This is a genomic window from Promicromonospora sp. CA-289599, assembly GCF_050936155.1.
Taxonomy (GTDB): Bacteria; Actinomycetota; Actinomycetes; order Actinomycetales; family Cellulomonadaceae; genus Promicromonospora.
In genome coordinates, this window is record NZ_JBNJNI010000001.1 from 2,847,573 (window position 1) to 2,962,915 (window position 115,343).

The 115,343-nt window shown below is 71.7% G+C and carries 93 protein-coding genes and 1 riboswitch (2 of these 94 cut by a window edge); of the genes, 60 read left to right on the forward strand and 33 right to left on the reverse strand.

What is annotated here, in order from left to right; all coding sequences use genetic code 11:
* The 4 genes from ACQEVI_RS12655 to ACQEVI_RS12670 form a co-directional block, all read left to right on the forward strand.
* Positions 1–1,655: the end of a hypothetical protein gene (locus ACQEVI_RS12655; protein ID WP_432899045.1), read on the forward strand. 2,647 nt of this gene lie to the left of the window's left edge; 1,655 of the gene's 4,302 nt are visible here — the last part of the coding sequence; the start codon falls outside the window, past its left edge; it ends in the stop codon at positions 1,653–1,655.
* Positions 1,656–1,664: 9 nt separating this feature from the next.
* The gene (serS, locus tag ACQEVI_RS12660) at positions 1,665–2,936 is read left to right on the forward strand and encodes a serine--tRNA ligase (RefSeq protein ID WP_432899047.1); all 1,272 of its coding nucleotides are present in this window, start codon (positions 1,665–1,667) and stop codon (positions 2,934–2,936) included.
* 111 nt (positions 2,937–3,047) lie between these two features.
* Positions 3,048–3,851, forward strand: a complete 804-nt coding sequence (locus tag ACQEVI_RS12665) for an HAD family hydrolase (RefSeq protein ID WP_432899048.1) — start codon at positions 3,048–3,050, stop codon at positions 3,849–3,851.
* Between the two features lie 102 nt (positions 3,852–3,953).
* Positions 3,954–4,805 carry an HAD family hydrolase gene (locus ACQEVI_RS12670; protein ID WP_432899051.1) on the forward strand — a complete coding sequence of 284 codons (852 nt, stop codon included), beginning with the start codon at positions 3,954–3,956 and terminating at the stop codon, positions 4,803–4,805.
* Positions 4,806–4,900: 95 nt separating this feature from the next.
* Here the strand turns inward: ACQEVI_RS12670 and map are convergent, their stop codons facing one another.
* On the reverse strand, positions 4,901–5,680 hold the full coding sequence (gene map / locus ACQEVI_RS12675) for a type I methionyl aminopeptidase (RefSeq protein ID WP_432899076.1): 780 nt from the start codon (positions 5,678–5,680) through the stop codon (positions 4,901–4,903).
* Between the two features lie 289 nt (positions 5,681–5,969).
* Here map and ACQEVI_RS12680 point away from each other — a divergent pair, with 289 nt between their 5' ends.
* The 3 genes from ACQEVI_RS12680 to ACQEVI_RS12690 all read left to right on the forward strand — a co-directional run bounded on the left by ACQEVI_RS12680 (position 5,970) and on the right by ACQEVI_RS12690 (position 9,405).
* Complete coding sequence (locus ACQEVI_RS12680; protein WP_432899079.1) at positions 5,970–7,373, forward strand: ABC transporter substrate-binding protein; 1,404 nt, start codon at positions 5,970–5,972, stop codon at positions 7,371–7,373.
* 122 nt (positions 7,374–7,495) lie between these two features.
* On the forward strand, positions 7,496–8,482 hold the full coding sequence (locus tag ACQEVI_RS12685) for a carbohydrate ABC transporter permease (RefSeq protein WP_432899082.1): 987 nt from the start codon (positions 7,496–7,498) through the stop codon (positions 8,480–8,482).
* A complete protein-coding gene (locus ACQEVI_RS12690; protein WP_432899085.1) occupies positions 8,479–9,405 on the forward strand; it encodes a carbohydrate ABC transporter permease in 927 nt (308 codons plus the stop codon). Before ACQEVI_RS12685 ends, ACQEVI_RS12690 begins: the two co-directional genes overlap by 4 nt.
* An 82-nt stretch (positions 9,406–9,487) precedes the next feature.
* On the opposite strand, the gene ACQEVI_RS12695 is transcribed toward ACQEVI_RS12690, so the two are convergent.
* Both ACQEVI_RS12695 and ACQEVI_RS12700 read right to left on the reverse strand, forming a co-directional pair.
* Positions 9,488–10,048: a methylated-DNA--[protein]-cysteine S-methyltransferase gene (locus ACQEVI_RS12695; protein WP_432899087.1), complete on the reverse strand. Its 561-nt coding sequence runs from the start codon at positions 10,046–10,048 to the stop codon at positions 9,488–9,490.
* A 25-nt stretch (positions 10,049–10,073) separates the two neighbouring features.
* Entirely contained in the window at positions 10,074–11,717 is a 1,644-nt protein-coding gene (locus tag ACQEVI_RS12700) for an AlkA N-terminal domain-containing protein (protein ID WP_432899090.1), read from the reverse strand.
* A gap of 169 nt (positions 11,718–11,886) precedes the next feature.
* Between ACQEVI_RS12700 and ACQEVI_RS12705 the strand changes: the two genes are divergently transcribed.
* Complete coding sequence (locus ACQEVI_RS12705) at positions 11,887–17,511, forward strand: SCO7613 C-terminal domain-containing membrane protein (protein WP_432899093.1); 5,625 nt, start codon at positions 11,887–11,889, stop codon at positions 17,509–17,511.
* Positions 17,512–17,558: 47 nt separating this feature from the next.
* Here the strand turns inward: ACQEVI_RS12705 and ACQEVI_RS12710 are convergent, their stop codons facing one another.
* The 5 genes from ACQEVI_RS12710 to ACQEVI_RS12730 form a co-directional block, all read right to left on the reverse strand.
* Positions 17,559–18,521, reverse strand: a complete 963-nt coding sequence (locus ACQEVI_RS12710; protein ID WP_432899096.1) for an alpha/beta hydrolase — start codon at positions 18,519–18,521, stop codon at positions 17,559–17,561.
* A 79-nt stretch (positions 18,522–18,600) separates the two neighbouring features.
* Positions 18,601–19,944 (reverse strand): MFS transporter, encoded by a 1,344-nt coding sequence (locus ACQEVI_RS12715; RefSeq protein ID WP_432899099.1) that lies wholly within the window; start codon positions 19,942–19,944, stop codon positions 18,601–18,603.
* The gene (locus ACQEVI_RS12720) at positions 19,941–20,558 is read right to left on the reverse strand and encodes a winged helix-turn-helix domain-containing protein (RefSeq protein ID WP_432899102.1); all 618 of its coding nucleotides are present in this window, start codon (positions 20,556–20,558) and stop codon (positions 19,941–19,943) included. Before ACQEVI_RS12720 ends, ACQEVI_RS12715 begins: the two co-directional genes overlap by 4 nt.
* A gap of 295 nt (positions 20,559–20,853) precedes the next feature.
* Positions 20,854–21,615: a sulfite exporter TauE/SafE family protein gene (locus tag ACQEVI_RS12725; protein ID WP_432899105.1), complete on the reverse strand. Its 762-nt coding sequence runs from the start codon at positions 21,613–21,615 to the stop codon at positions 20,854–20,856.
* Positions 21,612–22,346 carry a FadR/GntR family transcriptional regulator gene (locus ACQEVI_RS12730; protein ID WP_432905918.1) on the reverse strand — a complete coding sequence of 245 codons (735 nt, stop codon included), beginning with the start codon at positions 22,344–22,346 and terminating at the stop codon, positions 21,612–21,614. The genes ACQEVI_RS12725 and ACQEVI_RS12730 overlap by 4 nt, the downstream gene beginning before the upstream one ends.
* 103 nt (positions 22,347–22,449) lie before the next feature.
* On the opposite strand from ACQEVI_RS12730, the gene ACQEVI_RS12735 reads away from it, so the two are divergent.
* From ACQEVI_RS12735 to ACQEVI_RS12750, 4 genes are all read left to right on the forward strand, one after another.
* A complete protein-coding gene (locus tag ACQEVI_RS12735; protein ID WP_432899107.1) occupies positions 22,450–23,772 on the forward strand; it encodes an SLC13 family permease in 1,323 nt (440 codons plus the stop codon).
* 5 nt (positions 23,773–23,777) lie between these two features.
* A complete protein-coding gene (locus ACQEVI_RS12740; RefSeq protein WP_432899110.1) occupies positions 23,778–24,971 on the forward strand; it encodes a CaiB/BaiF CoA transferase family protein in 1,194 nt (397 codons plus the stop codon).
* Positions 24,968–26,386: a carboxyl transferase domain-containing protein gene (locus tag ACQEVI_RS12745; RefSeq protein WP_432899113.1), complete on the forward strand. Its 1,419-nt coding sequence runs from the start codon at positions 24,968–24,970 to the stop codon at positions 26,384–26,386. The genes ACQEVI_RS12740 and ACQEVI_RS12745 overlap by 4 nt, the downstream gene beginning before the upstream one ends.
* Before the next feature lie 178 nt (positions 26,387–26,564).
* Entirely contained in the window at positions 26,565–26,750 is a 186-nt protein-coding gene (locus ACQEVI_RS12750) for a hypothetical protein (RefSeq protein ID WP_432899116.1), read from the forward strand.
* Between the two features lie 148 nt (positions 26,751–26,898).
* Here the strand turns inward: ACQEVI_RS12750 and ACQEVI_RS12755 are convergent, their stop codons facing one another.
* Together ACQEVI_RS12755 and cpt are read right to left on the reverse strand one after the other, a co-directional pair.
* Positions 26,899–27,699 (reverse strand): sulfite exporter TauE/SafE family protein, encoded by an 801-nt coding sequence (locus tag ACQEVI_RS12755; protein ID WP_432899119.1) that lies wholly within the window; start codon positions 27,697–27,699, stop codon positions 26,899–26,901.
* On the reverse strand, positions 27,683–28,240 hold the full coding sequence (gene cpt, locus ACQEVI_RS12760) for a chloramphenicol phosphotransferase CPT (protein ID WP_432899122.1): 558 nt from the start codon (positions 28,238–28,240) through the stop codon (positions 27,683–27,685). Before cpt ends, ACQEVI_RS12755 begins: the two co-directional genes overlap by 17 nt.
* A gap of 119 nt (positions 28,241–28,359) precedes the next feature.
* Between cpt and clpB the strand changes: the two genes are divergently transcribed.
* Together clpB and ACQEVI_RS12770 are read left to right on the forward strand one after the other, a co-directional pair.
* Positions 28,360–30,996 carry an ATP-dependent chaperone ClpB gene (clpB, locus tag ACQEVI_RS12765; RefSeq protein WP_432899125.1) on the forward strand — a complete coding sequence of 879 codons (2,637 nt, stop codon included), beginning with the start codon at positions 28,360–28,362 and terminating at the stop codon, positions 30,994–30,996.
* A 350-nt stretch (positions 30,997–31,346) separates the two neighbouring features.
* Positions 31,347–32,375, forward strand: a complete 1,029-nt coding sequence (locus ACQEVI_RS12770) for an ArsR/SmtB family transcription factor (RefSeq protein ID WP_432899128.1) — start codon at positions 31,347–31,349, stop codon at positions 32,373–32,375.
* Here the strand turns inward: ACQEVI_RS12770 and ACQEVI_RS12775 are convergent.
* Both ACQEVI_RS12775 and ACQEVI_RS12780 read right to left on the reverse strand, forming a co-directional pair.
* Positions 32,353–34,461 (reverse strand): septum formation family protein, encoded by a 2,109-nt coding sequence (locus tag ACQEVI_RS12775; RefSeq protein ID WP_432899131.1) that lies wholly within the window; start codon positions 34,459–34,461, stop codon positions 32,353–32,355. The two genes, ACQEVI_RS12770 and ACQEVI_RS12775, sit on opposite strands and share 23 nt — an antisense overlap.
* Before the next feature lie 145 nt (positions 34,462–34,606).
* Positions 34,607–35,431 carry an exodeoxyribonuclease III gene (locus ACQEVI_RS12780; protein WP_432899134.1) on the reverse strand — a complete coding sequence of 275 codons (825 nt, stop codon included), beginning with the start codon at positions 35,429–35,431 and terminating at the stop codon, positions 34,607–34,609.
* Positions 35,432–35,588: 157 nt separating this feature from the next.
* Between ACQEVI_RS12780 and ACQEVI_RS12785 the strand changes: the two genes are divergently transcribed.
* The 11 genes from ACQEVI_RS12785 (at position 35,589) to ACQEVI_RS12835 (ending at position 49,371) form a co-directional block, all read left to right on the forward strand.
* Positions 35,589–36,860 (forward strand): ATP-binding protein, encoded by a 1,272-nt coding sequence (locus ACQEVI_RS12785; protein ID WP_432899137.1) that lies wholly within the window; start codon positions 35,589–35,591, stop codon positions 36,858–36,860.
* A 34-nt stretch (positions 36,861–36,894) separates the two neighbouring features.
* Positions 36,895–38,412 (forward strand): ABC transporter substrate-binding protein, encoded by a 1,518-nt coding sequence (locus ACQEVI_RS12790; RefSeq protein ID WP_432899140.1) that lies wholly within the window; start codon positions 36,895–36,897, stop codon positions 38,410–38,412.
* Positions 38,413–38,436: 24 nt separating this feature from the next.
* Positions 38,437–39,384 carry an ABC transporter permease gene (locus tag ACQEVI_RS12795; RefSeq protein WP_432899143.1) on the forward strand — a complete coding sequence of 316 codons (948 nt, stop codon included), beginning with the start codon at positions 38,437–38,439 and terminating at the stop codon, positions 39,382–39,384.
* Positions 39,381–41,906: a dipeptide ABC transporter ATP-binding protein gene (locus ACQEVI_RS12800; RefSeq protein WP_432899146.1), complete on the forward strand. Its 2,526-nt coding sequence runs from the start codon at positions 39,381–39,383 to the stop codon at positions 41,904–41,906. The genes ACQEVI_RS12795 and ACQEVI_RS12800 overlap by 4 nt, the downstream gene beginning before the upstream one ends.
* A gap of 105 nt (positions 41,907–42,011) precedes the next feature.
* Positions 42,012–45,440: a S8 family serine peptidase gene (locus ACQEVI_RS12805; protein ID WP_432899148.1), complete on the forward strand. Its 3,429-nt coding sequence runs from the start codon at positions 42,012–42,014 to the stop codon at positions 45,438–45,440.
* Between the two features lie 124 nt (positions 45,441–45,564).
* Positions 45,565–46,173 carry an RNA polymerase sigma factor gene (locus tag ACQEVI_RS12810; RefSeq protein WP_432899150.1) on the forward strand — a complete coding sequence of 203 codons (609 nt, stop codon included), beginning with the start codon at positions 45,565–45,567 and terminating at the stop codon, positions 46,171–46,173.
* Complete coding sequence (locus ACQEVI_RS12815; protein WP_432899153.1) at positions 46,170–47,303, forward strand: hypothetical protein; 1,134 nt, start codon at positions 46,170–46,172, stop codon at positions 47,301–47,303. Before ACQEVI_RS12810 ends, ACQEVI_RS12815 begins: the two co-directional genes overlap by 4 nt.
* 73 nt (positions 47,304–47,376) lie before the next feature.
* Positions 47,377–48,054 (forward strand): hypothetical protein, encoded by a 678-nt coding sequence (locus tag ACQEVI_RS12820; RefSeq protein WP_432899155.1) that lies wholly within the window; start codon positions 47,377–47,379, stop codon positions 48,052–48,054.
* 67 nt (positions 48,055–48,121) lie between these two features.
* Positions 48,122–48,379: a hypothetical protein gene (locus ACQEVI_RS12825; RefSeq protein ID WP_432899158.1), complete on the forward strand. Its 258-nt coding sequence runs from the start codon at positions 48,122–48,124 to the stop codon at positions 48,377–48,379.
* Positions 48,380–48,384: 5 nt separating this feature from the next.
* On the forward strand, positions 48,385–48,738 hold the full coding sequence (locus tag ACQEVI_RS12830; protein WP_432899160.1) for a hypothetical protein: 354 nt from the start codon (positions 48,385–48,387) through the stop codon (positions 48,736–48,738).
* Between the two features lie 213 nt (positions 48,739–48,951).
* Complete coding sequence (locus ACQEVI_RS12835) at positions 48,952–49,371, forward strand: rhodanese-like domain-containing protein (RefSeq protein ID WP_432899163.1); 420 nt, start codon at positions 48,952–48,954, stop codon at positions 49,369–49,371.
* Between the two features lie 13 nt (positions 49,372–49,384).
* On the opposite strand, the gene ACQEVI_RS12840 is transcribed toward ACQEVI_RS12835, so the two are convergent.
* Positions 49,385–50,074, reverse strand: a complete 690-nt coding sequence (locus tag ACQEVI_RS12840) for a response regulator (RefSeq protein WP_432899166.1) — start codon at positions 50,072–50,074, stop codon at positions 49,385–49,387.
* Positions 50,071–51,432: an ATP-binding protein gene (locus tag ACQEVI_RS12845; RefSeq protein ID WP_432899169.1), complete on the reverse strand. Its 1,362-nt coding sequence runs from the start codon at positions 51,430–51,432 to the stop codon at positions 50,071–50,073. The genes ACQEVI_RS12840 and ACQEVI_RS12845 overlap by 4 nt, the downstream gene beginning before the upstream one ends.
* A 210-nt stretch (positions 51,433–51,642) precedes the next feature.
* Here ACQEVI_RS12845 and ACQEVI_RS12850 point away from each other — a divergent pair, with 210 nt between their 5' ends.
* From ACQEVI_RS12850 to fbaA, 10 genes are all read left to right on the forward strand, one after another.
* Complete coding sequence (locus ACQEVI_RS12850; RefSeq protein ID WP_432899171.1) at positions 51,643–52,647, forward strand: Bug family tripartite tricarboxylate transporter substrate binding protein; 1,005 nt, start codon at positions 51,643–51,645, stop codon at positions 52,645–52,647.
* Positions 52,644–53,249: a tripartite tricarboxylate transporter TctB family protein gene (locus ACQEVI_RS12855; RefSeq protein ID WP_432899173.1), complete on the forward strand. Its 606-nt coding sequence runs from the start codon at positions 52,644–52,646 to the stop codon at positions 53,247–53,249. The genes ACQEVI_RS12850 and ACQEVI_RS12855 overlap by 4 nt, the downstream gene beginning before the upstream one ends.
* Entirely contained in the window at positions 53,242–54,777 is a 1,536-nt protein-coding gene (locus ACQEVI_RS12860) for a tripartite tricarboxylate transporter permease (protein ID WP_432899175.1), read from the forward strand. Before ACQEVI_RS12855 ends, ACQEVI_RS12860 begins: the two co-directional genes overlap by 8 nt.
* Positions 54,778–54,820: 43 nt before the next feature.
* Entirely contained in the window at positions 54,821–55,597 is a 777-nt protein-coding gene (locus tag ACQEVI_RS12865; RefSeq protein ID WP_432899178.1) for an SDR family NAD(P)-dependent oxidoreductase, read from the forward strand.
* A 73-nt stretch (positions 55,598–55,670) separates the two neighbouring features.
* Entirely contained in the window at positions 55,671–56,246 is a 576-nt protein-coding gene (pyrE, locus tag ACQEVI_RS12870) for an orotate phosphoribosyltransferase (protein ID WP_377136327.1), read from the forward strand.
* Positions 56,247–56,327: 81 nt separating this feature from the next.
* Positions 56,328–57,056, forward strand: a complete 729-nt coding sequence (locus ACQEVI_RS12875; RefSeq protein ID WP_432899181.1) for a hypothetical protein — start codon at positions 56,328–56,330, stop codon at positions 57,054–57,056.
* A 68-nt stretch (positions 57,057–57,124) separates the two neighbouring features.
* Entirely contained in the window at positions 57,125–57,901 is a 777-nt protein-coding gene (locus ACQEVI_RS12880) for an HAD-IIA family hydrolase (protein WP_432899184.1), read from the forward strand.
* A gap of 50 nt (positions 57,902–57,951) precedes the next feature.
* Positions 57,952–58,938, forward strand: a complete 987-nt coding sequence (locus tag ACQEVI_RS12885) for a DUF368 domain-containing protein (protein WP_432899187.1) — start codon at positions 57,952–57,954, stop codon at positions 58,936–58,938.
* Between the two features lie 5 nt (positions 58,939–58,943).
* A complete protein-coding gene (locus tag ACQEVI_RS12890) occupies positions 58,944–59,591 on the forward strand; it encodes a TrmH family RNA methyltransferase (protein ID WP_432899190.1) in 648 nt (215 codons plus the stop codon).
* A 167-nt stretch (positions 59,592–59,758) separates the two neighbouring features.
* The gene (gene fbaA / locus ACQEVI_RS12895) at positions 59,759–60,778 is read left to right on the forward strand and encodes a class II fructose-bisphosphate aldolase (protein ID WP_189668681.1); all 1,020 of its coding nucleotides are present in this window, start codon (positions 59,759–59,761) and stop codon (positions 60,776–60,778) included.
* An 86-nt stretch (positions 60,779–60,864) separates the two neighbouring features.
* On the opposite strand, the gene ACQEVI_RS12900 is transcribed toward fbaA, so the two are convergent.
* Entirely contained in the window at positions 60,865–61,347 is a 483-nt protein-coding gene (locus tag ACQEVI_RS12900; protein WP_432899193.1) for an STAS domain-containing protein, read from the reverse strand.
* A gap of 258 nt (positions 61,348–61,605) precedes the next feature.
* On the opposite strand from ACQEVI_RS12900, the gene ACQEVI_RS12905 reads away from it, so the two are divergent.
* Entirely contained in the window at positions 61,606–63,960 is a 2,355-nt protein-coding gene (locus ACQEVI_RS12905; protein WP_432899196.1) for a SpoIIE family protein phosphatase, read from the forward strand.
* A 138-nt stretch (positions 63,961–64,098) separates the two neighbouring features.
* Here ACQEVI_RS12905 and ACQEVI_RS12910 read toward each other — a convergent pair whose 3' ends face one another.
* Complete coding sequence (locus tag ACQEVI_RS12910) at positions 64,099–64,503, reverse strand: STAS domain-containing protein (protein ID WP_432899199.1); 405 nt, start codon at positions 64,501–64,503, stop codon at positions 64,099–64,101.
* 141 nt (positions 64,504–64,644) lie between these two features.
* Between ACQEVI_RS12910 and ACQEVI_RS12915 the strand changes: the two genes are divergently transcribed.
* The 3 genes from ACQEVI_RS12915 to purD all read left to right on the forward strand — a co-directional run bounded on the left by ACQEVI_RS12915 (position 64,645) and on the right by purD (position 67,791).
* On the forward strand, positions 64,645–65,088 hold the full coding sequence (locus ACQEVI_RS12915) for a DUF3151 domain-containing protein (RefSeq protein WP_432899202.1): 444 nt from the start codon (positions 64,645–64,647) through the stop codon (positions 65,086–65,088).
* Between the two features lie 74 nt (positions 65,089–65,162).
* Positions 65,163–66,455, forward strand: a complete 1,293-nt coding sequence (locus ACQEVI_RS12920; protein ID WP_432899205.1) for an adenylosuccinate synthase — start codon at positions 65,163–65,165, stop codon at positions 66,453–66,455.
* A 49-nt stretch (positions 66,456–66,504) separates the two neighbouring features.
* On the forward strand, positions 66,505–67,791 hold the full coding sequence (gene purD / locus ACQEVI_RS12925) for a phosphoribosylamine--glycine ligase (protein ID WP_432899208.1): 1,287 nt from the start codon (positions 66,505–66,507) through the stop codon (positions 67,789–67,791).
* 16 nt (positions 67,792–67,807) lie between these two features.
* Here the strand turns inward: purD and ACQEVI_RS12930 are convergent, their stop codons facing one another.
* Positions 67,808–70,096 (reverse strand): substrate-binding domain-containing protein, encoded by a 2,289-nt coding sequence (locus ACQEVI_RS12930; RefSeq protein WP_432899211.1) that lies wholly within the window; start codon positions 70,094–70,096, stop codon positions 67,808–67,810.
* A gap of 63 nt (positions 70,097–70,159) precedes the next feature.
* Here ACQEVI_RS12930 and ACQEVI_RS12935 point away from each other — a divergent pair, with 63 nt between their 5' ends.
* The 6 genes from ACQEVI_RS12935 (at position 70,160) to ACQEVI_RS12960 (ending at position 76,443) form a co-directional block, all read left to right on the forward strand.
* Positions 70,160–71,272 carry a LacI family DNA-binding transcriptional regulator gene (locus ACQEVI_RS12935; RefSeq protein ID WP_432905921.1) on the forward strand — a complete coding sequence of 371 codons (1,113 nt, stop codon included), beginning with the start codon at positions 70,160–70,162 and terminating at the stop codon, positions 71,270–71,272.
* 143 nt (positions 71,273–71,415) lie between these two features.
* Complete coding sequence (locus ACQEVI_RS12940; protein ID WP_432899214.1) at positions 71,416–73,095, forward strand: glycoside hydrolase family 6 protein; 1,680 nt, start codon at positions 71,416–71,418, stop codon at positions 73,093–73,095.
* A gap of 191 nt (positions 73,096–73,286) precedes the next feature.
* On the forward strand, positions 73,287–74,045 hold the full coding sequence (locus tag ACQEVI_RS12945; protein ID WP_432899217.1) for an alpha/beta hydrolase family protein: 759 nt from the start codon (positions 73,287–73,289) through the stop codon (positions 74,043–74,045).
* A gap of 164 nt (positions 74,046–74,209) precedes the next feature.
* Complete coding sequence (purS, locus tag ACQEVI_RS12950) at positions 74,210–74,506, forward strand: phosphoribosylformylglycinamidine synthase subunit PurS (protein WP_357503794.1); 297 nt, start codon at positions 74,210–74,212, stop codon at positions 74,504–74,506.
* Positions 74,506–75,255 (forward strand): phosphoribosylformylglycinamidine synthase subunit PurQ, encoded by a 750-nt coding sequence (purQ, locus tag ACQEVI_RS12955; RefSeq protein ID WP_432899220.1) that lies wholly within the window; start codon positions 74,506–74,508, stop codon positions 75,253–75,255. Before purS ends, purQ begins: the two co-directional genes overlap by 1 nt.
* A 27-nt stretch (positions 75,256–75,282) precedes the next feature.
* Positions 75,283–76,443, forward strand: coding sequence for a GNAT family N-acetyltransferase (locus ACQEVI_RS12960; RefSeq protein WP_432899223.1), 1,161 nt, complete (start codon positions 75,283–75,285; stop codon positions 76,441–76,443).
* 22 nt (positions 76,444–76,465) lie between these two features.
* On the opposite strand, the gene ACQEVI_RS12965 is transcribed toward ACQEVI_RS12960, so the two are convergent.
* Positions 76,466–77,248 carry an MBL fold metallo-hydrolase gene (locus ACQEVI_RS12965; RefSeq protein ID WP_432905924.1) on the reverse strand — a complete coding sequence of 261 codons (783 nt, stop codon included), beginning with the start codon at positions 77,246–77,248 and terminating at the stop codon, positions 76,466–76,468.
* Positions 77,249–77,371: 123 nt separating this feature from the next.
* Between ACQEVI_RS12965 and ACQEVI_RS12970 the strand changes: the two genes are divergently transcribed.
* Positions 77,372–79,858, forward strand: a complete 2,487-nt coding sequence (locus ACQEVI_RS12970; RefSeq protein ID WP_432899225.1) for a glycoside hydrolase family 3 N-terminal domain-containing protein — start codon at positions 77,372–77,374, stop codon at positions 79,856–79,858.
* Positions 79,859–79,903: 45 nt separating this feature from the next.
* Here ACQEVI_RS12970 and ACQEVI_RS12975 read toward each other — a convergent pair whose 3' ends face one another.
* Both ACQEVI_RS12975 and ACQEVI_RS12980 read right to left on the reverse strand, forming a co-directional pair.
* On the reverse strand, positions 79,904–81,169 hold the full coding sequence (locus tag ACQEVI_RS12975; protein ID WP_432899228.1) for an O-succinylhomoserine sulfhydrylase: 1,266 nt from the start codon (positions 81,167–81,169) through the stop codon (positions 79,904–79,906).
* On the reverse strand, positions 81,166–81,615 hold the full coding sequence (locus ACQEVI_RS12980) for a rhodanese-like domain-containing protein (protein ID WP_432899230.1): 450 nt from the start codon (positions 81,613–81,615) through the stop codon (positions 81,166–81,168). The genes ACQEVI_RS12975 and ACQEVI_RS12980 overlap by 4 nt, the downstream gene beginning before the upstream one ends.
* A 345-nt stretch (positions 81,616–81,960) precedes the next feature.
* Positions 81,961–82,074: riboswitch (SAM riboswitch) on the forward strand.
* 31 nt (positions 82,075–82,105) lie between these two features.
* Between ACQEVI_RS12980 and ACQEVI_RS12985 the strand changes: the two genes are divergently transcribed.
* Positions 82,106–83,527 carry an aminotransferase class V-fold PLP-dependent enzyme gene (locus tag ACQEVI_RS12985; RefSeq protein WP_432899233.1) on the forward strand — a complete coding sequence of 474 codons (1,422 nt, stop codon included), beginning with the start codon at positions 82,106–82,108 and terminating at the stop codon, positions 83,525–83,527.
* A gap of 5 nt (positions 83,528–83,532) precedes the next feature.
* On the opposite strand, the gene ACQEVI_RS12990 is transcribed toward ACQEVI_RS12985, so the two are convergent.
* On the reverse strand, positions 83,533–85,044 hold the full coding sequence (locus tag ACQEVI_RS12990; RefSeq protein ID WP_432899235.1) for an amidase: 1,512 nt from the start codon (positions 85,042–85,044) through the stop codon (positions 83,533–83,535).
* Positions 85,045–85,256: 212 nt separating this feature from the next.
* Here ACQEVI_RS12990 and ACQEVI_RS12995 point away from each other — a divergent pair, with 212 nt between their 5' ends.
* The gene (locus ACQEVI_RS12995; RefSeq protein WP_432899238.1) at positions 85,257–86,054 is read left to right on the forward strand and encodes a mechanosensitive ion channel family protein; all 798 of its coding nucleotides are present in this window, start codon (positions 85,257–85,259) and stop codon (positions 86,052–86,054) included.
* A gap of 81 nt (positions 86,055–86,135) precedes the next feature.
* Here ACQEVI_RS12995 and ACQEVI_RS13000 read toward each other — a convergent pair whose 3' ends face one another.
* From ACQEVI_RS13000 to ACQEVI_RS13010, 3 genes are all read right to left on the reverse strand, one after another.
* Complete coding sequence (locus ACQEVI_RS13000; protein WP_432899241.1) at positions 86,136–86,330, reverse strand: hypothetical protein; 195 nt, start codon at positions 86,328–86,330, stop codon at positions 86,136–86,138.
* 122 nt (positions 86,331–86,452) lie between these two features.
* A complete protein-coding gene (locus ACQEVI_RS13005; protein WP_432899244.1) occupies positions 86,453–87,349 on the reverse strand; it encodes an LLM class flavin-dependent oxidoreductase in 897 nt (298 codons plus the stop codon).
* 27 nt (positions 87,350–87,376) lie between these two features.
* Complete coding sequence (locus ACQEVI_RS13010; RefSeq protein ID WP_432899246.1) at positions 87,377–88,378, reverse strand: helix-turn-helix domain-containing protein; 1,002 nt, start codon at positions 88,376–88,378, stop codon at positions 87,377–87,379.
* Positions 88,379–88,441: 63 nt separating this feature from the next.
* On the opposite strand from ACQEVI_RS13010, the gene ACQEVI_RS13015 reads away from it, so the two are divergent.
* Positions 88,442–89,308, forward strand: coding sequence for an alpha/beta hydrolase family protein (locus ACQEVI_RS13015; RefSeq protein WP_432899248.1), 867 nt, complete (start codon positions 88,442–88,444; stop codon positions 89,306–89,308).
* A gap of 34 nt (positions 89,309–89,342) precedes the next feature.
* Here the strand turns inward: ACQEVI_RS13015 and ACQEVI_RS13020 are convergent, their stop codons facing one another.
* The 3 genes from ACQEVI_RS13020 to ACQEVI_RS13030 form a co-directional block, all read right to left on the reverse strand.
* The gene (locus ACQEVI_RS13020; protein WP_432899251.1) at positions 89,343–90,275 is read right to left on the reverse strand and encodes a MaoC family dehydratase; all 933 of its coding nucleotides are present in this window, start codon (positions 90,273–90,275) and stop codon (positions 89,343–89,345) included.
* Entirely contained in the window at positions 90,272–91,639 is a 1,368-nt protein-coding gene (locus tag ACQEVI_RS13025) for a 3-oxoacyl-ACP reductase (protein ID WP_432899254.1), read from the reverse strand. Before ACQEVI_RS13025 ends, ACQEVI_RS13020 begins: the two co-directional genes overlap by 4 nt.
* Positions 91,640–91,757: 118 nt before the next feature.
* A complete protein-coding gene (locus ACQEVI_RS13030) occupies positions 91,758–93,080 on the reverse strand; it encodes an acetyl-CoA C-acetyltransferase (RefSeq protein WP_432899257.1) in 1,323 nt (440 codons plus the stop codon).
* Between the two features lie 185 nt (positions 93,081–93,265).
* On the opposite strand from ACQEVI_RS13030, the gene ACQEVI_RS13035 reads away from it, so the two are divergent.
* Both ACQEVI_RS13035 and ACQEVI_RS13040 read left to right on the forward strand, forming a co-directional pair.
* A complete protein-coding gene (locus ACQEVI_RS13035; protein WP_432899259.1) occupies positions 93,266–94,006 on the forward strand; it encodes a TetR/AcrR family transcriptional regulator in 741 nt (246 codons plus the stop codon).
* Between the two features lie 74 nt (positions 94,007–94,080).
* Positions 94,081–96,192 carry an acyl-CoA dehydrogenase family protein gene (locus ACQEVI_RS13040; RefSeq protein WP_432899262.1) on the forward strand — a complete coding sequence of 704 codons (2,112 nt, stop codon included), beginning with the start codon at positions 94,081–94,083 and terminating at the stop codon, positions 96,190–96,192.
* Between the two features lie 3 nt (positions 96,193–96,195).
* On the opposite strand, the gene ACQEVI_RS13045 is transcribed toward ACQEVI_RS13040, so the two are convergent.
* On the reverse strand, positions 96,196–96,510 hold the full coding sequence (locus ACQEVI_RS13045) for a hypothetical protein (RefSeq protein WP_432899265.1): 315 nt from the start codon (positions 96,508–96,510) through the stop codon (positions 96,196–96,198).
* A 277-nt stretch (positions 96,511–96,787) separates the two neighbouring features.
* Positions 96,788–97,645: a DUF2599 domain-containing protein gene (locus ACQEVI_RS13050; protein WP_432899268.1), complete on the reverse strand. Its 858-nt coding sequence runs from the start codon at positions 97,643–97,645 to the stop codon at positions 96,788–96,790.
* A gap of 95 nt (positions 97,646–97,740) precedes the next feature.
* On the opposite strand from ACQEVI_RS13050, the gene ACQEVI_RS13055 reads away from it, so the two are divergent.
* Positions 97,741–98,397, forward strand: coding sequence for a hypothetical protein (locus ACQEVI_RS13055; RefSeq protein WP_432899270.1), 657 nt, complete (start codon positions 97,741–97,743; stop codon positions 98,395–98,397).
* Here ACQEVI_RS13055 and ACQEVI_RS13060 read toward each other — a convergent pair.
* The 3 genes from ACQEVI_RS13060 to ACQEVI_RS13070 all read right to left on the reverse strand — a co-directional run bounded on the left by ACQEVI_RS13060 (position 98,363) and on the right by ACQEVI_RS13070 (position 101,336).
* Positions 98,363–99,472, reverse strand: a complete 1,110-nt coding sequence (locus tag ACQEVI_RS13060; RefSeq protein WP_432899273.1) for a T6SS immunity protein Tdi1 domain-containing protein — start codon at positions 99,470–99,472, stop codon at positions 98,363–98,365. The genes ACQEVI_RS13055 and ACQEVI_RS13060 overlap by 35 nt on opposite strands.
* A 95-nt stretch (positions 99,473–99,567) precedes the next feature.
* Positions 99,568–100,218, reverse strand: a complete 651-nt coding sequence (locus ACQEVI_RS13065) for a response regulator (protein ID WP_432899276.1) — start codon at positions 100,216–100,218, stop codon at positions 99,568–99,570.
* A complete protein-coding gene (locus ACQEVI_RS13070; protein WP_432899279.1) occupies positions 100,215–101,336 on the reverse strand; it encodes a sensor histidine kinase in 1,122 nt (373 codons plus the stop codon). The genes ACQEVI_RS13065 and ACQEVI_RS13070 overlap by 4 nt, the downstream gene beginning before the upstream one ends.
* Positions 101,337–101,660: 324 nt before the next feature.
* Here ACQEVI_RS13070 and ACQEVI_RS13075 point away from each other — a divergent pair, with 324 nt between their 5' ends.
* Both ACQEVI_RS13075 and ACQEVI_RS13080 read left to right on the forward strand, forming a co-directional pair.
* Positions 101,661–102,236, forward strand: a complete 576-nt coding sequence (locus tag ACQEVI_RS13075) for a hypothetical protein (protein ID WP_432899282.1) — start codon at positions 101,661–101,663, stop codon at positions 102,234–102,236.
* On the forward strand, positions 102,233–102,796 hold the full coding sequence (locus ACQEVI_RS13080; protein WP_432899285.1) for a GNAT family N-acetyltransferase: 564 nt from the start codon (positions 102,233–102,235) through the stop codon (positions 102,794–102,796). Before ACQEVI_RS13075 ends, ACQEVI_RS13080 begins: the two co-directional genes overlap by 4 nt.
* Here the strand turns inward: ACQEVI_RS13080 and ACQEVI_RS13085 are convergent, their stop codons facing one another.
* Positions 102,797–103,717: an EamA family transporter gene (locus ACQEVI_RS13085; protein WP_432899288.1), complete on the reverse strand. Its 921-nt coding sequence runs from the start codon at positions 103,715–103,717 to the stop codon at positions 102,797–102,799. It abuts the gene before it with no gap.
* A 222-nt stretch (positions 103,718–103,939) separates the two neighbouring features.
* On the opposite strand from ACQEVI_RS13085, the gene ACQEVI_RS13090 reads away from it, so the two are divergent.
* From ACQEVI_RS13090 to ACQEVI_RS13115, 6 genes are all read left to right on the forward strand, one after another.
* Positions 103,940–104,815, forward strand: coding sequence for a glycoside hydrolase family 16 protein (locus ACQEVI_RS13090; RefSeq protein WP_432899291.1), 876 nt, complete (start codon positions 103,940–103,942; stop codon positions 104,813–104,815).
* Positions 104,816–104,976: 161 nt separating this feature from the next.
* Positions 104,977–107,316 (forward strand): phosphoribosylformylglycinamidine synthase subunit PurL, encoded by a 2,340-nt coding sequence (gene purL, locus ACQEVI_RS13095; protein WP_432899294.1) that lies wholly within the window; start codon positions 104,977–104,979, stop codon positions 107,314–107,316.
* Between the two features lie 78 nt (positions 107,317–107,394).
* The gene (locus ACQEVI_RS13100) at positions 107,395–108,357 is read left to right on the forward strand and encodes an endonuclease/exonuclease/phosphatase family protein (RefSeq protein WP_432899297.1); all 963 of its coding nucleotides are present in this window, start codon (positions 107,395–107,397) and stop codon (positions 108,355–108,357) included.
* Between the two features lie 72 nt (positions 108,358–108,429).
* Complete coding sequence (locus ACQEVI_RS13105; protein ID WP_432899300.1) at positions 108,430–110,571, forward strand: RNB domain-containing ribonuclease; 2,142 nt, start codon at positions 108,430–108,432, stop codon at positions 110,569–110,571.
* A gap of 88 nt (positions 110,572–110,659) precedes the next feature.
* Positions 110,660–111,076, forward strand: a complete 417-nt coding sequence (locus ACQEVI_RS13110; protein ID WP_432899303.1) for a sterol carrier family protein — start codon at positions 110,660–110,662, stop codon at positions 111,074–111,076.
* A gap of 352 nt (positions 111,077–111,428) precedes the next feature.
* Positions 111,429–115,343 carry the 5' portion of an ExeM/NucH family extracellular endonuclease gene (locus ACQEVI_RS13115; RefSeq protein ID WP_432899305.1) on the forward strand. It continues 648 nt past the right edge of the window, so the window shows 3,915 of its 4,563 coding nt (coding positions 1–3,915); it begins with the start codon at positions 111,429–111,431; the stop codon falls past the right edge of the window.

Consider the following 115,343-nt stretch of genomic DNA (forward strand, 5'->3'; position numbering starts at 1 on the left):
TGGCCGACGGGTCCGGTGCGTGGGACTGCCCGGTCACCTTCGTGGACGCCGGGTCCGCGCTGCTCGACGTCGCGCAGCGTGCGGAGCTGGAGCAGCAGCCGGACGGCCGCGAGCAGGTGGCGGCGCTCCGCGCCGGCCTCGTCTCCGACGTCGACCTCGCGGTGTGGCGCGTCCTCGACGCCGCTCCGGCGGACACGACGGTGCTGGTGATCGACGTCGCGACGGTGCCGGAGCACGCGCTGGAGCTCGGCCTGGCGATGATGCGCCCGTCCGCGTCGAACGAGGGCCTCCCGCGCTATCTGGCCAGTACGGCCACACGGACTGAGGGCGTGGCGCGCCTGATGGACGTCCCGGCGGCAGTGCTCGGGGCCGTCGGCGTGGACCTGCCCGCCGACGTCGACCCGACCCCGCTGGTGCGTGGCGGCGAGCGTCCCGCCTCGGCCTGGCTCACCGCCGACGAGCTGGCGGACATGACGGCACGGGACCACGTGCGCCGCGCCGCGTACATCTGGTTCGTGGACGTGCCGTTCTGGCTGGGCCTCGCGCTTGCCGGGGTGTGCTGGTGGGCCATGCGCCGGCGCGCCGCCTTGAGCGCGGCGCAGGGGCTGGTGCGCGGGTCCGGCGCGACGCCGGGCGGGTTGCAGCGGGTGGCCGAGGTCGCCGCGACCGCGCTGGCCGCGCTTCCGGCAGGCGGGTTCCTCGTCTCGCTGACGGGCTGGTGGCGGTTCGACCTGCCGGTGCTCGCGATGCTGGGCGCCACCGCGCTCGTGACGGCGGCAGTCGCCGGGCTCAGCCTGCTCGCCCCGCGTCGGCCGCTGTGGGCGGCTCCGGGGGTGGTCGCCGGTATCACCTTCGTCGCGCTGACCGTGGACGCGCTGTTCGGCACGCCGCTGAACCGCGCGGCACCGCTCGGCTCGGCCCCGACGTTCGGGGCGCGGTTCTACGGCTTCGGCAACCCCACCTTCTCCGTGTACGCGGTGGCGGCGATCGTGCTGGCGGCGGCGCTGGCCCAGCTGTTGGTCACCCGCGGGCGGCGAGTCCTGGCCACCCTGGCCGTGACCGTCGTGGGAGTGATCGCGATGGCGGTCGACGTGTGGCCGACGCTCGGCGCGGACCTCGGCGGCGGGCTGGTGCTCGTCCCGGCGTTCGTGGTGATCGGCACCGCGGCCTCCGGGCTACGCCTCACCCTGTGGCGATTCGTCTGGGTGGGCGCCGCGGGAGTCGGTGTGGTGGCGCTCGTCGGTCTGCTGGACTGGCTGCGGCCGCCCGAGTCCCGTTCGCACCTCGGCAGGTTCGTTGGCCAGGTGCTCGACGGCGAGGCGGTCTCCACGGTGCTGCGCAAGGCCCTGTACGCGCTGAGCTCGATCACCGGCGGGCCGGCCGTCTGGGTGACGGTGCTCGTGCTCGTGCTGGTCGGGCTCGCCCTGTACGGCCCGGCGGCATGGCGCGAGCGGCTGACTCCTGCCTGGTTCGGGCGTGCACAGGAGCGCTGGGAGTTCCTGCGGCCCGCGCTCGTGGCGATGTGGGTGATGGCCGTGCTGGGCTCCCTGGTCAACGACTTCGGCCTGCGGATCGCGATGATCGCGCTCATCCCGGCCGTGCCGCTGCTCACGCTTGTCGCGCTGCGGACGAAATCGGCGGGACAGCCCCGATAGGCTCACCCTGTGATCGATCTCCGACTTCTGCGCGACAACCCTGACGTAGTCCGCGCGAGCCAGGTGGCCCGCGGCGACGACCCCGACCTCGTGGACGTGGCGCTCGACGCCGACGCGCGCCGCCGCTCGTCCCTGTCGGAGTTCGAGAACCTGCGCGCCGAGCAGAAGTCCCTGGGCAAGCAGGTGGCCACGGCGCAGGGCGACGAGAAGCAGGCCCTGCTGGCGCGCACCAAGCAGCTTGCCCAGGACGTCAAGCAGCACCAGGCGACCGCCACGGAGGCCGAGCAGGAGCTCGACCGCGTGCTGTACTCGATCGCCAACGTGATCGAGGGTGCGCCGGCCGGCGGCGAGGAGGACTTCGTCGAGCTCAAGCAGGTGGGTCGGCGTCGCGACTTCGCGGCCGAGGGCTTCGAGCCCAAGGACCACCTGGAGCTGGGCGAGGGCCTGCGCGCGATCGACACCAAGCGCGGGGCCAAGGTGTCCGGTGCGCGGTTCTACTTCCTCACCGGCATCGGCGCGCGCCTGGAGCTGGCGCTGCTGAACATGGCGATGGACCAGGCGGTGCAGGAGGGCTTCACGCCCATGATCACGCCGACCCTCGTCAAGCCCGAGACCATGCAGGGCACGGGCTTCCTGGGCGCGCACGCCGACGAGATCTACCGCCTCGAGAAGGACGACCTGTACCTGGTCGGCACCTCGGAGGTGGCCCTCGCCGGCTACCACAGCGACGAGATAGTCGACCTGTCGGACGGGCCGATGCGGTACGCCGGCTGGAGCGCCTGCTACCGGCGCGAGGCGGGTTCGGCGGGCCGCGACACGCGCGGGATCATCCGCGTGCACCAGTTCCACAAGGTCGAGATGTTCAGCTACTGCGCCCCCGAGGACGCCGAGGCCGAGCACCAGCGCCTGCTGGGCTGGGAAGAGGCCATGATGGCCAAGGTCGAGCTGCCCTACCGCGTCATCGACACGGCGGCGGGCGACCTCGGCTCCTCGGCGGCCCGGAAGTTCGACTGCGAGGCGTGGCTGCCCACCCAGGAGCGCTGGCTGGAGCTCACCTCGACGTCCAACTGCACGACGTTCCAGGCCCGCCGCCTGAGCGTGCGCGAGCGCACCGAGGACGGGTCGACCCGGAACGTGGCCACGCTGAACGGCACGCTCGGCACCACGCGCTGGATAGTCGCCATCCTGGAGAACCACCAGCAGGCGGACGGCTCGGTCTACGTGCCGGAGGCCCTGCGCCCGTACCTGGGCGGCCTGGAACTCCTGGAACCCACCAAGTGATCCCCTTTGGTCGTGGGCGTGACCGTTCCGCCTAGAACGGACACGTAGGCGCAACGGTCACGCCCACAACCAAGGGGTTGGTGTTCACGTTCCGGTCGGTAGGCTGCGGGTGTGCCCCGCGACAGCGACCGAAAGCTCGTAGCCCTCGATATCGACGGCACGCTCGTCACCTATGACGAAGTGCTGTCCGACGCCGCGCGGGACGCCGTCGCCGCCGTGCGTGCGGCGGGGCACCACGTGGTGCTCGCCTCGGGGCGGTCGCTCATCGCGATGACGCCCATCGCGGCGGAGCTGAAGATCGAGGAGTCCTGGATCGTCGCGTCGAACGGCGCGGTGACGGCGCGTCTCGACCCGTCCGCCGACATGGGTTACACCCTGGAACGGGTGGAGACGTTCGACCCGCAGCCGGTGCTCCGCATGCTCAAGGAGGAGCTCCCGCACGCGCGCTACGCGGTCGAGGACGTCGGCGTGGGCTTCCGGATGACCGAGCTCTTCCCCGACGGGGAGCTCAACGGTGAGCACCGTGTCGTCGACTTCGAGGAGCTCTGGGCCGGGCACGTCACCCGGGTGGTCGTGCGCAGTCCCGGAGAGACCAGCGCGGAGTTCCACGAGATCGCCGCGCGCCTCGGGTTCGACGACGTGACCTACGCCGTCGGCTGGTCCGCGTGGATGGACATCGCACCTCAGGGCGTGACCAAGGCGTCCGCCCTGGAGGAGGTACGCAAGGAGCTCGGTGTGGCGCCCGGGAACACCGTCGCCGTGGGTGACGGAAGCAACGACATCGACATGCTGCGCTGGGCCGCTCGAGGCGTGGCCATGGGCCACGCGGCGGATGCGGTCCGGGCCGCAGCGGATGAAGTAACGGCATCGATCGAAGAAGACGGTGTTGTGAAAGTGCTCAGATCCCTACTTTGATGGTAAAAATAGCCAACTGCTAGTGCCACGGGTGAAAGGTATCCGTGCAAAGGTATGGATCACTGTCCGAAAGCCTGTACATTTGGGCGCGATCCGTCGAGAGTGACGGCGCTCACGGTGCCATGGGGGTACGTGATGATCCTGGACGACCAGCCGGTGTCCATGCGAGTGCGCAACGACGCGCCTCACCTGGTCGCTCTCGACATCGACGGGACCCTGTTGGTCACCGGGCAGCTGGTGCCCGAACCGACGGTTCTGGCCGTGCAGCTCGTGCGTGGCCGGAAGCATCACGTGGTCCTGGCGTCGGGTCGGTCGTTGACGGGAATCCTGCCCGTGGCCAAGCAGCTGGGGATCACCGACGGGTGGGTGGTCGCCTCCAACGGAGCCGTCACGGCACGACTGTGCGGCACCTGTGCCGGCGGCTACATGCTTGAGGACGTCCTCACGTTCGACGTCGGACCGGTGGCGCAGATGGCGCTGAGCCGGTTCCCGGACGTGCAGATCGGCGTCGAGGAGATCGGCGTCGGCTACCGCGTGAACCGGACCTTCGAGCCGCACGAGGTCAACGGTGCGCAGCGAGTGGTACCGGTGGACGAGCTGGGCGGGCTGCCCGCGTCACGTGCGATCCTGCGCGGTCCTGATGTGCTGGACCTGCTCGATCCGCTGCGCCGGCACGGCGTCACCGCCACCCAGGCCGGCCCGGACTGGATCGACGTGACCCCTCGGCACCTGAGCAAGGCGACGTCGCTGGAGAACATCCGCGCCACGCTCGGCGTCCCGCAGCACAACACGTTCGCCGTCGGGGACGGCATCAACGACATCGAGATGCTGACCTGGGCCGCTCGCGCCGTGGCGATGGGGCATGCGCCCGAAGCGGTGAAGGCGATCGCCCACGAGACGGTGGGCGACATCTCCCAGAACGGCGTGATCCAGGCCCTCAAGACCCTGCTCTGACGTCGCGTTCGCCGAAGTAGAGCGCCTGTCCGAGTCTCCGCCCCCCGTGTCACCGGGGAGACTCGGACAAGCGCTCTACTTCGGCGAACGCGACGTCAGTCGCGCGCCGTGAGGATCAGCGGGCCGTCCTCCGTGATCGCGATCGTGTGCTCCGCGTGGGCCCCGCGGGACCCGTCCTTCGACCGCAGCGTCCAGCCGTCGGGGTCGGTGAAGATCTCGTCGGTCGTCTCGAGGAACCACGGCTCGACGGCGATGACGAGACCCGGCTTGAGCGGGAACCCTCGCCCGGCCCGCCCGTTGTTCGGCACGTGCGGGTCGCCGTGCATGGTGCGGCCCACGCCGTGCCCGCCGAAGTCGGTGTTGATCGAGTACCCGGCGGCGTGCGCCACCTCGGCGATCGCGGCGGAGATGTCACCGATCTTCTTGCCCGGCTGCGCGGCGGCGATGCCCGCCTCCAGCGCGACCTCGGTGGTGCGGATCAGCTTCGAGTCGGCCTCGGCGCGGCCGGGGGCGGGCGTGCCCACCACTATCGACAGCGCGGAGTCGGACACCCAGCCGTTCACGGACGCGGCGAAGTCGATGGACAGCAGGTCGCCGTCCTGGAGCCGGTAGTCGAAGGGCAGGCCGTGCAGCACGGCGTCGTTCACCGAGGTGCAGATGGTCTTGCCGAACGGCATGGCGCCGAAGGACGGGTGGTAGTCGATGTAGCACGACTCCGCGCCCTGGTCGCGGATCATCTTGTGCGCGATCTCGTCCAGCTCGAGCAGGTTCACGCCCACCCCCGCGGCCTCGCGGACGGCGAGCAGCACGTCCGCGACGAAACGTCCCGCCGGGCGCATCTCCTCGATCTCCCGCGGCGTCCTCAGCTCGATCATGTCCGTCCTTCCGTAGGTGCACCAGGGATCTGGCGGCACAAGCCTACGTCCCACCGGGAACGGTCGATCCGGTGAGCGGCTCGCGGCCTTGCGCGGAGCCGACCTCGGGTTTCACCCGCCTTGGGCTGATCGGGCGATTGCAACGGTTTCGTAATGCAAGGCGGTGCTGTATGGGCTTGCATTGGATCGTGAACCACGGTTGCGTGGAGGAAGGGCAACCTGGCAGTCTGCCGGGCCGTACCCGCACGTCAGAGGGTTCTCAGCCCACGAAGCAGTGGAGGAGCACGAGATGACTATCCGGATGGCTTCCAAGCGCCGAGCGATTGCCCTTGCGGCGACCGGCGCGAGCCTGGCCCTGGTCCTGTCGGCCTGTGCCGATACAGGCGACGGTGGCGGTGATGGTGGCGGAGGCGGCGAGGCGGAATCCTTCGAGATCGACTGCGCCGCCTACGACGAGTTCGGTGACCTCGAGGGCACCGAGGTCAGCGTCTACACGACGATCGTCGAGCCCGAGGCGGAGACCCAGACGGCGTCGTACGAGCCGTTCGAGGAGTGCACGGGCGTCACGATCAACTACGAGGGATCGCGCGAGATGGAGGCGCAGCTTCCCGTGCGCGTCCAGGCCGGCAACCCGCCGGACATCGCGATCCTGCCGCAGCCGGGTCTGCTGCAGACGCTGGTGCGCCAGTACGACGCCGTCCTGCCCGCCCCCGAGCAGGTCGAGGCCAACGTCGACGAGGGCTGGGCTCCGGAGTGGAAGGAGTACGGCACGGTCGACGACACGTTCTACGCCGCGCCGCTGGGCTCCAACGTGAAGTCCTACGTGTGGTACTCGCCGTCCATGTTCGAGGAGGCGGGCTACGAGGTCCCGGAGACCTGGGACGAAATGATGGAGCTCACGGCCACCATCGCCGGGACCACCGAGGGTGCGGCGAAGCCCTGGTGCGCGGGCGTGGAGTCTGGTGACGCCACCGGGTGGCCGGCCACCGACTGGATCGAGGACGTGGTGCTCCGCACCGCGGGTCCCGACGTCTACGACCGGTGGTACACGCACGAGATCCCGTTCAACGATCCGCAGATCGTCGATGCCTTCGACACAGCCGGCGAGATCCTCAAGAACCCGGACTACGTGAACGGTGGCCTGGGCGAGGTCGACTCGATCGCATCCGCGTCCTGGACGGATGCCGGCTTCCAGATCCTGGGCGACGAGCCCGCCTGCTGGATGCACCGCGCGGCGAACTTCTACCAGACGCAGTGGCCCGAGGGCACCGAGGTGGCGCCCGACGGCGACGTCTACGCGTTCTACCTGCCGGCGGAGACCACTGACGAGCGGCCGACCCTGGTGGCCGGTGAGTTCATCGGTGCGTTCACCGACCGCCCCGAGGTGCAGGCTTTCCAGACCTACCTGTCCAGCTCGGACTGGGCCAACGCCAAGGCGGCGGCCACCCCCTCCGGTGGCTGGGTGAGCGCCAACAACGGCCTGGACCAGGCACTGCTCGCCACGGACTTCGACCGGCTCTCGGCCGAGATCCTCGCCGACCCGGCCACGGTGGCCCGGTTCGACGCCTCCGACCTGATGCCGTCCGAGGTCGGTGCCGGCTCGTTCTGGGCCGAGATCACCGAGTGGTTCGCCTCTGACCGCAGCAGCCAGGAGGTCACGGACAACATCGAGAACTCCTGGCCGTCGAACTGACGCCTGCCTCTCGCACATGACGCGCGGAGGCGTGGGACGTGAGTCCCACGCCTCCGCGCGTCCTAGGCTGAGGGTGGGACCAGTCAAGGACGACCGGACCAGGACAGCGACAGGAGATAGCCATGGACTGGCTGCTGCATGCCGGGGACGACCCGGTACACAAAATTTTGCTGATGATCATCGCGATCGCGCTCTTCGTCGTGGTGATGGCCCTCATCCTCCTCGTGGTGGACCGGCGACGGAATCCGTCGAAGTGGTTCGTGGCGGGCGGATTCGTGGGGCCCGCGCTGGTCCTTCTCGCGGCCGGCCTGCTCTACCCCGCCTTCGGGACCATCGTGAACTCGTTCCAGAACAAGAACGGTTCCGCGTTCGTCGGCCTCGACAACTACGCTCGTGCGTTCACAGAGCCGGCGTTCCTGCTCGTCCTGGGGAACACCGCCCTGTGGGTGCTGGTAGCGCCGCTCCTGGCTACGTTCATCGGTCTGGTGTACGCGGTGGTGGTGGACCACAGCCGGTTCGAGAAGTTCGCGAAGGCGCTCGTCTTCCTGCCCATGGCCATCTCGATGGTGGGCGCGAGCATCATCTGGAAGTTCGTCTACGAGTACAGGCCACAGGGCGTGGACCAGACGGGCCTGCTCAACCAGCTCGTGGTGTGGCTCGGAGGTACGCCCACGCAGTTCCTGCTGGATCGTCCGGGCAACACGCTCCTGCTCATGGTCGTGCTCATCTGGATCCAGACCGGCTTCTCGATGACGCTGCTCTCAGCGTCCATCCGTGCCATCCCCACGGACATCGTCGAGGCGGCGCGCCTGGACGGACTGTCAGGTTTCGGCATGTTCTGGCGCATCACGATCCCGAGCATCCGCCCGGCGCTCGTCGTCGTGCTGACCACGATCGCCATGACCACGCTCAAGGCCTTCGACATCGTCCGCACCATGACCGCCGGCCGGTACGGCACCTCGGTCGTCGCCAACGAGTTCTACGAGCAGAGCTTCCGGCAGCTCAATACGGGCATGGGCGCGGCTCTCGCCGTCCTGCTCTTTGTCATCGTCATCCCGGTGATCATCTACAACGTGCGCCAGATGCGCCTGGCCGAGGAGGTCCGATGAGTACCACCCAGCCGGCCGTTACACCGAAGGTAACCCCTCCGCCGTCGGGCGTCAGCGAGCGGGCGCGTAAGGCGAAGAAGTCGCTCACCTCGCCGTGGGCGAGCGCGATCGCCCTCATCATCGCGATTATCTGGACCGTGCCGACTCTGGGGCTGCTGGTCACCTCGTTCCGGCCGGAGCTCGATATCCGGACCAGCGGCTGGTGGACGGTCTTCGGTGACGCGCTCTCGGGCGAGGGCGTGTTCTCGATGCGCAACTACGAGACTGCGTTGTTCGGCAGCTCGACCAACCTGATCGAATTCTTCGTGAACTCGTTCGTGATCACGCTGCCCGCGGTGTTCATCCCGATCACCATCGCGCTGCTCGCGGCGTACGCATTCGCGTGGATCGACTTCAAGGGCCGGGACGTCCTGTTCGTCGCGGTGTTCGCGCTGCAGATCGTGCCCATCCAGATCACGCTGATCCCGCTGCTGTCCGCCTATGTCCGCGGCGGGATCAACGGCACATTCTGGCCCATCTGGCTGTCCCACTCGATGTTCGCGCTGCCGCTGGCGATCTTCCTGCTGCACAACTTCATGCGGGACGTCCCGGCGTCGCTCGTCGAGGCGGCTCGTGTGGACGGTGCCGGCCATGTGCAGATCTTCTTCAAGGTGATGCTGCCGTTGCTCACCCCGGCGATCGCGGCCTTCGGCATCTTCCAGTTCTTGTGGGTGTGGAACGACCTGCTCGTCGCCCTCGTGATGGGTGGTCCCGACACCTTCCCCCTGACGGTGCGCATCGCCGAGATGGCGGGCTCGCGCGGTGGCGACTGGCATGTGCTGTCGGCTGGTGCGTTCATCGCGATCGTCGTCCCGCTGATCGTTTTCCTCTCGCTGCAGCGTTACTTCGTTCGGGGCATGCTGGCGGGCTCGGTCAAGGGCTGATCTGAGCGATCCGCTGGTCGACCCGATCCGCTGGTCGAGCTTGTCGAGACCATGGTCTCGACAAGCTCGACCAGCGGATCCTCTACTTCGCGGAACCGGACTCGCGCGCCAGCAGGCTCTCCTTGATCGGCAGGCCGTAGCGGAAGCCGCCGAGGGTGCCGTCGGTGCGCAGGATGCGGTGGCACGGCACGAAGAGGGCCGCCGCGTTCATCGCGCAGGCCCCGGCGGCCGCCCGCACGGCGGCGGGCCGACCCGCCCGCGCCGCGTACTCGGAGTAGGTCAGGCGTTCACCCGCCTTCACCTCGCGCAGCACGTCCCACGCGTGCGTCCGGAACGGGCCGCTCGCCTGCCGTACGGGCACGCGGCCGGGTGCCCCGTGGTCGCCGTCGTAGTAGGCACGGACGGCGTCCGCCGCCTCGGCGAGCACACCGTCCGGCGCCGAAGGCCGGGTGAACCGCCCCGGACTCGTGTCCAGCCGCAGGGTGGGGTGGACGAGGGCGAGCAGCGAGTCGACGTCGTCGGTCCAGCCGCCCGCGAGCACCGCCTCCTGAGCGGGGCCGCCCGCGGGGCCGGGCGGGTCGGTCGCCGCCCCGGCGAGGATGCTGAACGGGCCGTCCGGGGTGGTGAGAGTGGTTGCGTACATGGTGTTCCTTCCGAGAACTGACATGTCAGGCGGAGCGCCAGAGGTGCATGGCGGCGTACGAGCGCCAGGGCGCCCACGCGGCGCCGCGTCGGGCGAGCTCCTTGAACTGGTGGGGTCGGGGTGCCTCCGCGGAGACCAGGCCGAGGTTGCGCGCCCCGGCGAGCAGTGCGACGTCGCCGTCCATGAGGACGTCCGGGTCGCCGAGCACCCGCAGGGCCACGTAGCCGGCCGTCCAGGGGCCGATGCCGGGTCGGGCGACCAGTCGGCGGCGCAGGTCCTCGGGGTCGTCGCCGACGCTGAGGGCGAGGGTGCCGTCCGCGAGGTCGCGGCCGGCGCCGACCACCGTCGCCAGGGTCCGGGCGGGCAGGCGGAGGTGCGCGGGGGCGCCGTCCGCCACCTGGGCGGGGCTGGGGAAGAGGCGGGTGAGGCCCTCGAACGCGGAGCCGTAGGGCGTGCCGACGCCTCGCGCGAGGCGGGACAGGTGCGTGCGGGCCGCGGCGACGCTGATCTGCTGGCCCACTATGGCGCGGACCAGCAGCTCGGCCGGGTCGAGGGTCCCGGGTACCCGGATGCCCGGCACCGCGGCGACCGACGGCGCGAGCACCGGTTCGGAGGCGAGGGCCAGGTCGACGGCGACCGGGTCGGCATCGAGGTCCAGCAGGCGCCGCACGCGCGCGACGGCGACCGGTGCGTCGGCCAGGTCGGCGAGCTCGAGGTCCAGGTCGACCCGGCCGCTGCCCGGGCGCGGCACGCGCACCTCGAACGCACCGGGGCCGTGCGGCAGGGCAAAGGTCCGGGCGTACCGCAGGGTGCTCACGTCCGCCGTCTCCACGCCCTCGACCGAGCGGACGGCGAGAAAATCCAGCACCCCCTGCGCGTCGAACGGTTCGCGGACGGGCAGGGTGAGCGAGATCCGGACGGGCTCGTCGAGGGTCTCCTGGGCTGGATCCGCGAGGTCGGCACTGTGCACCGAGGTCGGCACAGGCCTGGACCGACCTCGGTGCGAACTGCCGACCTCGGCGTCGACCCGAAGGACAGCGCTACCCGGACGTGGGCGAGCGCCGGTGCCCGCCGCGCCGCGCCCTGAGCGCCGGGCCCGTGCGCGCACCTCGGACGGCGTCGCGCCGAAGACCTCGGCGACCGTGTCGTTGAACTGCCGGATCGAGCCGAAGCCGGCCGCGAAGGCGACGTCGGCGAGCCGCAGGGAGGTGCCGACAAGGAGCGCACGCGCGGTCTGCGCGCGCTGGGCCCGGGCCAGCGCCAGCGGCCCCGCCCCCAGCTCACCGACCAGGAGGCGGTGCAGCTGCCGCTCGGAATACCCCAGCCGCGTCGCGAGTCCAGAGACTCCCTCGCGGTCCACCACACCGTCGGCCACGAGGCGCATGGCGCGACCCGTGAGGTCCCTGCGCAGGTCCCACGCGGGTGTGCCGGGCGCGGCCTCGGGGAGGCAGCGCTTGCAGGCGCGGAACCCGGCCTCGTGCGCGGCGGCCGACGTCAGGTAGAACGCGACGTTCTCCGCCTTCGGCGTACGTGCGGGGCAGGACGGCCGGCAGTAGATGCCCGTGGTGCGGACCGCCGTGTAGAACTGCCCGTCGAAGCGGGAGTCACGCGCGGCGATGGCGCGGTAGCGCTCGGTGAACGCTGGATCGCGGAGGTCGACGTCGGTCATGGCCACCATCCTGCGCCGCGTCCGGACCTTCCGGCTAGCGGGTTTCGGACACGGCGGTGCGCGCGCCGACCGCACGTGACGATCGCCCCGGTCGGCTCACCTGTGGATAGGTCGACTCACCCTGTGGATAGATGGCGCGCTCGCGGACAACTCCGACAGGATGTCCGGCATGCCTCCGAACTGGGCCGGCGACGTCGTCGCCCGCCTCACCGACACCACGCGGTGTCCCGCCTGCGGGGAACACCTCGCGTCCGTCGTCTGTGCTGCCTGCGGGCTGAACGTCTCGGGCAGGGAGGCACAGGAGGTGTGGCGGCTGTCCGTCGCCGCGGCGGACAGCCTCCGGGACCGGGAGGCGGCGCTCGACGCGATGCGGCGGGCACAGGGCACCATGACGAGCGGCGCGGTCGGTTCAGGCACACGGGCCGTGGACGGCGCGGCGCGTCCGGCGCCCGCCGCCGGCACCGTGCCGCGCCCCGCGCCGGCCCCCGCGCCGTCGGTATCGACCGGACCGTCGGCGTTCGCACCACCATCGCCCGTGCCGCCGCCACCCCGCGCGCCGGCGCCCGCCCAGCCGCCCGCCCGGCCGGTCCGGTCCGCACCGCCGGTGCCGTCCGCTCCATCGGTGCGCCAGGCTGAGGTCGCGCCTCCGGCGCCGCGTCCGTCCGGGCCGGGCATCTCGCTGCAGCCGATCCTCGCGGGCGCGGGAGCGGCACTGCTCGCGGTCTCCGCGGTCGTCTTCGTGTTCTTCACGTTCGGTGACAACCTGCTGCTGCGGGCGGTCGTCACGGGGATCGTCACGGCCACTGCCGTCACGGTCGGGGCCCTGCTGCGCCGGGCCGGGCTGCGCACGACCAGCGAGGCGGTGGCCGCGCTCGCGGTGGTGCTCGCATGGGTGGACGTCGAGCTGGGCATGCAGGCGGGCCTGCTCGGCCAGGTCGATCCGGCGCTGGCCCGGGCCGCGGTGCTCGCGGTGCTGGCCCCGGGCTTCGTCGCGCTCGGCGCCTGGCTGCGGGTGCGTTCGTGGGTCTCGGCGGGACTGGTCTCGGCTCCGGTCGTTCCGGTACTGGTCGCCGCAGGACTGCCGTTCTCCCCGTGGTCGATGTGGTGGTGGGCGCTCGCGCTGCTGCTGGTCGGCGTCGTGGCGTGGGCGGCGATGCGCGTGGCGCCCCAGGCCGGCGAGCGGTCCGGCACCCGGCTGGTCGCCGAGACGTGGGTGCTGCGGGTCGTCCGGGCTGCCGGTCCGCCGCTCGCCCTGCTGGCCGCGCTCGGTGCCCAGGTGGTGACGCCGGATGCCCCGACCGGTACGACGGCGATCCTGTGGTCCGGCGTCGTGCTGTTCGCCGTGGTGCTCGGGGCGTGGCTGCGGGTGCGCTCCTGGGCCTCGGTAGGTCTGGTGTCAGCACCGCTCGTACCTGTGCTGGTCCTGCTCGCCTTCCCCGGTCCCGAGGCGTCCGTGTGGTGGTGGGTGCTCGCGTTCGTCCTCGTCGCGGTGCTCGCCTGGGCGGCGATGCGCCAGCTCCGGAAGTTCCGACGGCGGCTCGGCGGTGCCGTGACGTTCGAGCTCGAGGAGGGCGTGCTGCGCATCCTCCGGGGTGCCGGGCTGCCGCTCGCTCTGCTCGCCTCGGGCGGGGCCGAGGCGTTGCCGCCGTTGACAGGTTCAGGCGCGACGGCGGTCCTGTGGTCCGCCGTGGTCGTCCTCTCCGCGGTGCTCGGGTACTGGCTGCGCGTCCGTTCCTGGACGACGACCGCACTGGTCACCGCGCCGTTCGTGCCGGTGCTGATCGCGCTGGGCGTGCCCGCCTCCGTGTGGTCGACGTGGTGGTGGGTGCTCGCCCTGGTGCTGGCCGGGCTCGTCGGCTGGGCGGCCGGCCGGGCGCTGCCGACGCTCTCGGAGCGGCACGGCACGGCGTTCCCCATCGAGACGACGACGCTACGAGTCATGCGAGCGGCGGCCTTCCCGCTCGCGCTGGCGGCGTCCTTCGCCGTGGAGGCCCTGCCGTCCCTGACGAGGCTGGGCGGGACCGCCGTGCTGTGGTCCGGTGTGGTGCTGCTCGCGGTCGTGCTGGGCTACCGGCTCCGCGTCCGGTCCTGGCTGTCGACGGCGATCCTCGCCGCTCCGGTGGTGCCCGTGCTCGTGGCGCTGAGCCTGCCCGGCTCTGTCTGGTCGGTCTGGTCCGCGTGGTGGTGGGTGCTTGCCCTGGTGCTCGTCGCCGTGGTCGCGTGGGCGGCGATCCGGTTGCTTCCGGCGCTCGCCCGGCGCCTCGACGCCCCTGGCGGATCGCTGTTCGTCGCGGAGGCGCGGGTGCTGCGGGTAGTGCGGGCCACCGGGCTGCCGGCCGCCCTCGTCGTCTCCCTCCTGGCGGCCCTCACGGTGCCCGTCGCACCCCTGACCGGTCTGGAGACCACGACAGCCCTGTGGTCCGCCGTGGTCCTCACCGGAGCGGTGCTCGGCCATGCGCTCCGGGTCCGGGCATGGACGTCCGTCGGGGTCCTGGCGGCGCCGGTCGTCTCGCTGCTGCTGCTCGGCGCCGTCGACCCGGCCGACGGCTCGTGGCTGCCCGCGGTGGCCTTCCTCGCCGCCGCACTCACCACGCTCCTCGGGCGTGCCGCCCGCCGCGTGTCCGGGCCGCGCCTCGGGTCCCCGCTGCGGGCCGAGATCGCCGTGCTCGACGTCGTCGCGCTCGTGGCGGTGCCGTTCGCCGTCCTCCTGTCGTTCGCCGTCGACCAGCCGGAGGCGCTGCCGGGCCTCGGCGGCACCGCGCTGCTCGTCGCCCTGACGGCGGTGACCGTCGTGATCATGCGGCGCGTCACCCACCACCGGCACTGGACGGTCTTCGGCGGTGCGCTCGCGGTCGCCGCGGGTGGCCTGCTGGGCTGGGTCGGCCAGTGGTCCGGAGCGGGCTGGGTCCCGTTCGGGGCGGCCTGCGTGTGGACGGCGCTCGCGCTCCTGACCGCACCGCGTCTGCTGAGGGCGGTGGGCCTCGGCTCCGTCCGCGGGGCGCTGGCCCCGGCCACCCGGGACGACCTGCTGCTGAGCGGCTGGATCGGCACGGCAGCCGCTGCGGTTCCGGCCGTGGGGCTGGTCCTGGTACGCGTGACGGACGCGTGGGTAGCGGCCTGGTCGGTGCGGGGCACCAGCTGGTCGCTGCCCACCGGCGCGCTGATCCCTCCGGCACCGGCGAACCTGACAGGCAGAGGCGTCGAGACCCTCGTGAGCCTGAACCTCCCGTCGGCCCACCTGGGGACCGTTGCGCTCGCGGTCGTCACGCTGCTGGCTGCCAGGCTCGCGCGGCGTGGGCGGCGGTTCGAGGCGGTGGTCGCTCCCGTGGCCGTGCTGCTGGCCGCGTTCGGCCTCGCACTCGATCCCCGGCTCGCCATCGCCTTCTCGCTCGCCGCCGTGGCGGTGCTCGCGTTCGCGCTCGTCGCGGCGACGGCCGACCGGTCGGTGGCCTGGCGCACGCTGCGCCCGGCCGTCGTCACCGTGCAGGGGGCGGTCCGGGCGCTGGTCCGCGCGTCGGGACGGCTGCGTTCGATCGGCGGGACCGGCGTCACCGGCGCCGACCTGCGTCCAGCCCGAGCCACCGCACTCACCGGCGCGTTCGTCGCGACGGGCATGCTGCTCGCCTTCTCCTGGGCGTCGCGCCCGACGGCGGCCGTCGGCGCGCTCGTCGTCTGCGCGCTGCTGCTCTCCCTGCGCGCCGTGCTGCGGCCGACGACGCACCCGTGGCTGGTCGGTGCCGGATACGCGTACCCGCTCGCCGTGCTCGGCGTCGTGCTGAGCTGGCTCGACCTGTCCACCGTGGCGGCGATCTGCACGGTCTCGGCGATCGCCTCGCTGGTGACCATCGCGGTGACCCTCGGCGGACGCACCTCGCGCAACGAGTGGTACGTGGTGCTCGGCGTCACCGCCGGGCCGTTCGCGGCGGGCGTCGTCACGGTGGTGCTCGAACGCACCTGGTGGTCGGCCGGCGCCGCGGCGGCGATGCTGGCGCTCGAGCTCGTGCTGCTGCTCACCGCCCGTGCGGGACTGGCACACGTCCTCCGGGCCGGAGCCGCCTTCCTGCTGCTTCCCACGGCGTCCGTCATGGTCACCAGCGCCGGGGCCATGATCCTCGAGGTCTCCGGATCCCCGTACGTCCTGCCTGCCGTCGCGCTGTTCGTGTCGGCGGTAGCGGGCGGGGCGGCTCGTATCGCGGAACGGATAGCCACCCGGGTGCCAGACGGCGGACCGCTGCTCGCGGCTGCCGTACGCCGGAGCCTGGAGCGGTCGGTACTCCTCACCGGCGCCATCACGATCTTCCTCGCCTATGCGCGGCCGGCGGCCGGGCCGGACGTCGCCGTCGCCGTGCTGCTGCTGCTCATGGCGGGCGCCGTGCTAGTGGCCCGCGAGCCAGGGCGGCGGCACGTCTGGCCGCTGGCCGGTGCACTGGGGCTCGCCGCGCTCTGGACGGCGCTGGCCGGCGGCGAGGTGCGGCTGGTCGAGGCCTACACCCTCCCGCCGGCACTGGGTGCCGTGGTGGTCGGCGCACTCGTCGCCTGGCGGACCGGACGTTCCGAGCCCGGCACGGCGCCGGTCACTGCCGCCACGCACGCCTGGCGGCTCGCCGCCGTCGGCGCGGGGCTCGCCGTGGTGCCGAGCCTCATCGTGCACCTGACCCGTACCGAGCCTGCCGACTGGCGTCCGTTCGCCCTGGTGGGCGGCGCGGTGATCGCCCTGGCGACGGCGTACGCCCTGGACCTGCGGCCTGTACGCGAACGACTCGCCTTCCTGCGCGACTCGTGGACACGTCCGGTGCGGCGCGGACTGGTGGCCGTGGGCGGCCTCGCCGCGCTGAGCGGAGCGGTCGAGTCGCTCCATGTCGCGGGTGAGCCGGTGTACTGGATCGGGTCCGCCGGGGGACCGCTGCCCGGTCTGCCCCCGCTGACCTGGTACGACGGTTCCCCGTTCGGCACGCCGGTCGGGGCGGGCTGGGTGTTCGCCGCCGGTCTCGGATGGGCGCTCCTGTCGGGCGCGCTCCTGGTCGCGGCGGCCGTCCTGGCCCGCCGGTCGGCACACGGCCGGACGACGTCGTGGCTCGACCGCTGGGGCATGGCGCCGGGCCTGGTGCTCGGGACGCTCGGCGCGGTGGTGAACACCCGCCCGGTATGGGGATCGATCGTGTCGCTGCTGGTGGTGGAGCTCGGGCTGCTCGCGGTGCTCGTGCTGGTCACGCGGCGGGCGGGCCGACCGGGAGTCGGCGCACCACCGTGGCTGGTCTGGCTGTGCGCCGCTGCCGTCGCGATCGCCGCCTGGGCGCCGCGCGAGCTGCGCGTCGAGGCGTTCTCGGTGATGCTGGGCGCCGGCCTGATCTGGTCGGGTGCGACAGCGCTGCGTCACTGGGTGGCTGCGGGCGAACCGAAGGACGTGTCTGCCGGCCTCATGACCTGGCCACTCGGTTTCGGCGGTTCCTGGCGCACGATCGGCCTCGGCATCGCGGCCCTCGTCGGCCCGTCCGTGCTGTCCACCGCCACCGACCCGCTGACGATCCGGGCGTCCTGGGTGGTGCTGGCCGCCCTGGCGTCGGTCCTCGTCGGGTCGCGGCTGCGCCTGTCGGCACCGTTCTGGCTCGGCGTGTGGACCCTGGCCGTCGAGGTGGTCATCGTGTTCGCGAAGCTGGGTGTCGGCGTCTCACCGCTGCCGTGGATCCTCACCCTCGTCCCCGCCGCCGTCGTGCTGCTCATCATCGCGACGCTCGACGAGCGCAGGACTGCGGCCTCCGGAGGTACCGCGGCGTATCTGCGCGACCTGCGCTGACGTCGGCAGGCGGTCATCCCACCACGGCCTCAGACCACCACACACACTCAGACCGTCGCGTCGAGCCAGTCCAGGACGGTGGCCAGGTACTTCTCCCGGGCCGGCTTCGGGGACAGGGCCAGGTCGTGGGCGCCGCCCTCGATGACGGCCACCTCGACCGTGCCGCCCAGCTTCGGCGCGCGAGCGTGCATGTGTGCGACGTCGAGGACCGCGTCGGTGCTGAGCATGACGGCGGCCTCCCCGCCGTCGGGCCCGGTCTTGTCGCTGGTGCACACGAGCACCGGGCAGCGCACCGCGAGCCCCCGGCCGACCTGGCGGTGACCGCGCCGGATCGCGGCGCTCCAGCCCGCGTGGGCGGGGAACCCGCCGTGCGGCTTCCAGCGCAGGTCGTAGTCCCACTCGCCGTTCGTGGCCTGGTGCAGGGCCCGGCCGTAGTCCTCGCTCGGCTTCTTGTTCACGACGGTCCGGGGCGCGATCCGCCCGAGCACGTACACGGCCTGGGTGAGCAGCGTCCGGTCCGACCAGGTTCCCCGCAGGTCGAACCACGGGCTGTTCAGCACGAGGGCGGTCACCCGGTCGGGGCGCACGTCCGCGTACAGCGAGATGATCAGCCCGCCCGTCGAGTGCCCCAGGAGCACCAGCCCGGCGTGCCCGTCGGCGGCGATGACGTCCGCCGCCGCGTCCAGGTCCTGCTCGTAGAGCCGCAGGTCGTTCACCATGTTGGGGGCACCGCCCGCCGTCGTCCACGCGTCCATGGAGCGCCCGTGGGCGCGCAGGTCGATCGCGTAGAACGGGTAGCCCCGCCCGGCGACCGCCTCCGCGAGATTGCGCTGGAAGAAGTAGTCGGTGTACCCGTGCACGTACAGCACGGGCGGTCGCCCGACGCCTGGCCCGTCCTCGGGCGTGTAGCGGACCAGCGTCGCCTCGGCGCCACCCGGCAGCCGTAGCGTGCGCGCCTCGAAACCCTCGCCCAGCACGTCGTCTGTCCAGTCGTTCCCGCTGTCGTCCATGTCGCTCCCGTGCGTCATGCGTGCCTGGCCGGCTCACCGTGTGTGCTGCCGTCGGCTGACGATATAGGTAACCGGGCGCCTACCGGGGGGCGACAGCGGGTGGCGTGGCACCGGACGGCGCGGTGCCGGGCGCCCCGGCGCCGGAGCGCGCAGCGGCGGCGAGCGTCCGTTCGCGGCGCAGCGCGGGGAGGAAGCAGACCGCGCCCAGGGTGCTGAACACGCCGCCGATCACCATGGCGGCCTGGATGGACAGGGCTCCCGCTGCCCAGCCGAGCGCGGGGGCGCCCAGAGAGAAGGCGGCGAACGACACCATCGAGGCCATCGAGAGCACCGTCGAACGGTTCCGGGACTCCGCCTCGCGGTGCAGCAGCGCCTGGTAGGCGGGCCCGTTGGCGCCGTGCAGCCCGTAGGTCACGAGGTAGGCCGCGACCAGACCGACCGGGCCGAGCGCCAGTCCCATCCAGACTGCCCCGAGCCCGTTGAGAACCCGCGCGATGATCGCCGTCCGTACGACCCCGATGCGGGGCGTGGCCAGCCCGCTGAGCGCCGCCCCGCCGGCGAAAACGGCCCACCCGGCCGCCGCGGCGGGGCCTGCCACCGCGGCACCGGCGGCCGTTCCGCCGAGCAGCTCGGCCAGGCGGATGGGCTGGAACGTCTCGTACACCACCATCCCGACGCTCCAGAACACCTCGACCAGTAGCAGCCAGCGCAGTACCCGGTTGTCGCGTGCCAGCCGCAGGCCGTCGCGGATCACGCCGGGCGCCTGGCGCGCGGACTCCAGCACCCGGCCGGCCACCCCGGTGCTCCGGCCGCCCGACGGCGTGACGGTGCGGGGCGCCTCGCGGACCAGGATCGTGACGGCGACCAGATGAACCGCCGAGAGCACCGCGTACACCGCATAGGGGAAGGCCAGCGCTGACCACGCTTCGAACGGGTGCCACCAGACGAGCACGCCCGAGAGGAGGGCGCCGGCGGCGATCGAGGCACCCAGCACGGTGCTGTGCGCGGCCAGCGACCGGTCGACGTCGGCCCCCGGCTCGGTGGCGTGCACCGTGTCGACGAACCACGCCTCCATCGGACCGGAGTCGAGCGCCCGGAAGACGCCGGTGGCCGCCGCGGCCAGCGCGAACGCCCAGAACGTCTCCGCGGTGAGGAACAGGACGGCCGACACCACCTGCAGCACCGCCGCCGCGATGAGCATCGGACGGCGGCCGAGGGAGTCGGCGAGACCGCTGGTCGGCAGCTCCAGCACGAACACCGTGAACCCGGTGAGGGACAGTGCCATGAGCGCCTCGGGTACGGAAAGGCCGCGTTCGAGGGGCAGCAGGGTGGTCACCGTGACGATCAGCCCGATGGGGAACCACCGGGTCAGGGTCAGCAGCAGGAAGACCTGCCGGGCCCGCGCCGGTGTCAGCGGCGTCATGACGACTCCGTCTCGTCGGTCCCGGTGGCGTCCCCCGCGCCGTCGGGCAGCTCGTCCGGATCCAGGGGGAAGGCCGCCTGCCAGAAGGTCACCCGGCGTGCGCCGGGGGCGGGTTCGGCGGAGCGATAGCGCTCGATGACCTCGTCCAGCTCGCGGCGCAGCCTCTTGAGCTGTTCCGGGTTCACGGTGACCCACGTGTCCCCCTGGCCTGCCGCGTCCTGCCACTCGCCGGGCCACGCCTCGGCGACGTCCAGCCAGTGGCCGAAGTCGTTGGTGAACAGGCGCAGGTAGTCGCGTTCCAGCCAGCCGAGCGCGGTGGCTGCGTCCTCGTCCTGGGCGAGCTCCGTGCGCTCCCAGCTGTGGGAGCTCGTGGCGGCACGCCAGAGGCGCTGCTTGCCCGCACCCTCACCCGTGTCCGCGACCAGGCCAACGGACTCGAGCTTGCGCAGGTGATAGCTGGTGGCGCCGGAGTTGGTGCTCAGCGCCGTCGCGAGTGTCGTCGCCGTCGCCGGGCCGCCGCGCCGCAGGGTGCCGAGCAGGCGCGAGCGGAGCGGGTGGGCGAGGACCTTGACGGCCTCGGGAGTGAGGCGGAAGTCGTCGTGGGAAGCGGTCATGCGTGCACAATATCCATGCACAGACTCTCTGCACAATAGTTGTGCAGAACTTCTTTGCACCCGGAATGTGTTCTGGGTGCTCACGGTGGTGCGCCGCCGAACCGCAAGTTGCTCATGGGCCTGAGTGTCTAGCCGCGTCGAACCGCAAGGTGAACGTTGTTCGCGACGTCGAGCCGCAAGGTACCCGTCGATACGAGCGGGGTGCACGTGTTCGTCGCGGTTCGGCCTAGCGATCTACGGCCAAACTGCGGTTCGGCCCGCCCGGCCCGCCCGCCTTGCCCGCCCGCCCAGCCCGTCAGAGCAGCATGAGCACCGCCGCGGTCACGCCGACGATCACGACGAGCACCCGGAACACGGTCGGCGACATCCGTCGGCCCAGCCCTGCGCCGACGTATCCGCCCACCAGCGAGCCCGCGGCGAGCAGACCGATCGCCAGCCAGTCCAGGTCGGCGACCACCACGAAGATCACGGTGGCCACGACGTTCGCCGCCATGACGGCGAGGGTCTTGAGCGCGTTCACCGTCCGCACGGGCAGGTCGGTCCCGAGGCCCAGGACCGCCGCCATCATGACGCCCGACCCAGCCCCGAAGTAGCCGCCGTACGTGCCGGTGAGCACCGCGAACACCGCGGTGGCCGGGGACATCTCGTGACGCAGCCGGCCCGGCTCGTTCCGGGTGCGCCGTAACCACCGGCTGATCCACGGCTGGGCTCCGACGAGCAGGCAGGAGAGCAGGATCAGCCACGGCACCACTGCCTCGAACACGCCAGGCGGCAGTGCGAGCAGCAGCGCCGCGCCGCCCACCGACCCGACCGCGCAGGTCGCGAGGACGACGGCCGTGACCCGTGGGTACTCCCGCAGTTCCTTGCGATACCCGATCGAGCCGCTGATCGCCCCGGGCAGCAGGCCCACCGTGTTCGACGCGTTCGCGACGACGGGCGGTAGCCCGACGGCCAGCAGTACCGGGAAGCTGAGGAGCGAGGCCACGCCGACCGTCGAGGTGAGCACCCCTGCCCCCAGCCCGGCGCCGAGCACGGCGAGCTGCTCCCAGCCGGTCATCGGCCGCTGCCCTGGTCCCGGTCCTGGTCGCGGAGGAGGGCCACGTCGCTCACCATCTCGACGTGTGCGTGCATGGCGGCTGCGGCGGCGTCCGGGTCGCGGTCCCGGATCGCGTCGGCGATGGCCCGGTGCCCGTTGAGCGAGTTGCGCGGCCGGCCCGGCTGCGAGAGGGACTCGATCCGGCTCTCCCGGATCAGGCTGGCGATCTCCCGCATGGTCTGGGCCAGGAGGTCGGAGTGCGCGGCGGCGGTCACCGCAGCGTGGAAGTGCTCGTCGGCCTCGACGCCGCGGTCGCCGTGCGTGATGGCGTCCTCCATCATGTCCAGCGCCGCGTCGATCGCCACGAGGTCGTCCTCCGTGCGGCGCTGCGCGGCCAGCGCGGCGATCTTGGTCTCCAGCGCGTCCCGGATGTCGATGATCTCGGGCATCCGGTCGGCGTGCGCGCGGATGGCCTCGACGATGCGGCTCTCGGTGTGCTTGCCCGTCAGCACCGTCCCGTCTCCGTGCCGCACCACGACGACGCCGACCACCTCCATCGCGACCAGTGCCTGGCTGAGGGTCGCGCGGCTCACGCCGAGACGTGCGGCGAGCTCCCGCTCGGGCGGCAGCCGGTCCCCGGCCTGCAGGCCGTTCTGTCGGATCCAGGCGGTGATCTGCTCCGCGACCTGCTCGTAGAGGCGGGTGCGGGCCAGCGGTGTCGGCAGTTCGGCGGAAGCCTTGGGGGTCACCAGCCGAGAATACTTGACAGAAGATGCATTGGACTATTGGCTAGGCCACTGATCCATCGTGCCTCGTCGGTCAAAGGTGTCCGCCGCGATGGGAAGAGGAGTTGTCATGGGTCCTGAGTGGATCGCGATCATCGCGCTCGTCGCGTTGTTCGTCGCCGGGACGGTGCTGCCGATCAACATGGGGGCGCTGGCCTACGTCGCGGCCTGGTTCGTCGGCGTCTTCGCGCTGAACATGGAGGAGAAAGAGGTTCTCGGCGGTATCAGCGCCGACCTCGTGCTCACCCTGATCGGCGTCACGTACCTGTTCTCCATCGCCAAGAACAACGGCACCGTCGACCTCATCGTCTCCAAAGCCGTCCAGGCGGTCGGGGGTCGGGTGGCGCTGATCCCGTGGGTCATGTTCGCCGTGACCGCACTGCTCACCGCGATGGGTGCGGCCAGTCCCGCGGCCTGCGCCATCATCGGCCCGGTGGCCCTCGGCTTCGCCCGCCGCTACAAGATCAACCCGCTGATGATGGGCATGTTCGTGGTGCACGGCGCCCAGGGCGGCGGGTTCTCGCCGATCAGCATCTACGGCACCATCACCAACTCGGTGATGACCGACGTCGGCTACGAGGGCACCGAGATCGCCGTCTTCGTCGCGTCGCTCGCCATCAACACGGCGATGGCCGTGATCCTGTTCCTCGCACTCGGCGGCCGCCAGCTCATGCGCGAGCGGGTCGACCCCGCCGAGGCCGCCGGCCACATCGCCGACGACCTGCACACCGGCGGGAAGTCCGTGACCGTCAGCGGTCAGGGCGCCGGCGTCTCGACCACGACCCAGGCGTTGGGCGTGCGCCGTGACCACGTGCTGACTCTCGTCGCGTTCGCCGCGGTGGCCACGACCGCCCTCGCGTTCGACCAGAACATCGGCTTCGTCTCCATCACCGCCGCGGTGATCCTTGCGATGCTCTCCCCGCAGCAGCACAAGGACGCCGTCAAGCAGATCGCCTGGCCCACCGTGCTGCTGGTGGCGGGCGTGAGCACCTACGCGACGATCCTCAACGAGGCCGGGTCGCCCGAGTACATCGGCACCTGGGCCGCGGGCCTCGGCATCGCCGCGATCGGGGCGCTCGTCCTCTGCTATGTCGGCGGCATCGTCTCGGCCTTCGCGTCGTCGACGGCGCTCCTGCCGGTCATCATCCCGATCGCCGTGCCCCTCATCGCGGCCGGCGGCGTGAGCCCGTGGGCCATGGCCGCGGCCCTTGCGGTCTCCTCGACCATCGTCGATGTCAGCCCCTTCTCCACGAACGGAGCCCTGATGCTCGCCAACCGTCCGGACACGATCTCGGAGCAGGCGTACTACAAGCAGATCCTCAACTACGCCATCATCGTCACCCTCGCGGGGCCGCTGCTCGTCTGGGCCATCCTCGTGCTGCCGGGCTGGTGAGCACCATGACCGGACCGCTGGACGACGTCGTCGTCGTCGACCTCTCCCGGGCCCTCGCCGGGCCGCACGCCACGATGATGCTGGGTGACCTGGGTGCCCGCGTCGTCAAGGTGGAGGTGCCCGAGCGCGGCGACGACACGCGCGCCTGGGGTCCGCCGTTCGTCGGGGAGGAGGGCGCGCGCGAGTCGACGTACTTCCTGTCCGCGAACCGCAACAAGGAGTCGATAGCGCTCGACCTCAAGGCCTCCGATGGCCGGGCCACGCTCCTCGCGCTCGTCGACCGGGCGGACGTGCTCGTGGAGAACTTCCGGCCGGGGGTGCTCGACCGGCTCGGGGTCGGCGTCGGCATGCTGCTCGAGCGCAACCCACGCCTGGTGGTGCTCTCGATCACCGGGTTCGGCCATGACGGTCCGGAGGGCGGTCGCGCCGGGTACGACCAGATAGCCCAGGGCGAGGCCGGCCTGATGTCGCTGACGGGTTCCGGCCCGGACGACCCGCAGCGTGTCGGCGTCCCGATCGGCGACCTGCTCGCCGGGATCTACGGAGCGTACGGCGTGCTCGCGGCGCTGCACGAGCGGCACACCACCGGCGTCGGACAGGTGGTCCGGACGTCCCTGCTCGCGGCGGTCACGGGCGTGCACGCGTTCCAGGGCACGCGGTGGACCGTCGCCGGGGAGGTGGGGCACGCGCAGGGCAACCACCACCCTTCCATAGCGCCGTACGGCCTGTTCCGCTGCCGTGACGGCGCTGTCCAGATCGCGGTCGGGTCCGAGGTCCTGTGGCAGAAGTTCTGCCTGGCCTTCGGGCTCGACGCCTCCGCTGAGGGCATGCGGAGCAACCCCGATCGGGTCGCCCGCCGCGCCGAGGTGGTCGAGCTGGTCGAGGCAGCGTTCGCCGACCTGGACGCAGACGCGCTGCTGATCAGGCTCGCCGACGCGGGCATCCCGGCGGGCCGGGTGCGTACCCTCGACGAGGTGTACGCATGGGAGCAGACGGCGAGCCAGGGCCTGCTCGTCGACGTGGAGCACACGAGCCTCGGCACGGTGACGCTGCCCGGCCCGCCGCTGCGGTTCTTCGACCCCGACGGTGCCGAGGTGACCCGGCGTGACCACCAGGCGCCGCCGGTGCTCGACGAGCACGCCGCCGGGATCCGGGCCTGGCTCGACACGCCCGGGCCTGGGTCCGAGGCGGGCCGGTGACCCGCCGGTGGACGGCGCGAGAGCTGCTCGACCTGGTCCTCGACCCGGGCAGCTTCGAGTCCTGGGACGAGGCGGTCGACACGTCCGGGCACTCGGCGGAGTACCGCGCCGTCCTGGCAGCGGCCGCCGAGAAGGCGGGTACCGACGAGTCGGTGCTCACCGGTCGCGGCCAGGTCCGGGGGCGACCGGTGGTCGTGGTGGTCAACGAGTTCCGGTTCCTCGGCGGCTCCATCGGCCGGGCCGCGGCCCAGCGGATCACCGCCGCGATCCGGCGCGCGACGGCGGAACGGTTGCCCCTCCTGGCGACGACGGCGTCGGGCGGCACTCGGATGCAGGAGGGCACCCCCGCGTTCCTCCGGATGGTCGAGATCTCGCGCGCCGTCATGGACCACCGCGACGCCGGCCTGCCCTACCTCGTGTACCTGCGGCACCCCACGACCGGCGGCGTCTACGCCTCGTGGGGCTCGCTCGCGCACCTCACCGTCGCCGAGCCCGGGGCGCTCATCGGTTTCCTCGGGCCGCGCGTGGTCGAGGCCCTGACGGGCAGGGCCCTGCCCGACGGCGTCCAGTCCGCCGAGAACCTTGCCGCCAAGGGCGTGCTCGACGGCGTCGTGGCGCCCGAGAACCTGCCGGCGCTCGTCGAGCGGACGCTCGCGGTGCTGGTGGACCCGCCGTCGGCGCCGTCCCTGCCGCGCCGGTCCGGCGAGCCCGCCGTGGATGCATCTGCATGGGACTCCGTGCTCCGGACCCGGGCCGAGGGCCGCGTGGGAGTGCGGGACCTGCTGCGCTACGGGGCCTCGGGCACCGTACGGCTCTCCGGTACGGAGGAGGGCGAACGCGACGAGTCGATGCTGGTGGCGCTGACCCGGCTCGACGGCCGGCCGTGCCTCGTCGTCGGGCAGGACCGGACCCGGCAGACCGAGAGCACCCCGATGGGCCCTGCCGCGCTGCGCGTGGCGCGGCGCGCGATGGGGCTGGCCGAGGAGCTGCGGCTGCCGCTGGTCGCGGTGATCGACACCCCGGGCGCCGAGCTCTCGCAGGCCGCCGAGGAGGGCGCGCTCGCCGGCGAGATCGCGCGCTGCATGGCGGCTCTCACCCGGATGACGGTCCCGACGCTGTCGGTCATCCTCGGTCAGGGTTGCGGCGGCGGTGCGCTCGCGCTGCTGCCCGCGCAGGTGGTGATCGCCGCCGAGCATGCCTGGCTGTCGCCGCTGCCACCCGAGGGGGCGAGCGTCATCGTGCACGGGGACACCGCGCACGCGGCGCAGCTGGCCGAGGCCCAGCACATCCGTGCCGTCGACCTGCTCGCCGAGGGCGCGGTGCAGCGCGTGGTCCCGGAGCACGGCGGCGACACCGTGCGGGACGTGGCGGTCGCGGTCGCGGCGGAGTGCGCGGCGGTGCTGCGGGAGCTGTGAACTGCTGCTGGTGGCGGCGGTGGATCAGAGCAGCTCCCCGCCGGCCGCGGGCCTCGCCGCCGGCTGCAGACATGGACGCGGACGCCGATGTCGACTGCAGACTTGGTTGCGGATGGAGGCCCACAAACCGCAACCAAGTCTGCAGTCGTCGACCGGGCGTGAGCAAAGTCTGCAGTCGGTGTACCGCCTGCTCGGCTGGGGGCTCATCCCCCTCGGAGCGCTCGCCGGAGGCCTCGTGGGCCACGAGGTGGGGATCTGGACGGGCTATCTGATCGCCGGTGCGCTCAGGGCGGCCGCGTTGGTGGTCAGCTTGCCGATCCTGATTCGGGTCCACTGCCAGGGGCCGCCGTCCGCTGCGGATTGATCGGATGTCCGGGCCCCGGCGTCGGCACCTTGCTGGGTCTGTGCGCTGAAGTCGGCAGTTCGCATCGAGGTCGGTCCAGCGCTGGACCGACCTCGATGCGAACTACCGACCTGGGAAACGATCGTCAGCGAATTGCCGACCTCGCTGCTCAGTGCCGCTGCTTCTCCAGGGCCTTGCGGATCTGCTGGACCAGCGCGAACACGAGCAGCGCCGCGAACGCGATCGAGGCGACGTCGTCGGGCATGACCACCGACAGGCTCGCTCCGCCGAACGAGAAGCCCGACGCCACGAGGCCGATGAGCGCGGCCATCTTCAGGTGGACCAGCCGGTTGCGGACGTTGACCCAGGTGCCGGAGATTGCGGTCGGGATCATCGCGACCAGTGACGTGCCCTTGGCCAGCGCGGGTGCGAAGTCGAACAGCGCGGACAGGCCGGGGACGGCGAGCTGACCGCCGCCGATGCCGAGCAGGCCGGACGCGACGCCCATGACGAGGCCGAGCCCGATCATCCCCGCGCCGTCGAGCACGCTGGGCAGTCCCTCGGCGGTGTCGACGGACGGCGGCTCCCCGAACGCATCCATCACCGATCGCACGATCCCCGCGACCAGCACCCCGACGAAGAGCCAGCGCAGCAGGGTCTCCGGGACGCGGGCGAGCAGCCGCGCCCCGACGACGGCGCCGATCACCGCTCCGACGACGAGCAGTCCGGCGGCGATCAGGTCGACGGCGTCGTGGGTCAGGTACGGGATGGACCCGACGATCGCCGCCGGCAGGATCGCCGCGAGCGAGTATGCGCTGGCCCGGCGCTGCGTGAGGCCGCCGAGTGACGTCAGGAGCGGCACCATGACGATGCCGCCACCCAGACCAAAAAGCCCGGAGAAGGTGCCGCCGACGACCCCGACGAGGACGGCGCGGGGAGGTGTCAGGGACTCGTCAGTCTGCTCGTTCACCCAGCGATGATCTCAGGTGTGCCGCGATGGTCCGTGTGCAGTCCATCGACCCGGTGTGCGTCGTGTCGACCTCGAGGTCGTAGGTGACCCCCTCGTGGACGATGTCTGCCTGCTTGGCGGCCATGCCCGCGACGCGGTCGCCGCGGGTGGCCTCGCGTGCCTCCGCGACCGCCGCGTCGCAGCGCACGCCGACCCACAGCGTCGGGACGTCGCCCAGGGCGTCGAGCCAGCGCCGCTGGGACGCGGCGCCCCCGAGGAACACGTCGTCGACCACGACGTGCGCGCCGGCGCGTGCCATGGCGACCAGTCCGGCGATCCAGGCGTCCTGCAGCGCCATGAACTCGTGCCCGACGTCGACGCCGCCGTCGTCCGCGAAACCGATCCCGTCGCCGCCGGCGGTCAGACGGGCGGGCATCGCGTCGACGAGGGTGTCGATGCTGAGGGACAGCCAGGCGTCGGGCAGGACGGCCTGCAGGTTGTGTGCGAGGGCAGACTTCCCGGAACTGGAACCGCCGTTGAGGACGATCACCTGGGTGTTCATGTCGCCACGGTACGAGTGTGGGTGGCGCACGCTACAGTGAATTCCAGGGTTGAGCGGAGTAGACTCAACTTTGAACGCGGCCTTGCCGCGCAGACTTCAGCACCATCCTGGGAGGCCTCATGGACACCAAGTTCACGACCATGTCGCAGCAGGCGATCGGCGACGCGATCCAGTCGGCGTCGGCCGCCGGCAACCCGCAGCTCGAGCCGGTCCACCTGCTGGCGTCGCTGCTCCAGCAGGAGCGTGGCGTCGCCGTCGGCCTGCTCGATGCGGTCGGGGCCAGTGCACAGGCCATCGGCCAGCGCGTGCGCGCGGCTCTGGTCGCGCTGCCCCAGGCCAGCGGAGCGAGCACGGCCCAGCCGAGCGCGAGCCGGGCCATGGCTACGGTCCTCGACCTGGCGTCCAAGGAAGCGCAGGGGCTGGGTGACGAGTACGTCTCCACCGAGCACCTGCTCATCGCCGTCGCGGCCGGGCAGTCGCCCGCCGCCCAGATCCTGACCGACGCCGGAGCAACCGCCGACGCCCTGCGCGCCGCGCTGCCCGCCGTCCGTGGGGCCGGCCGGGTCACGAGCCCCAACCCGGAGGGCACCTACAAGGCGCTCGAGCAGTACGGCACGGACCTGACGCAGCGCGCCCGCGACGGCAAGCTCGACCCGGTGATCGGCCGCGACTCGGAGATCCGCCGGGTGATCCAGGTGCTGAGCCGGCGCACCAAGAACAACCCGGTGCTCATCGGCGAGCCCGGTGTCGGCAAGACCGCGGTCGTCGAAGGGCTGGCGCAGCGGGTCGTGGCGGGTGACGTACCCGAGTCCCTCAAGGGCAAGCGCCTCGTGGCGCTGGACCTGGTCTCGATGGTGGCCGGGGCGAAGTACCGCGGTGAGTTCGAGGAGCGCCTCAAGGCTGTCCTGGAGGAGATCACGGCGTCGGACGGCGAAGTGATCACCTTCATCGACGAGCTGCACACCGTGGTCGGCGCGGGCGCCGGGGGCGAGGGCGCCATGGACGCGGGCAACATGCTCAAGCCGATGCTCGCACGAGGTGAGCTGCGCATGGTGGGCGCCACCACGCTCGACGAGTACCGCGAGCACATCGAGAAGGACCCGGCTCTGGAGCGCCGGTTCCAGCAGGTCTTCGTGGGTGAGCCCTCCGTGGAGGACACCGTGGCGATCCTGCGCGGGCTCAAGGAGCGTTACGAGGCGCACCACAAGGTGACGATCGCGGACTCCGCCCTCGTGGCCGCCGCATCGCTCTCCGACCGTTACATCTCCGGGCGGCAGCTGCCCGACAAGGCGATCGACCTGGTCGACGAGGCCGCGTCGCGGCTGCGCATGGAGCTCGACTCCTCCCCGGTGGAGGTCGACGAGCTCCAGCGCGCGGTCACGCGCCTCGAGATGGAGGAGGTGGTGCTGTCCGAGTCCGAGGACGCGGCCTCCAAGGAGCGCCTGCAGCGTCTCCGCGCCGACCTGGCGGACCGTCGTGAGGCCCTCGCGGCGCTCACCGCGCGCTGGGAGTCCGAGAAGGCCGGGCACAACCGTGTCGGTGACCTGCGTGCTCGCCTCGACGAGCTGCGCACCGACGCCGAGCGCAAGCTCCGCGAGGGTGACCTGGAGGGCGCCGCGCGCATCCAGTACGGCGAGATCCCCGTGGTCGAGAGAGAGCTCGTCGCGGCGGAGGAGGCGGAGGCGAGCCGGGTCTCGACAGGCTCGACCAGCGGTGGCCCGGGGGTCGCGCCCGCCGAGGCCCCGATGATCGCCGACAAGGTGGGCGCCGACGAGATCGCCGAGGTGGTCGCCGCGTGGACCGGCATCCCCGCCGGGCGGTTGCTGCAGGGCGAGTCCGAGAAGCTCCTGCACATGGAGGACGTCCTCGGGCAGCGCCTCATCGGCCAGAGGACCGCCGTGGCCGCGGTGTCCGACGCGGTGCGGCGGACCAGGGCGGGTGTCTCCGACCCCGACCGGCCGACCGGCTCCTTCTTGTTCCTCGGCCCCACGGGTGTCGGCAAGACCGAGCTCGCCAAGGCATTGGCAGACTTCCTGTTCGACGACGAGCGCGCGATGGTGCGTATCGACATGTCCGAGTACGGCGAGAAGCACTCGGTCGCACGGCTCGTCGGTGCGCCTCCGGGCTATGTCGGGTACGAGGAGGGCGGTCAGCTCACCGAGGCTGTCCGGCGACGGCCCTACTCCGTGGTGCTGCTGGACGAGGTGGAGAAGGCCCACCCCGAGGTCTTCGACGTCCTGCTCCAGGTGCTCGACGATGGCCGGCTCACCGACGGCCAGGGTCGTACCGTCGACTTCCGCAACACGATCCTGGTGCTGACCTCGAACCTCGGCTCGCAGTTCCTCGTGGAACCGATGCTGTCGGACGAGGAGCGGCGCGAGTCCGTGATGACCGCCGTGCGCGCCTCGTTCAAGCCGGAGTTCCTCAACCGCCTGGACGACGTGGTGGTCTTCGACGCGCTGACGCTGGCCGAGCTCGGCAGCATCGTGGAGCTGCAGGTAGGGGCCTTCGCGAAGCGGCTGGAGGATCGTCGGATCACGCTCGACGTGACCGAGGCGGCGCGCGAGTGGCTCGCGCTGGAGGGGTTCGACCCGGCGTACGGCGCGCGGCCGTTGCGCCGCCTCGTGCAGCGTGAGATCGGCGACCGCTTGGCACGGCTGCTGCTCGCGGGCGAGGTGTCCGACGGCGACACCGTGGTCGTGGACCGCGCGGACGGCGAGGGTCTGGCTCTCGACCGCAGGGTGCTGACCGTGTGACGAAGGCGCTGTCCGCCTGACGAGGACCAAGGGACCGTGTACGTCGATCGGCGTACATCGGACTACGACCAATTATCGATGTGCGGGCGGGACCTGCCTGCCATCCTTGTGCCAGTAGGAACGGCCGCGCGAGCTGTACGGACGGGCGGTGGGTGAGCGAGGCCTGCACAGCACCATGTGTCGGTGTTGTGAAGGTGAGCGCTGGCTCGCCCAGAACTTGAATGCTGGGACATCTCTCTGTGTGCGGGGTGAAACTGCGCGCGGAGTGCCGCGTGCGGTCCCGCACGGTCAGGGCGCGCGGGGGCGAGTCGACGGGGCCACGGGAGAAGGCAGACGGTCAAGGAGGTCTGGTGCTGCGGTTCCACTTCACTTCGGATGATCTTGCCCGGGTACGGATCGCTCCGGGCCCGGACCCCATGTGGGAGGTGCTGCTCAGCGCACATGTGGTGAACCAGCCTTCGGGCGCTGTGCTGTTCGGACGCTGGCGGCAGCGTGCACTCTCAGGCTTGCCGCCGGCGGCTCGCATGCTGCTACGGCTGGCCCCGCCGCGGGGCTACTCGCCGGACTTCCTCACGCCGGTCTCCGGCTCCGACAGCTTCGAGACCGGGCTGGACGCGATGTTGTCCACCCCCAGGGCTCGGCTTCGCAAGGACATCGAGGTACTGGCGGGCGAGCAGAGGCCGCCCCTCTGGATGCGTGACCTCGCCGCAGGCTCCGCACCCGCCGTACGTGGGCTCGGCGTCGCCGTGCGTTCCTACTACGAGCATGCGGTAGGTCCGTACTGGAGCGGGATCCGGGCCGCCGTGGACGTCGACCGCGCGGCACGCACCCGTGCCTGGGTGGAGGGCGGGACCGAGAACGCACTGCGGACGCTGCACCCGTCGGTGCGTTGGCAGCATCCGGTCCTGTCGGTGTCGACAACTGCCGAACGGGACATCCACCTGGGCGGCCGTGGCCTGTTGATCATCCCGTCGTACTTCTGCGTCCGGGCCCCGATCACGCTCGCGGACGCCGACCTGCCGCCGGTGCTGCTCTACCCGATCGTGCACGAGCCTGCCGGGCTGGACCGCAGCTTCGAGGTCCGGTCCGACGGCGGACGGCAGCTCACCGCGCTTCTCGGCCGGACCCGAGCGGCGGTGCTGCGAGTGCTCGGCACCGGGGCGACGACCAGCGAGATCGCGAACCGTCTGGCGATCTCGCCGGCGTCGGCGTCGGAGCACGCGACGGTGCTGCGCAACGCCGGCCTGATCGCCAGCGGGCGTGAGCGCAACACCGTGATCCACGCACTGACCCCGCTGGGCCAGACCCTGCTCGACGGCTGCGCCGGACAGGGTCCGGCGGCGACACGGTCTGCTGTTACTGCAGGAGATCCCGTGTGATCGGCTCGGCAGTGGTGGCGAGGCACAGGCCGACCCGGTCACCGTCGCTCCACGACTCCTCGCTGGGGCCCCAGACCACGTAGCTCACCGAGTTCACGAGCTGGCTGGTACGGGCGGTCGGACCGAGCTGCTTGGTGCCGCACACGAGAGCCACGCGCTTGTCCACCTCGTCACGGCCCGGCCAGACGGCGGCGTCGGCGAAGTCCGTGCGGCCCACGACCTGCGCCGTGTGCGAGGCGTCGCAGGGAACGGCGAGCACCTCGGAGACCTCGCCGTCCTCGGGGACGGTCTCCACGCACGAACCGAGCACCAGCTGCAGTGGATGCACCTCGCGCGGCTCCGCGATCATCGCTTCGATCGGCTCCCACTGCTGCTTGCTGACCATGTTCACGACGAGGACGGCCACCGTCACCAGGGCGACGACTGCGACGGCGGCCCCGCCGATCATCGCGAACCGGCGTCGCCTGGCGGCGTCGTCCGCCGCAGTCGGCGGGTGCCAGCCGGCATAGGAGGCCTCGGGCGCATAGCCGTGCACGGCGGGGAACGGGTGCGCGGAACCACCGCGCGGGGAGGGGAACGGCGACGGCGGCTGCAGCTGGATGGTGCCCTGGTCCTGGCGCGAGGCGTCCGGCTGATGCTGCGGCGAGGCCGCGGGCGTCGGGAAGGGGCTCGGCGGCGTGACGGCCGGCGGGACGCGCGTAGCGGGCGGCGCGAAGAGCTCCTCGGTGGGAGCGTCGTCCGCGGCGGCGGGCGTCTCCGGCTCGCTGGAGACCTCCTTCGGGTCCGCGGCAGGCGCGTCAGCAGCGGTCTGGTTCGCGGCCTTCTGCTCGTCGGACGCCTCGGTCTCCCCGGCGACGGTCCGCGGCCCGAGCTCCTTCTTGTGCGCCGCGGCGATCGCGGCGAAGGAGAGCGCCTTGAAGTCGAAGGTCTCGTCCACGGCCGGCGCGGCCGCGCTGTCGGACGGCGTCCCGGGCTCGGCCTTGTCCGTACCGGCAGCCTTGTCGGTAGCAGCAGCCTTCGACGTACCGGCAGCCTTCGACGTGGCGGGCTTGCTGTCGGCTGCGGCGGGCGAGCCAGCCGAGTCAGCTGAGTCGGGCGAGTCAGGTGCGCTGGCCGAGACGGGCACAGCCGACGGGTCTGGCGCATCGGTCGAGCCGTCCGAGCCTGCGTCATCGCGGGAGACGCCGGTGTCGACGCCCGCATCGGTGTCGGCGTCAGCGTCGGGGCTGCTGCCCACCGCGGCCCCGGTGGCGCTGTCGGGCTCCGCTTCGGTCGGCTCCTCAGTCTGCGCAGCGGCCGCAGGTTCCGCGCTCCTGGTGGGCGTCGGTATCGCCTCGACGGGGGAGGTGGGGGGAGCCGCCGGTACCCGCTTCGGCAGTGCGGTGGCGGGCACGACGCCGACATCCTCGGTGCGTGCCGCCTGCTTCGACCCGGTACCTGCCGCAGGCTTGCGGGCAGGTTCCGGAGCAGGCTTGACGTCCACGACGGGCTCCTCCGCTGCGGCAGGCTCCACATCAGCCGCGTCTGCGACGGGCTCGGCGCTCCCGGTGGGCGCAGCGTCTGCAACGGGCTGACGATCCGCGGCCTTCGCCGCAGGTCCAGGGTCCGCGACGTCCGCCGCGGGCGCCACGTCCGCCGCGGGCGCCACGTTCGCGACGGGCTCGACGTCGCTCGGTGCGCTCTCCGCACCAGCCGAGGACTCCGCGTCCGCCGCAGCGGCCGTCGTCTGCCCGTCGGTGGACTCCTCCGCGGTCTCGGCCTCCGCCGAGCCAGTCTCCGCCGAGCCAGTCTCCGCACGCGCAGCATCCCCGGACGAGGCATCCCCGGACTCGGCCGCTGCTACCCCGTCCTGGGCCCCGTCGCCCGCGGGCTCGCTGTTTGCGGTCGACGCATCAGCGGCGTCGGTCCCGCGGTCGTCCGCTCGCTCGGACGCCGCGTCGTCGCCCTCGGAACGGCTGTCGACGACCTTGCCGTTCGACGCGGGATCCCGCTCCGCCTTGTCCGCAGACGCCGTCCCGACAGGATCCGTGGCAGGCACCTTGGCGACTTCAGTGGCGGCCGGAAGGTGGTCGGGCGTCGACGTCATGCAGGTTAACTTACCGACATTCGACGACGACCTTGTCACCAGGACGATGCACGCCTGGAGTGCACCCTCTTTGTGGACAATTTCACCCGCTGATTTCCCCATCGCCGGTGGAACCTCGGCGCCTCCTGCGCCGTGGGCGGGAGGTTCAGTCGGCCAGGTCGACGATCACCGGGACGTGGTCGGAGGCGCCCTTGCCCTTGCGCTCGTCCCGGTCGATGGCGGCACCCGACGCGCGGCCGGCGAGGGCGGTCGACGCCCAGCAGAAGTCGATCCGCAGCCCCTTGTTCCGCGGGAAGGCGAGCTGCTGATAATCCCAGTAGGTGTAGGTGCGCTCCTCCGGGAGGAACGCGCGCGTGAGCTCCGTGTACCCGGCCTTGCCGAAGGCGTCGAACGCGTCCCGCTCCGGCTGGGAGACGTGCGTCTTCCCGGCGAAGTCCGCCACGTCGTACACGTCGGTGTCGAGCGGGATGACGTTCCAGTCACCCATGAGCGCTACGGCGTCGCCGGCGTCCGCCCAGGTCTGTGCGGAGGTGCGCAGCGCCTCCAGCCAGGCCAGCTTGTAGGTGTAGTGGGGGTCGCCGAGCGCGCGGCCGTGGGGTACGTACAGGCTCCATACTCGGACGCCGCCGCAGGTCGCGCCGATCGCCCGCGCCTCGAGCGGCGGGACGACGTCGAGCAGTGGGTCCGGCCCGTCCTCGACGACCGCCTTGGCGAAGCCCGGCTGACCGGGGAACTGGGTGGCGACGTCGGTCAGGCCGACCCGCGACACGATCGCCACACCGTTCCACTGCGACAGCCCGAAGTGCGCCACCTCGTAACCGGCGGCCTCGAACGCCGCGGTCGGGAACTGGTCGTCCCGGCACTTGGTCTCCTGGACGGCCAGGACGTCGGCCTGGGACCGGTCGAGGAAGGCGAGCACGCGGTCGACGCGCGTGCGGATGGAGTTGACGTTCCAGGTGACGAGGCGCACGGGATCAGCGTACGTGGGGTACTCACCGGCCTGTCGCCTGTAGTTGGTGCGCGTGCGGTGGAGTAGGCAGTGCGCATATGGTGTAGTAGATGGTGCGCGTGAGGTGGAGTAGAAGGTGCGCAAATCGTGTAGTGGCTGCTGAGGAGAGAGGCTGTTCGTGACCGTCTACGAGCGTCGGGTGATCGATGACCTGCTCGACGAGGTGCAGCCGCACCTGGAAGCAACCTCGATCTATGGGCCAAAAGGCGTAGGTAAGACAGAAACGGCTCGTCGCCGAGCGAAGTCCGTCCTGCAGCTTGACCAGGAGAGCGGTAGGCAGCGGCTTCTGTCCGACCCTGACCTGCTGCGCACGCTGCCAGGTCCGGTGCTGGTAGATGAGTGGCAGCGCTGGCCCGAGTCCTGGGACCGAGTGCGCCGGGCAGTCGATGACGGCGCTGAGCTCGGGCGCTTTCTGCTCACTGGGAGCTCGGCTCCCCGCGGGGCGAGCGTGCACTCGGGTGCTGGTCGGATCATCGGACTGCGGATGCGCCCGATGAGTCTCTTCGAGCGCGGTGTTGCCAGTCCTTCGGTCAGTCTTGCCGCCATGCTCCGCGGGGAGGCCGAGATCGGCGGTGAGACGGAGGTCGTGCTCGGCGACTACATCGAGGAGATCGTCGCTTCAGGTCTGCCCGGTGTTCGCTCCGCTCCCACCCCGCAGCTCCGTCGGCTCAGGCTTAATACCTACCTCGACAACATTGCTCAGCGGGAGTTCGTGGAGCAGGGGTACCCAGTCCGTCGGCCGGAGGCTCTTCGCGCGTGGCTCGCTGCGTACGCAGCCGCTTTGTCGACCACTGCCAAATACGTCGAGATCCTCGACGCGGCGACACCCAACGAGGGCGACAAGCCGTCGAAGAAGACGACAATCGGATACAGAGACGTGCTCTCCGGACTGTGGCTCCTCGACCCGACTCCCGCATGGATGCCAACCTCGAACCACCTTGCCAGGCTGGGGCAGGCAAGCAAGCACCAGCTTGCCGATCCGGCGCTCGCAGCTCGATTGTTGAACCTGAGTGCAGACGGACTGATGGCTGGACATGGTGACACGGCTGCCATCAATCACGGAGGGATACTCGGCGCGCTCTTCGAGTCCCTGGTGACACTCGATGCGCAGGTCTATGCCCAGAACGTGGAAGCGCGTGTCTATCACCTTCGCGACCGGGACGGCCGCCATGAGGTGGACCTCGTCATCGAGGGTATGGGTAACCGTGTCGTCGCACTGGAGGTCAAGTTGACCGCGACGCCAGATGACCACGACGTCCGCCAGCTCTTGTGGCTCCGTGAGCAGATCGGGGACACCCTTGCTGACATGGCAGTCATCACCACCGGCAAGTACGCCTATCGCCGCCAGGACGGTGTCGCTGTGATTCCCGCCGCACTTCTCGGGCCCTGACCATCGAGAGGTTCACCCCGACTACGCTGGTTTCGTGCAGATCCTCACCAGGCGCCGCGCCGTCGGCGTCGTCGTCGCCCTGACCACCGCGGCGCTGGTCGCGGCCTGCTCGGCAGGTTCCGGCGAGGGCACCGGAGGGGCGCGCACGGACGTCGTCGTCGGCCTGACCGGGGAACCCACCAACCTCGACCTCACGACGACGTCGGGCTCCGCGATCCCGCAGCTGCTGATGAACAACGTGTACGAGGGCCTGGTGACCATCGACCAGGAGGGCGAGGTGCAGCCGCAGCTCGCCGAGTCGTGGGAGGTCAACGGGGACCGCACCGTCTACACGTTCACGCTGCACGAGGGTGTGCGGTTCTCCGACGGCTCGCCCTTCACCGCGGACGACGTCGTGGCGTCGATCGGCCGGGTCCAGGACGACTGGACGCTGAGCCTCAGGTCCAAGATGGACGTCGTGCGGGAGGCCGAGGCGACGAGCGACACCGAGGTCGCCGTCACCCTGAAGCACCCGAGCAACTCCTGGCTGTTCGACATGGGCACGTCGGTAGGTGCCATGTTCCCCGACGACCTGTCCGCCGACCTGGCGACGGAGACCGTCGGCACCGGCCCCTACACGGTCGAGGAGGTCGCTCCCGGCGACCACATCACGCTCGCCGCCCGCGAGGACTACTGGGGCGAGGCGCCGGCGATCCAGGACGTCACCGTCCGCTACTTCGCCGATGCGAACGCCCAGGCCAACGCCGTCCGCGCCGGTGACATCGACATGGCGTACAACATGCAGGCCCCCGATCTGCTGGCCGGCCTCGAGCAGGACGAGGACCTGCAGGTCATCGACGGCACGTCGACGGGCGAGGTCCTGCTCGCGCTGAACAACACCGAACCGCCGTTCGACGACCTGCGGGTGCGCCGCGCGGTCATGCACGCGATCGACCGCAAGGCGGTGCTCGACACCGCGTGGGCGGGGCACGGCGAACTCATCGGCTCGATGGTGCCGCCCACCGACCCGTACTACCAGGACCTGACCGACTCCTACCCGTACGACCCGGACCGGGCCCGCGAGCTGCTGGCGGAGGCCGGCGCCGAGGACCTGAGCATCACGTTCGACGTCCCGACCCGGCCCTACGCGGAGGCGGTCGCCCAGGTGGTCGTGTCACAGCTCAAGGACGTCGGCATCGACGCGAAGATCGTCCCCGCGGAGTTCCCCGCCGTCTGGCTGGACAAGGTGTTCACCGAGCACGACTACCAGATGTCCGTGATCCTCCACACCGAGGCCCGGGACATGCTGACGATCTTCGGCGACCCGGACTACTACATCGGGTACGACAACCCCCGGGTCACCGCGGTCGCGGAGGAGGCCGACCGGAGCAGCCCGGACCAGTACGTCGCGGGGATGCAGGAGGTCGCCCGGATGATCGTCGACGACGCCGCGAGCGACCCGCTCTTCCTCTTTCCCAACACGGTGGTGGCCGACGCCGGACTGGCGGGCATCGCCGCGAACGCGACCACCGAGTCGATGGACCTGACCGGCCTGCGCTGGTCCGACAGCTGACCCGGCCGCCGCCGGACACCGCACGTGGCCAGACAAATCGCCTCGCACGTCGCCCAGCTCGTCGCCACGCTCCTGGTGGCGACGGCGGCGATCTTCGTGCTGCTGCGGGTGCTGCCCGGCGACCCAGCCGTCGTCGCGCTCGGGATCGAGGCGTCCCCCGAGGCGCTCGTGGCCTGGCGGGCCGAGCACGGCACCGACAGGCCGCTTCTGTCCCAGTACCTCGAGTGGATGGGCGGCCTGCTCACGGGGAACCTCGGCACGAGCTACGTGACGTCGCAGGACCTCACGCCCCTGGTCGCCGACCGGGTGCAGGTGACGGGCATCCTCGTGCTGCTCGGCATGCTGATCGCCCTGGTGGTGGCGGTGCCCGTGGGCACGCTGGCCGCCGTCTGGCACCGGAACGAGGGTGGCGTGGCGCTGTCCGCGATGAGCCAGGTGGGTGTGGCGGTGCCGAACTTTCTGGTCGGCGTGCTGCTCGTGGCGCTGTTCGCGGTGCGGCTCGGCTGGCTGCCTTCGGGCGGGTGGGTGGCGCCCGTCGAGGGGTTCGGTGAGTTCTGGCGCCACGTGCTGCTGCCCGCCGTCGCGCTGGGCTCCGTGCAGGCCGCGATCATCACGCGGTACGTACGCAGCGCCGTCCTGGAGATCATGCGCGAGGACTTCCTGCGGACCGCCCGCGCCAAGGGACTCACGTTCACCGGCGCGCTGGTGCGGCACGGGCTGCGGAACGCCGGCGTGCCGATCGTGACCGTGGTGGGCGTGCAGATCGCGTCGATGCTGATCGGCGCCGTCGTGATCGAGCGGGTCTTCGCCGTGCCCGGCCTCGGCAGCCTGCTGCTCGACTCGGTGGGCAACCGTGACCTGCTCGCAGTGCAGTCGATAGTGGCGGTGCTCGTCGTGCTCGTGGTGCTGCTGAACTTCCTGGTCGACCTCGCCTACACCCTGCTGGACCCCCGGCTCAGGAGGGCGTCATGACCGGCCCGGTCCGCCGCGCACGCGTGCACCCCCAGCTCGTGATCGGTGCGGTGCTGGTCGGGCTGGTCGTCGTCACGGCCCTGGTCTCCCTCGTCTGGACGCCGTACGACCCCGAGCATGCCGGCGCCGAACGCCTCCTCCCGCCAGGGGCCGGGCACTGGCTCGGTACCGACCGGTTCGGCCGCGACGTGCTCTCGCAGGTCATGGCGGGCGCGCAGATCACCCTGCTGGTCGGCCTGGTGGCGGTGGGCATCGCGGCGGTGGTCGGCGTGCCGCTCGGCGTGCTCGCGGGAATGCGCGGCGGGCGGCTCGGCGCCCTCCTCATGCGGGGCGGCGACATCCTCCTCGCCTTCCCCGGGCTCCTGCTCGCGATAGTTCTCGGCGCCGTCTACGGCGCGGGCACCGTGACGGCGATGGTCGCGCTCGGCATCGGCTCGATCCCCGCCTTCGCCCGCGTCGCCCGCGGCGGGACGCTGCAGGTCGTGCGGTCCGACTACGTGCTCGCCGCCCGGGCCGCGAACCGCGGCGAGCTCGCCATCGCCGCACGGCACGTGCTGCCCAACATCGGCGGCATGGTGATGGTGCAGTGCTCCGTGAACTTCGCGATCGCCGTGCTCGCCGAGGCAGGGCTGTCCTTCCTCGGCCTGGGCACACCCCCGCCGACGCCGTCGTGGGGCCGCATGCTGCAGGAGTCCCAGCAGTTCCTCGGCGTCGCCGACCACCTCGCGATGGTGCCCGGCGTCGCGATAGCGGTGGCGGTGCTCGGGTTCAACCTGCTGGGCGACGGCCTGCGCGACGTCTTCGACCCCCGCCTCTCCGCCGTCGACCCCGGATCGTCGGTCGAGCCTGCCCGTCCGGTGGTCGAGCCTGTCGAGACCCCCCGACCGCACGACGAGCCCCAGCAACCCGCCGCCCTCGACATCCGCGACCTCACGGTCCGTACCAGCAGCGGCCGCCCGCTCCTCTCCGAGGTCTCCCTCCGGGTCGCCCCCGGCGAGCGCGTCGGCCTGATCGGCGAGTCCGGATCGGGCAAGACCATGACGGCGCTCGCGGCGCTGGGCCTGCTGCCCGACGGCGTCGCGGCCGCCGGTCAGGTGCGACTCGCCGGCGTGCCCGGGAACCTGCTGGAGCGGGGCGAGCAAGCCATGGCCCGGCTGCGCGGCGAGGCGGCGTCGATGGTCTTCCAGGAGCCGATGACAGCGCTGAACCCGCTGATGCGGGTGGGCCGCCAGGTCGCCGAGGCGATGACGCTGCACGGGACGACGAGCCGGACGGCGACGCGGCGCGCCGGCGAGCTGCTGGCCGAGGTGGGACTGCCGGAGGGCGCCGCCGGGCGCTACCCGCACGAGCTGTCCGGCGGGCAGCGCCAGCGGGTGGGACTGGCGATGGCGCTGGCCAACGACCCGGCCGTGCTCGTGGCGGACGAGCCGACGACGGCCCTCGACGTCACCGTGCAGCGCCAGGTGCTGGACCTGATGGTGCGGCTCGTCGAGGACCGGGGTGCGGGGCTGCTGTTCATCACGCACGACCTGGCGGTGGTGTCCCAGGTCTGCGAGCGGGTGGTGGTGCTGCTCGAGGGTGTGGTGGTCGAGGAAGGCCCCGTCGCCGAGGTGTTCGCGCACCCGCGGCACGAGTACACGAAGCGGCTGCTGGCGGCGTCGGCCCTGGAGCCGCGGCGGTCGGCCGCACCCCAGGAGGCCCGGCAACCGCTGATCCGCGTCGCGGACGTGACCCGTACCTATCCGAGCCGCGGCGAGGTGGTGCACGCGCTGCGGGGTGTCTCGCTGGAGGTCCAGGAGGGGCAGCGGTTCGGGATAGTGGGCGAGTCCGGTTCGGGCAAGTCGACCCTGCTGCGGATCGTGGCGGGGCTGGACCGGCCGACGTCCGGGCACGTGACGAGTGCCGGGGTGCGGATCGGCGCGGACGGGGTCTCGGCAGGCTCGACCGGTGGTGCGGCTGCGGGGGCCGGGCTGGGCGGCCTGCGTGCGGCCCTGCAGGTCGTCTTCCAGGACCCGTACGGCTCGCTCGACCCCCGCATGACGGTGGGCGACATCGTGGCGGAGCCGCTCCTCAACCCCGCGAACGTCCGGGCCGGTGGCCCGCGGACGGCAGCTGCCCGGCGGGACGTGGTGCGGGAGATGCTGGACGCCGTCGGCCTGCCGCTCGACGCGACCGAGCGGTACCCGCACCAGTTCTCGGGCGGGCAGCGCCAGCGCATCGCCATCGCGCGGGCGCTCGTGTGCAGGCCGCGCATCCTCGTGGCGGACGAGCCGGTCAGCGCGCTCGACGTCTCCGTCCGGCGGCAGGTCCTGGACCTGCTCGCGCGGCTCGCGGACGAGCACGACCTGACACTTCTGCTCGTGTCGCACGACCTGGGCGTGGTGCGGCACGTCTGCGACCACGTGGCGGTGATGCGCGACGGCCTGATCGTGGAGCAGGGTCCCACCGCCGAGGTCTACGACACCCCGCAGCACGAGTACACGCGCCGCCTCCGCGACGCGACGCCCCTCCTGGTGCGCTGAGCAGGCACAACGCCGAATCTTTCGCCCAACCTTCTGTGCTCCTCGCGCGTTGTCCCCCGTGAGGTGGCATTTCATGCCGCCGGCTTCTCACGAAGGAGACAGCAGATGCGTGCCAGAACAGGCGCAGCAGCGGCGGCGTTCGCCGTAGCGGTCGCGATGGGGGCGGGGGTACCGGCGTGGACGCTCGGCGCCGCCGCGGCGGGAGCGGACGGTGACGGCGCTGCCGTCGAGCCCGCGGCACTGACGGGGCCGGGCACCCCGACCACCGCGTCCGTCACCCTGATCACCGGGGACCGGGTCACGCTCACCCGGCATGCCGACGGGCGCAGCTCGGCGGCCGTCACGCCAGGCGAGGGACGCGAGGGCATGGCCTTCCAGCGGATCACCGAGGGCGACCGGCTGTACGTGATCCCCGCCGACGTCGCGGGCCTCGTGCCCGACCGGGTGGACCGTGCGCTGTTCAACGTCTCGGGCCTGGTCGCGGCCGGGTACGACGACGCGCACCGGGACACCGTCCCGGTCATCGTGCAGGACGCCGCCGTGGCGCAGGAAGCAGTCGCGGGGCGGGACGCGTCCCTCGCGGGGGACCCGAGGCCGAGCGAGCGCAGGGCGCAGGACCGGCCGCAGCCCGACTGGGCGGCGCTCGGCCTGGAGCCGGAGCGGACGCTCGAGTCGGCCGGGGCGATCTCCGCGGACCTGGACCGCGCGGCCGCCGCCGACCTGCTCGCCGGACTGCGGCGCGACACGACGAGGGCGGCAGCCCGCTCGGCCGCACCCGAGGTCAAGGTGTGGCTGGACGCACCCGTCCAGGCGCTCGACGAGGACTCGATGCCCCAGATCGGCGCCCCCGCGGCCTGGGAAGCGGGCTACACCGGGGAGGGCGTGACGGTGGCGGTGCTCGACTCGGGCCTCGACCGCACCCACCCGGACCTGGACGACGTCGTGGTCGGGGCCAAGGACTTCACCGGCTCCGGGAACACCAACGACCTCTACGGCCACGGCACGCACGTGGCCTCGATCACGCTGGGCTCCGGCGACGCGTCGGACGGCACGAACCGTGGCGTCGCGCCGGGGGCCGACCTGCTCGTCGGCAAGGTGCTCGACGAGTTCGGCGGCGGCGAGATGTCGTCGGTCGTCGACGGCATGGAGTGGGCCGCAGGCAAGGGCGCCGACGTCGTGAACATGAGCCTCGGCGAGTTCGAGAACTACACGGACGGCACCGACCCGACCTCCGTGGCCCTCGACACGCTGACTGCCCGGCACGGGACCCTCTTCGTCGTCGCGGCAGGCAACGACGGCGAGTACGGGACGGTGGCCACCCCCGGGGCGGCGAGCTCCGCCCTGACGGTGGGCGCCGTGGACGACGCCGACGACGTCGCCACCTTCTCCAGCCGCGGCCCGCGAGCGCTCGACCAGGCGATCAAGCCGGACGTCACCGCGCCGGGAGTCGAGATCGTCGCGGCACGCGCCGTCGGCACGAAGCCGGAGTCGGGGACGGGCGAGTACGTCGCCTGGAGCGGTACGTCGATGGCGGCTCCGCACGTGGCGGGCGCGGCGGCGGTCCTCAAGCAGGCCCGCCCCGACCTGTCGGCGCAGCAGCTCAAGGCAGTGCTCATGGGCTCTGCCCAGCACACGAGCGGTGGCGTGTTCGACGAGGGTGCCGGGCGCATCTACCTGCCCGCAGCGCTGGAGCTGCCGGTCCTGGCGTCTCCCGCCTCGCTGTCGTTCGGTGGGCTGGAGTTTCCGCAGAAGGGCAAGGTGACGCGGACGCTCACCTATGAGAACGGCACCGACACGGCGATCACCCTCGACCTCGCGGTCACGGCGACCCGCCAGGACGGCAAGCCCCTGCCGGCGCGGGCCGTGCGGCTCAGCTCGAGCACGCTGACCGTCCCGGCGCAGGGCACCGCGACCGTCGACGTCCGGGTGGACACGACGGTCGGCGCCGTCGAGCGCCGCTACTCGGGCGCCGTCACCGCTACCGGACCGGACGGCCAGGAGATCCGTACTCCGCTCGGCTACTACAAGGAGCCCGACCTGGCGGACCTCGACATCGACGCGGTCGGGCGCGACGGCAAGCCGCACGCCGGTTCGTCCACCGTCCGCATCGTGAACGTCGACGACCCCGCCCTGTTCAGCGAGCACCTGGAGATCGGCGCCGAGGGCGTCGACCTGCGGGTCCCGCCGGGCAAGTACTCGGTCACGGGCTTCCTGTGGACGGCAGACGAGGAGTTCGTCGTGTCCGAGGCGATCGCCGTGCTGCACCCCGAGATCGAGGTGGCCGACGACACGGCGCTGGTCCTCGACGCGCGGAAGGCACGGGAACTGACGGCCACCACCGAGCGGCCCGCGGACCTCACCTGGCTCGCGCTGGACGACACCCGGACCGCGGCCGACGGCGAACCCTACGGTTTCGGGATGGTGGTCACCGCCGGAGCGAAGGTCTACGCGACGCCCACCACGGCTGCGGTCACCATCGGTGAGCACGACCTGCAGACACACTTCGTCCTGACCGGACCGTCGAGCGCGAGCCGTGCGCCGTCGTACACCTATGACCTCCTGTACGCGCAGGAGGTGGTGGACACGTTCAAGTTCCGGGCGACGGGGCGGAACACCGCGGCGATCACCACCGGTTACGCGGCGCTCGGCGCGGACCACCGGAACGCGAGCGCCCGGGTCGGCTTCGCGGCCGATCATCTCTGGGGCTCGGCGGTGGCCAGCCCGGTCGCGACCGCTGGCCGGCGTACGGAGTACGTGAGCGCGAACGGCGTCGCGTGGGGCCACGAGGTCTACGCGGGCGCGGAGGAGGCCGACCAGGGCTACTTCAAGAGCGAGCCCCGGGAGTACGCGCCGCGGGAGAAGGCGCGGACGACCGTCGGTGGCGCGGTGCTGAGCACCCGGCTCGGCGAGGGATCGATCACCACCGCGGGGCGCACGCTCGCCCTCGGCCTCACCCCCTGGAGCGACGCGGGCAGGCATCCGTTCGAGCCGTTCGGCGGGGACACCACGCGGCTCCGCGTCTGGCAGGACGGCGCCGCCGTCGCCGACAACACCTACCCGTCGGCGCGGGTGCCTATCCCCGCCGGGGGCGCCGACCACCGTGTGATGCTCAGTGCGGCGCAGGAGGCGCCCTGGTGGGGCAGGTCCACGCAGGTGCGCACGGAGTGGAACTTCCACACCGCGCCGGGCGGCTCCGCTGCCGAGCCGGTACACCTGCCGGCCCTCGACGTCGCCTACGCGGTCAAGGGCACGGACCTGAGGAACGAGGCGCCGCGGCGGACCACCGCCACGGTGACCGTCGGCCACCAGGCGGGCAGCACCGGGAGCAAGGTCACCGGGGCGAGCCTGTGGTGGTCGGCCGACGACGGCGCGACCTGGCAGAAGGCCACGCTGCGCCGCACCGCTAAGGGCGTCTACACCGCGGGCCTCGACGTACCGGCCGGCACCGAGCACGTCTCGGTCCGCGTCAGCGCGAAGGACAAGTCGGGCGGCACCGTCCAGCAGACGGTGATCCGGGCGTACGGCGTCCGCTGACACCGGCCCCAGATGTCAGACCCACAGGTCACTCCGGTGACCTGTGGGCCTGACACGTCGCGGGCTGAGGGTGAGATCGTCAGGGTGCTTGTTACCCCGACGCCCGAGCGGACATTGCAGAGACGTGACGACCATACGAAGTCTGTCCGACGGCGATCCCCCGTCGGACGAGGACCGGATCAGCGAGCTCTGGCGCTCCTACGCATGGCGAGTACAGGCATATGCCCTGCGGCACGTGGATCCGCACGACGCGCAGGAGGTGGTGTCCGAGACCTTCCTCGTCGCGTGGCGTCGCCTTGCCGGCGTGCCCGGCGACCCTCTGCCCTGGCTCCTGGTCGTGGCGCGCAACGTGGTGCGCAACCAGCGCCGTGCCGCCCGACGGCGGAGCGCGGTCGAGGAACAGCTCGTCCGGCTGGAGCGTGTTGCACGCGTGACGGAGGACACCGTGCTGACGGTGAGCCGGCGCGACGCGCTGATCTCGGCACTTCTCGGGCTTCCACCGAAGGACCGCGAGGCGCTGCTCCTCACGGGGTGGGACGGGCTCGCGCCGAAGGATGCGGCACGGGTGGCCGGATGCTCCGTGGCCGCCTTCAAGATGCGGCTGTCACGGGCGCGTCGTCGGCTTGATTCGGCGAGCGCCGTCCTTCCCGACCTGCCGATGCCCCGCGGGGAAGAGTCCTCGTCCGCGCCGATCGACACAGCTGCTGACCGAACCGCGAGGAGGACCCGATGAACCGCACGTCGGACAACGAGCTGCGCGAGCTGGCACCGACCGGTCCGGTGGATGCCGCAGGGCTGGAGGCCGCGCGGGCGGCCCTTGAGCGAGGCCTGCGCACCGAGCGGACGGCCCTCGCGTTCCCGCTGCACGGCGGGGCACGTCCTGATACGTCGCGTCCACGCCGCGCTGGGGCCGGGGGTAGGGCCCTCGTCGCGCTGACGGCTGGTGTGCTGCTGGTCGTGGCCGGCGTTGTCGGCGCGGTCCTGGTCAGGGATGTCGATCAGCCGGTCGGCGCACCCGACCCCCGCATGCCGCAGGCGTCGCCGTTGGTAAGGCCCGGGGAGGAGTCGACCGCGCACTGTGACGACTCGAACATGAGTGCCGACTCGACCGAGGAGATCCCTTCGTCGGAGTGGCGAGGCCTCATAGATTCCGGCTGGACCTTGCCTGATGTTCCGGTGACCGCACCGCCGACGCTGCAGGGCGCACCGTCGGAGTGCGCGGGAGCTGTCGCGTCCGCGGTCTTCGCTGACCCGGCCGACGACCGAGCCGTCGTCGTGTACGAAAGGCTGCCGGGCCCTCTTCCGCCTACCCCCGGCACGTCCCTGGTCGAAGCAGAGGTGGGAACCACGGGCTCTGGGGACCACCACCTGACGTGGACCGACGAGAGCGGCTACCCGTGGTACGCCGAGGCCGGCGGGGTCTCGGTCGAGGAGTTCCGGGCCATCCTGAACAGTCTCGACTACGGCGAGGATGGCTCGGTGACGGGTCCGGTGCCCGACGGGTTCGAGAGGGTGGAGTCTCCGGAGACCGAGCCAGGGACGACGCTGTACCTCTGGAGGATGTGGCACGACGAGAACTCGCCGTACCTGTGGGCGTGGTGGCCCGTCACGACTCCCATCGAGGCGGCGATCGCCGACGGGCGTGACTACAGGGCGGTCGCGTTCGACGGGGGAATTGCCCTGTACAGCGGGGGCATACCGGGTGTGTCAGGCAACCCCCCGAGCCTTCGGTGGGAGAAGGACGGTGTTCGCTACTGGCTCTCGGACTCCGGGGCGGACCTGGAGACGCTCAAGGCGCGAGCGCGTTCCGTGAGGCCACTCGAGCTCGACAGCCCGGAGCTGCGGCCCTTCCTCAACCGTTGAGTTCCGAGTCAGGCCCACAGGTCACTTCGTTGACCTGTGGGTCTGATCCGTACCCGTGTAGCCTCTGCGCGACATGAGCGAGCAGACAACCAGCGGCGACGACGATCTCGCGGGGCTCGACGACGCCGCGCGCCGCGCGATCACGCGGACCGGGAAGGCGCCGATCCGCGTGATCTTCGTGCCCGGGCTCGGCGACCGGCTGCCACCCCTGGTGCACCTCCAGCGCGAGGCGCTGCGCACCTGGCGTGCGCTCGGCGTGCGCACCACGATGTTCCGCGTCCGCTGGTCCTCGGACGCCTCGTTCCAGGACCGCCTGGACCGCCTGGACGAGATGATCGAGCGCTATGAGCAGCGCGGCGAGCGCGTGGCACTCATGGGTGCGTCCGCCGGCGCGGGTGCGGTTCTCGCGGCCTACGCCCGACGGCGCTCGGTGGTCGCCGTCATCATCATCGCCGGGAAGTTCCTCGAACCCGAGGACATCATCAAGCCGGTCCTCGTGCGCAACGCGCCCTTCGCGCAGTCGCTGTCGACGGTGCCGAAGCTTCTGGAAGAACTGGGCCCGGACGACCGGGCGAAGATCCTCAGCCTGCGGTCGGCCAGGGACGGCGTGGTCGACGACGAGGACACGCTGCTGGAGGGTGCGGTCAACGAGACGATGCGCGTCGTGGGCCACGTGATCGCCATCGGCTACGCGCTCATGTTCCGGGCGCGCCGGGTCGTCCGGTTCCTGCGCGAGGCCATGACGGACTGAGGCGTCATCGACCATAGGATGACAAGTTCAACTTGGCATGTTGCAGTTGCCAACTTAGGCTTGTAATATGAGTACGGAACTGGTCATCATCGACAGCGCACGCAAGCGCGGCTATGCCGACGAGGACCTTCTGCACGTGATCGCGAAAGCGATCCGTGTGATCGTGCAGTCGGACGGAATGACCATGTACATCGGTCCGGACAGAGCCGGGCGGATCATGGAGGTGGGCACCATCCAGCGCAACGGGCGCGAGATCGTCGCGCACGCGATGTACCCAGCGCGGGAAAAGTACCTCGCGGAGAAGCCGCGGCGACGCAGGAGGTGAAACCTATGTCTGAACTTACGCCCAAGGAGCTCGCCGAGATCGAGCGCCGCTTCGAGAATTTCGACATCGACACGGCCGAGGTCTATGACGTCGGAGCCGACGAACTGCCGCCTCAGGTAGTGCTCACCCGCGCCATGGCGGAGCGCGAACTCCTGCTGCGGCAGGCCGACGAGGTGATGCACGATGCGATAGGTGCGGCCCGTGCAGCAAAGCTTTCGTGGCACAAGATCGGCATGGTGCTTGGCACGACGGGTGAGGCTGCCCGGCAGCGTTACACCAAGCACAGCAGCGGCCCGGACACGACCCGCCTGAAGAACGGCGGCAGCGCCCGCCCGACGAAGGACCGTCTCAGCGCCTGACCAGGGGTGGCTTGGAACTGCCGCCAGGGTCGTCCGCATGACTGCGTTGGGCTCAGGACTGGCTCGACACCGGTGACATCTGCTACCCGCGCTCGCCGCCGACGCGCCCGGCGTGACCAGGGACCCTCGGAGTAGCGCGGCTTACGGACGCTTCAGAGAGTGTGGGGACGCGCCCCCTTGTCGCCGACACCCTGGGATCCGCACACTCTGGCTATGACGACCTCCCAGGACACCTCCGCCGCAGTCGCGCACTTCGCCGGGCGGCTCGCCTTCGAGACCGACGTCAGCGACGTCCACTCCGCGCTGGCCGCGGGTACCCCGTTCACCCTGGTCGACGTCCGGTCTCCGGAGTCCTGGAACCAGGGCCACATCCCCGGCGCGGTGCACCTGCCTGGTGGCAAGGTGCGCCTGCGCGCGGAGCAGTCCATCGATCGAGGGAAGCCCGTCGTCGTGTACTGCTGGGGCCCGGCCTGCAACGGGGCGACCAAGGCCGCGCTCGAGTTCGCCAAGCTCGGCTACGAGGTCAAGGAGATGATCGGCGGCTTCGAGTACCGGGTCCGCGAGGGCTTCGCGTACGACACGGCGACCGGCCAGGTCCATCCGACCCCGGACCCGCTGACCGCTCCGGTCTGATGGTTCGCGGAGGTCACGTCGGGCGGTAGCGGTTCTCCGGACGGCCCGTCGAGCCGTATCGGGGGCTGACCTGCGCGTGCCCTTCAGCGACCAGGTGCTCCAGGTAGCGGCGGGCGCTGACCCGCGACATGCCGACCGACTCGGCGACCTCGGCCGCCGACGCGTCCTCCGCCGTGCCGCACAGCCGGCCGAGAGCCTCCTGGACCAGGGTCCGGCTCCGCTCGGAGAGCCCCTTGGGCGGCAGGGTGGTGGCGGTCCGCGGCCCGGCCAGGAGCTGGTCCACCTCGTCCTGGTCGAGGGTGGTCTGGGCGCGGCGTACGTCCTCGCGCCGCTGCCACACCTCGTCGAGCCGCTCGCGCAGCGCGGCGGACGTGAACGGCTTGACCAGGTAGGCGACGACGCCCCCGGCCATCGCCTGCCGCACGCTGTCCAGCTCGCGTGCGGCGGTGGTGGCGACGACGTCGACGGGCGGGCCGGGCAGCAGCCGCAGCCGTCGGAGCACGTCGAGCCCGCCGATGTCCGGCAGGTGCAGGTCGAGCAGGATCAGGTCGGGGCGCAGGGCGGACGCCAGCTGCAGCGCGTCGGCGCCGTTCCGGGCCTCGCCCACCACGACGAACCGCGGGTGGCTCTCCACGAACCCCCGGTGCACGACGGCGACCGCGGGGTCGTCCTCGACGACCAGCGTCCGTGCCTGCTCGGTCATGATGTCGTCTCCCTGGTTCCCGCGGCGGCCGGGGTGCGCTCGGCCTCCGCCGACGCTGACGCCCTAGACCCCGACGCCCCCGACGCGGGCAACGGCAGCTCGACGGTGATCCGCGCCCCGCCGAGGTCGCCGGTGCCGATGACCGCCTCGCCGTCGCGCCGGTCCACCACACGCCGGACCAGCGCCAGGCCGATGCCGCGGCTGTGCTCGCGGTCACCACGCACCTTCGTGGAGAAGCCTGCCTTGAACACCTGGTGGTGCAGGGTGGCGGGGATCCCGGGGCCGTCGTCGTCCACCTGGAGGCACAGGAGATCGTCGTCGACCTGCAGCAGCACGCGGACCCGGCCCTCCGGGCCGACTGCGTCGACCGCGTTGTCGATGAGGTTCCCGAGCACGACGAGCACGTCCGTGTGCAGGGACGAGGCCTCCGGCGTGGTGGGCGGGTCGAGCGCCGACGCGTCGTCGACGTCGAGGGTCACCCCCCGCTCCCGTGCCGTGATCGTCTTGACCAGGAGCAGCGCCGCGAGCTCGGGGGACCGCACGCCCGGCGCCACGGCGGACGAGGTGAGCAGCCCGCCGTAGCCCGACCGCTCGATGAACGCGACCGCCTCCTCGGTGCGGCCCAGCTCCAGCAGCCCGGAGATCACGTGCACGGTGTTGGCGAACTCGTGCGACTGGGAGCGCAGCGCGTCGGTGAGGCCGCGGGTCTCCAGGAGCCCCGCGATGTCCTCCGGCTCGAGCAGGTAGATCCGGCGGCGGACGAGGCGGGTCACCCAGGCCGCGCACAGCACGCCGATCGCCGCGGCGACCGCGAGCGTCCCGAGCAGCCAGCCGCGGTCGTCGTTCAGCTCGGCGCGCAGCTCGGACTCGAGGATGCCGACGCTGGCGGAGCCGATGACGAGGGCGGGAGCGGCGTCGTCGGCGGCGTGGCCGAAGACCGGCACCTTGACGCGCCAGGACGTGCCGAGCGTCCCGGTCTGGGTGCCGGTCCACACGTGCCCGGACAGCGGTACGGAGGGGTCGGTGGAGACGCGCCGCCCGATCTGCTCGGGGTCGGGGTGGGAGTAGCGGACGCCGTTCTCGTCGGTGACGACCACGTAGGTCACCTCCGAGGCCTCGCGGATGACCTCGGCGATCGGCTGGATCGTGGCGGACGGGTCCTTGTCGTCGTACGCGTCGAGGATGGCGGGCAGGTGCGCGACCGACTGCGCCACCCCGGTCATCCGGTCGACGTAGGCATCACGGAGCTGGCGCTCCTGCAGGGTGGACGCCACGAGACCGGTGGTGCAGACGAGCACGAGCACTATGACGACCTGCAGCATCAGCAGCTGTGCTCGGAGCGTCATCGCTCTTCTCACGGACGCCAGTGTGCACCGGGTGGCGGCAGGTGCGGTAGCCGAGGGGCTGTGAACAAAACGACCACAACCTTCGTTGCGACCACAACCCGGCCCGCCGAGGGGGTGCTCCCTACGCTCACGCCGAGGTGAGCCGAGCACGGGCGACGTGGCCGGTAACCGGCTCACCCTCTCGCGACTTTCAATCTGCCGCATCCGCTCAAAGGAGAAGACATGCGCGTCATGCGAACCGGGGCTGCCCCGTTCGGGATAGTTCTGGCCCTCACCCTCGCGGGCTGCTCGGCCCTGGAGGCAGGCGGTGGTGGTGGCGGCGACGCGGCCATCGACGACCTCAGCATCGTGGTCCCGGCGGGTCCGGGCGGCGGCTGGGACCAGACGGGCCGTGCCATGCAGGCCGACATGCAGGAGGAAGGGCTGGTCGGCAACGCGACGGTGACCAACGTCGACGGTGCGGGCGGCACGGTCGGCCTGGCGAACATCGCCAACGCCACGGACCCGAACACCCTGCTCGTGATGGGCCTGGTCATGGTCGGGGCTGTCGAGACCAACGAGGCGCAGGCCCGGATCGAGCACACCACCCCGATCGCGCGCCTCACGGAGGAGCAGGAGGTCATCGTGGTCCCGGCGGACTCGCCGTACAAGAGCGTCGACGACCTCGTCGAGGACATCACGGAGAACGGCAAGGACGTGTCGATCACCGGCGGGTCCGCCGGCGGCACGGACCACATCCTCGCGGGGATGCTGCTCCAGGCCTCGGGCATGCCGTCGGAGCACATCGCGAACAAGCTGAACTACATCGCCTACTCGGGCGGTGGCGAGTCGCTGGCGGCGCTGCTCGGCAACAACGTGAGCGCGGGCATCTCGGGTGTCAGCGAGTACGCCGAGCAGGTAGCGGCCGGCGAGGTCCGTGCGCTCGCGGTGTCCGGCGAGGAGCGCGTCGACGCCCTGCCCGACACCCCGACCCTCACCGAGGCCGGGTACGACGTCGTCCTCACCAACTGGCGTGGCGTGGTCGCCCCGGGCAACATCGAGGAGGCCGACAAGGAGGCGCTGACCACCGCCGTCACCGAGCTCGCCGGGTCCGAGGCGTGGCAGGCCACCCTCGAGGAGAAGGGCTGGGACGACGCCTTCCTCGCGGGCGACGAGTTCGACACGTACCTCGAGGGGAACATCTCTGAGATCCAGGTGGTGCTCCAGGACATCGGTCTCATCCAGTGAGGCCCGACGACGCGGCGCCCCTCGCGCCCACAACACCGGGTGAGCCGACGGCGGAGGCCGGCCCTCCGCCGTCGGACAGGCTCGAGCCGGGGGCCGCAGGGCCGCCGCGCCGTCGATGGGGCGAGCTCGTCCTGGCCGTGGCCACGACCGTGCTCGGCGTGTACGTGCTGGTTGCCGCGGGGAGCATCACCGTGCCCAGCTCGACCAACACGCTGGGGCCGCGGGCCTTCCCGTACCTGGTGGGCGGGCTGCTCACCGTCATCGGCGTGGTGCTGGTCCTCCTGGTCGTGAGCGGCCGGGGCGGTGAGGAGGAGGGCGGCGAGGACGTCGATCCCACCGTCCGCACCGACTGGCTGACGGTGGTCCTGCTCGTGGTCGCCCTGGTGGTCCACGTGTTCCTGATCAACGTCATCGGCTGGCCGTTCGCCGCGATGGTCCTGTTCGCGGCTGCCGCGATGATCCTGGGCGCGCGCCCGTGGTGGCGCGCGGCCCTGGCCGGGCTCGTGCTGGGCCTGGTCGTCCAACTGATCTTCGGTGGGCTGCTGGGGCTCTCGCTCCCGCCCGGCCCGCTGCTCGAAGGGGTGCCGTTCCTCCATGGATAACTTCTCCGCACTGCTCGAGGGGTTCGCCACCGTCCTGCACCCGGTCTACCTGCTGTGGGCACTGCTCGGCGTGTTCATCGGCACGGCGGTCGGCGTGCTGCCGGGCATCGGCCCGGCCATGGCCATCGCACTGCTCCTCCCGCTGACCTACACGCTGGAGCCGACGGCGGCGATCATCACCTTCGCCGGCATCTACTACGGCGGCATGTACGGCGGCTCGACGACGTCGATCCTGCTCAACACACCCGGTGAGTCCGCCTCGATAGTCACGGCGATCGAGGGCAACAAGATGGCGCGCGCCGGGCGCGGCGCCGCGGCTCTCGCCACCGCGGCCATCGGCTCGTTCGTGGCGGGCACGATCGCCACGGTCGCGCTCACGTTCATGGCGCCAGTGATCGCCGACGTGGCGGTCCAGCTGGGCGATCCCGACTACTTCGCCCTCATGGTGGTCGCGTTCATCACCGTGGGCGCCCTGATCGGGTCCTCGGTCCCGCGTGGCCTCGCGTCGCTCGCCCTCGGCCTGTTCCTCGGGCTGGTCGGCACCGACACCCTGACGGGCCAGCAGCGCTTCACGTTCGGTGTGCCCAACCTGGCCGACGGGATCGACGTCGTGGTGGTCGCCGTCGGCCTGTTCGCCGTCGGTGAGGCCCTGTACGTGGGCTCCCGGATGCGGCACGGACCGATCAAGGTCATCCCGATCGAGAAGGGCTGGCGCTCCTGGATGAAGCCGGACGACTGGCGTCGTTCGTGGAAGCCGTGGCTGCGTGGCGCGGCCATCGGCTTCCCGGTGGGCACCATCCCGGCGGGCGGGGCCGACGTCGCGACGTTCCTCTCCTACGCGTCCGAGAAGCGGCTCGCCACCAAGGAGCGCCGCAAGGAGTTCGGCAAGGGCGCCATCGAGGGCGTGGCAGGTCCGGAAGCCGCGAACAACGCCGCCTCGGCGGGTGTGCTGGTCCCGCTGCTCACCCTCGGCCTGCCCACGACGGCGACCGCGGCGATCATCGTCGTCGCGTTCCAGTCCTACGGCATCCAGCCCGGCCCGCAGCTCATGATGAACGAGTCCGCGCTGGTGTGGGCGCTGATCGCGAGCCTGTACATCGGCAACCTCATGCTCGTCGTGCTGAACCTGCCGCTCGTGGGCATGTGGGTGAAGGTGCTGCGCATCCCGCGGCACTACCTCTACGCGGGCATCCTCATGTTCGGCGCGCTCGGTTCCTACGCGCTGAACTTCTCGCCGGTCGACGTGCTGCTCCTGGTGCTCATCGGCGCCGCCGGGTTCTTCATGCGGCGCTACGGGTACCCCGTCGCACCGCTGGTGGTCGGCATGATCCTCGGCCCGATGGCGGAGGACCGGCTGCGCCGTTCCCTCGCGATCAGCCAGGGCGACCTGAGCTACCTGGTCGCCAGCCCGTTCGCCGCCTCGGCGTACATAGCGATCGCGGTGCTGCTGGTCGTGGGCATCTGGCTGAAGCGCCGAGAGCGCGCGACGGGGATGGCGCCGATTGCGGCCGACGGTGACGACAGGTGACAGCGACCGGTTGACAGCGCGGCACGGCCGGTAGGGTGCGGTCATGGGAACCGCTCTGATCACCGGCGGGTCCGCCGGCCTGGGACTCGAGTTCGCGCGGCAGCTCGCGGCGGCGGGCCACGGCCTCGTGCTCGTGGCCCGCGACGAGGAACGGCTGAAGCAGGTCGCCGAGGAGCTCCGCGCCGCCCACGGCGTGGCGGTCGAGGTGCTCCCGGCGGACCTGTCGGTGCCCGACGACGTCGCGCGGGTCGCGCAGCGGCTCGCCGTCGTCGGTGGCGGGCCCGAGGACGGCGACCTGCCGCCCGTGGGGCTGCTCGTCAACAACGCGGGCTTCGCCACGAGCGCGAGCTTCACGGCGGGCCGCGTCAGCACCGAGCACCGGGGGATCGACGTCATGGTGAAGGCGGTCGTGGAGCTGAGTCACGCCGCCGTCGGGCAGATGCTCGAACGGGACCGGGGCGCGATCCTCAACGTCGGCTCGGTGGCGGCCCTCACCGCCGGCGGCACCTACGCCGCGGCCAAGGCGTACGTGCGGACCTTCACCGAGGCCCTCGCGGTCGAGCTCACGGGCACCGGCGTCACCGCGACCCTGCTGTCCCCGGGCTTCACGCACACGGAGTTCCACGAGCGGGCAGGCATCTCCAAGTCGGCGATCCCGGAGTGGGCCTGGCTCGACGCCTCCGACGTCGTCCGGGTGGCGCTGGAGGACGTGCGCCGCGGCGTCGTCCTGTCCACACCCTCGGTGCGGTACAAGGTGGCCGCCGCCGCGCTGCGGGCGGCGCCGCGCTGGGCCGTCCGCGCGGTCGGCAAGTACCGCTGACCGACGGCGGGGCCCGGCGCCCCCGGGGGCCACGGCAGCCGGAACCGCGCCCGCCGCGACGTACCCTTGCACCGTGAACGCTGACTTCTCCCCGACCCCGCGCGAGCAGCTGGCAGAGCTCATCAAGGAGCTCGCCGTGGTGCACGGCAAGGTGACCCTGTCCTCCGGCAAGGAGGCCGACTACTACGTCGACCTGCGCCGGATCACGCTGCACCACCGGGCGGCCCCGCTCGTCGGGCACGTGCTCCTGGACCACCTCGAGGAGGTGGGGCTGGGCACCGCTGAGATCGACGCGGTGGGCGGGCTCACCCTCGGCGCCGACCCGATCGCGGACGCGCTGCTGCACGCCGCGGCCTCCCGCGGCCAGGACCTGGACGCGTTCGTGGTGCGCAAGGCCGCGAAGGCGCACGGCATGCAGCGCCAGATCGAGGGCCCGGACATCGCCGGCCGCAAGGTGGTCGTCGTGGAGGACACGACGACGACGGGCGGGTCGCCGATCGCGGCGATCGAGGCCGCCCGCGCCGCGGGCGCCGAGGTGCTGGGCGTGGCCACGATCGTCGACAGGGCCACCGGTGCGGGCGAGAAGATCGAGGCGCTCGGTGTGCCGTACCACTACCTCTACGGCCTGCAGGACCTCGGCCTCTCCTGAGCTCGCCAATACCGTAGTCCGGCCTTCTCGATATCACTTCCCGCGAAGACTTTTGCCTAGCCCTACTGTATCTTTAGGTTCATGGGGCCATTTGTCGCTTTAGTCCTGCTCGTCATCGGGCTGGTGGTGTTCACCATTGCCGCGGTGCGGATGATGAAGCGCGGGCGCTCGCAGGACGTCGCCCAATGGGCAGAGGCGAACGGGTGGGAGTACATCGGCAAGGATCCGGCGCTCGCCCAGCGCTGGAGCGGCCGGCCGTTCGGCATGGGCCTGGACCGTGAGGCCCGCGACGTGATGCGAGGGCACGTCGACGGCCACGACATCGTCTCCTTCACGTACACGTGGCGCACGGGCTCGCCCGACGCCGACACGCGGCGAGCGGGTCTGCGCCGCATGGCGCACGTCGTGGCGCTCGACGCGCTGCCGGGCGAGCCGGTCGTGGACCTGTCGCCAGAGGGCCTCAGCGAGAAGTGGCAGAAGCTCTTCGGTGCGCAGGACGTCCAGATCGACAACCCCGCGTTCGACGGCCAGTGGCTCGTGCGTACCTCCGACGAGTACTTCGCGCGCCGGGCCCTCGACGCACGTCTCGCGAACATCGTGATGCTGCCCGACTTCCACGGGTCCCGGCTCCGGATCGAGGGGCCGTCGATCATGCTGTGGCGGCCCGGCCGCACCGACGTGACGACCCTGACCGAGCGGGCCAAGCGTGTCGCGGAGGTCGCGCGGATCGTGCTGCCCATGGAGAAGGGCGGACCGCGCTTCGAGTCGGGCGGGACGATCGACGGCTACGGGATCCCCGGGCTGACCTGACCCGCCCCGGCGTTGCCGCACGAGCCCGCGCGCAAGGGCTTCCGGTGCGAGCCACTAGGCTGGCGGCCATGATCGAGCGGACCACCGAAGCCTGGCTCACGGACATGGACGGCGTGCTGGTGCACGAAGGCACCGCCCTCCCCGGCGGCCCCGAGTTCATCAAGGCGTTGCGGGACAAGGAGCTGCCGTTCCTCGTCCTGACGAACAACTCGATCTTCACGCCACGCGACCTGCGCGCCCGGCTCGCCTACAGCGGCATCGACGTGCCGGAAGAGAACATCTGGACGTCGGCCCTCGCCACCGCCCAGTTCGTCGCCGACCAGATCCCGAACGGCAGCGCGTACGCGATCGGCGAGGCGGGCCTGACGACGGCGCTGCACCAGGCGGGCTACACGCTCACCGAGTCGGACCCGGACTACGTGGTGCTCGGCGAGACCCGCACGTACTCGTTCGAGGCCATCACGAAGGCGATCAGGCTGATCGTCGGCGGCGCCCGGTTCATCTGCACCAACCCGGACGTGACCGGCCCCTCGCAGGAGGGCCTGCTGCCCGCCGCCGGATCGGTGGCCGCGATGATCACCGCCGCGACCGGCCGCCAGCCCTACTACGTGGGCAAGCCGAACCCGGTGCTGTTCCGGTCGGCGCTCAACCTGATCGGCGCGCACTCGGAGTCGACGACGATGATCGGGGACCGCATGGACACGGACATCCTGGGCGGCATGGAGGCCGGCCTGGAGACGTTCCTGGTGCTCACCGGGTCGACTTCGGCAGAAGAGGTCGAGACGTACCCGTTCCGCCCCAGCCACGTGGTGAACTCGATAGCGGACATCGTCGACCTCGTCTGAACGGGGCGGGCGGTGTGCCTCGGCCCTGGTCGTGCCCATAGGCTTCGCACGTGACCAGCCTGACGCACGACGACACCACGCGCCCCGGTCCGGGTCGCCGCCACGCCTCACCGTCCAGGAAGACGCCGTGGTCCGCTGCGCCGGGCAACGCCGTGCGCGGCGGAATGGTCGGCGCGGCCGAGTCCGTCCCCGGTATCTCCGGCGGCACCATCGCCCTCGTCGTCGGCCTGTACGACGGCCTGCTCGGCGCGGCGAGCCAGCTGGTGCACGCGGGACGTGAGCTCGTGCAGGGCGTGGCCCAGCGACGTGGCCTGCGGCCGGCCGCTGTGGCGCTCCGCCAGATCGACTGGCCGTTCCTCGTCCCCGTGCTCGCCGGCATGGTGGTGGTGCTGCTCGTCTCGCTGAACACCATCGCCCCCCTGCTCGAGTCGAACCCGGTGCCGATGCGCGCGTTGTTCTTCGGCATGATCGCTGTCTCGATCAGCGTGCCGCTGCGGATGATGCCGCACCGGTTCCGGCTGCTGGACGTCGCGCTGCTCGTGGTAGGTGCGGTAGCCGCCTTCTTCCTCACCGGGCTGCCCGCGGCCGAGCTCGCCGATCCGCCGCTGTGGCTCGTGTTCATCGGCGCGGCGGTCGCCATCAACGCGCTCGTGCTGCCGGGCGTGTCAGGGTCCTTCGTGCTGCTCGCCATGGGCCTGTACGTCCCCGTCCAGGAGGCCCTGCACGACCGCGACCTCGCGTTCGTCGGCACCTTCATGCTCGGCGCCGCGGTCGGGCTGGGGTCGTTCGTCAAGCTGCTGCACTGGCTGCTGGAGCACCGCCGTCAGGGCACCATGGCGCTGCTCGCCGGCCTCATGCTCGGCTCGCTGCGCGCGCTGTGGCCGTGGCAGGACGAGACCGGCGGCTTGATCGCTCCCCCGGGCGACGTCGTCGGCCCGGTCCTGCTCGCCCTCCTGGGCGCCGCCGTCGTGGCCGTTGCGATCTGGTGGGAGTCCCGACGCGCCCCGCTACCTGCCGCACCAGCTGCGGCGGAGTGACCGGCGTGCCAGGTGAGCCCGTCGGGCCGGTGGTCGAGCCTGTCGAGACCCAGATCGGCGTCGGCCCCTGGTCCGGACCGCTGCCCGACGACCCGCGCTACGACCCGGAGCTGCTCGCCGAGGGGGACCGCCGGAATGTCGCCGACCACTACCGGTACTGGTCCGTCGAGGCGATCGTCGCCGACCTGGACACGCGCAGGCACCCGTTCCACGTGGCCATCGAGAACTGGGCGCACGACCTCAACATCGGTTCGGTGGTCCGCACCGCCAACGCGTTCAACGCGGCGGGCGTGCACATCGTGGGCAGACGCCGGTGGAACCGCCGCGGTGCCATGGTCACCGACCGGTACCTGCACGTGACGCACCACCCGGACGCCGAGGCGCTGGCCGAGTGGATGCGAACGGCGGCCTCCGGCGGGCTGCCGATCGTCGGCATCGACAACGTGCCGGGCTCCGTGCCGATCGAGGGGTACGCACTCCCGCGGGAGTGCGTCCTGCTGTTCGGCCAGGAGTCCACCGGCCTGACGGCGGAGGCCCAGGCCGCCTGCGACGTCGTCCTGCACATCACGCAGTTCGGCTCGACACGGTCGATCAACGCGGGAGCCGCTGCCGCCATCGCGATGCACGCGTGGGCCACGCAGCACGCCTCGTAGGCGTCCGAGGCGGCGGACAGACGAAAACCACAGTGTTTCGGTCGTTCGACTGTCGAACGGCCGCACACGGCCACCTGTGGATCGTGGCAAGATCGAAGGTGCATACCCGGGCGGCCTTGGACACTCTTTGCGACCGCCCATCTCACCAGTCGTTTGGAGTTTCGCAGATGCCCATCGCAACCCCTGAGGTCTACGCCGAGATGATCGACCGGGCGAAGGCCGGCAAGTTCGCCTACCCCGCCGTCAACATCACCTCGTCGCAGACCATCACTGCCGCACTTCAGGGCTTTGCCGAGGCGGAGTCCGACGGCATCATCCAGGTCTCCGTGGGCGGCGGCGAGTACGCGTCGGGCTCGACGGTGAAGGACCGCGTCTCGGGCTCCCTGGCACTCGCGGCCTACGCGACCGAGGTCGCCAAGGGCTACGGCGTCAACATCGCCATCCACACGGACCACTGCACGGCCGACAAGCTCGACTCCTGGGTCAAGCCGCTGCTCGCGATCGAGGCGGAGCAGGTCAAGAACGGCGGCCTGCCGACGTTCCAGTCGCACATGTTCGACGGTTCCACCGTGCCCATCGAGGAGAACCTCGTGATCGCGGCCGAGCTGCTCGAGCTGTCGCAGGCGGCGCGCACGATCCTCGAGATCGAGATCGGCGTCGTCGGTGGCGAGGAGGACGGCCACATGGCCGAGATCAACGACAAGCTGTACACGACGGTCGAGGACGGCCTGGCCACGGTCAAGGCGCTCGGCTCGGGCGAGAAGGGCCGCTACCTGACGGCCCTCACCTTCGGCAACGTGCACGGTGTGTACAAGCCGGGTGCCGTCAAGCTCCGCCCGGAGATCCTGCTCGACATCCAGAAGGCCGTCGGCGCGGAGATCGGCAAGGAGAACCCGTTCGACCTCGTGTTCCACGGTGGTTCGGGTTCGACGGCGGAGGAGATCTCCGCGGCCGTCGACAACGGCGTCATCAAGATGAACATCGACACCGACACGCAGTACGCGTACACGCGTCCCGTGGTCGAGCACATGTTCAAGAACTACGACGGCGTCCTGAAGATCGACGGCGAGGTCGGCAACAAGAAGGCCTACGACCCGCGCGCCTGGGGCAAGGCTGCGGAGGCCGGTATGGCCGCCCGCATCGTCGAGGCCTGCCAGCAGCTCCGTTCGGCCGGCCACAAGATGTGAGCATTCCGCTCACGTGATCGGTAAAAGGTCAGGTGGTCGGCAGCTCGAGCTGCCGACCACCTGACCTTTTACCGATCACCTGGCAATCAGGACGCCGGAGGGCCGCCCACACCTGCCGGGGCCGGCGCGTCGCCGGACGGTGGTGGGCCCGTCGGGCCGTCGTCGTCCAGCTCGAAGCCCGGGTCCTCGTCCACGATGTCGAGGAGGTCGCCGATCCGGGTCACCTCCAGCAGGAAGCGCACCGTCGGCGGTGCGCGCAGCACGCGCACCCGGTGCGGGCTGCGGCTCGCGAGGCGCGCGAGGAACGCGACGCCTGACGAGTCCATGAAGGTCACGTGGTGCGCGTCGATCTCGACCGGGAGACGTGACTCCTCGGCCGCTGCGGTGGCCTCGTGCAGATCGCCGCCGATATCGGCGTCGATCTCCCCGGACAGGACGATCCGTGCACGCGAGCGGCCCACGATGACGTGGATACTGGCGGGATCACCGATCTCTGGGGTCTTGTGGCCGGGGTCCTGGGGGCTCCCGCCCTGCGGACCGCGCGGGGGGTCGTAAGTTCCGTCCTGCACGGTTCTCCTTCCGGGAGCAGTGGTCGTGGCGCTGTGTCGGTCCGATGATAGAGGTTGAGGTTCAGATCTCGGACCGTCCCAATCTACGGTTGAATGTCCTGCTGGAACAGCACCTCGAGCAAGAGATACCGTTGGGAGGGCATTTTGACCGATTCATCCGGTCTAACACCGTCCTCTCCGCCGCCACGGCACCCCGGCCTTTCCGTATTCGGCCTCGGTCCGACTCAGGACGGGACAAAGAACGGTAGAGCCGACGGCGTGTCGAACGAGACGCCTGCCGGAAACGGCTTCGACGCCGGCCTGCCCGCGACTCCTGCCGCCGCGAGCGTGCCCCCGAGCATCCCGTCGAACCCGCCGTTCGGCGCCTACCGGACGTCCGGCGCGGAGCCGCGCAGGCACGCCCCGAGCACCGGCATCCCGCGCACCCTGCCGCCGTCGGTCGGTGACGTGATCCTGCGTGCCGCGGTGAACGTGGGCATTCCCGTGTTCCTCACCGGGCCCACCGAGGACGGCATGCCGATGCTGTGGGCGAACCGCGCCTTCGAGTACTACGCGGGCGTGCGGTTCAACGACTTCGCGGGCTACACGGTGCGGCGCCTGGGCGAGATGCTCGTCGAGCCGCAGGACCTCGAGCGCATGACCGAGCTGGTGAACGCGGGCCAGGAGGTGCACGCGACGGTTCGGTCCCACCTGCGCGGCGGCACGAACGGCTGGGCCCAGCTGACGCTCACCCCCGCCCGCGCGGGCCACAGCGACCGCATCACCCACTGGATCGGGTTCAGCGTGGATGTCTCCGACCACATGGAGCAGCACGCGGCCCAGCTCGCGAGCCTCGAGGTCGAGCGGCAGCAGCGCGAGGACCTCGACCTCATCGCACAGACGACCGAGATCCTCACCGACCTCGAGTACCCGTACGCGCTGCGCGACATCGCGGAGCTGCTCCAGTCGATGGTGCGCTGGGCGGGCTTCTACGTGAACGACGACGGCCTCAAGCACGCAGCGGGTATCGACGTCGCGGCGCCACCCAGCGGCCGCGGACGCCGGCACGCGCGGTACATCGAGGGCGACAACATCGCGGACAAGTCCCTGCGCCGCCGCCCGTCCGTCGACGCCCTCGGCGACTCCGTGACCACCGGTCCCATGCCCATCCTGGAGGTCGTCGACTCGGTGCAGGACGTGCTCGACGGCCTGATCGACGGCCCCGTCCTGCTGCACCTCGACATCCCGCACGCGCCGCACTCGGCGTCGGGGTGGCTGCAGCGCGACCTCACGCTGCGCCTCGCCGACGAGCTCGGCAAGGCACCCGACTCGGTGGTGGTGCACCCCGTCGCCGGACGGCGGGACGTGCTCGGGCTGGTCGTCATCGTCCCGGACGAGGAGGAGCCCGGCGACTACGTCGAGGCCGACGAGCCGGACACGCTGCGCACCGTGGTGGAGGTCGTGGCCCGCCGTGCGGGCAGTGCCATCGACAACGCGCGCATGTACGCGCGGGAGCACCGCCTCGCCGAGACCCTGCAGCGCGCGATGCTCCCCGAGCAGGCGGACGTCGCCGGGCTCGACGTGTGGACCTACTACGCGCCCAACGCGGAGCACGCGCAGGTGGGCGGCGACTGGTACGACGTGCTGCAGATCTCGCCGGAGCTCGTGGGCCTGGTGATCGGCGACGTCGTGGGGCACGACGTCGAGGCCGCCGCCACCATGGGCCAGCTGCGTTCCGTGGTGCGCTCGTACGCGTTCGAGCTGTCGACACCGAGCCGCGTGCTCGAACGTGTGGACCAGCTCGTCGCGGGCATGGGCATACCGCGCTCGGCGAGCATGGTGTACGCCTCGCTGAAGCGCGAGGAGGAGCCGGACGTCTGGACCATCGGCTACTCGCGTGCGGGGCACCTGCCGCCCCTCCTGCTGCGTGCCGGGCAGGTGATCAAGCTGGACGAGGGCGGCGGCGCGCTCGTCGGCTTCGGGTCGCGCGAGCGGACGACGGGCGAGGCGCGTCTCCAGCCCGGCGACACCCTGCTGTTCTACACGGACGGCCTCATCGAGCGGCGCGACCGGTCCCTGCGGCTCGGCCTCGAGGCGCTGCTGGAGACGGCGTCGGCCATCACGGCGCGCGACGCCGCCGGCGTGGGCGAGGAACTGCTCTCGCGCCTGGCCGACGCGCCGGAGGACGACGTCGCGATCGTCGTGGTGCGGATCCCCGACCCGACCGGCGACGCGGGCGAGACCGCCCTGTCACCGCGGTGGCGGCGCTGGATGCTGCCGAGCGAGCCGTCCTCGATCGGCCGGGCCCGGCACGCGGTGCTGCGCACCTGCCAGGCATGGGGCATCGAGGAGTCGGCGCAGGCCGAGCTCGTCGTGTCGGAGCTGGTGGCGAACGGCGTGCTGCACGGCTGGGGGCACATCGCGCTGCGTCTCTACGACACGGGCGACGGCCTGCGGATCGAGGTGGAGGACAACAACCCGGCTCCGCCCGTGGCGACCGACGGGCACCCGAACCGCCTGGGCGGGTTCGGCATGCAGATCGTGGACCGCCTCGCCGAGTGGGGCTGGCGTCCGTCGGGCAGCGGCAAGCTGGTCTGGGCGAAGCTCCGCCGCCAACCGACCCCGCCGAAGTAGGTAGGTCCGCAACGCGGACCTGTCAGACTCTGGCGCACGTGTCAGACACACAGGTCACCCGAGTGACTTGTAGGTCTGACACGTGCGCGGGCGTCTGACAGGTCGCCGCCACGCGGCACCTTGGGCTTGGATAACGTTTTACGCGCTGGACACGTCGCGGCGCGATAACGGGGAGCCGTCGTCGTCCCGCGAGGTCATCACCGCAAAACCCGAGTCGGGAGCCGAGGGCTCGCACGAGTGCTCGTCGTCGATGCGGAAGAGCTCCATCGCACCGCACACCTCGAGCACGAACAGATCGCGCTCGTCGGCCCCGCGGATCACGGTCGCGCCGCCCCGCTTACGGCCGGCGTCGGCCAGCGAGATGAGGAACGCGGCGCCTGTCGAGTCCATGAACGTGACCCGGCACATGTCGATCACGAGCAGCTGCCGGCGCAGGCCGACGACGCGCGCTGCGATCTCCGGGAACTGGTCTCGTTCGGCGAGGTCGAGGTCGCCGGCGATCACGAGCGTCGTCGTCGTGGGAGACGTCGCGATCTCGATCATGTGTCGAGCGTAACGACTGTTGCCCGATCGCACCGGATGAAAGGCAAAATTCACCGTCCTGGCCGCCGTTGCGGGCAATCCGGTGCGGCCTGGTTTGTCCATCTGCGCCCCAGAAGGGTCCGGAAGTGTGAGGATCTGAGCATGAGCACCCACGACAATCTCCTGCAGGGGCCGGCCCCCACCCTGCTTCCCGACGACTTCCCGGCCGCCCGTGAGCGCCTGACCAGCGGTGACGACCCGGTCGACGTGGCGGCGGAGGCCCCGGCGTCGTCCCTCGTCTGGGCGGTCCTCGCGGAGGGTGCGCTCGCGACGGGCAGCGCCTCCGGCAACGTCGAGGCCTACGCCTACGCCCGGACGGGCTACCACCGCGGCCTCGACGTGCTGCGCCGTGCCGGCTGGCGCGGGCAGGGCCCGATCCCGGCGAGCCACGCGCCGAACCAGGGCTTTCTCCGCGCGCTTCTCGCGCTCTCCGAGGCGGCCCACCTCATCGGCGAGGAGGACGAGGCGGAGCGCTGCGCCAAGTTCCTGGTCGACTCCGGCACGTCTGTGGACGAGGTACGCGCCCTCACGTCCACCACGAAGTAGACTCGGGCGCGGCCCGCGGGCGCCATCGTGCGCACGACGCGGGCAACCCGAGCAATCCGAGAAGGTGGAGATCCATGCCAGGCGTCGTGCTCGTCGGGGCCCAGTGGGGCGATGAGGGCAAGGGAAAGGCGACGGACCTCCTGGGCTCCCGCGTCGATTACGTGGTCAAGTTCAACGGAGGGAACAACGCGGGGCACACCGTCGTCATCGATGACGAGAAGTACGCCCTGCACCTGCTGCCGTCCGGGATCCTGTCGCCGGGCGTGGTGCCGGTCATCGCCAACGGCGTGGTGGTCGACATCGAGGTCCTGTTCGAGGAGCTCGACGCGCTGATCGCGCGCGGTGTGGACGTCTCCCGCCTGCTCGTCTCGGGCAGCGCGCACATCATCGCGCCGTACCACCGCACGATCGACAAGGTGACGGAGCGGTTCCTCGGCAAGCGCCGCATCGGTACCACGGGCCGGGGGATCGGTCCGGCGTACGCCGACAAGATCAACCGCGTGGGCATCCGCATGTGGGACCTGTTCGACGAGAAGATCCTGCGCGCCAAGATCGAGGGCTCGCTCGACCAGAAGAACCACCTGCTCGTGAAGGTCTACAACCGCCGCGCCATCACCGTGGACGAGACGCTCGACGAGCTGCTCCAGTACGCCGAGCGCCTGCGGCCCATGGTCACGGACACCGCCGTCGAGCTGGACAAGGCCATCCAGGCGGGCAAGACCGTCCTGTTCGAGGCCGGCCAGGCGACGATGCTCGACATCGACCACGGCACCTACCCGTTCGTCACGTCGTCGAGCGCGACGGCGGGCGGCGCGGTGACCGGCTCGGGCGTCGGGCCCACGCGGATCGACTCCGTGATCGGCGTCATCAAGGCCTACACGACCCGCGTCGGCGAGGGCCCGTTCCCCACGGAGCTGTTCGACGACAAGGGCGAGTTCCTGCGCAAGACCGGCGGCGAGTACGGCGTCACCACGGGCCGCGCGCGCCGCACCGGCTGGTACGACGCCGTGATCGCCCGCTACGCGACCCGGATCAACGGGCTCACCGACATCGTGCTCACCAAGCTCGACGTGCTCACCGGCATGGAGAAGGTGCCCGTCTGCGTGGCGTACGACGTCGACGGCGTCCGCTACTCCGATATGCCCACCGACCAGACGGCCTTCCACCACGCGAAGCCGATCTACGAGGAGTTCGACGGCTGGTGGGAGGACATCTCCAAGGCCCGCTCCTTCGAGGACCTGCCGCCGAACGCCCAGGCCTACGTGAAGGCGCTCGAGGAGATGTCGGGCACCCGGATCTCCGCGATCGGCGTCGGCCCCAAGCGTGACGAGATCATCCCCGTGCACGACCTCATCCACAGCCGCTGAGCGCGTCCCGTACCCACTCAGAGAACCCATCAAGAGAGCCCTCCGCCACGTGAAGATCCTCGTCATCGGGACCGGTGCCCGCGAGCACGCCATCATCCACTCCCTGCACCGGGAGACCGCGTCCGGGTCCGCCGCCCACGAGCTGCACGCGGCGCCCGGCAACCCGGGTATCGCCGGGCTGGCCACGCTCCACAAGGTCGACCCGCTGGACGGGACGGCAGTGGCGGCGCTCGCCGAGCGGGTAGGCGCCGAGCTGGTCGTCGTCGGCCCCGAGGCGCCGCTCGTCGCGGGTGTCGCGGGCTCCGTCCGGGCGGCCGGCATCCCGGTGTTCGGGCCGTCCGGCGAGGCCGCACGGCTCGAGGGCTCCAAGTCGTTCGCCAAGGAGGTCATGGCTGCCGCGGGCGTGCCGACCGCCATGGCGCACGTGTGCACCGACGTCACGGAGCTCGCCGCCGCGCTGGACGCGTTCGGCGCCCCGCACGTGGTCAAGGACGACGGCCTGGCGGCCGGCAAGGGCGTAGTGGTCACCGACGACCGCGCGGCAGCGTTGGCCCACGGCGAGGCCTGCCTCGCGGACGGGGGCACGGTGGTGGTCGAGGAGTACCTCGACGGACCCGAGGTCTCGCTGTTCTGCGTGTCCGACGGCGCGAAGGTGGTCCCCCTGGTCCCCGCGCAGGACTTCAAGCGCGTCGGGAACGAGGACGAAGGTCCCAACACCGGCGGCATGGGGGCCTACAGCCCGCTGGGCTGGGCACCGTCGGGCCTCGTCGACGAGGTGATGGCGCGCGTCGCCCAGCCGACCGTCGACGAGATGGCCCGGCGCGGCACGCCGTTCTCCGGCGTCCTGTACGTGGGGCTCGCGCTCACCAGCCGGGGCACGCGTGTGGTCGAGTTCAACGCGCGCTTCGGCGACCCGGAGACCCAGTCCGTGCTGGCCCGGCTCCTGACGCCGCTCTCGGAGGTCATGCTCGCGGCGGCCCTCGGCAAGCTCGCCGAGCTGGAGCCGCTCCGCTGGCGCCGGGAGGCCTCGGTGACGGTCGTCGTCGCGTCCGAGGGCTATCCGGAGCTCGCCCGGTCGGGTGACCCGATCACGGGCATCGAGGACGCCGAGTCGCTCCCCGGCGTGCACGTGCTGCACGCCGGTACCGGCCTCTCCGAGACCGGCGAGCTGGTCAGCGCCGGCGGCCGCGTGCTGTCCGTCGTGGCCCTGGGCGCCGACCTGGCCGACGCCCGGCGCCGGGCCTACGAGGGTGTCGCGAAGATCGACCTCAAGGGCTCGCACCACCGCACGGACATCGCGCTGAAGGCGGAGCGCGGCGAGATCACCGTCCCGTAGCCCGGTTGGACGCGAGTCAGCTCGTCACCCCCCGGCGTTCCCGCACCGGCATGCCCGTGACGTCCATCAGCACGCCGATCATGCGGGCACGGATGCCCGCGTCGTCGGTGACGGTGGTGGCGCGGCAGCGCACCCACATCTCGCGGCCGTCGGCGGCGAGCAGCCGGTGCTCCAGGTCGAGCGGCTCGGCGGCCCCCGCGAGCTGCCGGGCGATCGCTGTCTGGACGGTCCGCACGTCCTGGGGGTGCACCCGTCCGGTCCACTCCTCGATACCCGTGCACGTGGCGTCGTCGGGCAGGCCGACCAGGGCGCGCCAGGTGCGGGAGTAGAAGACCTCGCCGGTGGCGATGTCCCAGTCCCAGGTGCCCTCCAGCGCAACGTCCTGGACCAGGGCGTTGCGCTCGACCTCGGTGCGCAGGTCGAGCACGAGCGCCCGTTCCCTGGACGCGGCCTCCGCGAGCGCCGCCTGCTGCCGCTGCAGCGAGGTGAGGCGGTCCTCCCGGTCGAGCGCGACGGCGACCATCGCCGCCCAGTGGTCGTACTTGTCGCGGGAGCTGGTGGCATGGATGTCCACGCCGCCGCCGATCGCGAGCATTCCCCAGTCGCTCTGGTCGAAGGTCACGGGTACGACGAACACCACGCCCTCGCCGGCGAGGGCGTGGGGCGGGAACTTGCTCACCGGCACGTGGCTGCCCACCAGGGCGGTCGCCTTGCGGGAGGCCGCTGTGGTGCCGACGATCTCGAGCGTCCGTGCCCCGTTCACGGGCCCGGACGACGGCGACGCGCCGGGGGCCGGCGCACCCTCGGGGTTGGTCCACAGGGCGAGCGTGGCGGGGCCCGGATGCCCCCGTGGGAGCCAGGTGAGGGCGCGGATCGCCCGGCCGTCGGCGTGCAGCAGGTCGAGGTCGAGCTCGTACTGCTCGGTGATCGTGCGTTCGAGCCGGCCGGACCGGGCCAGCAGGGTCTGCGTGCACCCGGCGCTGAAGGCGACGAGGACGTCGGTGCCGGTCTGCGTGACCGCGCGGGCGCGGGCGGCGCGGCTGGGGGCGCGGGGTGCCTTGGCCACGGGGTCGCTGCTCCCGCCGACGGCGCCTGGCCGCTCGCCGGCGACCGTCGGCACCTGTCCCTGTCTGACCTGCTGGCGAAACTCCTCCTCGACCGACCGCAGTGCGGGGATGAGCTGTTCGATCGCCTCGGGGTGGGGCCGTAGCGCTCGTGTGCTCTCGGCGAGGCTGGTGAGCGTGGCCTGCGTGGGCGGCTGGCCCAGGACGGCCGCGCTGCGGAACACGCGCTGCACGCCGCGCAGCCACGAGTCGAGGTCGGCGCCGGGTCCGAGGCGGGCTTCCGCCCCGTCGAAGGTCGCGCGGGCCACCTCGCCGAGCCGCCGCCACGCCGTCGAACCCTCCTGGGCGGGCAGCCCTTCGACGAGTGCGCCGGTACGCGCGTCGAGGCAGCCGCACGACTCGCGTGTCACGAGCGTCGAGCGGGACAGGTGCTGCCCGGCTACGCGTTCGCCCCGGATCCGGGCGAGCAGCAGCGAGACGGCGAGCTCCCCGACCTGGTCGTGGTGCGGGTCCACCGACGCGAGCCGGGGCCGTACGCGGGCGCCCGCCTCGGAGTGGTCGAACCCGACGATCGCCTGGTCACCCGGGAGCGACAGGCCCTGGGCCTGCAGCGCGCGGGAGAACCCGATCGCGTTGCGGTCCGTCGCGGCGAAGGTCGCCGTCGTCGGCAGCCCTGGGCCGCCCACGACGGCCTGGGCGACGGTGGCGGCGCTCGCCTCCTGGTTGTCGGCGGTGCGGTAGAGCCACTCGGGCCGGGGCGTGATGCCGTGCGCGAGCAGCGTGGCGAGGTAGGCCTCGTGGCGCTGGACTATGTCGGCCTGCCGCAGGCTGCCGAGGAACCCGATCTCCCGGTGTCCGTGTGCGATGAGGTGTTCGACGGCGGCGCGTGTGCCCCCCTCGTTGTCCGGGGTCACCACGGGGGCGTCGATGCTCGTGGTGCGCCCGCTGATCAGCACGACGGGCGTGCCGTCCTCCTCGATCCGGAGCAGTGTCGCCTCGTTCACGGCCGAGGTGATCACGATGACGCCGTCGACCTGGCCGAGGCTCACGGACGCCGTACCCGGTGGCCGGTCCGGGAACTGCTCGCGTTCCAGGTCCGCCGGGTACGTCTGCACCGCGACCACGCGGTGCCCGTCCGGTCGGACGGTGCGCGCGATCCCGGCGAGCACCCGTCCGAAGTAGTAGCCGCCGACCACGGGGGACAGCACCCCGATCACATACCTGCGCTTTCCGATAAACATGCAAATACACCCGTCTTCGTTGACGCTGTGCAAAATTCACCCGAGGGTGCATGCTACGTGGTTATGGTCCCAACGTCGCGACCGAATGATCCGGAACTGTCAGAATTTTCGACTCATCGGCGCCGGCCGACGATTGTTGACGTCGCCAGGGCTGCCGGCGTGTCCACGGCTGTCGTCTCGTACACCCTGAACGGGCGCAGCGGGGTCTCGCCGACGACCCGTGAACGGGTGCTCCGGGTTGCGGACGAGCTCGGCTGGCGTCCCGCCACGGCTGCCCGGTCGCTCCGCAGCGGCCCTGCGGCGGCGGCCCTCGTCGTGGTGCACGACCAGCCTTTCGGCACCCGTGCCGCGTTCCCGCTCGACCTCGTGGCGGGCGCGCTCCAGACCCTCGGCCCGGACACGCTCACGCTCGCCGTGCACGTCGCGGAGTCGCCGGCGGACGCCGCCCAGCTCATGGACCGCTGGTGGACCGAGCGTCGCTACGCGGCCTTCGTCGTCACCGGTGTCCGGAGGGACGATGCCCGGCTCGCCGCCCTGCGCACCCTCCCCGCGCCGACCGTGGTGGTGGGTGCGGTCTCCGACGGCGCGCCCGCCACCTGGCAGCACGTGGTGCTGGACGACGGGGACGCCTTCGCGCAGGTGGGTGTCTTCCTCGCCGAGCTGGGGCACCGCCGGATCGCGATGGTCGCCGGGTCGGAGCACCTCCTTGCCCCGGTCCGCCGAGCCGCTGCCCTGGAGGCGTCCCTCGTGCCGTACGGCATAGAGCTGCGCACGGTCGCGGGCGACGGCCCGGAACGGGCGGCGGCCGCGCTGCGCCCGCTGCTCTCGGCGAGCGACCGCCCCACGGCGATAGTGACCGACGACGACGCCACCGCCGGGCTGGTGCTGGACGTCGCCCGGCGGCTGGGCCTCGGTGTGCCGTGGGACCTGTCGGTGGTGGCCGGGACCGACTCGCCGGCCTGCTACCTGACGACGCCGTCGCTCACCGCGGTGCCGTACCCCGTCGAGGAGCTCGGCCGGGCGACCGGCTGGGCGCTGCGCGCGGCGCTCGGCACCGCCGTGTCCCGGCGCGCGGTGGGGGTGGACCCGACGGAGGGCGAGGCGCCGCCGTCGGGCACCGTGTCGGTGGGCAGGCTCGTCGTCCGCGGCTCGACGGCGCCCCCGGCCGGCGATTAATCGTTTAAGGCGATTCTGCTGGAGTCAAACGGTAGGCAAAGTTGCGACATGCCACGGCGGAACGAGCCGCCGTGGTGCGTGTGTCGCCATCCGGCCGTCTGTGCCGGTGCGGGACGCGCTCGGTACGGCCAACGGAGGTCACCGTGTCTACAGCACAGCGCCGCACGCGCGGCACGTCCCCGCTCAGATCCCGCCCACGCAGGTCCCGCACTGTGGTGGCAGCAGCAGTGGGTGCGCTCCTCGCAGCTCCAGCACTGGTCGCCGGGAGTGCGCCGGCCGTCGCGCTCGAGGACAACCCGTTCGTCGGAGCCGGGCAGTACGTCAACCCCGACTGGACGGACCTGGTCGAGACGGCCGCCGATCAGGTCGGCGACGCGGGCCTCGCCGCCGACATGCGGGCCGTCGCCGACGAGCCGACGTCGGTCTGGATGGACCGGATTGCGGCGATCGCGGGCACCGAACGCCAGCACGGCCTGGAGTGGCACCTCGACCAGGCGGACGCCCAGTCCGGTGGCTCGCCCCTGGTGTTCAATGTGGTCATCTACGACCTGCCGGGCCGCGACTGCCACGCCCTCGCGTCGAACGGTGAGCTGCCGGCCACCGCGGAGGGCATGCAGCGGTACAAGACCGAGTACATCGACCCGATCGTCGCGCTGCTGAACCAGCCGGAGTACGAGAACCTGCGGATCGTCGCCACGATCGAGCCGGACTCGCTCCCCAACCTCGTGACCAACCTGTCCAACCCCGCCTGCGCAGCCGCTGCGCCGTACTACCGCGAGGGTGTGCAGTACGCGCTCACCAAGCTGTACGAGGTCGGCAACGTCTACTCCTACCTCGACGCCGGGCACTCGGGCTGGCTCGGCTGGCCCGACAACTCCAGCGGCTCAGCGAGGGAGTTCGCCGACGTCATCCGGAGCGGCACCTACGGGTGGGACGCCGTGTCCGGCTTCGTGACCAACACGGCGAACACCACGCCGCTGGAGGAGCCGTTCCTGGCCAACCCCGACCTCCAGGTCGGCGGCCAGCCGGTCAGGTCCGCCGGCTGGTTCGAGTGGAACCCGGACTTCGACGAGCTCGACTGGACGGCGCACCTCTACGACCTGATGGTCGCCCAGGGCGCGCCGTCGAGCATCGGCATGCTCATCGACACCAGCCGTAACGGCTGGGGCGGCTCGGCCCGTCCGACGGCGGTCAGCACGTCCAGCGACCTCAACACCTATGTGAACCAGTCCAAGGTGGACCGCCGGAACCACCGGGGTGCCTGGTGCAACCCGTCGGGTGCGGGGATCGGTGAGCGGCCGACCGTCACGCCGTCGGGTCACCCCGAGTCCCACCTCGATGCCTACGTCTGGGTGAAGCCCCCGGGGGAGTCGGACGGCTCCTCGACCGAGATCCCGAACGACGAGGGCAAGCGCCTCGACCGCATGTGCGACCCGACGTACCAGTCCAGCGCACTGGGCGGGCAGTTCACGGGCGCTCTCCCGGACGCGCCGCTGTCGGGCCACTGGTTCCAGGCGCAGTTCGAGATGCTGGTCGCCAACGCGTACCCGGCCATCAACCCGACCGACCCGACCGACCCGACCGACCCGACCGACCCGACCGACCCGACCGACCCGACCGACCCGACCGACCCGACCGACCCGACCGACCCGACCGACCCGGTCGAGGAGTGCACGGCGGCGGCCTGGAGCGCGTCGGCCGTCTACGTGGGCGGGGACACCGTCTCGCACAACGGCCACGAGTGGCGCGCCAAGTGGTGGACGCAGAACCAGGCGCCCGCGCCGTCCGAGTGGGGTGTGTGGCAGGACCTGGGCGCCTGCTGAGCTGAGCTGTCAGACGCTCCCGCAGTTGTCAGACCCCCAGGTCACTCGGGTGACCTGGGGGTCTGACACGTGTGCACGCGTCTGACACGTGCGCGGGTCGAGCCTGTCGAGACCGTCTCGCTGCGTATCGGCGTCATCTCCACGAAACTCAGGTGACGTTAATATCGCCGCCTGTCGACAGGGGAGTTGTCGTGGCTGAGCGCGTCACGTTCGAGAGCACCACGGGACCGCGCCTCGCGGGCATCGTCGATCTGCCCGAGGGCGAGGTGCGCGGCTGGGGAGTGTTCTCCCACGGGTTCACGCTGGGCAAGGACTCGCCGGCCGCCGCCCGGATCTGCAAGCAGCTCGCGGTCGAGGGCATCGGGATGCTCCGGTTCGACAACCTGGGCCTCGGTGACTCCGAGGGCGACTGGGGTGACGGCTCGTTCACGCACAAGGTCGCCGACACCGTGCAGGCGTGCCGGTTCATGGCCGACCGGGGGCGGCCGGTCCACCTCCTGGTGGGGCACTCGTTCGGCGGCGCGGCCGTGGTCGCGGCCGCCGGGGAGGTCCCGGGCGTGCAGGCGGTCGCGACGATCGGCGCACCGGTCCAGCCGCGGCACGCCGAGCACAACTACGACGCCGTCCTGGGCCGCGTCTTCGACGAGGGGCACGCCCAGTGGATGGTGGGCGGGCGTGCGCTGACGCTCAAGCGGCACTTCGTGGAGGACGTCCGGCGGGCCGAGCTGCGCTCGAAGATCCGCGAGATGGACTCACCGCTGCTGGTCATGCACTCGCCGACCGACAGCACCGTCGACATCTCGAACGCGGGGGAGATCTTCCGGGAGGCGCGGCACCCGCGCTCGTTCGTGTCGCTGGAGGGCGCGGACCACCTGCTCACCGCGCCGGGTCAGGCCAAGCGCGCGGCCCGCATCATCAGCGCCTGGGCGGACCAGTACCTGACGGTCTGACCGGCTTCGACTACAAAAAGGTAGTCATTGCCTATGACTACCTGATTCACGTCATTGACGCAGTGCCACGCAGGTCACTGCCCCTGGGCAGCGGGGCGCCCTGGCGCGCAAGTAGACTCTCCCCGGAATTCCCATCGCCTTTCGCCAGTCAGCTAGGAGCTTTCGTGGGACGCGTTGTCGTCGAGGTCATGCCCAAGCCCGAGATCCTGGACCCCCAGGGCAAGGCTGTGGTCGGAGCGCTGCCGCGCCTCGGCTTCACCCAGTTCTCCGGTGTGCGTCAGGGCAAGCGGTTCGAGCTCGAGGTGGACGGTGAGGTGACGCCCGAGATCCTCGCGGCCGCTCAGGAAGCCGCAGCCACCCTGCTGTCCAACCCGGTGATCGAGGACGTGGTCTCCGTCACCGAGGCCACGGAGGACGCCGATGTCGCCGGTGAGGCGAGCGGCGCGCCGGTGAACGCCTGATGTCGGCGACCGAGCCGACGTCGGCCGCCACGCCGATGCCCGGGATCGAGGACGCCCGCATCGGCGTCATCACGTTCCCCGGCACGCTCGACGACCGTGACGCGGCGCGCGCCATCCGCCTGGCCGGTGGCGAGGCGGTGTCCCTGTGGCACGCCGACGCGTCGCTGCAGGACGTCGACGCCGTGGTGCTGCCCGGCGGCTTCTCCTACGGCGACTACCTGCGCGCGGGTGCCATCAGCCGGTTCGCGCCGGCGATGGCCGCGGTGGTCGACGCCGCCAACGGCGGCATGCCGGTGCTCGGCATCTGCAACGGCTTCCAGGTCCTGACCGAGGCGCACCTGCTGCCGGGCTCGATGGTCAAGAACGACCACCTGCACTTCGTGTGCCGGGAGCAGTCGCTGGTCGTCGAGAACGCGCGCACGGCCTGGACCAACGAGTTCCGTCGCGGGCAGCAGATCAAGATCCCGCTGAAGAACCAGGACGGCCAGTTCGTCGCGGACGAGCGCACGCTCGACGAGCTCGAGGGTGAGGGTCGCGTCGTGTTCCGTTACGACGGCTGGAACCCGAACGGCTCCCGCCGCGACATCGCGGGCATCACCAACGACCGCGGCAATGTGGTGGGGCTCATGCCGCACCCCGAGCACGCGGTCGAGGCGGGCTTCGGTCCGGCGTCCGCCGAGGGGCCGCGCGCCGGCGTCGACGGGCTGACGTTCTTCACGTCGGTGCTGTCCTCGCTGGTCCACGCGTGACCGTCGGTCCGCTCCGGGCGGGCGTGCATGGCCGCTGAGGTTCTCGCGGGGATCAGCATCGAGAACGTCGGCTGGGAGCACGGCGAAGCCGTTCGGCTGCGCACCGAGCAGCAGCGTGAGATCGACGCACGGTACGCGCAGCCGGGCGTGCCCCCGGTGACGTCCGGGCCGGACCCGCGCGACCAGGTGGATCCCTCGATCGTGTTCGCGACCCTGCTGCTCCGTGTCGACGGCGAGCCTGCTGGGCATGCCGCGATGCGCGACCTGTCGGGCCGCGACGACCACCAGGGCGGCCTGCACCCGGACGGGACCGCCGAGGTCAAGCGCGTGTACGTCGCGCCGGACTTCCGCGGTCGCGGGCTGTCCCGCACCCTGATGAGTGCGGCGGAGGACGTGGCCCGCGCCGCGGGCGTGCGGCACCTGATCCTGGAGAGCGGGCTCATGCAGCCCGAGTCGCTGGGGCTGTACCTGCGGCTGGGCTACGACCCCGTCGAGCCGTTCGGCGTGTTCGCGGACGAGCCCGACTCGCGGTGCTTCGGCAAGTGGCTGGTGCCGGATCCCACGCCCACATCGGTCGAGCCCTCGTTGTCGGCTGATCCCTCGTCGTCGGTCGAGCCTGTCGAGACCCCGGAGATCCGCGAGGTGCCCTGGGACGACCTCGTCGCCGCAGCGCTGCGCCGCGACATGTGGGCCTTCAACCAGGAGCGCTACCCCGAGCTCGTGCGTGATGTCGAGGCGCGCGGCGGGTACGACGCCGTTGACGCCGAGCGAGGGCGCGACGCACGGGCGACCTTCCTGGCGACGCTCGACGGGCAGCCGGTGGGCTGCGCGACGCTCGCGGCGGCGCAGGTGGGGCCGGCGCACCTCACGGCGGACCCGCTGATCGGTTACGCCGGGCTCGCGCAGTCGGGCGTCGGCCTCGGCGCCGAGGACCCTCGCGGCTTCGAGATGCGGAGCGTGTTCGTCGACCCGGCCGCCAGGCGGTCGGGCGTCGCGAAGGCCCTGGTCCGGCAGGTCGAGGAGACTGCCCGACGCCGGGGCGGGCTCGCGCTGTACCTCGTGACGGGCGTCCGGCAGCCCGAGGCGCTGCGGCTCTACGTGCGGCTCGGCTACCGGCCGGTGCTGCCGTTCCCGCCGCACGACGCCCCGGACGACCCGCTGCTCCTCTTCCTGGGCAAGGCCCTCTGACCCTGCACGCTCGGGGCAGGGCTCACGGCCGCCGGAGATACTCCAGCTGCGCGCGCACCGACGAGCGCGCCGCGATCAGCACGGACGGGTCGACGTCGGCGTAGACGGCACCGGTCACGGCGTCCAGAAGCGTGTCCGGGAGTGATGACCCGGCGTCGGGCAGCTCTGCTCCGAGGCCCCTGAGCGCCGAACGCACCTGGTCCAGCCGCTCCAGGCGGTGCGCGCGGTACGCGCGCACCGCCGAGCCGAGGTCCTGGATCACCGGCCCGTGCCCGGGCAGGCCGCGGACCGGCCCCGGCAGGTCCAGGGCGCTCAGCCGGTCGAGCGAGGCCAGGTAGTCGCGCAGCGAGCCGTCCGGCTCGGCCAGCACGGTGGTCCCGCGGCCCAGCACCGTGTCGCCGGTGAGCACCACGGACGACGACCCGTCCGACACCACGAAGCACACCGAGTCGGCGGTGTGCCCGGGTGTGGCCAGCGCCTCGATGCGCAGGCCGGCAAGCTCCAGCACCTCGCCGTCGGCCAACGAGTCGACACTCGCACCGCCGCCGACGCTGAACTCGGGCAGCCCGCCCCGCGAGGGTGCCCCGGTCAGCTCGCGGAACCTGGCCAGTCCACCCGTGTGGTCCGGGTGCCGGTGGGTCACGAGCGCCAGCTCCACCGGGCCGGCCCCGACCAGCGCGGCCAGGTGCGGTTCCAGCAGCGGGCCCGGGTCCACCACCACACAGCCTGACGAGCCGGGCGCGCGCAGCACGTACGACCGGGTTCCGTCGAGGGTCATCGGGCCGGGGTTGTCGGCACGCAGCATCCACGCGAAAGGGGCAACGGGTTCCACCGCATCACCTTATCCAGTGGTCAACATGGCTTGTGCGAGTGCGAACTCCGGTGTGAGATCGGTAAATCACCTCCCAAGGTCGAGAGGAACCCCAGGATGTCTGCCATCCACGGCACCGCGCGGCACCCCCGCGCCCGTAGTGTTCCCGCACTCCTCGCAGCAACCGCACTCGCCGTGACCCCCCTCCTCGTGCCCACCCCCGTCTCGGGTGCGGCGTCCGCCGCCGCGAACGCCGAGGTGGTCGTGAGTGCGGGACCCGTCGTCTTCGTGGAGGACGGCGACACCGCGACCGTCACCGTCACCGTCCGGGCAGACGGCGCGGTCCTCGCCGAGCCGGTCAGCGTCGACTGGCGCACGGGTTCCGGCACCGCCACCGCCGACGTGGACTACGAGGCAGGTTCGGGCACCCTCGAGTTCGCGGCGGGTACGCAGTCGGGCACGGAACGTACGATCACCATCCGGACGAGGGAGTCCGAGGCGGGTGAGACGGCGGAGACCGTCCCCCTGGCGTTGGCGTCGAGCGACGCGGAGGTCACTACCGACCCCACCGTCGTCGTCCGCGCGCACGGCCTGCCCTACCTGAACGAGCGCCTGCCCGTCGAGGAGCGCGTCGCCGACCTCGTGAGCCGGATGACGCTCAAGGAGAAGGCCGGGCAGATGACGCAGGCCGAGCGCGGCAACGTGGCCGGCTCCCCGGCGGTGATCACGGAGCTCGGCCTGGGCTCGATCCTCAGCGGCGGTGGCTCCACGCCCGCGGACAACACACCGGAGGGCTGGGCCGACGCGATAGACGGCTTCCAGGAGCGTGCGCTCGCCACCCGCCTGCAGATCCCGCTGCTCTACGGCGTCGACTCGGTGCACGGGCACGGCAACCTGGCCGGCGCGACGATCCTGCCCCACAACATCGGGCTCGGCGCCACGCGCGACCCGCTGCTCGTCGCAAGGGCCGAGCGCATGGTCGCCACGGAGACCCGGGCGACGGGTATCCCGTGGACGTTCGCGCCCTGCCTGTGCGTCGTACGTGACGATCGCTGGGGCCGGACCTACGAGTCGTTCGGGGAGCATCCGGCGCTGGCGAGCGTGCTCGGCGCGGCGGCGGTGCTCGGGCTCCAGGGGACGCGCCTGGACAGCAGCCGGTCGGTCCTCGCGACGGCCAAGCACTTCGTGGCCGACGGCGACACCGCGTACGGCACCGGCGAGGGCGAGTACACGGTGGACCAGGGCATCACCGAGCAGAGCCGCAGGCATGTCGAGTCCGTGGACCTGCCGCCCTACGCGACGGCGATCGCGGCCGGCGTCGGCTCGGTCATGCCCAGCTACTCCAGCATGGACTGGACCGACGACGGCCTCGGCAACCCCGTGAAGATGCACGCCCACGACGAGCTGATCAACGGGTGGCTCAAGCGGGACCACGGCTTCGACGGGTTCGTCATCAGCGACTACCAGGGCATCCACCAGATCCCGCCGCTCGCCGCCGACTCGCCCACCACCGACCAGATCGTCACCAGTGTGAACGCGGGCGTGGACATGTTCATGGAGCCGTCGCAGTTCGAGCGGTTCCACAGCCGGCTGGTGGCGGCAGCGCAGGACGGCGCTGTGACGCCGGAGCGCATCGACGACGCCGTGTCCCGGATCCTCGCCGCCAAGTTCGAGCTGGGGCTGTTCGAGGAGCCCTTCGCCGACCGGTCCCACGCGGACGACATCGGCTCGGCCGCGCACCGGACGATTGCCCGCAAGGCGGTGGCGGAGTCGCAGGTGCTGCTCAAGAACAGCCGGCGCGCGCTGCCGCTGGACGACGACGACAGCATCTACGTGGCCGGCCGCAACGCCGACGACCTCGGCAACCAGGCCGGCGGCTGGACCGGCACCTGGCAGGGCTTCTCGGGGGACGTCACCGAGGGCACCACGATCCTGGAGGGCATCGAGGCCGCGGCCGACGACGTCACCTTCAGCGAGGACGCGTCCGCGCCGACCGACGGCGCCGACGTCGGCGTCGTCGTCGTGGGCGAGACGCCGTATGCCGAGGGCTTCGGCGACGTGGGCGGCCCGGAGTGGGCCTGGGACCCCGCAGACGGAGGCATCCCCCGCGAGGAGAAGTCGATGTCCCTCCAGCCCGGCGACGCAGAGATCGTCGAAAAGGTCTGCGCCGAGATCAGGACCTGTGTGGTTCTGATCGTCTCGGGAAGGCCGCAGGTGATCACCGAGCAGCTCGGCTCGATCGACGCCCTGGTCGCCTCCTGGCTCCCGGGCACAGAAGGCGCCGGCGTAGCGGACGTCCTGTTCGGCGAACGCCGCTTCACGGGCAAGCTGCCGCTCTCCTGGCCCCGCTCAGCAGACGACCCGGTGGTCAACGTCGGCGACGAGGGCTACGCCCCGCTCTTCCCGTTCGGCTGGGGCCTCTCGACAGGCGGCCGCACGTCGACCCTGGACGACCACCGCCGAGACCTCCAGGACGAGGTCCTCGACCCAGCCAACGGCGTCCCGCCGCAGGCCGCAAACGCAATCGCCAAGTCCGACGTAGCCCTCCTGGAAGGCAAAAAAGCCCAAGCCCTCCGCCTCCTCACAGAGGCGCGCGAAGACTGACCCGACCTGACCTACGAGGGGTGGGGGAAGGGAACCAGAAAAAACTCAGCGCGACACAGCCAACGCCTGCTCCACGTCGAAGATCAGGTCCCGCGTGTCCTCCAGGCCGATCGACAGCCGCACCGTAGTCTCCGCGATGCCAACGGCGGCCCGCCCCACCGCGCCGAGCTTGCGGTGCGTGGTCGTAGCGGGATGCGTGATGAGCGACTTCGCGTCCCCGAGGTTGTTCGAGATGTCGATCACCTGGAGCGCGTCGAGGAACCCGAAGGTCCGTTTCTTCGCGGTCTCGGCGTCAGTGGCCTCCGGTACCGCGAGGTCGAACGTGACCACCGTGCCGCCGCCGCTCATCTGCGCGCGCGCCAGCTCGGCCTGCGGGTGGGAGTCGAGGAACGGGTAGCGCACGGCGCCCACCCCGGGCAGTTCCTCCAGGGCGTGGGCGACGGCGAGCGCGCCCGCGCCCTGCGCCGCGAGCCGCACGGGCAGCGTCTCCAGCCCCTTGAGCAGCGTCCACGCGTTGAAGGGCGAGAGCGACGGTCCGGTGTTGCGGATGAACGTCTGCACGGGCCCGGTCACGTACTCGGTGGTGCCCAGGATCGCGCCGCCCAGCACGCGCCCCTGCCCGTCGATGTGCTTGGTCGCGGAGTAGACGACGACGTCGGCGCCCAGCTCCAGCGGCCGCTGCAGCAGCGGGGTGGCGAACACGTTGTCGAGCACCACGGTCGCCCCGGCGGCGTGCGCGAGGTCGGCGACGGCGCGCACGTCCACGATGTCCTGCATCGGGTTGGACGGCGTCTCGAAGAACACGACGTCGGCAGGCGTCGAGAGCGCCTCCTCCCACTGGGCGAGCACGTGCCCGTCCACGTAGTCGGTGCGCACCCCCCACTTCTTGAAGATCTCCTCGAAGATGACGACGCTGGACCCGAACAGGGCCCGGGCCGCGACGATCCGCGATCCGGACTGCACGAGCGCGGCGAGCGACGTGAACACCGCGGACATCCCGGTCGCCGTCGCGTAGCAGGCCTCCGCGCCCTCCAGCAGGCGCAGACGCTCCTCGAACGTGTGGACCGTCGGGTTGCCGTAGCGCGAGTAGACGAACCGGTCGAGGTCGCCGGCGAACGCGGCCTCCGCCTCGGCCGCCGAGTCGTAGACGTAGCCCTGGGTGAGGAACAGAGCCTCGCCCGTCTCCTGGAACTCGGTCCGCTGGTGCCCGCCGCGCACGGCGAGCGTCGCGGGCCGGACGTTCCGGGGGAGCGGCTTGCGGCCGGACCCGCCGGGGGTCGCGTCGGCCGGGAAGGCTCCGGTGACGGTCACTGGGCGCCCTCCGTCCAGGGCAGCCCGGCGACCTTCCAGCCCTGCTGGTCTCGGACGCCGTCGGCTCCCGGCGCGCCCTCGAAACCCTCCAGCACGTTGTACGACGGCGCGATGCCGGCCGCCGTGGCGAGCCGTGCCGCGCCGATCGAACGCTGGCCGGAGCGGCACAGGAAGACGACCGGGCCCTCGGTGACGCCCGCGGCCTTGAGCTCCTCCAGGAACTGCTGGTTGGGGCGGCCGCCGGCCCGGACCCACTCGCTGAACACCGGCTGCCTCTCGAGGGATGCCGTGTCGGGGATGCCGATCGCGCGCCACTCGCCCTCGGTGCGGACGTCCACGAGGGTGGCGGCCGGGTCGGCGGCGAGCAGGTCCCAGGCCTGCTGGGGCGTGATGTCGCCGGCGTAGCCGTCGGCGGGGTGGGCTTCGATGTGCGCGGGGACGCTCATGTGCTCCTCCATCGGTCGTGGCGGTAGCACCCTCGTCCGTTCTCGCCAGGGGCGGGAACGCTGGGTTGCTGCGGCGTCGTCGTGCCACGTCACTCGGCCGCTCGGGATGGTCGAACGCGATCTTACGACACGACGTCCGGTAGGTGGGATGCCGTCTCGCACCCTGGTCGGGACCGCGGTCGGGGTGTGGATGGAACTGTGGACAAGCCTGTGGATGAAGCTGTGGACGATGCTGCGGACGAGAAGGAGCGCTGTTCTCTTCAGACGCCTTCAGCGCCCGGATCGTGAGACCAATATCTGAGACGAGCGTTGACAGGAATTTTGCCGCAGCACAGGATGACGTCAGGTCATGAGTGCCAGCGTCAAGCCCCGGCTCGCTGGTCGGCAACCCTCCTACCGCGGTGGGGTGCCCCGGGTGACGACCTGGCCGCGCGCAGCCGCGCGTGGCAAGCGCGGGGGAACCTCCCCCAGGACTGTGCTGGAGGACGTCATGTCTGCAACCACCCTCGCCCATAACGACGCCGTCGCCGACGTCGCACCCCTGCGGCCCGTCGTCGGCGGTGCGACCCTCGTCCCGCTGGTGGACGGCAGCCGGGTCCCGTACGCGAACCTCGACGTCGCCGCGTCGGCGCCTGCCCTGCAGGCCGTGGCCGACCGCGTCACCCAGGTGCTGCCTCTGTACGCCAGCGTGCACCGCGGCGCCGGATACCTCTCCCAGGTGAGCACCGCGCTCTACGAGACCGCCCGCCGCACCATCGGAGCGTTCGTGGGCGCCCGCGAGGACGACCTGACGGTCATCACGCGAAACACCACCGACTCCCTGAACCTGCTCGCGGGCTGCGTCCCGGCGCAGCCCGACGGCGAGCCCGGCCGCGTGCTCGTCCTCGACGTCGAGCACCACGCGAACCTGCTGCCCTGGCAGCGCGGCACGGACGCGACAGTGCTGACCGGTGGCGCGACGGTCGCCGAGACGCTCGACCAGATCCGCGAGGAGCTCAGCGACGCCGCCGCTGCGGAACGCCCGTTCGCCCTCCTCGCCCTCACCGGCGCCTCCAACGTGACGGGGGAGTCGCTCCCGGTCGACGAGATCGTCGCCATCGCCCACGAGCTCGGCGCCCGCGTGGTGCTCGACGGCGCCCAGCTCGTACCCCACCGCCGCATCTCCCTGGAGACCACCGGCGTCGACTACCTCGCCTTCTCCGGGCACAAGACCTACGCCCCGTTCGGCGCGGGCGCGCTGGTGGGCCGCCGCGACTGGCTCGACGCCGGCACGCCCTACCTCGCCGGCGGCGGTGCCGTGCGGCGCGTGCGCGTCGCGGGCACCGAGTGGCACGAGGGCCCCGCCAGGCACGAGGCCGGATCGCCCAACGTCATCGGTGCGGTGGCGCTCGCCGCGGCGTGCGAGGAGCTCGCCGCGCTCGCCCCCGCCGACGTCGCGGCGCACGAGAACGCGCTCCGCCGTCGCCTCGTGTCGGGGCTCGAGGCGATCGACCGTGTCGAGGTCGTGCGCGTGTGGGCCGACGCCGTCGACCCGGTAGGCGTCGTGACGTTCACCGTGGCGGGCTACGACCCGGGCCTCGTGGCCGCGTACCTGTCCGCCGAGCACGGGATCGGCGTGCGCGACGGCCGGTTCTGCGCGCACCCGCTGCTCGGCCGCCTCGGGTTCGACGCCGGTGCGGTGCGCGCCTCGGTCGGCGTCGGCACCGCCGGCGAGGAGGTCGAGCGCCTGATCGCGGCGGTGGGCCGCCTGGTGTCCGAGGGCCCGCAGGCCGGGTACGACGTCGTCGACGGACTCTGGGTCGTGACCGACGACCCGCGCCCCGTCCCGGAGGGTTCGGGCCTAGCGGGTCTCCTGGCGACGGCGGCCCTGGGCTTCGACGAGAACTTCGGCTGCCTCCCGGACGAGGACTGAGGTCGTCAGAGCGGGAACTTACGCGGGCGGGGGAGCTCCGCCTCCAGCTGGGCCGCCAGCGCCAGCAGCGTGAGCTCGCCGCCCGGCCGCCCGATGATCTGCACGCCCATCGGCAGCCCGGCGGGAGCCTCCGCGGTGGCCTCGGTCCAGTGGGTCGGTACGGTGATCGCCGGCAGCCCCGCGACGTTGAGCATCGACGTGAACGGCGTGTACTGGCACTGCTGCTCGAAGTTCCGCTCGGGGTCCTCGGCGTCGTACCAGCCGATGGGCCGGGGCGTGAGCGCGAGCGCGGGCGTCACGACGGCGTCGTACGCACTGACCTGGGCCACCAGGGACCGTTCGAAGGCGGTGAGCGTGCGCACCGCCTCGGCGAGCTGCCGCGCGGGCACCTCGCGACCCGACCGGATCAGCCACTGCGTCAGCGGCTCCAGCCTGCCGAGCGTCTCCGGATCGTCGATCGGCACCGCGGAGGCGCCGCCCATCCACAGCGTCCGGAACGCCGGCGCGTACTCGGGGGCCTCGGCCAGCGTGGTCTCCTCGACGTCGTGCCCGAGCCCGGACAGCGCCCGCACGCCGGTCTCCAGCGCGACGCGCGCCTCGGGTGACACCGTGATGTCGTAGAACCCGTCCCAGGCCGACGAGGTGGTCACGCCGATGCGTGCCCGCCTGCCTCCCGGCCCGCGCCCGCCCGTTCCCGGCGCGGGCAGCGCCGCGCGCTGGGCCGTCGCCAGGTAGGCCCCCGCCTCGTACGACGGCGCCCGCAGCGAGTACGGGTGCGCGACGTCGCCCCCGGCCCGCCTGGGGAGCATCGCCTCGAGCAGGAGGGCGGCGTCGGCGACGGTGCGCGCGATCGGTCCGTTCACGACCAGCCCGCCCAGCGAGTCGACGCCGCTGCCCGCGGGCAGGAGCCCGCGCGTCGGCTTGAGCCCGACGACGCCGCAGGCCGCTGCCGGGATCCGGATCGATCCGCCGCCGTCGGACCCGGGGGCGAACGGCAACATGCCGGCTGCCACCGCCGCGGCCGCCCCGCCGCTGGAACCGCCGGCGCCGCGGGTCAGGTCCCACGGCGTGCGTGCGGGCGGGGTGTGGACCGGCTCGGTGTAGGCAGGGAAGCCGAGCTCGGGCGCCGCGGTCTTGCCGAGGCTGACGACGCCGGCGGAGTCGAGGATCAGGACTATCTCGTCGCTCTCCTGGGCCGGCGCCAGGTCCGCGAACGCACGCGACCCGAATCCGGTCGGCACACCCGCGCGGTTCCACAGGTCCTTGTCGCCAGTGGGTAGCCCCCACAGGCTGCCCGACGCCGGGGGCGTGGCCCGGCGCGGCCCGTCGCCGTCCCGCTGGAGTGCTGCCGCCCGCTCCCTGGCGAGCTCCGGGGTGACCGTTGCGAAGGCCCCGACACCGGGGTTCAGCCGGGCCACCCGCTCGAGGAAGTGGTCGGTGACCTCGGCAGGCGTGAGCTCTCCGGAGGCGAGGAGGTCGCGGAGCTCGACGGCGGTCCGCTCATGCAGGGCATCCATCCGGCCAGGCTATGTGGTTCGCCGCGGCGGGCCAGGTGCTCGGCTGAGGCACGGAGAAAGATCCTGAATGTCTTAAAGGCGCGCCGCAGTGGAAAATCCCGTCGCGCAGAATGCGCTTCTCCGGCATATGTTCGTGGGGTGCTGTCACCTTTTAAGGCGCATCGCAGCGGTGCGCGGGAGGTGACGAGAAAATCTCGAAGGGGGAGAGAGCTATGCCATTCCTGAATGCAGGTCTCGTTGTGCCGAGCGCGGTCGACTGGTTGGAGCCGCTCACGAGCGCTCTCGGTGCGATCGCAAGCTTCATCCCGAAGCTGCTCGTGTTCCTGATCGTTTTCCTCATCGGGTACTTCATCGCCAAGGCGGTCGCCCGGTTCGTCGGGATGATCCTGACGCGGATCGGCTTCAACAAGGTGCTGGAGAAGGCCGGGGCCAACCGGCTCCTCGCCGGCTCGGGCATCGAGCCGATCTCGCTGCTCACGAAGATCATCTACTACTTCATCCTGCTGATCACGCTGCAGCTCGCGCTGAGCGCGTTCGGGCCCACCAACCCGGTGAGCGCGATCGTGAACGACATAGTCGCCTGGCTCCCGAGCCTGGTCGTCGCAATCGTGATCGTGGTGATCGCCGGTGCGATCGCGAATGCGGTGAAGGACCTCATTCTCAACTCCATGGGCGGCGTTTCCTACGGCCCGCTCGTTGCGAAGGTGGTCTCGTTCTTCATCATCGCGCTCGGTGTTATCGCCGCGGTGAACCAGATCGGCATCGGCACCACCGTGACAATGCCTGTGCTCGTGGCATTCCTGGCTACCGTGGCGGGAATTCTGATCGTCGGTGTCGGCGGTGCCCTGATCGGCCCGATGCGTTCGCGTGTCGAAGGTGTCCTCGACAACCTGTCGGGTGGTGGCGCCGCTGCCACACCTGTCGCCCAGCCCGTTGCCGACCCGGGTGCCGCGCCTGACGCAGCCCCCGGTACGGCGGGTTCGTTCGCACCGCCGCCGCGCGACGTCTGATCGCCTGACCGGCCGGCACACCACGACGCCGGGGTCGTATCGTCCTGGACGGTACGACCCCGGCGTCGCGTCGTGCGGGACTCAGAAGTCCCGGTTCTCCGTGCCGAAGTCCCGGTTGTCCGGTACCGACGTCACGCGTGTGCCATCGGCGCCGAAGTCGCGGTTGTCGCCCATGTCCCGGTTGTCGGCCATGGCCGATGTGGCACCCAGGACACCGACGGCTGCGGTGAGGACAGCTGCGGCGCCCGCGGCAGCGATCCGTGCGGACTTCTTCATGGTGGGCCTCCTTTGCCGCCGGAAGGGCGGTCCCCCGGCGCGACCACGGTGAGGCACGGCGTCCCGCGACTCAACGACCTTTGGCTGACACCGAATGTCCGGGCCACGGCAGTGCCGGCGTGCTAAGCGTCGCTCAACAGCTCCCGGGCCGCGCCCATCACCTCGATGAACCGCTCCATGTCCGGCTCGTCCTCGGTCGGCTGGAGGGCCACGGTGCTCGCGCCCGCCTTGCCGTACCGCCGCACGCCGTCGGCGAGCGCCTGGGCGTCGCCCCACAGGGCGTAGGAACCGAGGGCGTCGTCGTCGGCCACGTCCGTGCCCCAGGCAGTGAGCTCGGCGCGCAGGCGTGCGGCCGCGTCGGGACCGGTCGCGGCGGACACGTTCTGGATGACCGGGAACGGTGCGGCGGCGTCGTGGCCGGCGGCCGCCCTGCCCTCGGCGACCCGTTCGAGCACGGCGGGCAGCCCGATCAGGCCGACGGAACCCTCGAGGACCACGCCGTCGCCGATCTCGCCGGCGAGGCGCAGCGACTTCGGTCCCGTGGCCGCGACCGGGACCGGCACGGGCCGCGCGGGCGGCCAGTCGAGCGCGACGTCGTCGAGGGACACGTACCGGCCGGACGTCGTGACCCGCTCACCGGCCAGCAGCGCGCGCAGCGCCGTCGAGTACTCCCGCATGAGGGTCAGGGGCGACGCGGCCTTGGCACCGACCTGCGCCATCCACGACTGCACGCCGTGCCCGATACCAGGGACGAGCCGGCCTGGGAACATCCCCTCGACGGTCGCGACCTCCATCGCGGTGAGCGCCACGTTCCGCAGGGGCGTCGGCATGACGCCGATCCCGACGCGGACGTGGTCGGTGGCGGACAGGATCGCGCTGGCGGCGGAGATACCGCCGGTCTGGAAGCAGTCCTCCCACAGCCAGATCTCCTCGATGCCCGCCGACTCGACGGCGCGGGCGAGCGGGACGATGCGGGACGGCGGGGTCGATGGACGGATGATGCACGCCAGTGTGGTCATGGACTCACGCTGTCATGGAGCGGACCGTCAGATCCAGCCCTTGCGTGCGGCGTGCCAGCCGAGCTGGATGCGGGTCGAGACGCCTGCGACGCCCATCAGCACCTTGACACGCCGCTGCACGGTGCGCAGGGAGAGCCCGAGCTGGTTGGCCACCGACTGGTCGGTGAGGCCGGCCAGCATGAGCGCGAGGATCCGGCTGTCCTCCTCGTCCAGCTCCGAGTTCTCGGCGCGCTCGCCCGGCGGTGCGAAGGGCGTCGCGTCGCGCCACACGCTCTCGAACAGGGCGATCAGGGCGTCCAGCAGGCCGGACGGGTGGATGATCAGCGCGCCCACGAGGTTGGGCGCGAGGTCGGAACCCTCGGTGCCCGCCTCGACGACGGTCTGGATCGGCACGAACGCGAGCCGGCGGTCGATGATGAAGAGCTTGATCGGCACCCGCTCGGAGAACCGCACGTCCTCGCCGTTCTCGACGGCCTCCGCGACGTCCTCGACCCGATACACGCCCGTGTCCAGGAAGAGGCGGTCGATCACCACCCGGTACCGGACGCCGCGCGCCACCGCCTGGTCCTCCGCGGTGTTCTCGTTGGCGGGCATCACGAACACCGGTGGCTTGGTGAACGACTCGACCGTCTCGCGTGCGCCGAGCTGGAGCTGGATGATGCGGTGCTTCACGGCGTCGGCACCGCGCACGACGTCGACGACGTCGGTGGCCGGCCGCAGCGCGGACGAGCGCCGGAACTCCTCCTCGAGCTCGATCAGCTCGACCTGCGCGGCGCGGATCTCGTCCTTGCGCCGGGCGAGCAGCGCGCCCAGCGCGATCTCGGGCGGCGCGGCCTGGAAGCGGGAGTCGTCGGCGCTCTGCCGGGACGCCAGGCCGTGGCTCTCCAGCGCGCGGAGCACGTCCAGCGCGTCACCGGGGTCGCAGTCGAGGCGGCGACCCAGCTCCGCCGCGTCGAGGGACGGAGAAGCCACGAGGTCGCGGTACGCGAGGGACTGCGACTTCGTCAGACCGAGCACGTCGCCGAGCATGGTGTCCTCCCGCAGGATGAAGTTCGCAGGGCCCTGGCGAGGATACGGGATACCCTCCGGCACGTGAGCACCGAGGACGTGAGGCTTCCCGCTGACGACGGCGAGTCGGTCGCCGGCCGCTGGTTCCTGCCGGACGGCGACCCGGTGGGCGTCGTGGTGATCGCGCCCGCCATGGCCATGCCGATGCGGTTCTACCGGCACCTCGCGGCCTGGCTCGCGGAGCGCGGCTTCGCGGTGCTCACCTTCTCGTACCGCGGTTCGGAGCCCGAGCTCTACGGCCCGATGCGGGACTCGTCGGCGACCGCCCTGGACTGGTACCACGACGCGGAGCTCGCGGCCCGGCATGCCCGTGCCCGGGCGGACACCGCCGGCGTCCCGCTCACCTGGGTGGGGCACTCGTTCGGCGGCCAGAGCCTGGGCTTCCTGTCCGACGTCGGTGTGGCCAGCTGCGTCATGGTCGCCTCGGGGACGGGCTGGCGTGGCAAGGCCGTGCCGATGATCAAGCGCTGGTCGCCGCTCCTGTGGCGAGCCATAGCGCCCGTGGCGATCGCCGCGGTCGGTTACTACCCGGGCCGCCGCCTCCGGATCCTGGACGACCTGCCGGCCGGTGTCATGCGCCAGTGGGGCCGCTGGTGCCTGCACCGGGACTACCTGTTCAGCGAGCACCCCGAGCTGCGGGACCGGTTCGCGAAGGTGCGGACGCCGGTCACCGCCCTCTGGACCGCCGACGACGAGCTCATCTCCCCGGAGTCGATCCGGTACTGGAGCAAGGAGTTCCCGAACGCGCCGATCGAGTTCGTCGAGCTGCGTGCCGCCGACCACGGCCTGAGCCGGATCGGGCACTCGGGCTTCTTCCGCCCGAAACGGGCGATCCTCTGGGACAAAGTGCTCCTCCCCCGCCTACCCAGCGATCCGGTCCGAGAGCAGTAGTGGTTCGGGCCAGATCGCTGGGTAGGGAACGAGGTCAGAGGGGGGTGACGGTGCCTCGGAAGTGGCGGGTGTTCTTGCCTGACCGCCAACCCTCGTAGACGAAGCCCTGTGTGCCGGCCGAGGCCTCGTCCGCGTACCGGATCGCCACGTCCACCGTGCTGGGGAGCAGGACCGGCTTGAAGAACTCGACGGTCCACTCGTACGTCTCGCCCCGGCGTGCGGGCCCCACCTCGGCCAGCGCCCGGGCCGCTGTGTACATCCCGTGCGCGATCGCCCGGGGGAAGCCGAACGCCTTGGCGCCTAGGCCCGACGTGTGGATCGGGTTCTGGTCGCCGGAGATCGCGCCGTAGGCCCGGCCCGTGCCGGCGCCGAGCTTCCAGCGTGCGGTCGGCAGGGGCGCCGTCCACTCCTCGCGGGGTGCCTCGGCCCCGGGCACGCCGTCGCCAGGGGCCGTGAAGCCCTTGGCGAGGTACGTCGACACGCTCTGGTAGGCGAGCTCGCTGCCGACCAGCACCTCGGCGACCAGGTCCACCTGGACGCCGCGGCGGTGCGCCCGGGCGTCCTGCGCCCAGGCCCGCACCGTCAGGGCCTCGCCGAGCCGCACGGGCCGGAGCACCCGTGCGGTGTTCCGTAGGTGCACCATGCCGAGCAGCGGCAGCGGGAAGTCGCCGCGCACCATGACGGCGGTGGCCAGGGGGAACGCGAGCACGTGCAGGAACCCGGCGGGCAGCACCTCGGACGACGGCTCACCGAGCAGCCGCTGGTACGCCGCGAGGTGCGCGGCCTCGCCCGCGGTGTCGACGTCCGCCACCTGATAGGCCAGCTTGGGCAGCCGGACGGTGCCCTTCGGGCGTTTGCTCGCGGAGCCGGCGAGGCCCTTGGCGAACAGGCCGCCCAGCCTCGGCAGCTGGGCAAGCTCTGTCACGCCGTACGACGCCGGTGCTCCCGGCACTGTGAGCTCTGTCATTTGCCCAGCATGGACTGGCCGCAGACGCGCAGCACCTGTCCGTTCACACCGCGAGCCACCGGGGACGACAGGAAGGCGATGGCCTCGGCGACGTCGATCGGCAGACCGCCCTGCTGGAGCGACGGGATGATGCGCCGGCCCACCTCGCGGGTCGCGAACGGGATCGACCTGGTCATCTCGGTCTCGATGAAGCCCGGCGCCACGGCGTTGGCAGTGCCGCCCAGCTCCGCGACGAGCGGCGCGGTGGCCGCCGTGTGGCCGATCACGCCGGACTTCGAGTAGGCGTAGTTGGTCTGGCCCTTGTTGCCCGCGATGCCGGACGTCGAGGCGAGTGACACGATGCGCAGCCCCTCCACCCCGGCGGCCAGCAGCTGCTCGTTGATGCGCAGCTGGGAGGCGAGGTTCACCGCGATGACGGCGTCCCACTGGGCGGGCTTCATGTTCGCGAGCAGCTTGTCCCGCAGGATGCCCGCGTTGTGCACCAGGATGTCGAGCCCGCCGAGGTGCCGGGTCGCCTCCAGGATCTTGGTGCCGGCGTCGGCGGAGGTCACGTCGAGCTGCACCGCGGTGCCCTTGATCTCGTTCGCGACCGCGGCCAGCGACTCACCGGCGGCCGGCACGTCCACGACCACGACCTTGGCGCCGTCCCGGGCCAGGGTGCGCGCTATCGCTGCGCCGATACCGCGTGCGGCACCGGTGACGACGGCGACCTTGCCGGCCAGCGGCTGCTGCCAGTCGACGTCGTCGAGGTCGTCCGCCGGACCGACGGGCAGCACCTGGCCGTCGACGTACGCCGACTTGGCGGACAGGAAGAAGCGCAGCGTGCCGAGCACGGAGGTCGAGTCGACGGCGGCACCCCCGGTGAGCTGCACACCATTCGCCGTCGCGCCGGCCCGCAGCTCCTTGCCGACCGAACGCGTGAAGCCCTCGAAGCCGGCCCTGGTGGCGGCGACGGCCGGCGAGTCGCCGATCTCCGGCGCGCGGGAGACGACCACTACCCGGCCGTTGCCCGCGAGCCTGCGGAGCGTGCCACCGAGGGTGAGCACCGCCTCCGAGACGGCCTCAGGGGACTCGGCGGACGTGCCGACCAGCACGACGCCGCCCCAGCGGACGTCGCCGGCGCCCTCGGTGGAACGACGCACGTCGACGTCCCACGATCCGAGAGCCTTGGCGATCGCGTCGGCGTCGCCGGCCGAGGCGCCGTCCGACACGACGAGCACCGGGCCCACCGTGAGGGGGGCGTCGGCGGCGTAGCGGCGCAGGATCGCCGGGCGGGGGAGCCCCAGCTTCTTGGCGATGGTCTTGGTGAAGCCGCGGTTCACGGCCACTGTGTACTTGTCTGACGGGGCGGACTGGTCAGCCACGAAAATCCTTCCGGTTCTGGGGTGAGGCTCAGGCACTGTCGTCTACCGTCTGAGCCCGTTGCTTCGCTACGGGCGAGTGCCTCGTTCCTCGGCCCTCACCCTTCGCTGCGCGCTGGGCTCAGACGGACTCGACGACGGCGACGGCGCCGAGGCCACCGGCGGCGCAGACCGAGATCAGTGCCCGTGCCGGCTGCCCGGTCTCGGCAGCCTTGGCGGCCACGAGCTTCGCGGCGGTGGCGATGATGCGTCCGCCGGTCGCCGCGAACGGGTGGCCCGCCGCGAGCGAGGAGCCGTTCACGTTGAGCTTGCTGCGGTCGATCTTGCCGAGCGCGCCGTCGAGACCGAGCTCGGTACGGCAGTACTCCTCGTCCTCCCACGCGGCGAGCGTGGTCAGCACGGTGGAGGCGAACGCCTCGTGGATCTCGAAGAAGTCGATGTCCTCGAGGGTCAGACCGTTGCGGGCCAGCAGACGCGGCACGGCCGCGGCCGGCGCCATGAGGAGCCCCTCGTGACCGTGCACGAAGTCGACGGCGGCCGTCTCGGCGTCCACGAACTTCGCGAGGATCGGCAGGTCGCGCTCCTCTGCCCACTCGCGCGAGGAGAACAGGACGGCGGAGGCGCCGTCGGTCAGCGGCGTGGAGTTGCCGGCCGTCATGCTCGCCGGCTCGGCGAGCTGGGTGCCGAAGACCGGCTTGAGCTTCGCGAGCTTCTCGAGCGACGTGTCGGCACGCAGGTTGTCGTCGCGGGTCAGGCCCTTGTACGGGGTGACCAGGTCGTCGAAGAAGCCGGACTCCCAGGCGCGGGCCAGGTTCTGGTGCGAGTTGAACGCGATCTCGTCCTGCGCCTCGCGCGAGACGCCCCACTTGGCGGTGGTGATCGCCTGGTGCTCACCCATGGAGAGGTGCGTGCGCGGCTCGCCGGTGCCGGGCGTGGCCGGGGCCAGGTCCTTCGGGCGGACCTTGAGCAGCGCCTTGATCTTGGCGCTGGTGGTCTTGGCGTGGTTCGCGTCCAGGAGCGCGGCGCGCAGGCGGTCGCTGACGACGATCGGCGCGTCCGACACGGTGTCCGTGCCGCCGGCGATCGCGGACTCGATCTGGCCCAGCTTGATCTTGTTGGTCACGGCGATCGCGGCCTCGAGCCCGGTGGCGCACGCCTGCTGCACGTCGTAGGCGGGCGTCGTGGGCGACAGGGAGGAGCCCAGCACCGACTCACGGATCAGGTTGAAGTTCTTGCTGTGCTTGAGGACAGCGCCACCGGCGACCTCGCCCAGGCGTTCGCCCTGCAGGCCGAACCGGGCGACGAGGCCCTCGAGCGCTGCGGTGAACATGTCCTGGTTGCTGGTCCGGACGTACTTCTTGCCGGCGCGGGAGAACGGGATGCGGTTGCCGCCGATGATCACGGCTTCGCGCGTGGACGGGACGGGGGAGGGGGTGGTGGACACGTCGCTGTTCCTTCTCACTTCGTCGTCGGGCAAGTGGCTTCGTAGATCGAGCCTCGTCGAGGCCAGGACAGGCCGCTACCCGGTTCGCGCCCGGGGTGGTGCCCAGGACTCACAGTACCTGATACTCTCAGTCTCGTGAGACGAATCACAAGACCTCTAGCGAGTTACGGTGGGGAGGTGGACCGATGAGCATCGGAGTCGACGGTCGTTCGACCCGCTGGGACGACCACCGCACGGCACGCCGGGCAGAGCTCGTCCGGGCCGCGCGCAAGGCTGTGCACCGCCTCGGTCCCGCGGTCTCGATGGACGAGATCGCCGCCGCGGCGGGTACGTCGAAGTCAATCGTCTACCGGTACTTCGACGACAAGGCGGGCCTGCGGCTCGCCGTCGCCGAGACCGTGGTGATGCAGATGCACGACGCGCTGCGCGCCGCGGCGCAGCGCGCGGACGACCCCGAGATGGCGCTGCGCGAGATGGTACGGGTCTACCTCGAGATGATCGAGAGCTCGCCCAACGTCTACTGGTTCGTCACCCGCACCGCCATCGGCGGCAACGAGCCGGCGCCGGTCGAGAGCGGACGCCGTGGCCGCCGCGCCACGGCCGCCGAGGAGGTGGCGGACGCCGCCGTCCCGACCACGCCGGTCGACCTGCACCCCCTGGGCGCCTACCTCGACTCGGTGATCGAGCTCGTCGCGGAACCGTTCGCGCGGGCCACCGACGTCCCCCAGGCCGATGCCGCCGCCTGGGCGGCCGGCGCCGTCGGCTTCGTGCGGGGCTCCGGCGAGTGGTGGCTCGGCCACCGCAACGTCGAGTCGAGCCCGCTGACCCGCGAAGAGCTCACCGAGCGCGTGACGCTCTGGCTCTGGACCGGCCCGGTGGGCGTGCTGCACCACAACCGTCCTGGTTCCGCACCAGTCACCGCCTGACCCCGAACACTCTTCGACCCACCCTCCCGAGACCCAGCACCTGGCCTGCCGGCCGAAATACCGAGGAGAACCCGATGACGACCACCTCCGAGTCCGTGACGCCCCCCACGGCCACCGAGGCCGCCGCGCCCGCACCCCTGGCGCCCCGGCCGGCGTCGGGCGTCCGCGTGGACGTACCCGCCCTGGAGCAGATGCTGCTCGGCCGCTGGGCCGAGGAGCGTGCCGAGGCTCGTCACATGGTGGCCACCCACCCCGAGCTCTGGAAGCGGGAGGGGATCACCAAGGAGGAGCACCGGGAGATCGCGCTCGCCCAGATGAAGCAGATGGTGCCCTACGGCCACGTCCTGCGGGCGTTCCCGGAGCGCCTCGGCGGCCGTGCGCAGGCGGGCGCCAACCTCGTGGGGTTCGAGGAGCTGGTCGCCGCCGACCCGTCGCTGCAGATCAAGGCGGGCGTGCAGTGGGGTCTGTTCGGCTCCGCCATCCTGCACCTCGGTACCGAGGAGCAGCAGGACCGACTGCTTCCCGGTGCGATGGACCTGAGCGTGCCCGGCGCGTTCGCGATGACGGAGACCGGCCACGGCTCCGACGTCGCCTCGATCGGCACGACCGCCACGTACGACCCCGAGACCGAGGAGTTCGTGCTCAACACCCCGTTCCGCGGGGCGTGGAAGCAGTACCTCGGCAACGCGGCGAAGCACGGCGTCGCGGCGACGGTGTTCGCCCAGCTCATCACCAACGGCGTGGACCACGGCGTGCACTGCTTCTACGTGCCGATCCGGGACCCGCAGACGATGGAGTTCCTGCCGGGCGTCGGCGGCGAGGACGACGGCCAGAAGGGCGGCCTGAACGGCATCGACAACGGCAAGCTGCACTTCACGAACGTGCGTGTGCCGCGGCAGGACCTGCTCGCCCGCTACGGCCAGGTGGCCCCGGACGGCACCTACACGTCCACCATCGACAGCCCGGGCCGCCGGTTCTTCACCATGCTGGGCGCCCTGGTGCAGGGTCGTGTCTCGCTCGACGGCGCGGCGATCTCCGCGGCGAAGATCGGTCTGGCGATCGCCACGAAGTACGCCGACCAGCGGCGCCAGTTCTCGCCGTCCGCGGGCGCCGACGAGCTGACGCTGCTCGACTACGCGACGCACCGTCGCCGTCTCTTCCCGCGTATCGCCGAGGCGTACGCGATGCACTTCGCGCACGACGAGCTGCTCGACATGTTCGACGCCGTGTTCTCGGGCCGCGAGGACACCCCGGCCATGCGCGAGGACCTCGAGACGACAGCCGCCGCGCTCAAGGCGACCTCCACCTGGTACTCGCTGGACACCCTGCAGGAGTGCCGCGAGGCCTGCGGGGGCGCCGGCTTCCTCTCGGAGAACCGCTTCACCAGCCTGCGTGCCGACCTCGACATCTACACCACCTTCGAGGGCGACAACCACGTGCTGCTGCAGCTCGCGGCCAAGCGCCTCGTGGGTGACTACGGCAAGCGGATGGCCGAGGCGTCGAAGTCCCCGGGCGGCATGGCGGGCATCGTCGCCGGGCAGGCCAAGGACGCGGTGCTGCACAAGCTCCCGCTGAAGCGGCTCGGCCAGACCGTCGCCGACGGCGGCCGGGTGCGCTCCGCGGGCCGCCTGCTGGACGCGGAGGTGCAGCGCGAGCTGATCGCCGGACGCTTCGAGGGCATGGTCGCCGCGACCGCGCTGGGCATGCGCCCCGCCCTCAAGGCCGACTCGATCCGCGCCCAGGAGATCTTCGACGACAACCAGGTGAGCCTCATCGGGTCCGCCGCCGCCTGGGCAGAGCTGGTGCGCTGGGACGCGTTCACGAAGGCCATCGGCACGGTGTCCGACGCCGGCACCCGCAAGGTCCTCACCCTGCTCCGCGACATCTACGGGCTCACGACCATCGAGCGTCACCTCGACTGGCACCTGACCAACGGCCGCCTCTCGACGGGCCGCGCGAAGGCTGTGACCTCGACGATCGACCGGATGCTCAAGGAGCTTCGTCCGCACGTGCTCGACGTCATCGACGCCTGGGGCTTCACGCAGGAGCACCTGCGCGCCCCGATCGCCGACGGCTCCGAGAAGGTCCGTCAGGACGAGGCGGCCGCGTACTACCGCCAGCTGCGCGCGAGCGGCACGGCACCGGTCAGCGAGAAGGAGCTGCGCAAGCAGGGCGCGAAGCCCTGACCGTCACGCGGCGTCGGGTACCGCCGCCACGATCGGCACGGGGAGCTGCTGCACGGGAACCTGGACGGGCTCGCTCGTGGGCTCGTCGTCCTCCGCCTCGCGGTTCTCCGCCTCGCGTGCGAGCGGTCCGCCGAGCGTCACCGGGGCGCCCTGCTTCGTCGCCGGCTCCGGTGTCGCCCGCACGGCGAAGAAGGTGCCCGCCAGCCCGAGGAGGGCGGCGAGCACGGTGAGCGGTACGAGCTGGTACGCCACGGTGAATCCGAGCAGTGCGCCGCAACCTACCGCGACGGCTGATCCACGGACTAGTACACGGGTCATCAGGAGCCTCCCTGCCAAGGTATCTCCGAGGAGCAATGCCTGACCCCAGGGGATTCCCGTGGATCGCTGGGCACCTGCGGATGGCGGCCAGCGCCTGGTGCGCACGACCACATGAGCTGGGGTCCGGCTGAGCTGGGGCTCATCAGATTGTGTGGCGAGCCTGCCTCGCCTCATTTCCAGGAAACCTCAAGCCAGGCACCTTCGCACGTCGAACCGCCCTGCCGGCGGTCACGAACGGGTCACGGCACGGGGCGCGCGGGCCGATGGTCCGTCGAGCTCAAACGGGGTTGCACTGGGCGGTGGCGGTGAGGATCAGCCCGACGTCGGGCCGCCATGGCTCGAGGTTCCACGTGGACTTGTCGGGTGCTCCCACCGCGTGGCACACGAGCTGGTCGCCCATCGTCGAGGTGTCCGCTTCTGGCTCGGCGGCCACCAGCTGGGTGCGGATCAGGTCCAGCCCGGCCTGGCCGGCGTACCGCGCCCAGTCCGTCGGGTCGACGGCGAGCGAGCGTCCGCCCTCGTTCTCGCCCCAGGTCGCGCTCTCGATCGCCTGGGTGCCGACCACGAACGTGACGGGCAGCAGCTCGGCCCGGTCCGTGGGTGCGGGGGACTCCGACTCCTGGGGCGGCTCGATCGGGCCGACCTCCACGAGGGCGTGCGTGGCGTCGATCTCGGTGACGCCGATGCGGGGCGCGTCGTCCTCGGTGTCCGACGGCGGTGCGGGCGGGCCGATCGCCGCGACGGGGTCGCCGTCGTCGTCCAGCACGGTGATGCTGCCGTCCGTGTCGACGTCGAGCGCACCGGGGGACGCGAGCGCGAGGCGCGCGGAGCGCCCGGCGGCCAGCGTGAGGGTGACCGTCCGGGTGTCCGGCCCGTCCTCGTCCGCCCGGACGTCGGCGGCCTTCAGGGTGACGATCTGGAGGACCACGTCGCCCAGGGTGACCGTGCTCGTGCGCTGCTCGGGTCGATCGTCTGCGGGTGGCTGCGCCGAACGCGCCGCGGTGGGTGTGGGCTCCACGTCGGCTCCTCGCGCACCTCCCGCCCGGTCGGCCGGGCCGCAGCCGCTCAGGGCGAGGAGCGTGGCCAGTGTCGCGCACGCGGCGAGGTGTGACTGGGCAGCTCGTCGGATCGGCACCACCCCATTGTGTGGGCAACCGGCTTCGTACGGGTGATCGACACGGGTCGGCGTGCTGGGTGGCGCGTGTCGTCGTCAGCCCCTATGTTTAGAACATGCGTTCGAACAAGGTGCTGGTGACTCGTGGTCCCGCCGATGTGCCGGGCCAGTCTCCGCGTGGTGCTGCCGCATCGCGCGAGTCAGGGTTCGCGAACGGATTCGCGGATCTTACGGAGGCGGTCGACGCCGTGGCTGCGGTCGACGCGCTCCTTGCCTCGCTCGCTGCCTCACGGGCGGTGCTCATGGAATCGGTCCGGGAGTGGGTGGCCGACCAGCCCGAGCTGTTCGACGCTCCTGAGGCGGATGCGGACGAACCGGCCGGGCTGGCACCCGAGCTCGTCGAGCGGCTGGCCAGGGTCCTGCGGATGCCGGAGAGCTCGGCGATCGCGCTCGTCGAGGAGTCCCGTGCGCTGGTGCACGAGCATCCCCGCACGCTCGCCGCACTCCGTGGCGGACAGATCACCCACGCGCATGCGCAGACCATCCTCGGCTACACGGACGGGCTGGGCCGGAGCAACCGGGTGGCGCTGGAGACGCGCCTGCTGAAGCGCGCGCTCAGCACCACCCCGGGTGAACTGAGCCTTGTCGCACGGGTCGAGCGTGAGCGTCGACTTCGCCCGGAACGCCCGACGGCGGCACCGGTGGTGCGTCAGGCGGCGGCCGCCCGGCGGCAGCGGCTCAGTGCTTCCCCCACAGGTCGTCCCACGCGGTGAACGGGTCGTCGGTCCGTGGTGCCTGCTGCGGGTTGCCGCCGGCAGCCACGGCCGACGCCTGGTTGCGCCATGTGGGGGCGGCCCAGGTCGGGCTGCCCCAGCTGGGGCTGTTCCACGTCGGGGCGGCCTGGCCGCGGTGATCCTGACCGCCGCTGGTCTGGTCGCTGTCGTACGGGAGCCAGCCCTGGGGCGCGTCCGACCCGCCGGCCCACTGATCGCCCGGTCCCGTCTCGTACTGCTCGGCGGCGGAGTGCGCGGCGGGGTGCGAGGGGTCGTGCTCCGCCGCGTACCCGTCCAGCGGCGTCGCCAGCTCGTGAGCCTGGCTCGGCTCCGGCCACTGCTGCGCCGTCTCGGTCTGCCCCGACCAGGCGGGGTACTCGCTCTGTCCCGACCAGGACGGCGTAGGCGAGGGAGGGACCGGCGCCGGCTGTTCCGATTCTGCAGGTGCCGCATGCCTCTTGGCCTTGTAGGGCCGGGTGCCGGCACTCGGTGCCGGTGCGGCGACCGCCGCGAAGGTAGTGGTGGCGAGGTACTGCTCGAACGGCACGTCGAAGGTCTCGTCCTCCGACCACGCGCCGTCCCAGGCCGCGGTGGCCCGGGACGCGCCGGCGCGGCGGCCGTCGTCGGGCATCGGGGAGAGGCGGATCTCGCCCGAGCTGTGCAGTATCTGGTCGTGCATCTGCCCGACCCAGTTGACCGCCAGCTCGAAACGCATGGCACTGAGCCCGTTCACGCCGAGCTCACCGCCGAGGGCAGGGTGCGGGTTGAAGGCGTAGACGTCCTCCTCGCCGAGGTGGATGCCGCGGCTCCGGGCGTCGCGGACCAGGTCGTCCATGAGATAGGTGGCGCGACCCTCTGCGGACTCGAGCTCGGCGTACATGGTGACCGCCGAGGCCCAGCGGAGCTCGAGCGTGCCCTCGACCGTGTCCAGGAACCACCATCCGTCCAGCGACTCGAGGAAGATGTCGCCGAAACAGGTCGCGAAGCGCGGGGTCTGCTCGCGAAGCCCCAACCACTGCCATGAGGAGAGCCCGAACTCGAAGGAAACCTTCGGAAAAGTTCGAAGCAGCTTCATGTCCGAATGAAACCACTGTCGGGTAAACGCCGGGAACCCCCTGATGACATCTTTGTTACGCGATTACTCAGTAACGGGGCAGCGGGGGTGCAGGCTCACGCGAGTCCGGACTGGTAGGCGAACACCACGAGCTGTGCCCGGTCGCGCGCGGAGAGCTTGATCATCGCGCGCGACACGTGCGTCCGCGCGGTCGCCGGGCTGAGGACGAGATGCGCGGCGATCTCGTGGTTGCTCATCCCCTGGGCCACGAGGCGGACCACCTCGTGCTCGCGGTCGGTCAGGTCCCCGATCCGGGGGTGCGGCGCGAGCGCGCGCGGTGATGCGGCGGTGAACTCCCTGATCAGGGTGCGCGTTGCCGACGGCGCCAGCAGCGCGCCGCCGTCGTGCACCGTGCGGATCGCGGTGACGAGGTCCGCCGGCGGGGTGTTCTTCAGGAGGAAGCCGCTGGCCCCCGCGCGCAGGCCGTCGACCACGTACTGGTCGTGCTCGAACGTCGTGAGCACCACGATGCGCGTGGCGGTCAGGGCAGGGTCCTCGGCGATCCGCCGGGTCGCCTCGATGCCGTCGATGCCGGGCATCCGGATGTCCATGAGCACGACGTCGGGCCGCAGGCGACGCGCCTGGGCGACGGCGGCGATGCCGTCGGCGGCCTCGCCGGCGACCGTGACGTCCACCTCTCCGGAGATCAGGGCGCGCAGGCCCATCCGCACCAGGTCCTGGTCGTCCACGAGCAGCACAGAGATCATGCGACACCTCCGGCGGGCAGTACCGCCCGCACCTCGAAATACTCCTCGACGGGGCCGGCGTCGAGCCGCCCGCCCAGGGACTCGACCCGATGCCGCATCCCGGTGATGCCGAACCCGGCGACGAAGCCGCCGTCGAGGGCGCGCGGGCTGGGGGCACGCAGGTTGCGGACGCACAGCCGGACCAGGTCCGGCTCGTAACCCACCTCCACGCGCGCCGCCGTCCCGGCACCGTGCTTGACCACGTTGGTCAGCGACTCCTGGAGCACGCGGTAGGCGGCGAGGTCGACGGCGTCGGGCAGCGACCGGGGCGTGCCGCCGATCGTGAGGTCGACGCTGACACCCGCCGAACGCACCCGCTGCGCCAGCACCTCCAGGTTGGCCAGCCCGGCCGTCGGCGCTCGTTCGGGACCCGCGCCGGACGCGGTCCCCGGGCGGATCTCCGCAAGCGTGGTGCGCAGCTCGGTCAGCGCCTCGTTCGCCGCCTTCGAGATGGCCTCCAGCGCGGTGGTGGCATCCTCCGGCCGGCCCAGATGGAGTGCGATGTCCGCCTGCATCTGGATGGCGGCCAGGCCGTGCCCGACGACGTCGTGCACCTCGTGCGCGAGCTGCAGGCGTTCGTCGTCGCGCGCCTGCTGCTCCGCCGCGTCCCGTTCGGCGGACCGGGCCTCGTGCCACATCCGCCGGGCCACGCCGATGCTGAACGGCACCGCAACGATGGCGCCTGCCGGTATCAGCCCGGTCGGCAGGGGAAGTGCGCTCGGATGCGTGAGGACGTGCAGCAGGAGGAGGGCCAGCGTCGCTGCGCCCCACGGGAGGGCGGCGCGGAGCGGACGCCGTCGGGCCAGGGAGTAGACCGCGACCACCACGCACACCATCACCGGGCCGTACGGGTAGTCGAGGAGCAGGTAGGTGACCGTCGAGAGGGTGACCACGCCGAGCGTCACCACCGGCCAGGGGGTGCGGAACAGCGTCCCCGCCGCAGCGGTGACTGCCAGCGCGTACCCGAGGGCGTCGACCGGGCGCACCCCGGCCGACGCCTCCAGGAACGGCAGCGAGACCAGCGTGAGCGCCGTCAGCGCGGCGGTCACACCGACGTCCACGAGTCGCGGCTTCCCCATGTTCCTCACCTCCGGCCCCACTGTGTCCGACGGCGGACCGGGCGTCACCCCCTGCGCGCCGTACGCCGCTGTACGTCCGGGAGCGTAGACGCGCCGCAGCGCCCACGCCGGACGGCGCAGCGTGACTGCCGTCCCACGGCCGATCCCGTGCCGGGCCCTGGCCGGGAGGCTGAGACGCAGAGGCGCCGCCCGGCGTCCGAGGAGGGACCGGATCATGAATCTCAGAGGAGTCGCCGTCGCCGGCCTCGTGCTCGGTGCGGGGGCACAGCTGGTGGTACGGCCGGCGCGGCCGGCCTCCGCGCCTCGCCCGGGGGAGGTGACGTCATGAGGCTCGTGCCACGCGCACGCAAGGCGGTGCTCACCGTGCACCTCGTGGCCGCCGGGGCGTGGATCGGCATCGACGTGCTGGTGGCCCTGCTCGTCGGGGTGGGGCTGGGCGGCGGCTCGGACGCCGTCCGCGGGCTCGCCCTGCGGGCTCTCGCCGAGTTCGTGGTGACCCCCATGCTGGTCTCCGCACTGGTCTGCCTCGGCTCGGGCCTGCTGCTCGGTCTCGCGACGAAGTGGGGTCTGGTCCGCTACTGGTGGGTCGCGGTCAAGCTCGTCCTGAACGTGCTGCTGTGCGTCCTGATCGTCGGGGCGCTGCGGCCGGGCATGGCCGACGTCGGTGCCGCCGGCGCCGCGGTCGAGGCCGGCCAGATCCCGGCGACGGACATCTCGTTCCTCGTGTACCCGCCCGCGGTGTCGCTCACCCTGCTCGCGGTCGCGACCCTGCTCTCCGTGTACAAGCCGGGCGGCCGCGTGCGGCGGCGCTCGCTGGGCGCGCCCAGAAGCGGGGCCAGGGGCGTCGGGCCGGATATGCGGCGGACGACGTCAGAGGCACGGCCTACCTTTGTCGCATGAGCGACGAGGGACGAGCGATCGAGGTGCGGCCCGGCGAGGTGCGGCCCGGCGAGGTGCGGACCGGCGAGCGAAGGCTCATCGAGGTGCGTGACGCCGTGCCGGCGGAGTACGAGGCGGTCGGCAAGATCGTCGCGGGGGCGTTCTTCGCCGACGGACAGCTCGACGCCCCGGGCTCCGAGTTCTACGCCGACGTCCTGCGTGACGTCGCGAGCCGGGCTGACGCCGCGGAGATCATCGTGGCGCTGGACGGCGGCGTCGTGGTGGGCGGCGTGACGTTCGTGCCGCACGGCGGCCCCATGGCCGACATCGCCCGGGACGGTGAGGCCGAGGTCCGCATGCTGGGCGTCGCGCCGGACGCCCAGGGCAGGGGGGCCGGGACCGCACTGATGCGCGAGTGCGTGGCGCGGTCCGCCGGGACGCGTCGGATCGTCCTGTCCACCCAGACCGTCGCGCACGGCTCGCACCGGCTCTACGAGCGGCTCGGCTTCCGGCGCGAGCCCAGCCGGGACTGGGCGCCGGTGCCCGGCGTGGACCTACTCGTCTACGTGCTGGAGCTGTAGCTACGTGCCGGGGCTGTAGCGCCGTCGGTCCGGCCACCGCAGCAGCCCCGACGTGATCGCCACACCCAGCAGGAGGAGCAGACCGCCACCCGCCTCGGCGAGGTTCGGCACCTCGCCCAGTGCCAGCCAGGCGACGGTCATGCCCACCACCGGGACCAGCATCGTGAACGGCACCACTGCGCTCGCCCGGTACCGGTCGAGCAGCGTGTTCCAGATGCCGTAGCCGACCAGGCTCGCGAGCCACGCGGTGTAGAGCGTGGACAGCACGGCGGCCCACGTCGGGTGCGTGAGGGAGTGGCCGACGGCGGCCGGCCCGTCCAGCACCAGCGACAGCGCGAACATCGGCACCGGCACCACGAGCGCCGACCACACGGTCATGGACAGGCCGGCCAGCGGCCTCTGCCTCCCGCCCGCCGCCTGCGTCGCCGAGCCCAGCCGGCGCACGATCACGTTGCCGGTCGCCCACGACGCCGCGGCCGCGAGCGTGAGCAGGAACGCGAGGCCCGGCGTCGCCGCCGACCGACCGACACCGACGATCACCAGGCCCACCGCACCCAGCAGCACGCCGACGAGCTGCGGCACGGTCGGGCGCTCGCGGAGCGCCACCGAGGCGAACAGGACGGTGAGGACCACCTGGGCCTGCAGCACGAGCGAGGCGAGGCCGGGCGGCATGTCGAGCCAGATCGCCGTGTACATCAGAGCGAACTGGCCGAGGCTGAGGAACAGGCCCACCACGAGAACGTCCTTGAGGGCGACCGCGGGCCGCGGGACCAGGAAGATCGCAGGGATCAGCACCACGACGAACCGGATCGCCACGAACAGCACCGGGGGCACGTCGTCGACGCCGACGTCGATCGCGAGGAAGTTGGTGCCCCAGATGATCATGACGAGCACGGCGAGGAGCGAGTGACGCAGGGGCATGCGGTCATCGTCGTTCGGAGCAACCATGCACGTCCATCGCGTATCACTGGCTGACTGTTCAGCGGTACTGAAGGGTCGACGACGGCACGGCTACGTATTTTCACCATCTTGTCCCACCGACCGGGTGAAAAGTAGCGTCGCCCCACCATGCCGGTGCGATCGGCCGCATGCCCGTCCCGCCCCCTGTGCGGCGGGAGACACATCTTCGCGAAGGAGCGTCCGATGCGTAGCACGAGACACCGCACCATCCGCACCACGGCCACGGCCGCCACTGCCATGACGTTGGTCCTGGCGGCGTCGCTGGTGGCCTCCGCGGCTGCGCCCAAGGCCCCCGACGCCGGTTCGGCGTCGGCGACTGCCGCCGCTCCAGCCGCCGTCGGCGCGCTGAGCTGGTCCGACGAGTTCGACGGCGCTGCGGGCAGCGCGCCCAACGGCGCCAACTGGAACTTCGAGACCGGCGCCGGCGGCTGGGGCAACAACGAGCTGCAGAACTACACCAACTCCCGGAACAACTCGGCCCTGGACGGCAACGGCAACCTGGTGATCACCGCCCGCCAGGAGGGCGGCGGCTACACCTCCGCCCGGCTCACGACCAAGGGCAAGGTGCAGCCGCAGTACGGCCGCCTGGAGGCGCGGATCAAGATCCCGCGCGGCCAGGGCATCTGGCCCGCGTTCTGGATGCTCGGCAGCCAGTTCCCAGGCACCCAGTGGCCCGACGCCGGTGAGATCGACATCATGGAGAACGTCGGCTACGAGCCCCACATGGTGCACGGGACCCTGCACGGGCCCGGCTACTCGGGCGGCGCGGGCATCGGCGCGGCGTACACGCACCCGCAGGGCTGGTCCTTCGCCGACGACTTCCACACCTTCGCGATCGACTGGGCGCCCAACCGGATCAGCTGGTCGGTGGACGGCACCGTCTACCAGACGCGCACCACCGCGGACACCGGCGGGAACCCGTGGGTCTACAACCAGTCGTTCTTCTTCATCCTGAACGTCGCGGTGGGCGGCAGCTGGCCCGGCTACCCCGACGGGACCACGCAGTTCCCGCAGCAGATGGTGGTCGACTACGTCCGCGTCTACGACTCGCAGCTCTGACCGCATCCAGCGGTGTCAGACGCACAGGTCACTCCCGTGACCTGTGCGTCTGACACGTCACGGTGGTTGGGCATCCAGCTCGACCGCCCCGGCGCGTGACGCGTCGTAGACTGGCGGGGCGCTCCGGCGCCAAGAAACCTACCCCGCACGCGAGGAACTACATGACCGCGCCCGCGTCCCAGGCACCCTCCCGCACGACTCCCGCCGTCCCGCGACTGGACACGGTGGAGACCGCCGCGGCCACCCCTGATGAGGTGCAGCCGTACGGAGAGCTCGGCCTCAAGGAGGACGAGTACCAGCGCATCAAGGACATCCTGGGCCGCCGCCCCACCGCGGCCGAGCTCGCGATGTACTCGGTGATGTGGAGCGAACACTGCTCCTACAAGTCGTCGAAGGTGCACCTGAGCAAGTTCGGCGAGAAGGTGACCGACGAGATGAAGGAGCACCTCCTCGTCGGCATCGGTGAGAACGCCGGCGTCGTCGACATCGGCGACGGCTGGGCCGTCACCTTCAAGGTCGAGTCGCACAACCATCCGTCGTTCGTGGAGCCCTACCAGGGTGCCGCGACCGGCGTCGGCGGCATCGTCCGCGACATCATCTCGATGGGCGCGCGCCCCGTGGCGGTCATGGACCAGCTGCGCTTCGGCGACGTGAACCACCCCGACACCGCGCGCGTCGTCCACGGCGTCGTCTCCGGGGTCGGCGGCTACGGCAACTCCCTGGGCCTGCCGAACATCGGCGGGGAGCTCGTCTTCGACGGCTCCTACCAGGGCAACCCGCTGGTCAACGCGCTCTGCCTCGGTGTGCTGCGGCACGAGGACATCCACCTCGCCAACGCCACCGGCCTCGGCAACAAGGTCGTGCTGTTCGGCGCCCGCACGGGCGGCGACGGCATCGGCGGCGCCTCGATCCTCGCGTCCGAGACGTTCGAGGACGGCGTCCCCGCCAAGCGCCCGAGCGTGCAGGTGGGCGACCCCTTCATGGAGAAGGTGCTCATCGAGTGCTGCCTCGAGCTGTTCGCGGCCAAGGTCGTGGAGGGCATCCAGGACCTCGGCGCCGCGGGTATCTCCTGCGCCACCTCGGAGCTCGCCTCCAACGGTGACGGCGGCATGCACGTCGAGCTCGACGACGTCCTGCTGCGCGACCCCACGCTGAACGCCGGCGAGATCCTCATGTCGGAGTCGCAGGAGCGCATGATGGCCGTCGTGCGGCCGGACCAGCTCGACGCGTTCCTCGCGATCACCGGCAAGTGGGAGGTCGAGACCGCCGTCATCGGCGAGGTCAACGACTCCGGCCGCCTCACCATCGACCACCACGGTCAGCGCATCGTGGACGTCGACCCGAAGACGGTGGCGCACGAGGGGCCCGTGTACCACCGGCCCTACGCGCGTCCGGAGTGGCAGGACGGGCTGCAGGCCGACTCGACGGCGGCGGCGGGCCTCGCCCGTCCGGCGTCGGGCGCTGAGCTCCGCGAGACGGCGCTGACGCTGCTGGCCTCACCCAACCTTGCCTCCAAGGCGTGGGTCACCGACCAGTACGACCGCTTCGTCCAGGGCAACACGGCGCTCGCCCAGCCCGACGACGGCGGCGTGATCCGCGTCGACGAGTCCACCGGGCTCGGCGTCGCGCTCGCGACCGACGCCAACGGTCGCTACGGCAAGCTCGACCCGCGTACGGGCGCCGCGCTGGCCCTCGCGGAGGCGTACCGCAACGTCGCCACGTCGGGCGCCGAGCCGCTGGCGGTGACGGACTGCCTCAACTTCGGCTCGCCGGAGCACCCCGACTCCATGTGGCAGCTCGTCGAGGCGATCGAGGGCCTCGCCGACGCCTGCCAGGAGCTCGGCGTCCCGGTGACCGGCGGCAACGTCTCGCTCTACAACGGCACGGGTGAGCCCGGCCAGATCGACTCGTCGATCCACCCCACCCCCGTGGTGGGTGTGCTCGGTGTGCTCGACGACGTCAGCACGGCGCTCTCGTCCGGCTGGCGGACCGAGGGGCTGTCGCTCCTCCTGCTCGGCACCACGCGGGACGAGCTCGACGGCTCGGCGTGGGCCGACGTCGTCCACTCGCACCTCGGCGGCCTGCCGCCGCGCGTGGACCTGGCGGCCGAGAAGGCACTGGCCTCCGCGCTCGTCGAGGCGCGGAAGACCGGCCTCGCCGCTGCCGCGCACGACCTGTCCGAGGGCGGCCTGGTCCAGGCGCTGCTCGAGGCGTCGCTGCGCTTCGGCGTCGGCGCGTCGGTCGCGCTCGAGGGTGTGACCGGCCGCGACAAGGTGGACCCGTTCGTGGCGCTGTTCGCCGAGTCGACGGGGCGTGTGATCGTCGCGGTCGACCCCGAGCACGAGGGCGAGCTGACGCACCTCGCCGAGGACGCCGGTGTGCCGGTGCTCCGCCTCGGCGCCACCGGTGGCGACGCCGTGGTGATCGAGGGTCAGTTCGAGATCCCCCTGGCCGAGGCCCGCGAGGCGCACGAGGGAACCCTCCCGCGAATCTTCGGCTGAGCCGCACCCGCTGACGCCGAGGTAGAGCGTACGTCCGGACGTACGCTCTACCTCGGCGTTTGCCGGTAAGGTCCGATAGTGCGATTTGTCCATGGCTTCATCGCGTCAGTGCTCTGGATCATCGCGATCCCTCTGCTCCTCACAGCCCTCGCGCGGCTCCTGCCGTTCGACGGCGTGATCCCGCTGCCGCACCTCGTGGCGTTCACGCCATGGGCGACGCTGGCGACGCTGCCGTTGCTGATCGTCGCGCTCTTCGCCCGGCGCAAGGTGCTGGCGGTACTGCTCGCGGCCGCGCTGGCCGGCTACGTGTACTGGCTGGCGCCCTTCTTCGTGCCGCCGAGCACGTCGTCGCCGGCCGACCCGGCCAACGCCGGCACGCTCCGGGTCATGACCGTCAACGTCCTGTACGGGCAGGCCGACGCCGAGAGCGTCGTCGGCCTCGTGCAGTCCCAGCACGTCGAGGTGCTCGCGGTCCAGGAGCTGACGCCCGCCTTCGAGGAGGCGCTGACGGACGCAGGCCTCGACGAGCTGCTGCCGCACAGCTTCACCGTGCCTGCCGACGACAGCCCCGCGGGGAGCGGCCTCTGGTCGTCCACGCCGCTGGCGGAGGAGGAAGAGCTGCCCGGCACGAGCTTCGCGATGCCGTCGGCGCTCGTCGGCGCGGGCGGCACCGACGTCCGCGTCACGGTCGTGCATCCGCACCCGCCGATGCCCACGGACATCACTGCCTGGCGTACCGAGCTGGCCCAGCTGACCGACCACGTACACGCGGACGACGCGCGGCAGATCCTGGCCGGCGACTTCAACGCCACCTACGACCACGCCGGATTCCGTGACCTGCTCGGTTCGCGCTTCTCCGACGCCACGCGCGAGTGGGGCGCCGGACCCGCGGTGACCTGGCCGGAAGGCGGTCAGGTGCCCCCGCTGTTCGCCCTGGACCACGTGGTGGTGGAGCGGGACATGCCGGTCTCCGACGTCGTCACCATGCAGGTGCCGGGCACCGACCACCGGGCGGTCCTGGCCACCGTCGTCGTCGAGTAACGGGGCCGCTCGCGCGGCCGACAACACAGCGACATCGCGCGGAGAGGGCGAAATCAGCCTATGTTCGCAGACGTGCCGACTCGTCAGATGCGCCTCGCGCCCGCCGCCCCCGAAGACGTGAGCAGTGCCCTCGCGGCGCTCCGCGCCGAGGTCGGCCTGCCCGCGATGTTCCCGCAGGACGTCCTCGAGGAGGCTCGGGCCGCAGCCGACCAGGACCTCGCCGCCGGCCGGAGCGACCGCCGCGACATCGAGTTCGTGACCATCGACCCGCCCGGCTCCAAGGACCTGGACCAGGCGGTGCAGGTGGAGCAGTCGGGCGAGGGCTACGTGGTGCACTACGCGATCGCGGACCTGGGCGCCTTCGTGACACCCGGTGGCGCGCTCGACCTGGAGGTGCGCAAGCGGGGCATGACCGTCTACGGGCCCGACGCCCGGACACCGCTGCACCCGAAGATCCTGTCGGAGGGCGCCGCGAGCCTGCTGCCCGAGGAGGACCGCCCCGCGGTGCTGTGGACGGTCACGCTGGACGCGCGTGGCATCATCACCGGCGCCTCGCTGGAGCGGGTGCTGGTGCGCAGCCGCGAACGGCTCACGTACGCGGAGGTCCAGTCGGCCCTCGACGCGGGCACGGCGAGCGAGTCCCTGCAGCTGCTGGCCGACGTCGGACGCCTGCGCCAGTCGCTGGAGGCCGCGCGCGGCGGTGTCTCGCTGGAGGTACCCGAGCAGGAGGTGGAGCGGCGGGAGGACGGCACGTACACGCTCTCGTTCCGCCGCAACCTGCCGGTCGAGGAGTGGAACGCGCAGATCTCCCTGCTCACGGGCATCGCGGCGGCCCATCTCATGCGCGAGGCGGGTGTCGGCATCCTGCGCACCCTTCCCGAGGCCGACCCCCGCGACCTGGCCCGCCTGCACCGCACCGCCCGCGCGCTCGGGATCGACTGGGCGGACAACGTCCCGTACTCGCGCCTCGTTCCTACGCTCGTCTCGCGGGTCCCGGAGCACGCGGCGTTCCTCAACGAGGCGACGACCCTGTTCCGCGGTGCCGGCTACGTCGCGTTCGGCATGCCGGGGCCCGACGGCGCCCCCGTCCCGCCGCCCGAGAACACGCGCCACGCCGCCATCGCGGCCGACTACGCACACGTCACCGCGCCGTTGCGGCGCCTGGTGGACCGCTACGCGACGGAGGTCTGCCTCGCGATCTCCGCGGGTACCGCCGTCCCGCGGTGGGTGCTCGACGCACTGCCGCACCTGCCCGCGGTGATGGCCGAGACCGGCCGTCGGACCGCGTCGTTCGAGCGTGAGTGCGTTGACATCGTCGAGGCCTCCCTTCTCGCCGACCGGCTCGGCGAGGAGTTCGACGGCGTGGTGGTCGACGTCGAGGACGACACCAAGGAGATGCAGCGCGGTCTGGTGGTGCTGCGCGACCCCGCCGTACGCGCGCGTGTGACGGGTCTGCGGCTCCCGCTGGGCGACGAGGTGCGGGTCAGGCTCGCCGAGGCGGACGTGTCCGAGCGCCGAGTGCTGTTCACGCTGCTCGGTGACGGCGCGGTCGACCCGGGAACGGGTGCTGGGGCCGGAACTACAGCTGGTCGGGCCGACACCTGGGACGGCGGCGGACGACGCTCCACCACCGGTCCGCGCGCGGCCGCCGGCGTGCCACGACGTGCGGCGGATCCGACGGCCTTCTCGGTTCCCGTCGCCGACGGCCCGACGCCGGCGCACGGCAGAGTCCTGGGGTCCACGGTCGAACCCGCGTTCGCGACCAGCCCCGAGCCGTCCCCGCAGCCGTCCCCGCAGCCGAGCCCGAGTCCTGGGCCGCGTCCGACTCCCCGGCCCCGACCGGTCCCGCAGCAGCCCCAGCCGTCCCCGCAGCCACGGCCGGACGGCGCGGCGGAGGCCGCTCAGGCCCCGCGGCACCCGGGTCACGGCATCAGCTACCCGCCGATGCGGCGTCCCGTACGCCCTCAGGTCCGCGACGAGATGCCGTTGTCCGAGCCCTGGCCGCGGCACGCGCCGCAGAGTGGTTCGCCGCGGGGCGGTTCGCCCCGGCGGCTCGCGGCGCCGTCGCAGCCCGTACCCGCGGTCCGCGGGGACGCCTTCCCGGACGTGACGCACGTGGACTACCCGTCGGTGGCCTCGCTCGAGCTGCCGATGGTCGTGGCGGCGGACCTGCTCGCGGTCGAGGGCCCGGGCTCGGACGTCTACCGCTACTGACACCGCGGTCCGCGATACTGGCTCCATGAAGCATGCAGCTCCCGCTGCCGCCCGGAAGCGGCTCGGCGACCTACCGGTGGTGCGGTAGGTGCCCCCGCGGCGTCGGACCGATCCTGCGGCCGGGCGTGCCGCCGTTGCCGCTTGGGCGAGGGGCGAGGCGGATCGGCGTGACGTGACGACCGCCGTCCGGTTCACGCTGGAGGAGCTGGCCGAGACCGCTCCCGGGAACTCCGTGGAGGTGCGCGTGCCGCCCGCCGGTGCGGTGCAGGCCGTGGCCGGGCCACGGCACACGCGCGGCACGCCGCCCAACGTGGTCGAGACCGATCCGGCCACCTGGCTCGGTCTTGCCACCGGTACCGTGACCTGGGCAGACGCCGTCATGGACGGCCGCGTGCACGCCTCGGGCGAGCGCTCCGACATCTCCGAGCTGCTGCCGCTGACGGTCGGGCGCCGGGCGGTGTCCGGGGTGCACGGAGACCCGGGGTCCCCGGTCTCTCCGGGGTGAACCGGGGCGCGCGTGCTAACGGATGTCGGTGACACCCGCTAACCTCGGCGTCGATCTCGTGTATCTGTTGTGGCACGGTTCACCCGGTGCCGAAACAACAGTTTTCCGGGTGGGTGTCCGGCTGTAACCGCTGGTTCACGAGGTAGTGATTGGTTTGGTGACACTCGTGCCGGACCGCCTGCGCAACTGATGCGCGCCCGGCCACGGCGATGCCGCCGAAGCAAGACGTCCAGCAGCAGTGCACTCCCAGCCCGGCCCTCGGTCGGCTATTGCAGAAGGAGTCAGCGTGAGACCCACCACGCTCCGGTCCCCGCGACCGCGCCCCCACCACCGTGGAAGGGCCGCAGTCGCAGTGGCTCTCTCCGCAGCGCTTGCCGTGCCCGCGACGGCGGCGTTCGCCGCGCCCGCGGCCACCGCCGAAGGCCCGGACTCCGGGCACGTCGTCATCAGCGAGGCCTACCTCGTGGGCGGCAGCACCGGCCAGCCGTACCGGAACAAGTTCGTGGAGCTGTACAACCCGACCGACGAGCCAGTCAGCGTCGACGGCTGGTCGGTCCAGTACAAGTCCGCGACGGGCGCGGCGTTCTCCGGCGTCACCGCGCTGAGCGGCACCATCGCCGCCGGCGGCCACTACCTCGTGCAGGGGGCCTCGAACGCGGCTAACGGCGAGCCGCTCCCGACACCCGACGCCGTCGGCAGCCTCAACACGAGCGGCGCGGCCGGTGTCATAGCGCTCGCGTCGCAGGCCACCGCGGTCACGCTCGCCAAGGGTGCCGTACCGGTCGAGGGCGCGACAGGCGTCGTCGACCTGCTCGGTTACGGCACCGCCGACACGTTCGAGACCGCCCCGGGCCCGGCCGGCCAGGGCACCGGCGTGGTCGGGTCCCTGGAGCGCACCGGCGACGCCGGTGACAACTCGGCGGACTTCGTGTTCTCCACCGAGGTGACCCCCGTCAACGGCGCGGGCTCCGAGCCCGAGCCCAGCCCCACCCCGTCGCCGTCGGTGCCGACCGAGCCCGGCGAGGTCACCCCGATCGCCGAGATCCAGGGCACCGGCGACGCCTCGCCGCTCGCGGGCGAGACGGTGACCACCCGTGGTGTCGTCACCGCCGTCTACCCGACCGGCGGGTTCAACGGCCTGTACCTGCAGACCGCCGGGACCGGCGGTGGCGAGGACCCGACGCCCGGTGCGTCGGACGGCATCTTCGTGTTCTCGGCGGCGGCCGCCGCCGACCTCTCGGCCGGCGACCACGTGGAGGTGACCGGCGCCGTCTCCGAGTTCAACGGGCTGACGGAGCTCACTCCGTCGTCGGGCGGCTGGACCGTGCTGGACGAGCCCGCGACGGTCGAGCCGACGGTGACCGCCTGGCCCGCCGCCGCCGCCGAGCGCGAGGCCCTCGAGGGCATGCTCCTCGCACCGCAGGGCTCCTTCACGGTGACGGACAACTACAGCACCAACTTCTACGGCACGGTAGGCCTGGCCGCGGGCGACAGCCCGCTCGTGCAGCCCACGACGGCGGGCCGGCCGGGATCGGCGGAGTACGACGCGCAGATCGCGGACAACGCGGCTCGCGGCGTGCTCCTCGACGACGGCTCGTCGCTGAACTACAACTCGACCGCCAACAAGTCGAAGCCGCTGCCCTACCTGACCGGCGGTGCGCCGCTGCGCGTGGGCGCCGCTGTCACGTTCACGCGTCCTGTCGTGCTCGACTACCGGTTCGACGAGTGGGGCTTCCAGCCGACGTCCCAGCTGACGCCCGACGTCGCCGACGCCGTGCAGCCCGCGACGTTCGAGGACACGCGTGAGGACGCGCCCGCAGAGGTGGGCGGCAACCTGAAGGTCGCGACGTTCAACGTGCTGAACTACTTCAGCACCACGGGTGACGAGCTCACGGGCTGCACCTACTACACGGACCGCGCGGGCGACCCGGTCACCGTCTCGGGCGGCTGCGACGCACGCGGTGCGGCCGAGGAGGAGGACCTGCAGCGTCAGCAGACCAAGATCGTCGCGGCGATCACGGCGCTCGACGCCGACTTGGTCGCGCTGCTGGAGATCGAGAACACGGCGGCGCTCGGCGGCTCGCGCGACCAGGCGCTGAGCGACCTGGTGGACGCGCTGAACGCCGCTGAAGGCGCCGGCACGTGGGCCTTCGCGGCCTCTCCGGCCGAGGTGCCCGACGCCGAGGACGTCATCCGCAACGCCTTCATCTACCGGACCGCCACGGCGGAGCCGGCGGGCGGCTCGACGATCCTGCTCGGTGACGAGGCGTTCCAGAACGCCCGGCAGCCGCTTGCCCAGGCCTTCCAGCCCGCGGGCGGCGCGGCCGACACGAGCGACGACGTGCTCGTGGTCGCCAACCACTTCAAGTCGAAGGGTTCGGCAGGCCCGTGGCCCGGCGACGCGGACCAGGGTGACGGTCAGGGGAACTCGAACGAGTCCCGTACGCGTCAGGCGACCTCGCTCGCGAGCTTCGCCGAGGCGCAGGGCACCGCGGCCGGGACCGACAAGATCCTGCTGGTCGGCGACTTCAACGCCTACGAGCAGGAGGACCCGATCAAGGTCCTCACCGACGCCGGCTACACGGACCTCGGCCCCACCACGGGTGAGTACACCTACAACTTCGGTGGCATGGTCGGCTCGCTCGACCACGTGCTGGCCTCCCCGGCCGCGGCGGAGCTGGTGACGGGTACCGATATCTGGAACATCAACGCGTACGAGCCGGTGGCGAACGAGTACAGCCGGTACAACTACAACGCGTCGATCCTCTATGACGAGACGCCGTTCCGGTCGTCCGACCACGACCCGGTACTGGTCGGCCTGGACCTCGAGGGCACGACCACCGAGCCCGGCTCGGTCGACCTGGACCTCGTTGCCATCAACGACTTCCACGGCCGGATCGACGGGAACACCGTCAACTTCGCGGGCACGGTGGAGGAGCTGCGGGCACAGAACCCCGACGGCACCGCCTTCGTCTCGGCGGGTGACAACATCGGCGCCTCTCTGTTCGCGTCCGCGCTGCAGCAGGACCAGCCCACCATCGACGTGCTGAACGCACTGGGTCTGAAGACCTCGGCGGTCGGCAACCACGAGTTCGACCAGGGCATGGCGGACCTGACCGGTCGTGTCTCCGACGCCGCCGACTGGGACCACCTGGGCGCCAACGTCTATGACGAGGCCACCGGCGAGCCCGCGCTGCCCGAGTACCAGGTGGTGCCGGTCAACGGGGTCGACGTCGGCTTTGTCGGCGTGGTCACAGCGGAGACGCCCACGCTGGTCACGCCGTCAGGCATCGAGGGCCTCGAGTTCGGCGACCCGGTCGAGGCGATCAACCGCGTCACGGACGACCTGCTCGACGGTGACGCCGCGAACGGCGAGGCCGACGTGGTCGTGGCCCTCACGCACGAGGGCGCCGGCATGGGCACGCCCGACGGTTCCTCGCTGGAGGAGGAGGTCGCTGCCGGCGGCCCGTTCGCCGCGCTGGTGCAGGACACCGACCCGCGGGTGGCGGCCATCTTCACCGGCCACACGCACAAGCAGTACGCGTGGGATGCCCCGGTCCCCGGTACGGAGGGGGAGACCCGTCCGATCGTCCAGACCGGTGACTACGGCCAGTTCCTCGGCCATGTCTCCCTGACGGTGGACACGGAGTCGTTCGACGTCACCGGCTACACCGTCGAGAACGTGCCGCGTACCAGCACCCCGGCCGACGAGCTCATCGCCGAGTACCCGGCGGTCGCCGAGGTCGACGCGATCGTCGACGCTGCGCTGGCCGAGGCCGAGGAGATCGGCGCACAGCCGATCGGCGAGGTGACTGCGGACGTCACGACCGCGTTCGCGGGAGGTTCCTACACGGACGGCGTCTACACGGGCGGTGAACGTGGTGACCGCGCGTCGGAGTCGGCGCTCGGTAACCTCGTGGCGAACTCGCTGCGTGACTCGCTCGCGAGCGATGAGCGGGGCGGCGCCGACATCGGCGTCGTGAACCCGGGTGGGCTGCGCAACGAGCTCTACTTCGGCGAGGACGGCGTCATCACCTACGCGGAGGCCAACTCGGTGCTGCCGTTCGTCAACAACCTGTGGACGACCACCCTCACGGGTGCACAGCTCGACACGTTGCTCGAGCAGCAGTGGCAGACGGACGCCGACGGCAACCGCCCCTCGCGCCCGTACCTGGCGCTGGGGCTGTCGGACAACGTCTCGTACACGGTGTCTACGGACGACCCGAACGCGACGCCGGGCGACAACGTCTCGTCGATCGTCGTCAAC

What these genes read in the sequence shown, in the direction of transcription:
- map (WP_432899076.1), bottom strand. Translation starts at nt 5,680, where the DNA reads ATGATCGAGCTGAGGACGCCGCGGGAGATCGAGGAGATGCGCCCGGCG.
- ACQEVI_RS12680 (WP_432899079.1), top strand. Translation starts at nt 5,970, where the DNA reads ATGACTATCCGGATGGCTTCCAAGCGCCGAGCGATTGCCCTTGCGGCG.
- ACQEVI_RS12685 (WP_432899082.1), top strand. Translation starts at nt 7,496, where the DNA reads ATGGACTGGCTGCTGCATGCCGGGGACGACCCGGTACACAAAATTTTG.
- ACQEVI_RS12690 (WP_432899085.1), top strand. Translation starts at nt 8,479, where the DNA reads ATGAGTACCACCCAGCCGGCCGTTACACCGAAGGTAACCCCTCCGCCG.
- ACQEVI_RS12695 (WP_432899087.1), bottom strand. Translation starts at nt 10,048, where the DNA reads ATGTACGCAACCACTCTCACCACCCCGGACGGCCCGTTCAGCATCCTC.
- ACQEVI_RS12700 (WP_432899090.1), bottom strand. Translation starts at nt 11,717, where the DNA reads ATGACCGACGTCGACCTCCGCGATCCAGCGTTCACCGAGCGCTACCGC.
- ACQEVI_RS12705 (WP_432899093.1), top strand. Translation starts at nt 11,887, where the DNA reads ATGCCTCCGAACTGGGCCGGCGACGTCGTCGCCCGCCTCACCGACACC.
- ACQEVI_RS12710 (WP_432899096.1), bottom strand. Translation starts at nt 18,521, where the DNA reads ATGGACGACAGCGGGAACGACTGGACAGACGACGTGCTGGGCGAGGGT.
- ACQEVI_RS12715 (WP_432899099.1), bottom strand. Translation starts at nt 19,944, where the DNA reads ATGACGCCGCTGACACCGGCGCGGGCCCGGCAGGTCTTCCTGCTGCTG.
- ACQEVI_RS12720 (WP_432899102.1), bottom strand. Translation starts at nt 20,558, where the DNA reads ATGACCGCTTCCCACGACGACTTCCGCCTCACTCCCGAGGCCGTCAAG.
- ACQEVI_RS12725 (WP_432899105.1), bottom strand. Translation starts at nt 21,615, where the DNA reads ATGACCGGCTGGGAGCAGCTCGCCGTGCTCGGCGCCGGGCTGGGGGCA.
- ACQEVI_RS12735 (WP_432899107.1), top strand. Translation starts at nt 22,450, where the DNA reads ATGGGTCCTGAGTGGATCGCGATCATCGCGCTCGTCGCGTTGTTCGTC.
- ACQEVI_RS12740 (WP_432899110.1), top strand. Translation starts at nt 23,778, where the DNA reads ATGACCGGACCGCTGGACGACGTCGTCGTCGTCGACCTCTCCCGGGCC.
- cpt (WP_432899122.1), bottom strand. Translation starts at nt 28,240, where the DNA reads ATGAACACCCAGGTGATCGTCCTCAACGGCGGTTCCAGTTCCGGGAAG.
- clpB (WP_432899125.1), top strand. Translation starts at nt 28,360, where the DNA reads ATGGACACCAAGTTCACGACCATGTCGCAGCAGGCGATCGGCGACGCG.
- ACQEVI_RS12775 (WP_432899131.1), bottom strand. Translation starts at nt 34,461, where the DNA reads ATGACGTCGACGCCCGACCACCTTCCGGCCGCCACTGAAGTCGCCAAG.
- ACQEVI_RS12800 (WP_432899146.1), top strand. Translation starts at nt 39,381, where the DNA reads ATGACCGGCCCGGTCCGCCGCGCACGCGTGCACCCCCAGCTCGTGATC.
- ACQEVI_RS12805 (WP_432899148.1), top strand. Translation starts at nt 42,012, where the DNA reads ATGCGTGCCAGAACAGGCGCAGCAGCGGCGGCGTTCGCCGTAGCGGTC.
- ACQEVI_RS12815 (WP_432899153.1), top strand. Translation starts at nt 46,170, where the DNA reads ATGAACCGCACGTCGGACAACGAGCTGCGCGAGCTGGCACCGACCGGT.
- ACQEVI_RS12820 (WP_432899155.1), top strand. Translation starts at nt 47,377, where the DNA reads ATGAGCGAGCAGACAACCAGCGGCGACGACGATCTCGCGGGGCTCGAC.
- ACQEVI_RS12825 (WP_432899158.1), top strand. Translation starts at nt 48,122, where the DNA reads ATGAGTACGGAACTGGTCATCATCGACAGCGCACGCAAGCGCGGCTAT.
- ACQEVI_RS12830 (WP_432899160.1), top strand. Translation starts at nt 48,385, where the DNA reads ATGTCTGAACTTACGCCCAAGGAGCTCGCCGAGATCGAGCGCCGCTTC.
- ACQEVI_RS12835 (WP_432899163.1), top strand. Translation starts at nt 48,952, where the DNA reads ATGACGACCTCCCAGGACACCTCCGCCGCAGTCGCGCACTTCGCCGGG.
- ACQEVI_RS12840 (WP_432899166.1), bottom strand. Translation starts at nt 50,074, where the DNA reads ATGACCGAGCAGGCACGGACGCTGGTCGTCGAGGACGACCCCGCGGTC.
- ACQEVI_RS12850 (WP_432899171.1), top strand. Translation starts at nt 51,643, where the DNA reads ATGCGCGTCATGCGAACCGGGGCTGCCCCGTTCGGGATAGTTCTGGCC.
- ACQEVI_RS12860 (WP_432899175.1), top strand. Translation starts at nt 53,242, where the DNA reads ATGGATAACTTCTCCGCACTGCTCGAGGGGTTCGCCACCGTCCTGCAC.
- ACQEVI_RS12865 (WP_432899178.1), top strand. Translation starts at nt 54,821, where the DNA reads ATGGGAACCGCTCTGATCACCGGCGGGTCCGCCGGCCTGGGACTCGAG.
- ACQEVI_RS12875 (WP_432899181.1), top strand. Translation starts at nt 56,328, where the DNA reads ATGGGGCCATTTGTCGCTTTAGTCCTGCTCGTCATCGGGCTGGTGGTG.
- ACQEVI_RS12880 (WP_432899184.1), top strand. Translation starts at nt 57,125, where the DNA reads ATGATCGAGCGGACCACCGAAGCCTGGCTCACGGACATGGACGGCGTG.
- fbaA (WP_189668681.1), top strand. Translation starts at nt 59,759, where the DNA reads ATGCCCATCGCAACCCCTGAGGTCTACGCCGAGATGATCGACCGGGCG.
- ACQEVI_RS12910 (WP_432899199.1), bottom strand. Translation starts at nt 64,503, where the DNA reads ATGATCGAGATCGCGACGTCTCCCACGACGACGACGCTCGTGATCGCC.
- ACQEVI_RS12915 (WP_432899202.1), top strand. Translation starts at nt 64,645, where the DNA reads ATGAGCACCCACGACAATCTCCTGCAGGGGCCGGCCCCCACCCTGCTT.
- ACQEVI_RS12920 (WP_432899205.1), top strand. Translation starts at nt 65,163, where the DNA reads ATGCCAGGCGTCGTGCTCGTCGGGGCCCAGTGGGGCGATGAGGGCAAG.
- ACQEVI_RS12930 (WP_432899211.1), bottom strand. Translation starts at nt 70,096, where the DNA reads ATGTTTATCGGAAAGCGCAGGTATGTGATCGGGGTGCTGTCCCCCGTG.
- ACQEVI_RS12935 (WP_432905921.1), top strand. Translation starts at nt 70,160, where the DNA reads ATGGTCCCAACGTCGCGACCGAATGATCCGGAACTGTCAGAATTTTCG.
- purQ (WP_432899220.1), top strand. Translation starts at nt 74,506, where the DNA reads ATGTCGGCGACCGAGCCGACGTCGGCCGCCACGCCGATGCCCGGGATC.
- ACQEVI_RS12960 (WP_432899223.1), top strand. Translation starts at nt 75,283, where the DNA reads ATGGCCGCTGAGGTTCTCGCGGGGATCAGCATCGAGAACGTCGGCTGG.
- ACQEVI_RS12965 (WP_432905924.1), bottom strand. Translation starts at nt 77,248, where the DNA reads ATGCTGCGTGCCGACAACCCCGGCCCGATGACCCTCGACGGAACCCGG.
- ACQEVI_RS12970 (WP_432899225.1), top strand. Translation starts at nt 77,372, where the DNA reads ATGTCTGCCATCCACGGCACCGCGCGGCACCCCCGCGCCCGTAGTGTT.
- ACQEVI_RS12980 (WP_432899230.1), bottom strand. Translation starts at nt 81,615, where the DNA reads ATGAGCGTCCCCGCGCACATCGAAGCCCACCCCGCCGACGGCTACGCC.
- ACQEVI_RS12985 (WP_432899233.1), top strand. Translation starts at nt 82,106, where the DNA reads ATGTCTGCAACCACCCTCGCCCATAACGACGCCGTCGCCGACGTCGCA.
- ACQEVI_RS12990 (WP_432899235.1), bottom strand. Translation starts at nt 85,044, where the DNA reads ATGGATGCCCTGCATGAGCGGACCGCCGTCGAGCTCCGCGACCTCCTC.
- ACQEVI_RS12995 (WP_432899238.1), top strand. Translation starts at nt 85,257, where the DNA reads ATGCCATTCCTGAATGCAGGTCTCGTTGTGCCGAGCGCGGTCGACTGG.
- ACQEVI_RS13000 (WP_432899241.1), bottom strand. Translation starts at nt 86,330, where the DNA reads ATGAAGAAGTCCGCACGGATCGCTGCCGCGGGCGCCGCAGCTGTCCTC.
- ACQEVI_RS13005 (WP_432899244.1), bottom strand. Translation starts at nt 87,349, where the DNA reads ATGACCACACTGGCGTGCATCATCCGTCCATCGACCCCGCCGTCCCGC.
- ACQEVI_RS13010 (WP_432899246.1), bottom strand. Translation starts at nt 88,378, where the DNA reads ATGCTCGGCGACGTGCTCGGTCTGACGAAGTCGCAGTCCCTCGCGTAC.
- ACQEVI_RS13020 (WP_432899251.1), bottom strand. Translation starts at nt 90,275, where the DNA reads ATGACAGAGCTCACAGTGCCGGGAGCACCGGCGTCGTACGGCGTGACA.
- ACQEVI_RS13035 (WP_432899259.1), top strand. Translation starts at nt 93,266, where the DNA reads ATGAGCATCGGAGTCGACGGTCGTTCGACCCGCTGGGACGACCACCGC.
- ACQEVI_RS13040 (WP_432899262.1), top strand. Translation starts at nt 94,081, where the DNA reads ATGACGACCACCTCCGAGTCCGTGACGCCCCCCACGGCCACCGAGGCC.
- ACQEVI_RS13045 (WP_432899265.1), bottom strand. Translation starts at nt 96,510, where the DNA reads ATGACCCGTGTACTAGTCCGTGGATCAGCCGTCGCGGTAGGTTGCGGC.
- ACQEVI_RS13055 (WP_432899270.1), top strand. Translation starts at nt 97,741, where the DNA reads ATGCGTTCGAACAAGGTGCTGGTGACTCGTGGTCCCGCCGATGTGCCG.
- ACQEVI_RS13060 (WP_432899273.1), bottom strand. Translation starts at nt 99,472, where the DNA reads ATGAAGCTGCTTCGAACTTTTCCGAAGGTTTCCTTCGAGTTCGGGCTC.
- ACQEVI_RS13065 (WP_432899276.1), bottom strand. Translation starts at nt 100,218, where the DNA reads ATGATCTCTGTGCTGCTCGTGGACGACCAGGACCTGGTGCGGATGGGC.
- ACQEVI_RS13070 (WP_432899279.1), bottom strand. Translation starts at nt 101,336, where the DNA reads ATGGGGAAGCCGCGACTCGTGGACGTCGGTGTGACCGCCGCGCTGACG.
- ACQEVI_RS13075 (WP_432899282.1), top strand. Translation starts at nt 101,661, where the DNA reads ATGAGGCTCGTGCCACGCGCACGCAAGGCGGTGCTCACCGTGCACCTC.
- ACQEVI_RS13080 (WP_432899285.1), top strand. Translation starts at nt 102,233, where the DNA reads ATGAGCGACGAGGGACGAGCGATCGAGGTGCGGCCCGGCGAGGTGCGG.
- ACQEVI_RS13085 (WP_432899288.1), bottom strand. Translation starts at nt 103,717, where the DNA reads ATGCCCCTGCGTCACTCGCTCCTCGCCGTGCTCGTCATGATCATCTGG.
- ACQEVI_RS13090 (WP_432899291.1), top strand. Translation starts at nt 103,940, where the DNA reads ATGCGTAGCACGAGACACCGCACCATCCGCACCACGGCCACGGCCGCC.
- purL (WP_432899294.1), top strand. Translation starts at nt 104,977, where the DNA reads ATGACCGCGCCCGCGTCCCAGGCACCCTCCCGCACGACTCCCGCCGTC.